This is a genomic window from Ensifer sp. Root1252 (assembly GCF_001425885.1).
GTDB lineage: Bacteria > Pseudomonadota > Alphaproteobacteria > Rhizobiales > Rhizobiaceae > Ensifer > Ensifer canadensis.
Map to the genome: position 1 here is coordinate 128549 of NZ_LMDT01000023.1, position 115343 is coordinate 243891.

At 61.0% G+C, this 115343-nt stretch carries 97 protein-coding genes and 2 pseudogenes (1 of these 99 cut by a window edge); 35 read left to right on the forward strand and 64 right to left on the reverse strand.

Going from position 1 to position 115343, the window contains the following annotated elements:
- The 10 genes from ASD02_RS21825 to ASD02_RS21870 form a co-directional block, all read right to left on the reverse strand.
- The coding region (locus ASD02_RS21825) for an isocitrate/isopropylmalate family dehydrogenase (protein WP_244494259.1) at nucleotides 1–637 on the reverse strand (637 nt) is incomplete at its 3' end.
- Between the two features lie 45 nt (nucleotides 638–682).
- Nucleotides 683–2074, reverse strand: a complete 1392-nt coding sequence (locus ASD02_RS21830; protein WP_057220006.1) for an amidase — start codon at nucleotides 2072–2074, stop codon at nucleotides 683–685.
- 57 nt (nucleotides 2075–2131) lie between these two features.
- Complete coding sequence (locus tag ASD02_RS21835; RefSeq protein ID WP_025430099.1) at nucleotides 2132–3106, reverse strand: oligopeptide/dipeptide ABC transporter ATP-binding protein; 975 nt, start codon at nucleotides 3104–3106, stop codon at nucleotides 2132–2134.
- Nucleotides 3103–4116, reverse strand: a complete 1014-nt coding sequence (locus ASD02_RS21840; RefSeq protein WP_025430100.1) for an ABC transporter ATP-binding protein — start codon at nucleotides 4114–4116, stop codon at nucleotides 3103–3105. Before ASD02_RS21840 ends, ASD02_RS21835 begins: the two co-directional genes overlap by 4 nt.
- Nucleotides 4113–4973 (reverse strand): ABC transporter permease, encoded by an 861-nt coding sequence (locus ASD02_RS21845; RefSeq protein WP_025430101.1) that lies wholly within the window; start codon nucleotides 4971–4973, stop codon nucleotides 4113–4115. Before ASD02_RS21845 ends, ASD02_RS21840 begins: the two co-directional genes overlap by 4 nt.
- The gene (locus tag ASD02_RS21850; RefSeq protein ID WP_025430102.1) at nucleotides 4973–5923 is read right to left on the reverse strand and encodes an ABC transporter permease; all 951 of its coding nucleotides are present in this window, start codon (nucleotides 5921–5923) and stop codon (nucleotides 4973–4975) included. The genes ASD02_RS21845 and ASD02_RS21850 overlap by 1 nt, the downstream gene beginning before the upstream one ends.
- A gap of 158 nt (nucleotides 5924–6081) precedes the next feature.
- The gene (locus tag ASD02_RS21855) at nucleotides 6082–7557 is read right to left on the reverse strand and encodes an ABC transporter substrate-binding protein (RefSeq protein ID WP_025430103.1); all 1476 of its coding nucleotides are present in this window, start codon (nucleotides 7555–7557) and stop codon (nucleotides 6082–6084) included.
- A 138-nt stretch (nucleotides 7558–7695) separates the two neighbouring features.
- The gene (locus tag ASD02_RS21860; RefSeq protein ID WP_025430104.1) at nucleotides 7696–8442 is read right to left on the reverse strand and encodes an SDR family oxidoreductase; all 747 of its coding nucleotides are present in this window, start codon (nucleotides 8440–8442) and stop codon (nucleotides 7696–7698) included.
- 20 nt (nucleotides 8443–8462) lie between these two features.
- Nucleotides 8463–9902, reverse strand: coding sequence for an aldehyde dehydrogenase family protein (locus ASD02_RS21865; protein ID WP_025430105.1), 1440 nt, complete (start codon nucleotides 9900–9902; stop codon nucleotides 8463–8465).
- Between the two features lies 1 nt (nucleotide 9903).
- A complete protein-coding gene (locus ASD02_RS21870; RefSeq protein WP_025430106.1) occupies nucleotides 9904–10587 on the reverse strand; it encodes a GntR family transcriptional regulator in 684 nt (227 codons plus the stop codon).
- A 211-nt stretch (nucleotides 10588–10798) separates the two neighbouring features.
- On the opposite strand from ASD02_RS21870, the gene ASD02_RS21875 reads away from it, so the two are divergent.
- The 8 genes from ASD02_RS21875 to ASD02_RS21910 all read left to right on the forward strand — a co-directional run bounded on the left by ASD02_RS21875 (nucleotide 10799) and on the right by ASD02_RS21910 (nucleotide 20594).
- Complete coding sequence (locus ASD02_RS21875) at nucleotides 10799–11581, forward strand: GntR family transcriptional regulator (protein WP_025430107.1); 783 nt, start codon at nucleotides 10799–10801, stop codon at nucleotides 11579–11581.
- 27 nt (nucleotides 11582–11608) lie between these two features.
- Nucleotides 11609–12721, forward strand: a complete 1113-nt coding sequence (gene ugpC, locus ASD02_RS21880) for a sn-glycerol-3-phosphate ABC transporter ATP-binding protein UgpC (RefSeq protein ID WP_025430108.1) — start codon at nucleotides 11609–11611, stop codon at nucleotides 12719–12721.
- An 8-nt stretch (nucleotides 12722–12729) separates the two neighbouring features.
- Nucleotides 12730–13659 (forward strand): sugar ABC transporter permease, encoded by a 930-nt coding sequence (locus tag ASD02_RS21885; RefSeq protein ID WP_025430109.1) that lies wholly within the window; start codon nucleotides 12730–12732, stop codon nucleotides 13657–13659.
- 5 nt (nucleotides 13660–13664) lie between these two features.
- Nucleotides 13665–14546 carry a carbohydrate ABC transporter permease gene (locus tag ASD02_RS21890; RefSeq protein ID WP_025430110.1) on the forward strand — a complete coding sequence of 294 codons (882 nt, stop codon included), beginning with the start codon at nucleotides 13665–13667 and terminating at the stop codon, nucleotides 14544–14546.
- Nucleotides 14547–14577: 31 nt separating this feature from the next.
- Nucleotides 14578–16146 carry an extracellular solute-binding protein gene (locus ASD02_RS21895; protein WP_025430111.1) on the forward strand — a complete coding sequence of 523 codons (1569 nt, stop codon included), beginning with the start codon at nucleotides 14578–14580 and terminating at the stop codon, nucleotides 16144–16146.
- Between the two features lie 65 nt (nucleotides 16147–16211).
- Entirely contained in the window at nucleotides 16212–18536 is a 2325-nt protein-coding gene (locus ASD02_RS21900) for a DUF4962 domain-containing protein (RefSeq protein ID WP_057220007.1), read from the forward strand.
- Between the two features lie 18 nt (nucleotides 18537–18554).
- A complete protein-coding gene (locus ASD02_RS21905) occupies nucleotides 18555–19304 on the forward strand; it encodes a glucose 1-dehydrogenase (protein ID WP_025430113.1) in 750 nt (249 codons plus the stop codon).
- Between the two features lie 9 nt (nucleotides 19305–19313).
- Nucleotides 19314–20594: an SGNH/GDSL hydrolase family protein gene (locus ASD02_RS21910; RefSeq protein WP_025430114.1), complete on the forward strand. Its 1281-nt coding sequence runs from the start codon at nucleotides 19314–19316 to the stop codon at nucleotides 20592–20594.
- A gap of 214 nt (nucleotides 20595–20808) precedes the next feature.
- On the opposite strand, the gene ASD02_RS21915 is transcribed toward ASD02_RS21910, so the two are convergent.
- Both ASD02_RS21915 and ASD02_RS21920 read right to left on the reverse strand, forming a co-directional pair.
- Nucleotides 20809–21471 carry a phytochelatin synthase family protein gene (locus ASD02_RS21915; protein ID WP_025430115.1) on the reverse strand — a complete coding sequence of 221 codons (663 nt, stop codon included), beginning with the start codon at nucleotides 21469–21471 and terminating at the stop codon, nucleotides 20809–20811.
- Between the two features lie 58 nt (nucleotides 21472–21529).
- Nucleotides 21530–23524: a transcriptional regulator gene (locus ASD02_RS21920; protein ID WP_113567390.1), complete on the reverse strand. Its 1995-nt coding sequence runs from the start codon at nucleotides 23522–23524 to the stop codon at nucleotides 21530–21532.
- A gap of 135 nt (nucleotides 23525–23659) precedes the next feature.
- Between ASD02_RS21920 and ASD02_RS21925 the strand changes: the two genes are divergently transcribed.
- From ASD02_RS21925 to ASD02_RS21960, 8 genes are all read left to right on the forward strand, one after another.
- On the forward strand, nucleotides 23660–24505 hold the full coding sequence (locus tag ASD02_RS21925) for a class I SAM-dependent methyltransferase (protein WP_057207286.1): 846 nt from the start codon (nucleotides 23660–23662) through the stop codon (nucleotides 24503–24505).
- A gap of 325 nt (nucleotides 24506–24830) precedes the next feature.
- Nucleotides 24831–25757: an amino acid ABC transporter permease gene (locus tag ASD02_RS21930; protein ID WP_025430118.1), complete on the forward strand. Its 927-nt coding sequence runs from the start codon at nucleotides 24831–24833 to the stop codon at nucleotides 25755–25757.
- Nucleotides 25754–26518 carry an amino acid ABC transporter ATP-binding protein gene (locus ASD02_RS21935; protein WP_057220009.1) on the forward strand — a complete coding sequence of 255 codons (765 nt, stop codon included), beginning with the start codon at nucleotides 25754–25756 and terminating at the stop codon, nucleotides 26516–26518. The genes ASD02_RS21930 and ASD02_RS21935 overlap by 4 nt, the downstream gene beginning before the upstream one ends.
- 32 nt (nucleotides 26519–26550) lie before the next feature.
- Nucleotides 26551–27414, forward strand: coding sequence for an ABC transporter substrate-binding protein (locus ASD02_RS21940; protein WP_057220010.1), 864 nt, complete (start codon nucleotides 26551–26553; stop codon nucleotides 27412–27414).
- Nucleotides 27415–27435: 21 nt separating this feature from the next.
- Nucleotides 27436–28209, forward strand: a complete 774-nt coding sequence (locus tag ASD02_RS21945) for a GntR family transcriptional regulator (RefSeq protein ID WP_156408443.1) — start codon at nucleotides 27436–27438, stop codon at nucleotides 28207–28209.
- Between the two features lie 26 nt (nucleotides 28210–28235).
- Entirely contained in the window at nucleotides 28236–28976 is a 741-nt protein-coding gene (locus tag ASD02_RS21950; protein ID WP_057220011.1) for a BtpA/SgcQ family protein, read from the forward strand.
- Nucleotides 28973–29491, forward strand: coding sequence for an ureidoglycolate lyase (locus tag ASD02_RS21955; protein ID WP_057220012.1), 519 nt, complete (start codon nucleotides 28973–28975; stop codon nucleotides 29489–29491). The genes ASD02_RS21950 and ASD02_RS21955 overlap by 4 nt, the downstream gene beginning before the upstream one ends.
- Nucleotides 29488–30435, forward strand: a complete 948-nt coding sequence (locus ASD02_RS21960) for a carbohydrate kinase family protein (protein ID WP_025430124.1) — start codon at nucleotides 29488–29490, stop codon at nucleotides 30433–30435. The genes ASD02_RS21955 and ASD02_RS21960 overlap by 4 nt, the downstream gene beginning before the upstream one ends.
- A 111-nt stretch (nucleotides 30436–30546) precedes the next feature.
- Here ASD02_RS21960 and ASD02_RS21965 read toward each other — a convergent pair whose 3' ends face one another.
- On the reverse strand, nucleotides 30547–31065 hold the full coding sequence (locus ASD02_RS21965) for a BA14K family protein (RefSeq protein ID WP_057220013.1): 519 nt from the start codon (nucleotides 31063–31065) through the stop codon (nucleotides 30547–30549).
- 391 nt (nucleotides 31066–31456) lie between these two features.
- Here ASD02_RS21965 and ASD02_RS21970 point away from each other — a divergent pair, with 391 nt between their 5' ends.
- From ASD02_RS21970 to ASD02_RS21980, 3 genes are all read left to right on the forward strand, one after another.
- Nucleotides 31457–33361: a sigma-54-dependent Fis family transcriptional regulator gene (locus ASD02_RS21970; protein ID WP_057220014.1), complete on the forward strand. Its 1905-nt coding sequence runs from the start codon at nucleotides 31457–31459 to the stop codon at nucleotides 33359–33361.
- A 161-nt stretch (nucleotides 33362–33522) separates the two neighbouring features.
- Complete coding sequence (locus ASD02_RS21975; protein WP_025430127.1) at nucleotides 33523–34599, forward strand: 2,3-butanediol dehydrogenase; 1077 nt, start codon at nucleotides 33523–33525, stop codon at nucleotides 34597–34599.
- 77 nt (nucleotides 34600–34676) lie between these two features.
- The gene (locus ASD02_RS21980) at nucleotides 34677–36479 is read left to right on the forward strand and encodes an NAD(P)/FAD-dependent oxidoreductase (RefSeq protein ID WP_057220015.1); all 1803 of its coding nucleotides are present in this window, start codon (nucleotides 34677–34679) and stop codon (nucleotides 36477–36479) included.
- A gap of 85 nt (nucleotides 36480–36564) precedes the next feature.
- On the opposite strand, the gene ASD02_RS21985 is transcribed toward ASD02_RS21980, so the two are convergent.
- From ASD02_RS21985 to ASD02_RS21990, 3 genes are all read right to left on the reverse strand, one after another.
- Nucleotides 36565–37959 carry an FAD-dependent oxidoreductase gene (locus ASD02_RS21985; RefSeq protein ID WP_082555589.1) on the reverse strand — a complete coding sequence of 465 codons (1395 nt, stop codon included), beginning with the start codon at nucleotides 37957–37959 and terminating at the stop codon, nucleotides 36565–36567.
- Nucleotides 37960–37974: 15 nt separating this feature from the next.
- Complete coding sequence (locus ASD02_RS37270; protein WP_162255919.1) at nucleotides 37975–38352, reverse strand: cupin domain-containing protein; 378 nt, start codon at nucleotides 38350–38352, stop codon at nucleotides 37975–37977.
- Between the two features lie 72 nt (nucleotides 38353–38424).
- Complete coding sequence (locus tag ASD02_RS21990) at nucleotides 38425–40146, reverse strand: amidohydrolase (protein WP_057220016.1); 1722 nt, start codon at nucleotides 40144–40146, stop codon at nucleotides 38425–38427.
- Nucleotides 40147–40347: 201 nt separating this feature from the next.
- Here ASD02_RS21990 and ASD02_RS21995 point away from each other — a divergent pair, with 201 nt between their 5' ends.
- Nucleotides 40348–41244, forward strand: coding sequence for a helix-turn-helix transcriptional regulator (locus tag ASD02_RS21995; RefSeq protein ID WP_162255920.1), 897 nt, complete (start codon nucleotides 40348–40350; stop codon nucleotides 41242–41244).
- Between the two features lie 65 nt (nucleotides 41245–41309).
- On the opposite strand, the gene ASD02_RS22000 is transcribed toward ASD02_RS21995, so the two are convergent.
- From ASD02_RS22000 to ASD02_RS22040, 9 genes are all read right to left on the reverse strand, one after another.
- On the reverse strand, nucleotides 41310–42104 hold the full coding sequence (locus ASD02_RS22000) for an ABC transporter permease (RefSeq protein ID WP_057220018.1): 795 nt from the start codon (nucleotides 42102–42104) through the stop codon (nucleotides 41310–41312).
- Between the two features lie 9 nt (nucleotides 42105–42113).
- On the reverse strand, nucleotides 42114–42998 hold the full coding sequence (locus ASD02_RS38410; protein WP_041692911.1) for an ABC transporter permease subunit: 885 nt from the start codon (nucleotides 42996–42998) through the stop codon (nucleotides 42114–42116).
- A 12-nt stretch (nucleotides 42999–43010) separates the two neighbouring features.
- Nucleotides 43011–44081, reverse strand: a complete 1071-nt coding sequence (locus ASD02_RS38415) for an ABC transporter ATP-binding protein (RefSeq protein ID WP_244494260.1) — start codon at nucleotides 44079–44081, stop codon at nucleotides 43011–43013.
- A 36-nt stretch (nucleotides 44082–44117) separates the two neighbouring features.
- Complete coding sequence (locus ASD02_RS22015) at nucleotides 44118–45224, reverse strand: polyamine ABC transporter substrate-binding protein (protein WP_025430134.1); 1107 nt, start codon at nucleotides 45222–45224, stop codon at nucleotides 44118–44120.
- A gap of 389 nt (nucleotides 45225–45613) precedes the next feature.
- Nucleotides 45614–46600, reverse strand: coding sequence for a carbohydrate kinase family protein (locus ASD02_RS22020; RefSeq protein ID WP_025430135.1), 987 nt, complete (start codon nucleotides 46598–46600; stop codon nucleotides 45614–45616).
- 10 nt (nucleotides 46601–46610) lie between these two features.
- On the reverse strand, nucleotides 46611–47813 hold the full coding sequence (locus ASD02_RS22025) for an aminotransferase class I/II-fold pyridoxal phosphate-dependent enzyme (RefSeq protein ID WP_025430136.1): 1203 nt from the start codon (nucleotides 47811–47813) through the stop codon (nucleotides 46611–46613).
- Nucleotides 47814–47860: 47 nt separating this feature from the next.
- Entirely contained in the window at nucleotides 47861–48697 is an 837-nt protein-coding gene (locus ASD02_RS22030) for a carbohydrate ABC transporter permease (protein WP_025430137.1), read from the reverse strand.
- 3 nt (nucleotides 48698–48700) lie between these two features.
- Nucleotides 48701–49603, reverse strand: a complete 903-nt coding sequence (locus ASD02_RS22035; RefSeq protein WP_025430138.1) for a sugar ABC transporter permease — start codon at nucleotides 49601–49603, stop codon at nucleotides 48701–48703.
- 73 nt (nucleotides 49604–49676) lie between these two features.
- Nucleotides 49677–50930 carry an extracellular solute-binding protein gene (locus ASD02_RS22040; RefSeq protein WP_113567368.1) on the reverse strand — a complete coding sequence of 418 codons (1254 nt, stop codon included), beginning with the start codon at nucleotides 50928–50930 and terminating at the stop codon, nucleotides 49677–49679.
- Nucleotides 50931–51078: 148 nt separating this feature from the next.
- Between ASD02_RS22040 and ASD02_RS22045 the strand changes: the two genes are divergently transcribed.
- The 3 genes from ASD02_RS22045 to ASD02_RS22055 all read left to right on the forward strand — a co-directional run bounded on the left by ASD02_RS22045 (nucleotide 51079) and on the right by ASD02_RS22055 (nucleotide 53376).
- The gene (locus tag ASD02_RS22045) at nucleotides 51079–51936 is read left to right on the forward strand and encodes a MurR/RpiR family transcriptional regulator (protein WP_081789031.1); all 858 of its coding nucleotides are present in this window, start codon (nucleotides 51079–51081) and stop codon (nucleotides 51934–51936) included.
- Nucleotides 51937–51955: 19 nt separating this feature from the next.
- On the forward strand, nucleotides 51956–52633 hold the full coding sequence (locus ASD02_RS22050) for a phosphoribosylanthranilate isomerase (RefSeq protein ID WP_025430140.1): 678 nt from the start codon (nucleotides 51956–51958) through the stop codon (nucleotides 52631–52633).
- A 509-nt stretch (nucleotides 52634–53142) separates the two neighbouring features.
- The gene (locus ASD02_RS22055) at nucleotides 53143–53376 is read left to right on the forward strand and encodes a BrnA antitoxin family protein (RefSeq protein WP_025430141.1); all 234 of its coding nucleotides are present in this window, start codon (nucleotides 53143–53145) and stop codon (nucleotides 53374–53376) included.
- A 191-nt stretch (nucleotides 53377–53567) separates the two neighbouring features.
- Here ASD02_RS22055 and ASD02_RS22060 read toward each other — a convergent pair whose 3' ends face one another.
- From ASD02_RS22060 to ASD02_RS22090, 7 genes are all read right to left on the reverse strand, one after another.
- A complete protein-coding gene (locus ASD02_RS22060; RefSeq protein ID WP_025430142.1) occupies nucleotides 53568–54734 on the reverse strand; it encodes an AI-2E family transporter in 1167 nt (388 codons plus the stop codon).
- Between the two features lie 73 nt (nucleotides 54735–54807).
- Nucleotides 54808–55278: a hypothetical protein gene (locus ASD02_RS22065; protein WP_025430143.1), complete on the reverse strand. Its 471-nt coding sequence runs from the start codon at nucleotides 55276–55278 to the stop codon at nucleotides 54808–54810.
- Between the two features lie 99 nt (nucleotides 55279–55377).
- The gene (gene ppk2, locus ASD02_RS22070; RefSeq protein WP_041692912.1) at nucleotides 55378–56217 is read right to left on the reverse strand and encodes a polyphosphate kinase 2; all 840 of its coding nucleotides are present in this window, start codon (nucleotides 56215–56217) and stop codon (nucleotides 55378–55380) included.
- A 764-nt stretch (nucleotides 56218–56981) separates the two neighbouring features.
- Complete coding sequence (locus ASD02_RS22075; protein ID WP_025430145.1) at nucleotides 56982–57392, reverse strand: type II toxin-antitoxin system VapC family toxin; 411 nt, start codon at nucleotides 57390–57392, stop codon at nucleotides 56982–56984.
- Nucleotides 57389–57622, reverse strand: coding sequence for an AbrB/MazE/SpoVT family DNA-binding domain-containing protein (locus ASD02_RS22080; RefSeq protein WP_025430146.1), 234 nt, complete (start codon nucleotides 57620–57622; stop codon nucleotides 57389–57391). The genes ASD02_RS22075 and ASD02_RS22080 overlap by 4 nt, the downstream gene beginning before the upstream one ends.
- Before the next feature lie 278 nt (nucleotides 57623–57900).
- Nucleotides 57901–60351, reverse strand: a complete 2451-nt coding sequence (locus tag ASD02_RS22085) for an FAD-dependent oxidoreductase (protein ID WP_057220019.1) — start codon at nucleotides 60349–60351, stop codon at nucleotides 57901–57903.
- A gap of 83 nt (nucleotides 60352–60434) precedes the next feature.
- On the reverse strand, nucleotides 60435–61217 hold the full coding sequence (locus ASD02_RS22090) for a DeoR/GlpR family DNA-binding transcription regulator (protein WP_057220079.1): 783 nt from the start codon (nucleotides 61215–61217) through the stop codon (nucleotides 60435–60437).
- Between the two features lie 213 nt (nucleotides 61218–61430).
- Here ASD02_RS22090 and ASD02_RS22095 point away from each other — a divergent pair, with 213 nt between their 5' ends.
- Nucleotides 61431–62480: a GlxA family transcriptional regulator gene (locus ASD02_RS22095; RefSeq protein WP_057217089.1), complete on the forward strand. Its 1050-nt coding sequence runs from the start codon at nucleotides 61431–61433 to the stop codon at nucleotides 62478–62480.
- Between the two features lie 78 nt (nucleotides 62481–62558).
- Here the strand turns inward: ASD02_RS22095 and ASD02_RS22100 are convergent, their stop codons facing one another.
- The 3 genes from ASD02_RS22100 to ASD02_RS22110 form a co-directional block, all read right to left on the reverse strand.
- Nucleotides 62559–64565: a putative 2-aminoethylphosphonate ABC transporter permease subunit gene (locus ASD02_RS22100; protein WP_057217087.1), complete on the reverse strand. Its 2007-nt coding sequence runs from the start codon at nucleotides 64563–64565 to the stop codon at nucleotides 62559–62561.
- A gap of 2 nt (nucleotides 64566–64567) precedes the next feature.
- On the reverse strand, nucleotides 64568–65743 hold the full coding sequence (locus ASD02_RS22105) for a putative 2-aminoethylphosphonate ABC transporter ATP-binding protein (RefSeq protein WP_057220020.1): 1176 nt from the start codon (nucleotides 65741–65743) through the stop codon (nucleotides 64568–64570).
- A 168-nt stretch (nucleotides 65744–65911) separates the two neighbouring features.
- Nucleotides 65912–66913, reverse strand: a complete 1002-nt coding sequence (locus ASD02_RS22110) for a putative 2-aminoethylphosphonate ABC transporter substrate-binding protein (RefSeq protein WP_225906241.1) — start codon at nucleotides 66911–66913, stop codon at nucleotides 65912–65914.
- A 19-nt stretch (nucleotides 66914–66932) separates the two neighbouring features.
- Here ASD02_RS22110 and ASD02_RS38420 point away from each other — a divergent pair, with 19 nt between their 5' ends.
- The gene (locus ASD02_RS38420; RefSeq protein WP_057225816.1) at nucleotides 66933–67268 is read left to right on the forward strand and encodes a hypothetical protein; all 336 of its coding nucleotides are present in this window, start codon (nucleotides 66933–66935) and stop codon (nucleotides 67266–67268) included.
- On the opposite strand, the gene phnY is transcribed toward ASD02_RS38420, so the two are convergent.
- The 4 genes from phnY to ASD02_RS22130 all read right to left on the reverse strand — a co-directional run bounded on the left by phnY (nucleotide 67269) and on the right by ASD02_RS22130 (nucleotide 72986).
- Nucleotides 67269–68723, reverse strand: coding sequence for a phosphonoacetaldehyde dehydrogenase (phnY, locus tag ASD02_RS22115; protein WP_057220022.1), 1455 nt, complete (start codon nucleotides 68721–68723; stop codon nucleotides 67269–67271).
- 10 nt (nucleotides 68724–68733) lie between these two features.
- Nucleotides 68734–70002, reverse strand: coding sequence for a phosphonoacetate hydrolase (gene phnA, locus ASD02_RS22120; RefSeq protein ID WP_057220080.1), 1269 nt, complete (start codon nucleotides 70000–70002; stop codon nucleotides 68734–68736).
- 21 nt (nucleotides 70003–70023) lie between these two features.
- On the reverse strand, nucleotides 70024–71226 hold the full coding sequence (locus ASD02_RS22125) for a 2-aminoethylphosphonate--pyruvate transaminase (RefSeq protein WP_057217082.1): 1203 nt from the start codon (nucleotides 71224–71226) through the stop codon (nucleotides 70024–70026).
- Nucleotides 71227–71327: 101 nt separating this feature from the next.
- Nucleotides 71328–72986 (reverse strand): Na/Pi cotransporter family protein, encoded by a 1659-nt coding sequence (locus tag ASD02_RS22130; RefSeq protein WP_057217080.1) that lies wholly within the window; start codon nucleotides 72984–72986, stop codon nucleotides 71328–71330.
- Between the two features lie 112 nt (nucleotides 72987–73098).
- On the opposite strand from ASD02_RS22130, the gene ASD02_RS22135 reads away from it, so the two are divergent.
- Nucleotides 73099–74022: a LysR substrate-binding domain-containing protein gene (locus ASD02_RS22135; protein WP_025430158.1), complete on the forward strand. Its 924-nt coding sequence runs from the start codon at nucleotides 73099–73101 to the stop codon at nucleotides 74020–74022.
- A 200-nt stretch (nucleotides 74023–74222) separates the two neighbouring features.
- On the opposite strand, the gene ASD02_RS22140 is transcribed toward ASD02_RS22135, so the two are convergent.
- The 8 genes from ASD02_RS22140 to ASD02_RS22175 form a co-directional block, all read right to left on the reverse strand.
- Entirely contained in the window at nucleotides 74223–74435 is a 213-nt protein-coding gene (locus ASD02_RS22140) for a hypothetical protein (RefSeq protein WP_025430159.1), read from the reverse strand.
- Nucleotides 74432–75580, reverse strand: a complete 1149-nt coding sequence (locus ASD02_RS22145; RefSeq protein WP_309141657.1) for a DUF2092 domain-containing protein — start codon at nucleotides 75578–75580, stop codon at nucleotides 74432–74434. Before ASD02_RS22145 ends, ASD02_RS22140 begins: the two co-directional genes overlap by 4 nt.
- 311 nt (nucleotides 75581–75891) lie before the next feature.
- A complete protein-coding gene (locus tag ASD02_RS22150) occupies nucleotides 75892–77496 on the reverse strand; it encodes a bifunctional aspartate transaminase/aspartate 4-decarboxylase (protein WP_025430161.1) in 1605 nt (534 codons plus the stop codon).
- A 115-nt stretch (nucleotides 77497–77611) separates the two neighbouring features.
- Nucleotides 77612–78793 (reverse strand): porin, encoded by a 1182-nt coding sequence (locus tag ASD02_RS22155; RefSeq protein ID WP_025430162.1) that lies wholly within the window; start codon nucleotides 78791–78793, stop codon nucleotides 77612–77614.
- A gap of 133 nt (nucleotides 78794–78926) precedes the next feature.
- Entirely contained in the window at nucleotides 78927–80618 is a 1692-nt protein-coding gene (gene aspT, locus ASD02_RS22160; protein WP_025430163.1) for an aspartate-alanine antiporter, read from the reverse strand.
- Between the two features lie 225 nt (nucleotides 80619–80843).
- Nucleotides 80844–83570: a decarboxylase gene (locus tag ASD02_RS22165; protein WP_025430164.1), complete on the reverse strand. Its 2727-nt coding sequence runs from the start codon at nucleotides 83568–83570 to the stop codon at nucleotides 80844–80846.
- 240 nt (nucleotides 83571–83810) lie between these two features.
- On the reverse strand, nucleotides 83811–85502 hold the full coding sequence (gene aspT, locus ASD02_RS22170; RefSeq protein WP_025430165.1) for an aspartate-alanine antiporter: 1692 nt from the start codon (nucleotides 85500–85502) through the stop codon (nucleotides 83811–83813).
- 323 nt (nucleotides 85503–85825) lie between these two features.
- Nucleotides 85826–87520, reverse strand: a complete 1695-nt coding sequence (locus ASD02_RS22175) for a SulP family inorganic anion transporter (protein WP_025430166.1) — start codon at nucleotides 87518–87520, stop codon at nucleotides 85826–85828.
- Nucleotides 87521–87991: 471 nt separating this feature from the next.
- On the opposite strand from ASD02_RS22175, the gene ASD02_RS39410 reads away from it, so the two are divergent.
- Nucleotides 87992–88129 (forward strand): hypothetical protein, encoded by a 138-nt coding sequence (locus tag ASD02_RS39410; protein ID WP_156408444.1) that lies wholly within the window; start codon nucleotides 87992–87994, stop codon nucleotides 88127–88129.
- Nucleotides 88130–88140: 11 nt separating this feature from the next.
- On the opposite strand, the gene ASD02_RS22180 is transcribed toward ASD02_RS39410, so the two are convergent.
- Nucleotides 88141–89175, reverse strand: coding sequence for a YihY/virulence factor BrkB family protein (locus ASD02_RS22180; protein WP_309141656.1), 1035 nt, complete (start codon nucleotides 89173–89175; stop codon nucleotides 88141–88143).
- A 241-nt stretch (nucleotides 89176–89416) separates the two neighbouring features.
- On the opposite strand from ASD02_RS22180, the gene ASD02_RS22185 reads away from it, so the two are divergent.
- The gene (locus tag ASD02_RS22185; protein ID WP_025430168.1) at nucleotides 89417–89821 is read left to right on the forward strand and encodes a GFA family protein; all 405 of its coding nucleotides are present in this window, start codon (nucleotides 89417–89419) and stop codon (nucleotides 89819–89821) included.
- A gap of 45 nt (nucleotides 89822–89866) precedes the next feature.
- Nucleotides 89867–90709, forward strand: a complete 843-nt coding sequence (gene nadE / locus ASD02_RS22190) for an ammonia-dependent NAD(+) synthetase (RefSeq protein WP_239637611.1) — start codon at nucleotides 89867–89869, stop codon at nucleotides 90707–90709.
- Nucleotides 90710–90917: 208 nt separating this feature from the next.
- On the opposite strand, the pseudogene cysG reads toward nadE, so the two are convergent.
- The 9 genes and pseudogenes from cysG to ASD02_RS22235 all read right to left on the reverse strand — a co-directional run.
- A pseudogene (gene cysG, locus ASD02_RS22195) lies at nucleotides 90918–92051 on the reverse strand (siroheme synthase CysG); the annotation flags it as partial.
- A complete protein-coding gene (locus ASD02_RS22200) occupies nucleotides 92023–94680 on the reverse strand; it encodes a nitrate reductase (RefSeq protein WP_057220026.1) in 2658 nt (885 codons plus the stop codon). The gene ASD02_RS22200 and the pseudogene cysG, both read right to left, overlap by 29 nt.
- Nucleotides 94681–94682: 2 nt before the next feature.
- Nucleotides 94683–95018 carry a nitrite reductase small subunit NirD gene (nirD, locus tag ASD02_RS22205; protein WP_025430172.1) on the reverse strand — a complete coding sequence of 112 codons (336 nt, stop codon included), beginning with the start codon at nucleotides 95016–95018 and terminating at the stop codon, nucleotides 94683–94685.
- A gap of 4 nt (nucleotides 95019–95022) precedes the next feature.
- The gene (gene nirB / locus ASD02_RS22210; protein ID WP_025430173.1) at nucleotides 95023–97485 is read right to left on the reverse strand and encodes a nitrite reductase large subunit NirB; all 2463 of its coding nucleotides are present in this window, start codon (nucleotides 97483–97485) and stop codon (nucleotides 95023–95025) included.
- Nucleotides 97486–97491: 6 nt separating this feature from the next.
- Complete coding sequence (locus ASD02_RS22215) at nucleotides 97492–98292, reverse strand: ABC transporter ATP-binding protein (RefSeq protein ID WP_025430174.1); 801 nt, start codon at nucleotides 98290–98292, stop codon at nucleotides 97492–97494.
- A gap of 14 nt (nucleotides 98293–98306) precedes the next feature.
- Nucleotides 98307–99200, reverse strand: coding sequence for a nitrate ABC transporter permease (gene ntrB / locus ASD02_RS22220; protein ID WP_057207243.1), 894 nt, complete (start codon nucleotides 99198–99200; stop codon nucleotides 98307–98309).
- A gap of 58 nt (nucleotides 99201–99258) precedes the next feature.
- On the reverse strand, nucleotides 99259–100551 hold the full coding sequence (locus ASD02_RS22225; protein ID WP_057220027.1) for a CmpA/NrtA family ABC transporter substrate-binding protein: 1293 nt from the start codon (nucleotides 100549–100551) through the stop codon (nucleotides 99259–99261).
- Between the two features lie 354 nt (nucleotides 100552–100905).
- Nucleotides 100906–102201, reverse strand: a complete 1296-nt coding sequence (locus ASD02_RS22230) for a CmpA/NrtA family ABC transporter substrate-binding protein (protein WP_113567374.1) — start codon at nucleotides 102199–102201, stop codon at nucleotides 100906–100908.
- Between the two features lie 52 nt (nucleotides 102202–102253).
- Entirely contained in the window at nucleotides 102254–102841 is a 588-nt protein-coding gene (locus ASD02_RS22235; RefSeq protein ID WP_025430178.1) for an ANTAR domain-containing response regulator, read from the reverse strand.
- A gap of 400 nt (nucleotides 102842–103241) precedes the next feature.
- Between ASD02_RS22235 and ASD02_RS22240 the strand changes: the two genes are divergently transcribed.
- Nucleotides 103242–103895 carry a glutathione S-transferase family protein gene (locus ASD02_RS22240; protein WP_057220028.1) on the forward strand — a complete coding sequence of 218 codons (654 nt, stop codon included), beginning with the start codon at nucleotides 103242–103244 and terminating at the stop codon, nucleotides 103893–103895.
- Between the two features lie 178 nt (nucleotides 103896–104073).
- Here ASD02_RS22240 and ASD02_RS22245 read toward each other — a convergent pair whose 3' ends face one another.
- The 4 genes from ASD02_RS22245 to ASD02_RS22260 form a co-directional block, all read right to left on the reverse strand.
- Nucleotides 104074–105927, reverse strand: coding sequence for an ABC transporter ATP-binding protein (locus ASD02_RS22245; RefSeq protein WP_057220029.1), 1854 nt, complete (start codon nucleotides 105925–105927; stop codon nucleotides 104074–104076).
- A 303-nt stretch (nucleotides 105928–106230) separates the two neighbouring features.
- Nucleotides 106231–106737, reverse strand: coding sequence for a peptide-methionine (S)-S-oxide reductase MsrA (msrA, locus tag ASD02_RS22250; RefSeq protein WP_057220030.1), 507 nt, complete (start codon nucleotides 106735–106737; stop codon nucleotides 106231–106233).
- Nucleotides 106734–107180, reverse strand: a complete 447-nt coding sequence (gene msrB / locus ASD02_RS22255; protein WP_057220082.1) for a peptide-methionine (R)-S-oxide reductase MsrB — start codon at nucleotides 107178–107180, stop codon at nucleotides 106734–106736. Before msrB ends, msrA begins: the two co-directional genes overlap by 4 nt.
- Before the next feature lie 110 nt (nucleotides 107181–107290).
- A complete protein-coding gene (locus tag ASD02_RS22260) occupies nucleotides 107291–108166 on the reverse strand; it encodes a LysR family transcriptional regulator (protein WP_082555591.1) in 876 nt (291 codons plus the stop codon).
- Between the two features lie 192 nt (nucleotides 108167–108358).
- Here ASD02_RS22260 and ASD02_RS22265 point away from each other — a divergent pair, with 192 nt between their 5' ends.
- Both ASD02_RS22265 and ASD02_RS22270 read left to right on the forward strand, forming a co-directional pair.
- The gene (locus ASD02_RS22265; protein ID WP_057220031.1) at nucleotides 108359–109597 is read left to right on the forward strand and encodes a bifunctional alpha/beta hydrolase/OsmC family protein; all 1239 of its coding nucleotides are present in this window, start codon (nucleotides 108359–108361) and stop codon (nucleotides 109595–109597) included.
- A gap of 314 nt (nucleotides 109598–109911) precedes the next feature.
- Nucleotides 109912–110124 carry a hypothetical protein gene (locus ASD02_RS22270; RefSeq protein WP_025430185.1) on the forward strand — a complete coding sequence of 71 codons (213 nt, stop codon included), beginning with the start codon at nucleotides 109912–109914 and terminating at the stop codon, nucleotides 110122–110124.
- Nucleotides 110125–110334: 210 nt separating this feature from the next.
- Here ASD02_RS22270 and ASD02_RS22275 read toward each other — a convergent pair whose 3' ends face one another.
- Nucleotides 110335–111756 (reverse strand): PLP-dependent aminotransferase family protein, encoded by a 1422-nt coding sequence (locus ASD02_RS22275; protein ID WP_057220032.1) that lies wholly within the window; start codon nucleotides 111754–111756, stop codon nucleotides 110335–110337.
- Nucleotides 111757–111864: 108 nt separating this feature from the next.
- Between ASD02_RS22275 and ASD02_RS22280 the strand changes: the two genes are divergently transcribed.
- The 3 genes from ASD02_RS22280 to ASD02_RS22290 all read left to right on the forward strand — a co-directional run bounded on the left by ASD02_RS22280 (nucleotide 111865) and on the right by ASD02_RS22290 (nucleotide 113802).
- Nucleotides 111865–112290: a cupin domain-containing protein gene (locus ASD02_RS22280; protein ID WP_057220033.1), complete on the forward strand. Its 426-nt coding sequence runs from the start codon at nucleotides 111865–111867 to the stop codon at nucleotides 112288–112290.
- Between the two features lie 4 nt (nucleotides 112291–112294).
- Nucleotides 112295–112750, forward strand: a complete 456-nt coding sequence (locus ASD02_RS22285) for a carboxymuconolactone decarboxylase family protein (protein ID WP_025430188.1) — start codon at nucleotides 112295–112297, stop codon at nucleotides 112748–112750.
- 86 nt (nucleotides 112751–112836) lie between these two features.
- Nucleotides 112837–113802 (forward strand): NADP-dependent oxidoreductase, encoded by a 966-nt coding sequence (locus ASD02_RS22290; protein ID WP_057220034.1) that lies wholly within the window; start codon nucleotides 112837–112839, stop codon nucleotides 113800–113802.
- 45 nt (nucleotides 113803–113847) lie between these two features.
- Here the strand turns inward: ASD02_RS22290 and ASD02_RS22295 are convergent, their stop codons facing one another.
- Both ASD02_RS22295 and ASD02_RS22300 read right to left on the reverse strand, forming a co-directional pair.
- On the reverse strand, nucleotides 113848–114789 hold the full coding sequence (locus ASD02_RS22295; protein ID WP_025430190.1) for a DMT family transporter: 942 nt from the start codon (nucleotides 114787–114789) through the stop codon (nucleotides 113848–113850).
- Nucleotides 114790–114963: 174 nt separating this feature from the next.
- A pseudogene (locus ASD02_RS22300) lies at nucleotides 114964–115343 on the reverse strand (SDR family oxidoreductase); it runs 413 nt beyond the window's last position.

The following is a 115343-nucleotide window of genomic DNA, read 5'->3' on the forward strand; positions in this document are numbered from 1 at the left end:
CCTTGTGGGTTTCGGTCACCACCTGGTTCCACAACACGCCCGACTTCATGACGTTGCGCTTTTCCATCGAGCAGACACGGTTGTTGCGGGTGCGGGCCAGTTCGAAGGCAACGCCGGCGATGCGCTCGATCTCGTAGGTGTCGTAGACCTGGGTGTCGATGCCGCGCTTCTGGCCATTGCCGAGATCGATGATTTCCTTCGGCTCGCCGAAATAGACACCGCCGGTCAACTCGCGCACGATCAGGATGTCGAGGCCTTCGACCAGTTCCGGCTTCAGCGACGATGCGGCGGAAAGCGCGGGATAGCAGATGGCCGGGCGCAGGTTGGCAAACAGCTGCAGGTCCTTGCGCAGGCGTAAGAGACCGGCTTCGGGACGAACCTCGTAAGGCACCGCATCCCACTTCGGACCGCCGACGGCACCAAACAGCACGGCGTCGGCGGCAAGCGCCTTTACCATGTCCCCTTCCGAAATCGCCTGGCCGTGGGCGTCATAGGCAGAACCGCCGACGAGGCCTTCGTCCGTCACGAAGCCGGCGCCAAGCTCGGCATTCATGTAGGCGATGATTTTGCGGACTTCCGCCATGGCTTCCGGGCCGATGCCGTCGCCGGGAAGGATGAAAAGCTTACGATCGGCCATTTCGGCACTCCTGTCGTTTCAGTGTTTGTGTTGGTGCAGGGCGGCTCATGCGGTGACCTTCGGCCATGGCCGCTGTTGCGGACGCAGGGTCTCGAATGCTCGTGCAAGGCGCAAGACCCCGATATCGTCAAACTGCTGGCCGATGATCTGAAGCCCGATCGGCAAACCGCTGGCAGTATAGCCGCAATTGACCGAAATCGCGGGCTGTCCACCCATGTTCACCGCGACCGTAAAGGCGATGTGCTCGAACGGCTTCTGTGGGTCATTGATCGGCGAGGCCCATTCGGCGGGATAGGACGCGGTCGGTGCCGTTGGCGAGAGGATGAAATCAAAACCGGTCAACGCCGCATGGATGGCATTGCGCATGGCGTCGATCTGGGCGAAGCCGGTATAGACGTCGCGGCCGGAAAAATCCTTGGCCGTCTCGATCCAGTTGAAGATGTAGGGCAGTATCTGCGCCTGCTGTTCCGGCGAAAGACGCGAGACGTCTTCCCAACCGCGCGCACGCCAGAAGCGATCGAGGCCATCGATCATCTCGCGGGTGAGGAAGGGCTCGACAGGTTCGATGATCGCGCCCGCGTCCGCGAAGATCTTTGCCGCTTGGCTGACCGCCTGCTCGGTTTCCGCGCTGACCGTCTGGCCGAAGCCGGCATCAAGCCAGAGGCCGATCTTCAAGCCCCTTACCTTCCGTTCAAGATCGAGCCAGGGGATATCGGCATAGGGCAAGGACATCGTGTCGCGGGCGTCCGGCTTCGACAAAACGGACATGTAAAGCGCCGTATCGGCGACAGTGCGGGTCATCGGGCCGGCCACACGGCCGATGAAGGGCGGATTGATCGGAATCCGACCCGCCGACGGTTTCAAACCGACAACGCCGCACCAACCGGCCGGCAGGCGAACCGAACCGCCGATATCGGTGCCGATATGGAGCGGGCCGTAGCCGGCGGCCGCAGCCGCCCCCGCACCGGCGCTCGAGCCGCCGGGATTGGTCGACAGGTCCCAGGGATTGCGCGCCAGTTTGTGGAAACTGGAAAGCCCGGACGACAGCATGCCGTAATCTGGCATGGTGGTCTTGGCCAGAATAACGCCACCCGCCTCGCGGGTGCGTGCCGCCGGCGGCGCATCGGCCAAGGCCGGTACCAGCGGCACGGCCGCGCAGCCAAGCGGCACAGCCGTTCCCTTCGTCGCAATGTTCTCCTTGATCGTCACCGGCACGCCATCGATCGCGCCCAGAGGCTCACCCTTGCCCCAACGTGCCTCGGACGCCTGCGCCGCCTTGCGCGCCTCGTCCGGAGCGTAGGCCCAAAGCGCATTGAGTTTCGGCTCAGATGCATCGATGCGCGCGATGACAGCATCGACGACTTCGACGGGAGAGAGCTTTCGCAGGCGGTAAGCCTCGACAAGATCGACGGCGGTGAAATCGGCAAGATCGGACATGGGCAATAATTCCTGCAACAAGAGCAACTCCGGAGAATTGCAGAATTTCAAAGAGTTCTAGGCAAAGTGACAGCGGGCGGACCAGGCCGGCGTCACCGGCTTGGCCATGGGCGTTTGGGCGAGACAGATATCCTGCCTGCGCGGACAGACGGCGGCATAGGCGCACCCCTCTGAGGTCGTGGCGGTATGGACAGGCGTTTGCGGCGGGGCGTTCGACCGGATCCGCTTGCGGCGTCCGGCAAAGGGTTTCGGCACGGCGGCGACAAGCGCCTGCGTGTAGGGGTGACGCGGGTTGTCGAACACCTCGTTGGTCGGTCCCTCCTCGACGATCCGCCCGAGATGCATGACGGCGACCCGGTCGGTGATGGCGCGAACCACGCCCAGATCGTGGCTGATGAACAGATAGGAGAGCCCGAGCCTCTCCTGCAGATCCATCATCAGGTTCAGCACCTGCGCCTGGATCGAGACGTCGAGCGCCGAAACCGGTTCGTCGGCAACGATCAGCGCAGGTCGGGTGATGAGCGCGCGCGCAATGGCAATCCGCTGGCGCTGGCCACCGGAAAACTCGTGCGGATACTTGTCGACAGACGCCAAGGGCAAGCCGACCGCCTCCAGCACCTCCTCAACGCGCCGGTTGCGCTCGAGTGCGCTGGTTCCGCGTTCCAGTGAAACGATGGGTTCGCAGATGATGGTCCGCACCGTGTGGCGCGGATCGAGTGAGCCGTAGGGATCCTGGAAGATCGCCTGAAATCCCTTGCGCGCCTCCCGCAACTCTGATCGGTCCAGCGAATAGATATCCTTGCCGGCAATGGTAACCTGCCCCGATTGCGGGCGTTCAAGCCCCATGACGGCGCGCGCAAGGGTCGATTTTCCCGAGCCGCTTTCGCCAACGATGCCGAGGCTCTTGCCGGCGCCAAGCTCGACGCTGACACCGTGCAGCACGCGCAAGCTGGTCTGCTTGGAAAAGATCGATGGGCGCGGCAACTGGTACTCGCGCACCAGATCGATGGTCCTCAGAATGACATCGCTCATGGTGCCACCATCCTTTCGCGTGGATGAAAGCAGGCGGCGCGATGCTCCACATTCCTGTCGGTATCGATCAGATCCAGTGGCGGTATCGCCCGCCGACAGTCGGGCTGAACGAAGGCGCAACGCTCAGCAAAGGAGCAATGGTCCGGCCGCGCAAAAGGATCGGGAACGATGCCCGGGATTGCGTTCAGCCTTGGCCTTCCCCCGATCTGGCGCGGAGCAAGGGCAGCTCCATGAGGAGACGCAGCGAAGAGGCCCCTCGCATAGGGATGCGCCATGCGCGCGAACACGTCGTCGGTGCGCCCCGTCTCGATGACACGCCCAGCATACATGACCGCGATACGGTCGGTCATTTCGGAAACCACGCCGAGATCGTGGGTGATCAGCATCAGGGCCGTACCAGTATCTTCGATCAGGTCATCGAGCAGATCAAGAATCTGTGCCTGCACCGTCACATCGAGCGCGGTCGTCGGTTCGTCGGCGATCAACAGGTCCGGTTCGCAGGCGATCGCCATGGCGATCATCACGCGCTGCCGCTGGCCGCCGGAGAGTTGATGCGGGTAGAGGTCCAGATTGAAGCGCGGCGCCGGCAGACCAACCCTGTCCAGCAAGGATCGCGCCTTCTTTTCCGCATCGGCTCTGGTTTCGCCAAAATGAAGGCGTCGCCCTTCGGCGATCTGGGCGCCGATCGACTTGACCGGGTTGAGGGCGGTCATCGGCTCCTGAAAGATCATCGCAATGCGCCGGCCGCGATATCTGCAGAATTCGGCTTCGGGCAGATCTGCGAGGTTGCGGCCATCGAACATCAACTCGCCGCGCACCCGCATGCGCTGCGGCAGCAGTCCCATCACGGCGAGCGCCGTCATGGATTTGCCGCTGCCGGATTCTCCGACGATACCGAGGCGTTCGCCGCGATTGAGCTCAAGATCGACGTCGGAGACGATATCGACCTGGGTCATGCCCGCTGACAGCTCGACCGACATTCCGACCATTCGTAGCAAGGGTGCCGTCATCTTTGTCGCCTCACGCGCGGATCGAGAATGTCGCGCAGGCCATCACCGAGGAGGTTGAGGCCGAGCACGGCGAACGTGATCGCAAGTCCCGGGAAGATGGCGAGCCATGGGGCCTGATAGATGAAGGTCTGGGCATCGTTCAGCATCTTGCCCCAGCTTGGCATCGGTGGCTGGGTGCCAAGACCGACATAGGAAAGCCCAGCTTCTGCAACGATTGCTAAGGCGAACTGGATCGTCACCTGGACCAGGAGCACGTGGTTGATGTTGGGCAGGATGTGCAGAAAGGTGATCGCCACGTCGCCGCGACCGGCGCAGCGGGCCGCCTGCACATATTCGCGCTTCCAAAGCCCCATCGAAGCGCCACGGGTCACGCGGGCAAAGACCGGAATGTTGAAGATGCCGATGGCGATCATGGCATTGGTCGCGCCGGGGCCGAAGATGGCCGTGATGATGACCGCCGTCAGCAGTGCAGGAAAGGCAAAGGCAAGATCGCTCATGCGCATGACCAGGCCATCGACCCAGCCGCCGCGGGCCGCAGCCCATGCACCGAGCGGCACGCCGATGCCGGCGCCGACGAGCACCGCGACGATCGAGACCGCGATCGAGTTGCGCGCCCCGGCCATGATCATCGACAGGATATCGCGGCCGAAATTGTCGGTGCCGAACCAATGGGCGAGGCTTGGTCCCTGAAGCTTGTCGCGGAAATTCATCGCCGTCGGCGAGAAGGGTGTCCAGACGGTGGAAACCACGGCCATCGCAATGAGGATGGCGGTGACCGTCAGGCCGAACATCAGGCTTCGGCTACCAAAAAGCTTGGCCAACAGGCCTGGTTCCGAAGTGATTGCCGAGGTGCTCATCAGTGGCCTCCCCTCGACAGGCGCGGATCCAGATAGCCGTAAACGAGATCCACGAGAAAATTGATGGTGATGACGGACGCGGCAAGCAGCGTCACGAGCGTCTGCACGGTCACCAGATCGCGCTGCGCGATCGCCTGAAAGACCAACCGGCCGACACCCGGCAGATTGAAGACGTTCTCGATGATGATCGTGCCGGCAAGCAGAAACGAAAACTGCAGGCCGATGATGGTGACGACGGGGATGAGTGCGTTCGGCACCGCATGCCTCCAAAGCGCACCAGCGCGCGAGAGGCCCTTGGCGCGGGCAGTGCGGATGAAATCCTCCCCGAGCGTTTCGATGACGGCCGAGCGGGTGACGCGTCCGAGAATGGCGGCGAGTGGCAGGCCGAGCGCAAAGGCTGGAAGAATGAGCGAGTGGAGGCCGCTCCAGATACCGTCCTGCCAGCCGGCAAAGCCCGAGGCCGGAAACCATGCAAGTTTCAGCGCGAATAGCAAAATGAACAGAAGCGCGAGCCAGAAATTGGGGATGGCGACGCCAACTTGCGCGATGCCCATGACGACCGTGTCGCCGGCCTTGCCGCGATTGGCCGCGGCATAGACGCCAATGGCGATCGCAACCACGACCGAGATCGCCATGGAGAGGAGAGCCAGGGGCAATGTCACCAGGATGCGGGGCCCGAGTAGTTCACGGATCGGCACCGAATAGGTGAGACTCATGCCGAAATCGCCGACGACAAAGCCACCGATCCACTGGAGGTAGCGGATCCAGATTGGCTGATCGAGGCCCAGCTGCCGGTGCAGCGCCGCGATCGCATCCGGGTCGGCGTTCATGCCGAGCATCAGCACTGCCGGGTCGCCGGGCAGCACCTGCATCAGCAGAAAGACGATGATAGAGGCGACCAGGGTCGTCAATATGAGCGACACAAGGCGACCGCCAACAAAGGAAATCACATCAACCTCCCGGAATGAGCGAGCGTTGACCGGCGCCGGGGACGGTCAACGGCTGATCTGCATCCGCCCCCATTTGTGGAGGGGCGGATGCTGGAGCGGGATGAGGAAAAGTGTGTGCGGTTTTCAGCCCGCATACCGCTCCACCTCATGAGAAGCGATCAATTCTCCCAGTAGGTCTGGGTCTGATCGTCCGCCGGCACCGGCATGTTCTTCCACAGACCCTTCACCTTCTTGTTCCAGACGCCGATCTTCGGAAGAGCGTAGAGGAAAACGTTCGGTTCATCGGCCGCCAGTTTACGCTGAAGCTGGCCGACGAGATCGAGCTGCTCAGCTTCCGTCGACGCGAGCGTGAAGGACTTGTAGAGCGCCTTGTAGTCCGGGTTCTGGTAGTTGAAATAGTATTTGTCGCGAGCGTAAATATCGAGATCGCGGGCTTCGGCGTGTGCGATGATCGTCGCGTCGAAATCCGAGTTCTTGAACACCTGGTCGAGCCATTGCGCGAACTCGATCGGAACGAGGTTCACCTTGACGCCGACTTCGCTGAGCATGGCCGCGATGATCTCGCCGCCGCGCCGGGCATAGGCGGGTGGCGGCAGCATGATGGTCATTTCCAGACCTTCGACACCGGCCTCCTGCAGCAGTTGCTGCGCTTTGCCCGGGTCATAGGGATAGGTTTCGTTCAGATCGACATAGCCGGGCTCCACCGGGGAATAATGCGAACCGATCGTCTCGCCGAAGCCCGAATAGGTGCCTTCGACCAGGGTCTTCCGGTCGATCGCATGGGCAAGCGCCTGACGAACCCTGACGTCGTCAAACGGCTTGCGCGCATTGTTCAGCGCAAGAACCACCTTGCCGGAGGTGCTGCCGACCTCGACCTGGAGGTTGGGATCGCTTTGGAACTGGCTGACGAGTTCGGCGGCCTGGAACATCGGGAACGCATCGACGTTGCCGGCAAGAACGGCGGCTGCGGCTGCGGACGGGTCGCTGATGAACTTGAAGGTGACTTCCGTCAGCTTGGCCGGTTCGCCCCAGTAATCGGCGTTCTTGTTCAGCACGACCTTGTCGCCCTTCGCCCATTCCTTGAACGCGTAGGGGCCAGTACCGACAGGCTTGGTCTTGTTGTCGGCGGCCGATGACGGCGCGATCATGACCGCGTCACCCCATGCCATGTTGAACAGGAAGTTGGATGCCGGGCGCTTCAGGGTCACGACTGCGGTTGCCGGATCCGGGCACTCGGTCTTTTCGATCGGCTCGAAGAGGCCCTTCTGCGCATTGGTGGAGTCCGCTGCGACGGCGCGCTCATAGGAGAATTTGACGATCGAGCAGTCGAATGGCGTGCCGTCGTGGAACTTGACGCCCTGACGAAGCTTGAACGTGTAGCTTTTCTGGTCGTCGGAGATCGCCCAGCTCTCGGCCAGGAGCGGCTTGACGGTGCCATCTTCAACCACGCGCACCAGGCCTTCGAACAGGTTGCCGTAGGTGATATAGCGGATCGGCGCGGCGGCGCCCGCGGTCGGGTCGAGGCCCGGCGGTTCCAGCACCTGGCCGACGGTAATCGTGTCCTTGGCCATGGCTGTGGTCAGCGATGCGGCGATGAAGCACGAAGCAAGTGCCCATTTCGTCAAGTTAAGCATGGTTCCCCCGCTTTGCGGTTTGGTTGTTTATGGTCCCACTGCATGTTTCCATTAATCGCATCCGATTGAAGGAAACATGCAGTCAATCAAAGTGCCGCGACTTTCGTGCGCCCTAAGAGACGCGCGGCGCTGTCGTCATCAGATCGAACGCCCGCCATCGACGTCAAGTGCAACGCCGGTGATCATCGACGCCTGCGGCGATGCGACGAAGGCGGCGGCCTCGGCGAGATCCTCGGGCTTCAGCAAGCGGCCCAACGGAATGGAATCGCGGAACTTCTGGCGAATTTCCTCGGTATCCTCGCCCATGAAGGTCGTCAAAAGCGGCGTCTCGCCGGCAACCGGATTGAGGGCAACGACGCGAATGTTGAACGGAGCAAGTTCGATCGCCAGCGCCTTGGTCGCGGAGACCACCCAGCCCTTCGTCGCATTGTACCAGGCAAGGTTCGGCCGCGGCCGGTTGGCGCCAGTCGAGGCGATATTGACGATCACGCCTGTCTTGTTCTGTTTCATGTGCGGCAGCAGCGCGCGCGTCATGAGATAGACGCCACGCACGTTGACGCCGAGGATCCTGTCGAACTCGTCCGGCTCCACCAGCTCGGCGTTTTGTGGCTTGTGGCCGATGCCGGCATTGTTGATGAGAATGTCGACGCGGCCGAACTTCTCGAGGCTCGCGGCAACGGCGGCGTCGACGTCCGATGATTTGGAGATGTCGCAGACGACGGCAAACGCATTGCTGCCGAGTTGCTTGGCCACGCGCTCGGCCCCTGCGGCATCGCGGTCGACAACGACCACCTTGGCACCGCCGTCGATGAAACGCTTCGCAATGCCCTCGCCGAAACCGGAGCCTGCACCGGTGATGAGAGCGATCTTACCTTCTAGTGACACTTGTTCCTCCCGACGCTGAACTAGCCGTGGTAAACCGAGATGGTTTTCATGCTGGCGAAGCCGTAGAGGGCTTCGAAACCCTTCTCGCGGCCATGGCCCGATTTCTTGACGCCGCCGAAGGGCAGCTCGACGCCGCCGCCGGCGCCATAATTGTTGACGAAGACCTGACCGGCGTGGACGGCGCGCGCCATGCGCAGCTGCCTACCACCGTCGTTTGTCCAGACCCCGCAGACGAGACCATAGGCGGTGCCGTTTGCAAGGCGAACGGCCTCCTCTTCGCTGTCGAACGGCATGATCACCTGGACCGGGCCGAAGATTTCTTCCTGTACCGTGCGGTGCTCGTGCGGCACGTCGCGCAGCAATGTCGGTGCGACATAGGCGCCGTCAGCGGGTGCGTCGGCGACGATCTCGCCCTCAGCCGCGATCTTCAGGCCATCCTTGGCGGCATCGGCAAGGAAGCCCTCGATGATCGCCTTTTGCCTATGCGAGACCACCGGGCCAAGCGACAGATCGGCGCTGGCCGGTCCGACCCTGAGCGCGCGATATCTTTCGCTCATCTGCGCCACGACGTCTTCGTAGATGGCGCGCTCGACGAGGATGCGTGACGAGGCCGAACAGGTCTGCCCGGCGTTCTGGATCCCGGCGTTGACCAGGAATGGCACGGCACGGTCGAGGTCCGCATCGGCAAAGACGATCTGCGCCGACTTGCCGCCGAGTTCGAGCGTCACCGGCACCGCATTCTTCGCCGCCGCCGTCTGCACCATCTCACCGGTGCGCACCGAACCGGTAAACGAGATATGGTTGACATCAGGGTGTTCGGAAAGCGCGGCACCCGCTTCCGCGCCCAAACCGGTGACGACGTTCAGCGCTCCTGATGGCAGGCCCTCTTCTTCGGCGATGCGTGCAAATTCCAGGATGGTCAGGCACGCCTCCTCGGCCGGCTTGACCACGGCCGCATTGCCCATGGCAAGGGCTGCGCCGAGGCTTCGACCAAGGATCTGCATCGGATAGTTCCACGGGATGATATGACCCGTAACCCCATGCGGCTCGTAAATGGTCAGCACGGTAAAGCCGTTCTGATAGGGGATGGTGTCGCCATGCACCTTGTCGGCGGCGCCGCCATAGAATTCCAGATAGCGCGCGAGCGCGACGACATCAGCCCGCGCCTGTGTCAGGGGCTTGCCGACATCCCGCGCTTCAAGCTCCGTCAAAAGGTCGATGTTGCGCAGCACCGCTGCCGAGATCCGGCTGAGCACCCGTCCGCGTTCGGTAGCCGTCAACTGCCCCCATTGGCCGCCAAGTGCCGAGCGCGCCGAGCGCACGGCCAGGTCGATGTCATCCCGGTTTCCCCGGGCAATGCGCGCGAATATCTCACCGTTGGAGGGATCCCTGACGGCGATGTGCTCGCCGCCAATTGCGTCCTGCCACGTGTTCGCGATGAAATTGCCGTAAGTCTTCACATCATGCCTCGTTGTCAGTCTCGCCCTGCGGGAGGAGCGTTTTCAATCTCATGGCCGTCGCATGGATATGCGCGCGCGCCAGCTTCTCAGCCTGATCAGGGTCCCTTGCCGCTATCGCCTCGACAATGAGCCGATGCTCGGCAACGGCAGTGCTGGCGCGTTCGCTGGAAAGCGAAAAGGCCGGAGCGAAGACCTGAGAGGTCATCCGCAGAAGCGGCCCGAGCGACGCCAGCGACGCATTGCGCGAAGCACTGACGATTGCCTCGTGAAAGACGACGTTGGACTGGGTGTAGGCGCCGGGATCCCAGCGCTCGACGACCTTCTGCTGCTGATCGATCTGTTTCGCGAGTGCTTTGATTTCGGATGCTGTGGCGCGCTCGGCGGCATTGCGCGCCGCCACGCCGTCCATCGCCTCGCGCACAGCATAGGCATCGAGAAGTTTCGGCAGGTCGGCGGTGGCCACCCTGACACCGCTGCCCGGTTTGTTCACAACGAGCCCGTCGCGCTCCAGCACCCGCAAGGCCTCGCGAAGCGGCGTACGGCTGATGCCGAATTCGGCAGCGATCCGCTCCTGGCGCAACGTCGCTCCAGGCGCATAGACGCCGGCATAGATGCGCTCGCGAAGCGCCTGGGCAACTTCGTCGAGCAGGCGCGACTGGCTTCGCCATTCAAAGGTTTGACTCATCGATCCCTCCCAAGATCGAGGCAAATTGTATCCAGGATACAGACGATGTCAATTGCGATTGATAGGCCAGCGAACCGCCACGCGGGATCGGGACCGGAAGAGGCGTGATTTTCCGACGCAGACCCCTCGCTCGACGACAAAATTATTTACGGTTGACAATCGCACTCTAAGACATCAATCTTGCAACTAAGATATCAGTTAGCGGATAGATATGTCTGAGATTGTCACCATACCGGCACTTCCACTTGACGAGCTCCTTCGGCCGTCCCTGATCGAGGGTGCGGGCAACACGACGTCAAAGGTCTATCGCCTGCTTCGGCAACTGATCGTCGAGGTGAGGTTGCTGCCTGGCCGCGCGTTGCCGGAAAAGGAGGTCGCCGCGATCCTCAACGTCAGCAAGACACCGGTTCGCGAAGCGATCATCCGCCTCTCGGAGGAAGGCCTGATCAAGGTCGTGCCGCAGGGCGGCACGTTTGTCGCGACGATCGAGGTCCAGCGCTATATCGAGGCGTGCTTCATTCGCTTTCGGTTGGAGGCCGGAGCGGCCGCAGAGGCGGCCAAGCGCCACACGTTCGAAGATCTCGGCCGCCTTGAACTCTGCCTCAACCAGCAGATTGCAGCCGTAGAGGGCGAGGATTACACGAATTTCTTCGAGCTCGACGAGAGCTTTCATAAAGCCATCTTCGCAGCCGCGCGTCTGAGCGGTGTGTGGACCTTCGTCAACCAGGCGAAGGGCGAGATCGATCGCATGCGCCATTTGAAGATGGTCTTCGGCGTTCGCCGCACTGCAGAAGTCATCGAGGAACATCGGGCGATCGTCGATGCCATTCGTGAAGCTTCGCCGGATGCGGCCGTGGCGGCAATGAGCCGACACCTCGGCTCGCTCGAAAGCAAGATTACCGAGCTCTCACGCGACCCGAAGCTGTGGAGCTACATTGAATCGATCAATGCGACAACGACAGAAAAACGGAGGCCGCGGCGCAACCTGACCTAAGGGGTTCGCGCCGGCGGGAGGAATCAAATGTCTGCAGTTGAACTGAACGACGTAGTGAAACGCTACGGCGCACTCGAAGTCGTGCACTCCATCAAGCTGTCGGTATCACCGGGAGAGTTCGTCGTTCTGGTCGGACCGTCGGGCTGCGGCAAGTCCACGACCCTGCGCATGGTGGCCGGGCTCGAAGACATTTCAGATGGCACGATCTCGATCGGTGGCCGCGTCGTCAACCGGGTCGCGCCGAAAGATCGCGACGTCGCCATGGTGTTCCAGAACTACGCGCTCTACCCGCACCTCAATGTCGCGGAAAACATCGCCTTTGGACTGCGCGTCCGTGGCGAGAAGAACGACGTCGTCGAAGCCGCTGTCAACGAGGCGGCCGCCATTCTCGATCTGATGCCCTATCTGAAGCGCAAGCCCGCGGACCTTTCGGGCGGCCAGCGACAGCGCGTGGCGATGGGTCGCGCGATTGTGCGAAAGCCACAGGTGTTTCTGTTCGACGAGCCGCTGTCCAATCTCGACGCCAAGCTGCGCACCCAGATGCGCGCGGAGATCAAGCGGCTGCACAAGCGCATGGACGTCACCAGCATCTACGTGACGCACGACCAGGTGGAGGCCATGACGCTTGCCGACCGCATCGTCGTCATGAATGGCGGACGCGTCGAACAGGTCGGCTCGCCCATGGAGCTTTTCCTCAATCCGGCCAATGCGTTTGTTGCGAGCTTCCTGGGATCGCCGCCCATGAACCTCGTGGCAGCGCGCGTGGAAGCGGCAAACGGCGCTGCCGTTGCCTGCGTCGACGGCAACGTTCCGGTCCAGTTCCGCATGCCGGCTGCAATCGCCGCCGGCATGCGCGCCGGCCAGAAAGTTCTCGTCGGCCTGCGTCCCGAACACCTCGATATCGAAGTCGGCCGCCCGGGGGCCGACACCCAGGAGATAGCGACGGCCGTGGACCTCGTCGAGCCTCTCGGTTCGGAAGCGCTGCTTCATTGCAGGATCGGCGGCCAGCCGGTCGTCGCCAAGGTCGATACGCCCGTGGACGGGAGAAGCCTGTCGGATGTCGCCAGGCTGGCGATCCCCACCGCCAGACTTCATGTCTTCGACGTGGAGACCGGCAAAGCCATCAACGGACAGGCGTGAGGCAGATGATGGGATCGAAGATCGCCCAGCATATCAAGGACCTGGCGGAGGATCTTCGCCGAGACTGGCAGCTTTATGTGTTGTTGTTGCCGATGCTCGTCTGGTTCCTGCTTTTCCTCTACAAGCCGATGGAAGGCTTGCAGATTGCCTTCAAGGACTTCAGCCCGTTCCGTGGCGTTGCCGGCAGTCCCTGGGTCGGGTTCGAAAATTTCCGGACGCTACTCAATGACCAGATCTTCATCCGCGCCTTCATCAATACGATCACCATCAGCGGCCTGGGGCTGATCTTCGCCTTCCCGGTGCCAATCATCCTGGCCTTGATGTTCAATGAGCTGCAGAGCGAAGTCGGCCGGCGTTTCTCACAGACCGTCGTCTACCTTCCACACTTCATTTCGGTGGTGATCGTTGCAGGCATCGTCATCAACCTGCTGTCGCCAACCACGGGCGTGGTCAACCTCGTGCTGTCCAGCCTCGGCTTCGATCCGATCTACTTCCTGACACAGCCGGAATGGTTCCGAACGGTGTTCATCGGCTCCAACGTCTGGAAGGAGGCAGGCTTCGAATCGATCGTCTATCTCGCTGCCATCGCCGGTATCAGCCCGACACTCTACGAATCCGCCCGGGTCGACGGCGCCTCGCGCTGGCAGATGATGTGGCGCATCACCCTGCCCTGCATTCTGCCGACGATCATCATCATGCTGATCATCCGCATCGGCAACCTGGTCGAGGTCGGTTTCGAATACATCATCCTACTCTACCAACCGGCCACCTACCGCACCGCCGACGTTGTCTCGACTTATGTCTACCGGACCGGCCTGCAGGGAACCCAGTACGACCTGGCGACTGCCGCCGGCCTGTTCAACGCGGTCATCGCGTTTGCCCTCGTCTTCACGGCCAACCGGATCAGCCGGAAGGTCTCATCAACCTCGCTCTGGTGAATGTCATGGCCACTTTCAGCCTATACTCGCGCGGCGATCGTATTTTCGGATATGCGAATGCGGCCCTGATCGGACTGTTCGTCCTGTCGACCCTCTATCCGTTCATCTATCTGCTGGCGGTATCGATCTCGTCAGGTGCGGCGGTCACCTCCGGGCAGGTCATTCTGTTTCCCAAGGACCTGACGCTTGCGGCCTATGAATTCGTGCTGTCCGACCGACTGTTCTGGATCGCCTACGGCAATACCTTCATCTACACGTTCGGCGGCACCGCGGTCAGCTTGGCGATCATGATCCCCGGCGCCTATGCGCTGTCACGCGCTAGGCTGCGCGGACGCAAATTCCTGAACCTGATGGTGGCATTCACCCTCTGGTTCAATGCCGGGATGATCCCCTTCTTCCTGAACATGCGCGACCTTGGCCTCCTGGATTCGCGTTTCGGCCTGATCATCGGCTTCGCCTGCAATGCCTTCAACGTCATCCTGCTGCGCAACTTCTTCGAGTCCGTGCCGAAATCCTTCGAGGAAGCAGCGAAGATGGACGGCGCCAGCGAATGGCAGCTGCTCTGGAAGGTATTTATTCCACTGTCCAAGCCGGCCATCATCACCGTCGGTCTGTTCTGCATCGTCTCGCGCTGGAACAGCTACTTCTGGGCCATGGTGCTGCTGCGCGGCGAGGAAAAGATCCCGCTCCAACTCTACCTGAAGCGCATCATCGTCGACCTCACCGCCAACGACGAGTTTGCCAGCAGCCTGCTGAGCTCGCGCTACTCATTCGAAACCGTCACAGCCGCGATCATGATCGCCTCGATCATTCCGGTGCTGCTGATTTATCCGAGCATCCAGAAATACTTCAACAAGGGCATCACCCTTGGTGGGGTCAAGGAATAACGGCCAGTTCTGTTCAAGGAGGAGAAATGGAATGAGACGTTTTGGGAAAAGGCTTTCGCTACTTGCCACCTGTGCGCTTCTGCAATTGGGCAGCGCCGCCGCCGAGGACGCGTCGACGAAGATTGTCGACGATCCGCTCGAACTGACGATCCACTTCCATTTCCGCGACAAGTACGTCTACACGGAGAACTGGCCCGTCGAGAAGAAAGCGGCGGAATGGACCGGAATCCACGTCAAGAACGTGGCCTCGCTTGCCACCAGCAACAGCCGCGACGCCTTCAACCTGTTGATGGCGTCTGGCGATCTGCCTGATATCGTGGGAGGAGATGTGACAGGCGGCCTCAAGGACGACTTTATCCGCTACGGGATGGAAGGCGCCTTCCTGCCGCTTGACGACCTGATCGCCGAAAACGCCCCCAACCTGAAGAAGTTCTTCGACGATCATCCCGTGGTGCGCCGCGCCATCAGCGCGCCCGATGGGCATATCTACTTCATCCCTTATGTTCCGGAGGGAGAGTATTCGCGCGCCTGGTTCATCCGCCGGGACTGGCTGGAGAAGCTCGGTCTCAAGGAACCGCAAAATGTCGACGAGCTCTACACTGTGCTCAAGGCATTTCGCGAGAAGGATCCCAACGGCAACGGCAAGAAGGACGAGGTTCCCTATTTCGCCCGCGAGCCGATCGAAGCCGTGCGGCTCATCAACATGTGGGATGCGCGCGTCTCGGGGTCGGAACGCTACGGCGACTTCATGGTCGAGGACGGCAAGATCGTCCACCCGTGGACGACGGCAAACTACAAGACCGGGATTTCAAAGGTTGCCCAGTGGTTTGGCGAAGGGCTCATCGACACGGAAGTCTTTACTCGCGGCGCACGCGTTCGCGAATACATGCTCGGTAACAATATCGGCGGCATGACCCATGACTGGTTCGCCAGCACCTCGAACTATACCGAGGCTCTGAAGGACAGCGTTCCCGGTATCAATTTCGCACCGATGCTGCCACCGAAAACGGTATCGGGAAAGCGCTTCGAGGACAGTCGGCGTGCGACCGTTCAGCCTGCCGGCTGGGCGATCTCCTACACCAATCAGCACCCCGCCGAGACGATCAAGTACTTCGACTTCTGGTTCTCCGAAAAGGGTCGCATTCTCTCCAACTGGGGTGTCGAGGGCGTCAACTACGACATGAAGGACGGCAAACCTGTCTACAAGGACAGCGTCCTCAAGAACCCAAAGCCGGTGAACGCCCAGATGTGGGAGATCGGCGCCGGCGTGCCGCGCGGCTACTGGGCCTCCTACCCGTCCGAACAGCAGTGGACCAACAAGATGGCCCTCGACGGGATCGCCATGTACGAGACGGAACCCGGCCTGCTGCAGCCCGAATTCACCGGCGTCTCGATGAGCGCCGAGGAACGGGCGGTCTACGACAAGTACTGGCCGAGCCTGCTCACATACATGACCGAGATGCAGCAGACCTTCGTGCTCGGCGCACAGAATGTCGACGCCTCCTGGGATGCCTATCAGGCTCGCCTCGAACAGCTCGGCCTGCCCGAGGTCATCAAGGTCATGCAGACGGCCTACGACCGCCAATACGCCAAGAACTGACACATCAGGGCGCGGCGCGGCCGCGCCCTATTCACTCCCCGACTTGTTAAAGGACGTCATTTTCGATGCCCAAAGCTGACGAAGCCCCACGACTGCATTATCTCGACGAGCCGAAACCCGGCACGCTGACGATCACCTATCAGCCGAACGGCTCCGCCATCCAGGAGAACCCGCCGCGTTTCAGCTGGCTGCCGGCGCTGGACGACAATGCCCGCTATGCCCTCAAGGTGTCCCGGAATCCATCCTTTCCACCGGCCGATACGCTGCTGTTCGAAGACCTTAATTGGAACTTCTTCACGCCGGACGTAACCTTCGAGCCCGGCGTCTATCACTGGGCCTTCGCGCTATGGGATGGCGCATCCAAAACCGTTGTGTCCGCCTGGAGCAGCGTTCGAATATTCGAGATCCTGCCCGGCTTGCCGGAAACACCGCTGCCGCGCGCGCAAGTCCGCTGGAATGCTGCGGATCTACGCCATCCCCGACTTTGGCTCGGTCCGAGCGAAGTCGGTGATTTTCGCGAACGCCTGGAGGCAGATGCCGATCATTGCGGCTGGCAGGGTTTTTTCGACAAGTCTGTCGCGCCATGGCTCACGCGCGATTTCATCGCAGAGCCTGCCCTCTACCCCAACAACGTGCGCGTCGCGAAACTCTGGCGGCAGATGTACATCGATTGCCAGGAAGCCATCTACGCGGTGCGCCATCTGGCGATCGCCGGCGTAATTCTCGACGATCCCGCGTTGATCACCAGGGCGCGTGAATGGCTGCTGGCGATCGCGCGATGGGATCGTACGGGCGCCACCGCGCGTTCCTACAACGACGAGGCAGCCTTCCGCGTCGTCACCGCACTCGCCTGGGGCTACGACTGGCTGTGGGATCATCTCGACGACACGGAACGGACGGAGGTCCGCGACGTCCTGCTGGCGCGGACGCGCGAAGTTGCCGATCATGTCCTGTGGCGTGCGCGCATCCATGTCTTCCCCTATGACAGTCACGCCGTGCGCTCGCTATCGGCCGCATTGACGGCCGCCTGCATCGCTCTTGCTGGAGAAAGCGACGAGGCGGAAAGCTGGCTCGACTATACGATCGAATTCCTGTTCACACTCTACTCCCCATGGGGCGACGCGGATGGCGGGTGGGCCGAGGGTCCGCATTACTGGATGACAGGCATCGCCTACCTGACGGAGGCCGCCAACCTCATCAAGAACTTCCTGGACGTCGACCTCTACAAGAGGCCGTTCTTCCATAAGACCGGCGACTTCCCGCTCTACACCAAGGCACCGGGTACCCGTCGCGCCTGTTTCGGAGACGATTCCACCCTCGGCGACCCGCCGGGAGTAAAGGTCGGCTACAATGTCCGCCAGTTCGCAGGCGTCACCGGCAATCCTTACTACCAGTGGTACTACGAGCGCCTTAAGGCCGACGCCGCCGGAACCGAGATGGAGTTCTACAATTACGGCTGGTGGGATCTCAATTTCGACGATCTCGTCTATCGCCACGACTATCCGCAGATCACGGCCCAGGCGCCAAGCGACCTGCCACCAGTGAAATGGTTCAAGGATATCGGCTGGGTCGCCATCCAGAAATACATGGACGACCCTGCGCGGCATATCCAGTTTCTGTTCAAGAGCAGCACCTTCGGCTCGCTCAGCCACAGCCATGGCGACCAGAACGCTTTCCTGCTCTATGCCTTCGGCGAAGATCTGGCCATCCAGAGCGGCTACTATGTGGCCTTCAACTCCACCATGCACCGTAACTGGCGGCGCCAGACCATTTCCAAGAACGCCATCCTCATCGACGGCAAAGGTCAGTATGCCGACGGCGATAAGACGATTGCAAAAAAGGCCGGGGGGCGGATTGTCACCGTGCGCGAGGAGCCGTCCCATGTCTTCATCAGCGGCGATGCGACGGCGGCCTACCGGGCCGCAGATCCTGACGTGTTGCGCGCCGAACGCGACGTCTATTTCACCGCAAGCGATTTCGTTGTGCTCGTCGACCGCGTCGAGTGCTCCCGTCCAAAGCCCGTTCAATGGCTGTTTCATGCGACAAGACCGATGGACGTCGGCACCAACAGCTTCCGCCTGACCGGAGAGCGCGCCGGCCTTTACGGGCAGTTCGTCCACTCGACCTCCGGCCCGCCCAATGTTCGCCTGGTCGAAGGTTTCGAAGGGATCGATCCCGCCGACGTCGAGGGCATGGATACCCAATACCATATCGAGGCCAGCCTGCCGTCGGCGAGCAAGCACACCCTCGTCACCCTGCTCGTTCCCTATTCGCTCGATGAGCCGCGGCGGGTCTTTAACTTCATCGACGACCAGGGGTTCAGCGCCGACATCTACTTCACCGATGTCGACGACAACCAGTTGCGCATCGTCATCCCAAAGAACTTCTGATCACGAAAGGATATTTCCATGAACGGACTGAAAGACAAAGTCGTGCTGGTCACCGGCGGCGGACGCGACATCGGCAAGGCCTGCGCCGAGCGACTTGCCAAGGAAGGCGCAAAGGTCGTCGTCACCTATTTCGGCTCGGCATCAAGCGCTGAACAGAGCGTCGGCGCTATCAATGCGGCGGGCGGCAAGGCGGTCGCACTTAGAGCGGACATGACCAATGCGGCGGATGCCCAGGCCGCGGTCGACAAGGCCGTGTCGGAATTCGGCAGGCTTGATGGCCTCGTGCACGTCGCCGGCGGCATCATCGCCCGCAAGACGCTGTCCGAGATGGACGAGGCGTTCTTCCGTGAAGTGATCGACGTCAATCTGACGTCGTTGTTCAATGCAACCAAAGCCGCGGTGCCCGCCATGAATGAAGGAGGCTCGATCGTCACCTTCGCGTCCCAGGCCGGCCGTGACGGCGGCGGTCCCGGCGCCGTCGCCTACGCGACCTCCAAGGGGGCCGTGATGACGTTCACGCGTGGCCTGTCGAAGGAACTCGGCCCGAAGATCAGGGTGAACGCCGTCTGCCCCGGCATGATCTCCACGGCTTTCCACGACACCTTCACGAAACCGGAAGTGCGCGAGCGGGTTGCGGCAGCGACACCGCTCAAGCGCGAGGGACAATCGGCCGAGGTCGCAAGTCTGGTCGCGTTCCTCGTCTCCGACGAGGCTGCCTTCATCACCGGCGCCAGCTACGACGTCAATGGCGGCACGTTCTTCTCGTAGGACCAGAACATGACAGTCACATCTCCGATCCATGGGAGCAGGGTCGCCCTGCTCGGGACCTCGCTCGTCCAGCAGAACCACGATGCCGGCGAGCGGCATATCCGATCGTCGGCCAGGGGCTGGTCGACATGGGCGGAGGTGCTGACCCATGGCCAGCTCGATATCACCGTCTTCCACGACCCACGCGTACATCCTGGATGGGAGCCGAGCGGGCGGGTGGGTGACTCGCGCGGCTTCGGTGGCCTTAACGCCGGTGTCTCAGGCCAGAAGGCCCTAGATATCGCCAACCGGATCGACCAGGTCCTTGCGCTTGATTTCGACCTCATCATCGTTGACGCGGGAACCAACGACATGATGGTGGAGACCAAGGAAACCATTCAGGCGATCCGCGAGGCGATCGTGTCCCGCCTGCTCGATGCCGGCAAGCTGGTCATCCTGCTGCCGATCCTTGCCCGCGGGACGCAAAAATGGTCGGCCGGCGGATCGGAGCGTGCCAAGGCGCAATGGATCAACCAGAAGAGCCGTGCCTTCGCGGCCCGAAGACCCCGTTGCCACATCTTCGACTGGAACAGCGCCTGGGTCGACTGGCATAGCGCGGACGGCGTTCCACACGCCGGATTCTCCGATGACGGCACGCATTTTTCTGTGCCGGGCGGTCATGCCGTCGGCAAGGCGTTGGCCGAGTACCTCCGCGGGCTGCTTGCTCCGCACGTTCCCGAACGGTGGGCGCGGGACGATCGTTTCGACCCGGTTCACAATCCCCTCGGAAGTTTTGTTCCCGATCCGCTTCCGGGCAACGCAAAGACGTTTGCGGGGCCGCCGCCCGATTGCAACGTCACGGCCAGCCGTGCCGTAAGCAGCACCGGTCATCCGGCAGGCTGGCAAGAAATCAGTCTGGAAGGCGGCCATTGCGTCCTGGAGATCTTGCCGGAAGGTTTCATCAATCCGCTGCCGGCAGGCGCCTGGGTCCGGGCGAGCTGCGCGGTCGAGGTCGACGCGCATGATGGCTGGCGGGACATCTCCCTTGTGCTTGAAGACTGTGGCCCGGAAGGTCTGACGGCACAGGCGCTTGCACCTTTCGATCTCGGTGACGGCAACCTCGCGTCCTATCCGACCGAGGCATGGTCAGGCATGCTGAGGACACCGCCGATCAAAATCAAAACGCCATCCCAGAGGCTTCGGCTCGCGCTCAACCTGCGCATTGTCTCATCTGGGCGCCCGGCAACGATGCGTTTCTCCACGCCGCAACTACGCCAGGTCGACCCGCCCGCCCTGGGCTGGCACCGCTAAACCATCTGGGACACGCTTCCTGCCTTATGGTAAGCAATCAATGCTTGAGACTCTACATCGCAGAGTGACCTCCGCATATGGTCGTAACGCCCGCCTGCGGTCGAGCAGGCCGAACCGATTGACCGGTTCGCCGTCTGCAGGACATTCCCGGTGCCCCGAGGGACTTCGAAGACCTGCCTATCCAGACACGCCCGCTGCGAAAGCGACAACGCGGTCAGGGGCCGCCGATTTGAAGCAGGCCTCTTTTGCTATCACCGTCGAGAGTATCCATGGCGGCAAACAAACGATCGCGCTCGATGAGCCAGGGCTTGAACTGCTCATTCACGTCCAGGACGAACACCAGATCTTCGGCCTCCAGATATCCCGCCACGGGTGAGTGGTGTCCTGCTCCCGCTCCAAAAATCGTCCTACGATCGAAGTTGATGATGTAGCGACGGTCGGGATCGTTAGCGTGCGTCATGTGCTCACGGAACTGCTCGGCGGTCAGGTTCCGCAGCACGGTGACCTGGTGGCTCGTCTTCTTTCGCGCAAGCTCAGCCAGCTCGTCCAAAGTGAGCCCCATTATGCAGTACCCCGTCCAGCACGTACCTGTTCCGGACAGGACGTCGGCCTCGGTCGTTTCGTCCTCACCGATCGAGCGGAAGCTGTTTGCAAGGCTTGCAGGTCCACACCGCGAACCGTTCGACTGCCACGTGACGCGTTTGTCAAAGGCAGAAGCGACCGGGAGGCTCCAGGCTTTTTCGAGAAGATCTGAACTGCGAATGACAGATGTCTCGATCGCTATGGGAGCAACGGAGGTCCGAGAAGGCACGACGAATGTCGCCGCAACGAGCAAACCCAAGGCGGCCGCAAAGCCAAGCACGACCCGATGTTTCATTGTCTGATCCCCACAATGCAAGGACGATCAGAAACAATGAACCAGGGACAAGATGTCATCAATGGAGGCCGATCTGCCTTGCACCTTCGCGAAACAGCGTCTGCTGTTCGGGCCCCAGATGAAACGCGGTCAGAAAATCGCTCAGGCTGTAACCTGAAAACCGATGATGGATCGACGCCACGTAGCCACGCCCTTCGTCGAGCCGGCCGATGAGCGCCAGCGATAGCGCCGCGATCGCCAGAATGTGGGCATGGGCATTCGGCCGAGCCGCAGCCTTGATGGCCCAGCCGGCGGCCTCCTCAAAGCGTCCGAGGCGCACGAGTGCCAGCGCCCGGCTTGCCAGCATGCCGAAGAGCAGCGGATCAAATGGACTGAGTTTTCGCGAAAGATCAGCCGCCACAATAGCTGCCTGCGCATCGCCGGACTGAGCCTGGACGAAGGCGAGCGAATAATGACCAAGCGCAAAGCTGGGGCTGAGTTCGACCGCCTGTTCCAGCTCGCCGACGGATTGGTCATGCAGCCCCCGCAGCCAGAGCGCTCGGCCGATTGCCCAATGCGCGGCCGGGTCGCGGTCATCGGCCATCATGCTTTGGCTGGCTGCCCGATACGCGAGCTCGACCTCCACGTCCTGATCCGCCCAGTGCTGGAAGGCGCTTTGAAAATGGGTGAAGGAAAGGCCCGCATGAGCGCGGGCGAATGTCGGATCGAGGTTTATCGCGGTCTCGAAGAAGTGTCGGGCCTGTTCATTGTTGCTCCTGGTGAAGCGATACATGTGCCAGAGCCCACGGTGATGCGCCTCCCACGCATCGAGAGAACTAGGTGGCTTTAGGATTGCCCGGTTGCTCTCAAGCGATTCGACTTCACGCTCGATGGTGACGACGATCCGGCTGCCGATCTCGTCAAGCAGAAGAAAGGTCTCCGCGGCATCGTACTCGAAGACCTCGGCCCAGACGATACGGGCGGTTTGCGCCTCCGTAAGTTCGACGCAGACGGTGATGCGCCTTCCGAGGCGCTGGAACGAGCCGTTGACGACATAGTCGACGCCGAGCATCCGGCCAGCCTCGTGCGGTGTGTACCGGCGGTCGCGCAGGGCGAACATGGTGCCCTGGGCGATCACGCTGAGGCTTCGCTGTCGGGCGAGCCGTGTGATGATGTCGTGAACGAGCGCATCCGACGACCCACCCGGAATGGCCATCGGCGACGTGTCATCGAAGGGCATGATGGCGATCGAGGCACGGCGATGCGTCTGAGGTGCTGCTGTTTCGCTCGGCGCCGTTTCGGCGACGGGCGCCGGATGCACTATGAACGTCTCGTCAGCCTGAGCCCTGGCCGTGCGCCAGATCTCTCGAAGAGGTTTGCTGTCAACGCCTTCACTATCGAAAAGCTTGGCAGTTGCTGCCAGGTGCTCCTCTCCTTCCCGAACGCGCCCGTCGGCAGCAAGGCTTTGCAGCAGCAGCTCGTGGGGACGAAGGTCAAAGGAGGCAAGGGCAATCCAGCGATCGAGATAGCTGCGCACTTCCTCATGGCCGGCGCGTTGTACGATGTGATCGAGGAGAGCCGCATGGGTATCGCGCAATCGGCGCCGTTGGAACGCCAGCCAGCTGTCAAATGCCGGGCAGCGCTCAATCGCAAGGCCGTCAAGAAAATCGCCGACAAAAAGATCGGCCAGGGATCGCAACTGTTCCGGTGCAACCGTCCTGAAGCCGTGTCGATGGGCTGCGGTAACCTCGATCGCATCGACCGAGCAATCCGACAGATCGAGGGCGATCGTATCGCCCTTGGCACGGACGCGCTGCTCACCGATCAGCGACCGGATCTTGCTCAGACACCATCGCAGTTCACCGCGCGGATCGTCGGGAACATCCCACAGAAGGTCGCAAAGCTGAGCCCTACCAGAGGGATGAGGCGAAAGCGCCAGATAGGCAAGAAGAGCACGCACCTTGCGCGATCCGGGCAACGGCACGTCCACGCCTTCACGGCGAATTGCCAATGGTCCGAGCAGTCGGAGCGTTAACGACGGCATGTCGATCTGCCTTCGCCCGTAAGGTTCCATGGTCATTACCACGCCGGCTCCCACGCCGGTTCCCACGCTCTCTGCCTAAACCAGAAGCCGCGGAAGATCAGATGCTCGAAACAGGCCTGTGACAAACGCACCATGACCCAATCAAACTGCCTTAAGGAGGAAAAAATGTCCACATCCGCAGCTCTGGCCGACCAGAACCACCAGCCTGCCGTCGACCTCGGCGCGCTCAAGGCCCGGCAGCAAAACGCGTGGTCTTCAGGCGATTACGCCGTCGTCGGCACGACCCTGCAAATTGTTGGCGAGAGCCTCTGTGAAGCGCTCGATCTGCGCGCCGGCTCCAAGGTGCTCGACGTCGCCGCTGGCAACGGCAACGGTGCGCTTGCCGCCGCCCGGCGCTGGTGCGACGTCACCGCGACGGATTACGTCCCTGCGCTCCTGGAGCGCGCTCGTGAGCGCGCCAAGGCTGACCGGCTCTCCATCACCTTCCAGGAGGCAGATGCAGAAAACCTGCCCTTTGCCGATCAGTCGTTCGACACTGTGCTCTCGATTTTCGGCGTGATGTTCACGCCCGATCAGGAGCGGGCTGCCGGCGAGCTCCTTCGTGTCTGCAAGCGCGGCGGCTCCATTGGCCTTGCGAACTGGACCCCCGATGGCTTCATCGGGCAGGTGTTCAAGACGATCGGTCGCCATGTCCCACCGCCGGCAGGTGCCCGCTCGCCGGCGCTCTGGGGATCGCGCCCGCGCCTTGAGGAACTTTTTCCTGCTACGTCCGCCTCGGTTGCGGCAATGCCGCGGCAGTTTGTGTTCCGCTACAAGTCGCCAGACCATTGGCTTGAGGTCTTCCGGACCTTCTACGGCCCTGTCTTGAAGACCTTCGCCGCTCTGGAACCCGCGGGACAGGACGCGCTCGCTACCGATCTGCTGGCACTCGTTGCACGCTTCAATCGCGCCGATGGCGGCACCATGGTGGTGCCGAGCGAGTATCAGGAAGTCGTTGTTACAAGGCTCTGAGTCAAGGCTATGTTGACCCATGTCACCGCCGCACACGCGTCTCGATCCGTGCTCGGCGGTGTACATCAAAACGGTCCAACCTTACGACGATATGTCATCGATGAACCTCCCAAGCGAGCGATCAACGTAACGCCGACGACACTCACCCTCTCACTGGACGGCCCAGCACTACGAACTAGCTGCTGATCGCGGACGTGCACGCGACCTGTGATTACGTGCCCATTTTCCCGACAAAGCGCTTGTTTTTCCTTCGGCGGTCGGCCCGCTTGACTCCTCCCCAGAACGCATCTAGTAAGTTGTAGGCCTAACCCTACATTTGGACATCATGACCCGATCAACCTCGAATGCAACTCCCACGCTGTCGCTGACAGACCTGCCAGGCCCGGACGTGCCCATTCGCCGTTTGAGCCACCCTTGGCGCTGGATCAGCGGTGGTGCCGTCATCCTCCTGCTGGCAGTGATCGGTCGCGCCTTTGCGGTTGGTCAAATCCAGTGGACGGTCGTCGGGCAGTTTCTAACGGCCGGCGTCATCATCACCGGTTTCGGCTGGACCCTGTTGATCTCGGCCTGCGCGCTTGCACTTGGCGTGGTCCTCGGCTTCGCCTTCGGGATCATGCGCCTTTCGGAAAATCCGATCCTGCGCTTTGCCGCCTGGCTTTACGTCTGGATATTTCGCGGCACGCCGGTGCTGCTCCAGCTTCTCATCTGGTTCAACATCGCGCTCGTCTTTCCCCGTCTCTACATTCCGGGTCTGGTCGACGAGCGCATGGTTGATGTGGTGACGCCCTTTGTCGCTGCCGTTCTCGGTCTTGGCGTCAACGAAGGCTCTTATCTGACGGAAGTGGTGCGCGGCGGGATCTCATCCGTCGATCGCGGCCAGAAGGAAGCGGCGCACACTCTCGGCATGACGCCCGGCCAGACGATGCGGCGCATCATGCTGCCGCAGACCCTTCGGTTGATCCTGCCGGTTCTTGGCAACAGCGCCATCGGCATGCTGAAATTCTCCTCGCTCGCCGCCACGATCGCCATGGGCGAAATGCTGAATGCGGCCCAGCGGATTTACTTCATCAACGGCGCGGTCATCGAGCTGCTGTTCGTTTGCGCCGCCTGGTACCTCGCCGGAACGACGGTTCTTTCCATCGGTCAATATTATCTCGAACGCCATTTCGGCCGCGACGCCGCTGCCGCTGCCAGCAATCGAAGCTGGTTCAAAGGACGGGCGCGGCGTCTCGCCGCTGTGAGGGAAGCATGAGTCTCGCGGTCAAGGCGGTAGGTATCCGCAAGAGTTTCGGCAGCCACGAGGTATTGAAGAGCCTCGATCTCGAAGTCGCCTATGGTGAAGTGCTGTGCATCCTCGGCCCTTCGGGCAGCGGCAAGAGCACGTTCCTTCGGTGCATCAACCATCTCGAAACGCCAAACGGCGGTTATGTCTGGGTCGATGGTGCGATCATGGGCTACGCGCTCCATCGCGGCGCCCTGCAGGAGCTGCCCGTCAAGCGACTACGCGCACAGCAGAGTCAGCTCGGCATGGTGTTCCAACACTTCAATCTGTTCGCGCATCTGACGGTGCTCGGCAATGTCATCGAAGGGCCGATGATCGTGCGCGGATTGCGCCGGGCTGAAGCCGAAGCCCGCGCCATGGATCTGCTGGAGCAGGTCGGCATGGCGGCCAAGGCCGAAAGCTATCCGTCACAGCTTTCCGGCGGCCAGAAGCAGCGCGTGGCGATCGCCCGGGCGCTCGCCATGGAGCCACGGGTGATGCTGTTCGACGAACCGACCAGCGCGCTCGATCCGGAGCTTGTCGGCGAGGTGCTGGAGGTCATGCGCAATCTGGCGCGCGGCGGTACCACCATGATTGTCGTCACCCATGAGATCGGCTTTGCCCGCGAGGTGGCAGACCGCGTCGTGGTGATGATCGACGGAGAAATTCGCGAGACCGGCGCGCCGGAACAGGTCCTCAGCAACCCCGGTGATCCGCGCGTGCGCACATTCCTCAGCCGCGTTCTGGCCTGAGAAATTTCAGCTTAAAAATGGGAGAACAAAAAATGAAACGACTGCTGCCAATAGTTCTGGGACTTGCCTCCACCACATTCATCAGCCTGTGTGTAGCCGGAGGGGCCCATGCCGAGGCCGATGAGAAGCTGGCGGCCGCCCTGCCCGAAGCCGTGCGCGCCGCTGGCAAACTCAACGTCACCATCAGCCTTGCCTATCCGCCGATGGAATACAGCGATGCCGGCTCGACCGACCTGAAGGGTTTCGACATCGATCTCGCCAAGGCCGTCGCCGAGCGCCTCGGCCTGACGGCCGAGTTCCAGAACGTCGAATTCCCGCAGCTCATTCCTCAGGTCGTCACCGGCCGGTCCGACATGATCATGACCGCCTTCTCCGACAAGGTCGAACGCCAGACACAGCTCGATTTCATCGACTACTTCAAGACTGGCAACGTCTTTTATTCCACGGCCGATCAGCAGGGAGAGATCAAGGTTGAAACCGATCTCTGCGGCAAGACCGTGGCCGTGGCGACGGGCACCAGCTGGGTCACATGGGCGGAAAATGTCGGCAAGACCAATTGTGCTGCCGACAAGCCGATCACGGTCATCCAGATCCCCACACAGGCCGAACACATCATGCAGATCCGCCAAGGCCGTGCACAGGCCTCGGTCATCGGCCTGGAGGGCCTGCTCGATCTGATGAAGCAGGAACCGGGCAAGTTCTACCAGATCGGCAAGGTCGACGAGATCAATTACTACGGCATCGCCTTTGCCAAGGCGAATGGCCCCTTGCGCGATGCGGTTCTTGCAGCGCTCGAGGCGCTGAAGGCGGATGGTACTTATGCACAGATCCTCGATCGTCATGGCTTGAAAGATGCTGCCGTGGAAGAGTTCAAGGTGAACGGAACCACGAAGTAACGGAGCCAAACGGAGCCCGCCTTGACCCATCCCTCCATGCCTGACGCCCCCATCGCCGCCGACGACAGATTGTCGAGATTGCGCCTCGATCTCTATTCGAGCGAGCAACTTTACCGGCAGCTCTACCGGGCTCTTCGAGCCGCAATCCTGAGCGGCGATTTTTCCGAGGGGGAAGCCATTCCCTCGGAAAACCAAATGCGTGACCAGTTCGGCATCGCCCGGACCACGGTGCGCAATGCGATGGCGCTTTTGGTGTCGGAGGGACTGGTCCAGCAGGTTCGCGGCCGGGGCACGATCGTTTCGCACCGGCCGATCAGCCACAATATCTGGAACTTCGGCAGCTTTACGGAACTCGCCCGCCGACAAGGCCAACGCCCGACGACGCGGGTACTGGAGCATCGGGTTGAGAACGGTGAACTGTTCCTGGTGCGCGCTCGCGGGCTTGCCAACGGCGAGACCGTCAACTGGCTGAACGTCGATACGTCGCAGCTCGATCTCGCCCTCTATCCAGGCATCGACCGCTACGATTTCGCGGCGCAATCACTCTACGAGGTACTGCGCCGCGACTATGACCGCAACCCCATTCGCTCGGAATTGCTTTTGACGGTTGTGCCGCCATCCGACCGTTTGCGGGAGGTGTTTGCTCCGGCACACGACGTGCCGGGCTATCTTTGCGCCAGCGGGGATGTGCTCGACGCCGACGATCGGTTGGTCGAACGCACGTCGATCGTCTACTCGCCGGCGGTCCAGATGAAATTCGCCACCCGTTGGGGGCGTGATACCGCGCCGGCCTGATGGCGGCGCGACGCAGGAGAACGAACATGAGCCGCTTCGGCGAGACCTTTACGACGCCAAAACCCATTCTCGGCATGTTGCACCTGGCAGGCGACAGCCCCGAGGGCAAACTCGCCCAAGCCGAGGAAGAAGCCCGCATTATGGCGGGTGAAGGTGTCGATGGATTGGTAGTTGAGAATTATTTCGGCCACGCAGAGGATGTGGAGCGGGTGCTGGAGCGGCTGTTCGGCCTTGATCTCGGCACGCGCATCGGCGTCAATGTGCTACGCGATGATGCGCGCGCATTTGAACTTGCCCGACACTATCCCGTCGCCTTCATCCAGGTCGATTCCGTTGCCGGTCATTTGCCGCCCGAGACGGATGCTCCCTTCGCCGCAGACCTTGCCACCCGCCGTGAAGGCGTCTCGGCGCTGCTGCTCGGGGGCGTGCGGTTCAAATATCAACCGGTCCTGTCCGGCAGGCCGGAAGCAGAGGACGTGCGCATCGGCGCCTCGCGTTGCGACGGCCTCGTGGTGACCTCCGATGCGACGGGCCGGCCGACCGACATGGACAAGGTGGCGCGTTTCCGTGCCGCAGCCGGGGGTGGTGTACCGCTACTGATCGGAGCCGGCCTTACCGAGGCCAATGCCGCCGAACAGCTTACCCACGCAGACGGCGCCGTCGTCGGAAGCTGGTTCAAGCACGACCATAAGGACACCGGCCGGGTTGAAGCGGCCCACGTCGCCGGCTTGATGCGCGTCGTGCGTGCTGCCAGGAGTGCCGCATGAGCGCTCCGGATGCCGTCCTCGCCCGGCCGGTGACCGCCGAGAACTTTTCGCGGTTCGGTACGACCTACAATCTGACCGACGATTTAGATCCCAAGGCGATATGGACAGCGGGCGACGGCTGGCGCGACGGGTTCACCGCCGCACCGCTGATTGAGGGCTCTGGCCACCTTGGCATCACGCGCGGCGGCGGCGGACCATGGCTCTGCGCGGCAATGGAGCGGCACCTGGGAACCGAAGAGGCGCTGTTCTGCGCATCGCAATCGATCGTGCTGGCCGTCGCGCCCGCATCCGACGCATTGGCACCGCATCGCGATGACCTTGAAGCATTCGTGATTGCGCCGGGGCAAGTGGTAGTGATGCATCGTGGCGTCTGGCACGACGCTTGCCGCGGCGTTTCGGGCCCTGCGCCCTACTATTGGATGGCGATATGTGGCTTCGGTGAAAGCCCCTGGGTGCCTGTGGCTGGCGGACCACGCCTGATCAAGGCGGCCAACCAGGAAGGACTGAGCGCATGACAACCTTTTTCATCGGTGACGTGGCGCTCGACGAATATTACACCGCCGATCGCTGGCCGGGTCGTGCGGACAAGGGCATGGTCGCCGAACTGCCGGCGGAAACCGGCGGCTCTATCGCCAACGCCGCTGTGGTACATGCGGCACTGGGCGGCCGAACGCAGTTCATCTCATTGCTCAACGACAGCCCGCTGTCAAAACGGCTGATTGCCGACCTCGTGGAGAACGGCGTCGGCGTCAGCCACATGCTGACCGACCCTGCTATTCCCGAATCGCGCAACCTGATCTTCCTGGTCGATGGCGAGCACATCGTGCTGACTGTTGAGATGGGCGAACAACCGATGTGGCTGTCACCGGACAGTTTGACGGCGCTGCGTCAGCCCGGATTGATGTATACGACCCTCTATCGTGTCCGCCGGCTGCACGTGCGGACGGAAAGCGGCATTCTGAAACAGGCCGGACTTCTGGCCGACCTGCGCCAGCACGGGCGCCGCGCCATCTTCGATCTCGACGTCGGCGGCTGCACGCCTGAGGACATGCCCTATCTCAAGGGTGCGGCGGTGGTCATCTTCAACCAGGTCGGCTTCCGTACCGCCTTCGGCCATGAAGACCTGTCGTGCATCGGAGACTGGATGCGCGATCATGACATCGACTGGGTGGTGCGCACGTTGGCGGCCGAGGGTGCAGAGGCGCGTAACGGTGACACGATACTGCGCGCCAGTGGGTTTCCGGTCGATGTCGTCGACGTGACTGGCGCTGGCGATACCTTTGGCGGCGTGCTGACCTGGTGTCTTGAGCAGAACCAACCCTTTGCCGATGCCTTGAACTTCGCCGTGGCTGCCGCAGCCCGCTCAGTCACCGTCCATGGTCCCCGCGGCGGCAAGGCCAACGCCGACGAAATCCTTCGCTGGTGCGATGACAGAACCCGGCACCGGCCGCGCCATTGAGCGCGGATTTCGATGATATATTGTCCCGGGCGACGGTACAGATTGCTTGCCAGCAGTCCAAACCCGTCCAGATAGCGGTTGAATCTGTTTAACGGCGTACCTCAACCGCGCTCAATAGTAAGGTGAGACGCACGCTTGTCGCGGACCGTAATAGGGCTGGAATGTATCGTCGTATGCCCTATAGGAACGGTAGCGCGCGTAGCACCAGCGCATATGTGCACTGCCGCCGCCGTAGACTTGGCGGTAGTAGCGTGGCGCATAATAGCGCTGCCGGTAGTAGTTCCCGCCATAGTAGTTCCCGCCATAGTAGTTATTGCCGTAGTAGTTCCCGCCGTAGTAACCGGGGCCATAATATCTGGGTTGAGCCAGCAGCCCGCCGATAACGGCGCCGGCGGCAAGCCCACCCAGTGCCCAAGCCCAATCGTCACCACCACCGTTGTGATGACGTCCGTGGTTGTACCCGCCATACCCGCCGTAGCCGCCGTAGCCGCCGCGATATCGCCTGTACTGAACCAGCTGGGCTTGCGGCGCCTCAATCCCTGGCGCGGCAATTGTGGGAAATGCCATGACCGGCGGAGCGCTTGTCAGCGCAGTCGCAAGCGACAAGGCAACGATTGCAAACCTTTTCATTGGCTTCACCTTTCCTCTGCAGCGCCACACGTCGAATTCGGCGCGCAAAGGACACTGCAGTCCTTTAGATCGCGGCCTAATTCTACCCTAAAATCGAACTTGAGTTGAGGAATTATATATCGGCCGGAAAGCATCCCGTTCCGCTCACGGACGCTTGAATGAAATGCTTCGAATGCGGGAATGCCTGCCTTCTCCGCAAACCCTGGAAGGTGCCCCGCTTCAACAGCTACCGGTCGCGCTGAGACCGTTCGCACGCAGTTTGTGTTTTCGACCAGGCGATCGCGCTCAAACTGAACGAAATGTCCGCCTGCCCTTTACAAAGCCGTTTCGCCATGGACACATTCGCGTTCGGAGGAATGGAGGAGCGTGGCAGCAATGCCATTGAAGTTCCATGGTTTCACATTCTGAACATGTCCGCGAGATCGAGCGGGTGGGACAGGGCCTGGCAACGGGACGCGACGACATTGTCGTCAAGTCGTGGCTGCGGTGCCTTGATCAGCACAAGCTGGATCCAGCGCAGACATGCGAAGCCTACATCCTGCCTGAACAGCGCCTTCGCGAGCATCGGCAGGAAGCCGAGGACCTTATCAGGATCGCGCGGTCAGGCCTTGAAAACCTCTACAACCAGGTCGCCGGACAGAACTACGTTCTGCTGCTCTCCGACAGGAAAGGCGTGACAGTCGAATTTCTGGGCGATCCTTCCTTCGACAACAACCTGCGCCGGGCCGGCCTCTACCTTGGATCCGACTGGGCCGAAGCGCGGGCGGGTACCTGCGCCGTCGGCGCCTGTCTCGAGACCGGAGAAGCCTTGACGATCCACCAGAGCGACCATTTCGACACAACGCATACGCCGCTCTCCTGCACCGCAGCGCCGATCTACGATACAGAAGGCGGGCTTTCGGCCGTTCTCGACATTTCTCTGCTCAGCTCTCCAATCCTGAAGGCAAGCCAGAACCTTGCGCGCCACCTTGTGGCCGCCACCGTGCGTCGTATCGAGCTCGCCAACCTGATGGCTCGGACGCGCCATGAATGGGTGCTGCGCTTTGCCCGCTCGCCCGAGTTTCTCGACGTCGATCCTGAGGCGGCGATCTCGATCGACGGCCGCGGCCACATCATCGGCATGACCCATGGCGGCGCACGGATCCTGGCGCGTTCGGCCGGGCTCGACTGGCGTGACCCGCAAAACCTCATCGGGCAACCGATGTCCCGTTTCTTCGATATCGGGGTTGATGGCCTGGTGGAGTTGACCCGTTGCAGGCCGACTGAGGAACGGCTTCTGACCGCGCGTGACGGAAATGCTCTCTTTGCCCACGCGATCGAACCGCAGTTTCCTGTCGGCCGGTCGGCCGGCAAGATCGCAACGGCCTCGCCCTCTCGACGGCTCGGCGGCCAGGTGCCGGTGATCGCAGCTCTTCAGGATCGGATCACCAAACTCGCGCCGACCGCATTGCCGGTCCTCATCCAGGGCGAGACCGGTTCGGGCAAGGAGCACCTCGCCCGAACAATCCATGACTGCAGCGGCCTCAAGGGTAAGTTCGTTGCGATCAATTGTGCCGCGTTGCCCGAGCATCTGATCGAGAGCGAACTCTTCGGCTATCTGCCCGGCGCCTTCACCGGGGCATCGCCCAAGGGGCGCAAGGGCCTGATAGAACAGGCCGAGGGCGGAACCCTCTTCCTCGACGAGATCGGCGACATGCCCCTCACCCTGCAGACAAGATTGCTACGGGTCCTGGCGGAACGGGAGATCCTGCCGATTGGCGGGCAGGAACCGAAATCGGTGAACCTGCGCATCGTCTCGGCAACGCACCGGCCGCTGCAGCAACTGGTGCAGGAGGGGCGCTTCCGCGAAGACCTGTTCTATCGTCTGAATGCCGTCGTGTTCCATATGCCGCCGCTTCGCGATCGGGCGGATTTCGAATGGCTGCTCGCGACACTCCTCGAAAAACACCGCACCGAGGAGCGACCTTTGCACATCTCGTCGGACGCGCTGGCCGCGCTGAAGGCGCATGGCTGGCCCGGGAATATTCGCGAGCTGGATAACGTTCTCGCCGTCGCCGCTGCCGTCTGCGACGAAAACAGGATTGAACTCGGCGACCTGCCGGACCACCTCACAGCGACGCCGACAGGCAAGACTGAAGGTCCTTCCCCAATCGGAAAGACCGATGACGGCACGGCGCTCGAGATCATGCTCTCTTCCTGCGGCTGGAACATCTCCGAGGCGGCCCGGCGCCTGGGCGTCGATCGCTCCACCGTCCATCGTCAGATCAAGCGCCACCGGCTGCGCGCCAAGCACTAGCATGCAACAGGTGTGGCACCACACCTGTTGCATCCGCCTCAGGTGGACGATGCCCACCAGGTCGAGCTACGCCATTGATTAGCAACGATATTCAAACCTGACCCAGCCCTGGCACGCCCCTTGCTCCGTACTGTCGCAACAAAAGGCAGAACGGAGGAAACATGCGCGCACTCAGATTTCATGCAGCCAGGGATCTGCGGCTTGAACAGATCTCGCCACCCGATCGCAATCCGGGGCCAGGCCAGGTCCTCATCCGCAATCGCTTTGTCGGCATCTGTGGCACGGACCTGCACGAATACGCCTATGGCCCGATTTTCATTCCAAGCGAACCGCACCCGTTCACCGGCGCGCGGGCGCCACAGATTCTCGGGCACGAGTTCGGTGGCATCGTCGAGGCGATCGGCGACGGCGTAAACACCATTGCGGTCGGAGACAGGGTATCCGTTCAACCGCTGATCATGCCGCGATCCGGCGACTACTTTGCCGATCGCGGTCTTTACCACCTCAGCACCGACCTCGCCTTGGCGGGCCTCAGCTGGCAGTGGGGCGGGATGGCGGAACATGCCACGCTCAACGAATACAACGTCCAGAAGATCCCCGATGCGATGAGCGACGAGGAGGCAGCCCTTGTCGAACCGACTGCGGTTGCCGTCTATGCCTGCGATCGCGGTGGCGTGACGGCGGGAAGCAGCGTGCTCGTCACCGGTGCCGGACCGATCGGCATCCTGACACTGCTGGCGGCAAGGGCAGCCGGCGCAGCACAGCTGTTCGTCTCCGACATCAACGATGCGCGGCTCGATTTCGCAAGATCGATCCTGCCCGATCTGATCACGATCAATCCCAAACGGGACAATCCCGGCGACATCGTTCGGGCGACCTCGGAAGGCAAGGTCGGTTGCGATGTCGCGATCGAATGCGTCGGCAACGAACATGCGCTGAAAGCCTGCGTCGATGCCGTGCGCAAGCAGGGTGTCGTCGTGCAAACGGGTCTGCATCCGCACGAGAACCCGCTCGACTGGTTCCAGGTGACCTTCAAGGACATCGACCTGCGCGGATCCTGGGCCTACCCGACCCACTACTGGCCGCGCGTCATCCGGCTGATCGCATCGGGTCTGCTTCCGGCCGCCAAGGTTGTGACGAGCACCATCACGCTCGACCGGGCCGTTGCCCAAGGCTTCGACGCCTTGCTCGATCCGGCCGGCAAGCAACTGAAGATCCTGATCGACCTTACAAAATGATCATCCGGGCACGCCGGGGAAGGAGGAGCTTCCCCGGCGTTTGCCACCTGACACTCGAGCAACACGGAGGAGATACCATGCTTGAAGACAGCCCCAACACGAAGATAGACGCAGCCCTTGCCAAGCTCGGCAAGGCGCTGGAGCGCGGAGATGTCGAAGCCGCGGTCAACCTGTTCCAGGCTGACTGCTATTGGCGAGATCTGGTCACGTTCACCTGGAACCTGCGCACGATGGAGGGCCACGACCAGATCCGCGACATGCTGACAAGGCAACTGAAAACAATCAAACCATCGCGATTTCGCCAGGATGAGAAGGAACTGGCAAGCGACGGCGACGGCATCACGCAGGGCTGGTTCGAATTCGAAACGGATGTTGCGCGTGGCTATGGCCATATCCGTCTGAAGAATGGCCTGATCTGGACGCTATTGACGACGATGAGCGAGCTCAAGGGGCATGAGGAACCCAAGGGTCTGAAGCGACCGATGGGGGCGGAACACGGCCACGACCCCAATCGCAAGACCTGGAGCGAAAAACGCCAGGCGGAAGCCGCCGGACTTGGCTACGAGACGCAGCCCTACGTCGTCATCATCGGCGGCGGCCAGGGCGGCATTGCGCTCGGTGCGCGCCTGCGCCAACTCGGCGTACCTACGATCATCATCGAGAAGAACGAGCGACCCGGCGACAGCTGGCGCAAGCGATACAAGTCACTCTGCCTGCACGACCCCGTCTGGTACGACCACCTGCCCTACATCCCCTTCCCGGAGAACTGGCCGGTCTTTGCGCCGAAGGACAAGATCGGCGACTGGCTGGAGATGTACACCAAGGTGATGGAGCTCAACTACTGGAACTCGACCACCTGCAAATCCGCTTCCTATGATGAGGACAAGCAGGAATGGACCGTCGTTGTCGAGCGCGATGGCAAGGAAGTGGTGCTGAAGCCGAAACAACTTGTGCTCGCCACGGGCATGTCCGGCAAGGCCAACGTTCCCAAATTCAAGGGACAGGAGATTTTCAGGGGCGAGCAGCAGCATTCCTCCCAACATCCGGGCCCCGACGCTTACAAGGGCAAGAAGGTGGTGGTGGTCGGGGCCAACAACTCCGCTCACGACATCTGCGCCGCACTATGGGAGGCGGGCGCCGACGTCACCATGGTCCAGCGTTCCTCGACCCACATCGTACGATCGGATTCGCTGATGGAGATCGGGCTCGGCGACCTCTATTCCGAGCGGGCGGTCGCGGCCGGCATGACGACACGCAAGGCAGACCTCATCTTCGCCTCGCTGCCCTATAGGATCATGCACGAGTTCCAGATCCCGCTCTACGACAAGATGCGCGAGCGCGACGCCGAGTTCTACGCGGATCTCGAAAAGGCGGGCTTCATGCTCGACTGGGGCGCCGACGGCTCCGGCCTGTTCATGAAATACCTGCGCCGCGGCTCGGGATATTACATCGATGTCGGTGCCTGCGACCTCATCATCGACGGCTCGATCAAGCTGAAATCCGGCTCAGACGTTGATCACCTGACCGAAACGTCGGTGGTACTCAAGGACGGCACGGAGCTACCGGCGGATCTCGTCGTCTATGCCACCGGCTACGGCTCGATGAACGGCTGGGCGGCCGATCTCATCAGCCGCGAAGTTGCCGAAAAGGTCGGCAAATGCTGGGGTCTGGGCTCCGACACGCCAAAGGACCCCGGCCCGTGGGAAGGCGAGCAGCGCAACATGTGGAAGCCGACACAGCAGGAAGCCCTCTGGTTTCACGGCGGCAACCTGCATCAGTCACGGCACTATTCGCAGTACCTCTCGCTGCAATTGAAAGCCCGACAAGCCGGCATCGAAACGCCGGTCTACGGCTTGCAGGAGCGCCATCACCGCGGCTGACGCCTTGAGGATTGGCCGGAGCCGGCCTCCGGCCAATCCTGTCGCATCGCTTGCGCTGTATTAGATCAGAAAGGCGCTGGCATTCTCAACTCAACGGAAAGCCCATTGCCGAAACCAGCCTGAGCCACGGCTTGCGCCATCCGCCCTTTTGGTCGGCCGTGTCGAGCGCATACATCGTGACCTGTGCCCCGAGCCAGCGAAAGGGTTCCGGCGGCACGACGTTGGGCAGCTGCGTTGCGAAATCCAGCCTGCTCTCCGAAGTCTTCGAGCCGTCGAGAATGTCGAGCGCTATGCGTGCGCCGAATCTCGACGCGGAGACCCCAAAACCTGAATATCCGCCGGCATAAACGACCTTGCCTGCGTGGTATCTCTGGAAATGCACCGCCATGCGTGTGCTGAGATCGATCGGGCCGCTCCAGGCATGCGTGAAGCGGTGGCCCTGCAACTGCGGAAACGTATCGAAGAACGCGGCCGCCAGCGGCTCATAGGTGTTGACGTCGCTATCGACGCTTGGTGACGTCGTGCCCGCGAAGGCATAGCCGAGCCTTCCCCCGAAGATGATCCGGTTGTCCTTCGTCAGCCGCATGTAGTTCATCTGGGTTCGGGTGTCGTAGACACCCTGCCGGTTCTTCCAGCCGATCGACGCCATCTGTTGCTCAGACAACGGCTCGGTCGCGAGCACCCGATCTCTGACGGCGACGACACGGCGCTTGATGCCGGGATGGCCGGAAGCGAATGCGTTGGTGGCCAGCAGCACCTTTGGCGCGGTCACCGAGCCGAAGGGCGTCTTGACCTTGATCTTGGGCCCGACCTCATCGAGCGCCAGCAACTCCGTATTCTCAAAGATCTCAACGCCGAGAGAAAGGGCCGTTCGTTTCAAACCCCAGGCGAGCAAGGCGGGGTGCACCGTGCCGCTGATATCCTTTGACCAGATCCCGGCCTTGTAGCGCGGCGATCCGATCTGCGCCTGGACCGCGTCCTGATCGAGAAACACGGCCTGATGGCCATACTGAAGGTGCAGTTCATGCTCCCTGCGAAGAGATTCGAGATGGTCTGCATCCACGGCAACGGTCAGTTCGCCGCCCCACTCCGCGTGGCAGTCGATACCATGGTCGAAAATGGTCTGCATGAACCCATGCATGTTCTCCTTGCCGAGCCGCTCCAGCTCGGCGATGTCGTTGGGGAACACGCGCACCGCATTGGACAGGCCGTGCATCACCGACGTCGAGACGACACCGCCCGGTCGACCGGAGGCGCCGTTGGCCACGGTGCTCTTTTCGATCAGCACCACATCGAGATCGGGCTTCGCCTGTTTGGCCTGGATTGCGCCCCAGAGGCCAGTGAAACCGCCACCGACGATCAGCAGATCAGCCTTTCGATGGGCCGTCAGCGGCGGCAGCGCCTCGGGAGCATCCGGCCGATCCAGCCAGAACGGCGACATTTTCACGTCGGCAAGCGACACTACCGACGGTCGTTGCATTGGGTGCGCCATAGGTCACCCGTCAGTCTTTGCTGTGTGCAAGACGTAGACTTTGCGCATCGTCTCCAGCACCTCGAACCGGACCTCAACCCCCTGCGGCAGCAGGTAACTTTCGCCGGCTTGGAACATCTCCACCGATCCGTCCGGGTTGGTGATCGAGACTTTTCCCGAGAGGATGAAGCTGTACTCCACCCCGTCAGGGTAGGAGAGCATTTCGGCATAGGGCGTCGATTGCCATGTACCGACGACGATCGAGCCGTCAGCGCTCTCGAAGTGGACGTCACCCATCTCGTCGGCAAAACCCGACAGGATCGCTTCGACGGGCACAACGCTGCACTTTTCCAGCTCGCGCAGGCCGACGCCATAGCGATCGATTTTCATTACCTTGGACATGTATGCTCCTGAATGCATGGTCAGTGGTTGGCGGGACGGGAGGCTGCCCCGCCCCGATGCGGTTTGGGGCTGCTATTTCGCCCGATAGACTTCCGTTCCGGCGACATAGGTCGCCTCGACATGCCGCTTGCGAATGGACCGGTCGACGGGGTCGGGAAGCTTGGCGTCGAGCACGACGAAGTCTGCCCATTTGCCGGTCGAAATCGAGCCGATCTCATTGGCCCACGGCGTCATGTTGGCGCCGGCCTGGGTGTAGGCGAACAGGGCCTCGTCAAAAGTGACCGCCTGCTCGGGGTGCCATGGACCATCGCCGAGCCCGAACGGGCTTTCGCGGAAAACGGCATCGTTGATCTGGGTCAGGGGGCTGAGCGGCGATGTCGCCCAGTCGGATCCGAACACGACCGGCACCTTGTGCTGCAGCATCGACTTCCAGACATAGGCATGGCTTTCGCGCTCATGGCCTACCCGCTCGGTGATGTATTTTCCGATCGTGCCGGTTGCGTGGTTCGGTTGCATTGACGCGACGATGCCGAGCTTCTTGAACCGCTCGATATCGGGCGGAGAAATGATTTCGATATGCTCGACGCGATTGGGGTATTTGCCGGGCGACTGGCCTTTTTCGAATGCGTTCAGCGTCATCTGCACGCCGGCATCGCCGATCGCGTGGACGGCAGTCGGGAAACCGTTGTCGTTTGCGACCTTGATCAGCGCGCTGAGATCAGCCTCCGACTGGAAGGGCTCTCCCTTCCACCCCGTGCGATCCGAATAGTTTTCAAGCAGGTAGGCCGTGTGGGTCGACAGCACCCCGTCGACGACCGACTTGGCGTAACCGACCGTGAGCAGCGGTCCCTTCACCTTGGTCTCGCCGCTGGCAGCCACGCGGCTGTCGACGGCCTCACGATCCTTTGCCGCCGCCGGAACATTTGCAGCCTTGTCCTCGAAGAAGCCGTACCAGACCCGCAACGACAGGTTCTTGTCCTCGACGAGTTTCAGATAGTCGTAGACGGCGGCGATGGACGACATGTCATGAACGCCGGTCAGGCCGACGCTGTTGGCAAACTTCACGGTCTGCAGCAGCGCTTCGGCGCGTTCCTTGTCGGAATAGGCCGGCTTCTTGTTGGTGATGAGGTCGCCAGCGCCTTCTAGCAGGATCCCGGTCGGATCTCCGGTCTTGGCGTCGACGACGATCTCGCCCCCGGCGGGCACCTCGGATTTCGCGGTGACGCCGCCGATTTCCAATGCCTTGGTGTTCACCCAGATCGAGTGGAAATCGATATCGCGCAGAACGACGGGGCGATCCTTGACCACGGCGTCGATGTCTTCCTTCGTCGGAAGCTTGCCCTCCTTCAGCGTATAGTCCCAACCGCCTCCGGTGATCCACACGCCTGGCGGCAGGCGTTCATCCGCCTCCTTGATCTTCTTCAGCCACGTTTCCTTGTCTGGGATGTAGGAGAGATCGACGCCAGTGACGTAGTCCGTGCCGCTTGTCAGATGCGTATGTCCATCGATGAAGCCGGGCGTGACAGTCTTACCGCCGAGATCGAGCACCGTGGTCTTGCCATCGGCGAGCGACCGGATCTCGGCGCTGGTGCCGACCGCCACGAACTTTCCGCCCTCGACGGCAAAGGCTTCCGCTCGAGGCGTATTCGGATCGACGGTCCGCACGTCGCCATTGACGGCGATAAGGTCGGCAGCGGCATTCGCAACCGTCGACGATGATCCGGCCGCAAGCGCGGCGAGCATGGTGCCAGCCAGAAGCTGGTGCAGCAGAACAGGTGATTTCTTGGTGCGCACGTCTTTCCCTCCCGAGGTCCGAACAGATGAAGCGGATGCATGGAGTAAGCGGCAATGCGGCCGGATGCGGAATACTCCAAAGGGCTAGGTTCGCCGATCGGCGGTTGGCGCGGGCGTTCCGACCATGTCCGCAACAGGCCATGGCCATGTCTTGCGGCCGTTTCGAAACTCACCTACGCTCGCGCGAGGGAGGACATTTTCATGAACGGGAGTATCGCGACGAGCGAGCCAGGCACGGTTACGCAGTCGCCTGCAATCAATGAACTGGCAATGTCACTGATCGGCAATATCGGTCGACTTGATTTCCAGGAGCGCTTGACTGAGGCACTGAAGCAGCACGTTTCCGTGGATGCGGGGCTGATCCTGCTCTATCGCGGCGACAGTGCGCCGAAGATACTCTTCAACGATTGGCAGACGCATCGCGGCCTGTCCGACATCCGGCATTACCTTCAGGGCCCCTACCGGCTCGATCCGTTCTATCAACTCGCTGTCGAGAACGAAGATGACGGGCTTTATCGCCTGAGCCAGATCGCGCCTTCGTTCGATCGAACCCAGTACTACCGCGAATACTACCAGCATTCCGGACTTCATGACGAGTTCAACTTCATCGTCAGCCTCGACGATGCCTCGAAGATCGCGATCTCTCTCGGCCGCAAGCGGTCGAGCATCGCGTTCAGCGCACAGGAAGTGCAACTGCTCGAGAGCCTCGCTCCGATCCTGCGCACGGCAGTCATCCGCCATTTCCGCGACCTCAGACCCGAGACGCTTGATGGCGAGGCTTCCGCGTTGCAGAAGGCGCTTGCCCAGGCGATAGGCAATTTCGGCCGCAGCGTCCTGACGGAGCGCGAATGCCAGGCCGCTCAGCTCGTTCTGCGCGGCTACTCCGTCAAAGGGGCTGCGACGCGACTCGGCATCTCGCCGGCAACAGTGAAGCTCCACCGCCGAAATCTCTACTCGAAGCTGGATATCACGTCACAAACGGCGCTGTTTGCGTTGTTCATAGATGCAGTCTCTTCGGCCAGGAACGTCTACGAAGACCCGCTATCCGGCTACCTCGCCAAGCGCGGGCAGCTCACGGGCGAACTTGCCTGCAACTGACGGGATGTCCGTGCAGGCGACTGAGGCCTTATTAACGCTATGGGCTCCGCCACCGGACCGAACGCCTAAACGGCAAGACTGCTCTTTGCCGATGGCCTGGACACGATGCGTGACGCCACCAGGCCGAAGACGACGACACCAAGGATGATCGTCGAGATGGCGTTGACCTCAGGGGTCACGCCGAACTTGATCTGCGAATAGATCTTCATCGGCAAGGTCGAGGCTCCGGGCCCGGTCGTGAAACTCGATATCACGAGATCGTCGAGCGACAGCGTGAACGACAGCAGCCAGGCCGAAACGAAGGCCGGAACCATGTTCGGCACGGCCACCTTCATGAACGCCAGGAATGGCGGGCAGCCAAGGTCTCTTGCTGCTTCCTCCAGCGACGGGTCGAGTTCGGCCAGTCGGGATTGCATCACCACTGCCGCAAAGCACATGGTGAAGGTGGCATGGGCAAGCGTGATCGTCACAGGGCCGCGATCGATGCCCAACGTCACGAACATCAACAACATCGACACGCCCATGACCACCTCCGGCATCACCATCGGCGCCACCAGCATGCCGCTGAAGATATGATGGCCGCGAAAGCGCCGAATTCTGACAGTCACGATCGCCGCAAGCGATCCGAGAACGGTCGCGAATGTTGCCGAGATCGCCGCCACGAGAAAGCTGATCTTGGCGCCCTCGACGATCGACGGATTGGTGATCGCGGCCGTGTACCACTGAGTGGAGAACCCGCCCCAGACGGTGACCAGTCGCGAGGCGTTGAAGCTGTAGGCAACCAGAACCACGATCGGCAGGTAGAGGAAGGTGAGCCCGGCGAAGATGGAAAGCCGGTTGAACCAGGAAGGCTGAGGCATAGTCGCTCCTCATTTAGAGGTTCGAGACAAACGTGTCTGAAACAGGACGATGGGTATCACCAGGATGACGAGAAGCAGCACGGTGACGGCGGAGGCCACCGGCCAGTCCCGGTTGTTGAAGAACTCTATCCAGATCGTCCTGCCGATCATCTGTGTGTCTGCACCTCCAAGCAGGTCAGGCACGACGAATTCGCCGATGACCGGGATGAAGACCAGTGCACATCCTGCGGCAACACCCCTCAAACTGAGCGGAAAGGTGACGCGCCAGAACGCTGCAATGCGCGAGCAACCGAGATCGCGTGCCGCCTCGATCAAGGTACGGTCGCTGGCACTGAGATTGGCGTAGATCGGCAGCACCATGAACGGCAGGTAGGTGTAGACGATGCCGATATAGATCGCGGTCTCGGTGTTCATGATCCGCAGCGGCTCGGAAATGATGCCGAGGTTAAGGAGCAGCGAATTCAACAGCCCGTCGTTGCGCAGAATGCTCATCCAGGCATAGACGCGGATCAGCATCGAGCTCCAGAACGGCACGATCACGAGGAAGATGAGGAAGGAGCGCGACGCCGGCGCGCAACTTGCAATGCCGTAGGCGAGCGGATAGGCGATCGCCAGCATCAGTATCGTCGAAATCGACGCCACCTTCAGGCTCGTGAGATAGGCAAGGAGATAGGTGTTTTCACCCAGCACAAAAATGAAGTTCTCGAGATTGAGCCGAATGCTGAGCAGCGATCCCTGCCAGGCAAATAGCGGCTCATAGGGTGGCATGCCGAGGCGAACGGACGAGAGGCTGATCGCCAGCACGAGCAGAAACGGCATGAGAAAGAACACGGCCAGCCAGCCATAGGGCACGAGCAGCAGTGCGCGCCGGCCGAGATCAGGTTTTGATTGCATCGTGTCGTTCCCCTAGTCGGCCAGCAGACGGGCGGCCTGCGGCATCCATGAGGCATAAACGGTGTCACCGACCGCCAGATCGTCCTCAGCGCCCAGATTGACGCGCAGCGCGTCCAGCGTTACCCCGCTCTTCAGGCGCACCCGATAGTGGCGCCCTGCCCCGGCGTAGCTGAATTGCTCGATGACGCCCTCAAGACCGCTGCCCTGTTTGTTGAGCTCGACCCTCTCCGGCCGCACCGAGACCCAGAAGCGGCCATTGGCAGAAATATGGTCACTGGCGGTGGCAAAGATCGAACCGCCGGCCTCAGCACTTTCGACCGACAGCTCGTTGCCGGAACGTTTGGAAGTGCCGCCTTCGAACACGTTCGCTTCGCCGAGGAATTTCGCGACATAGCGGGAAACCGGTGTTTCGTAGACTTCGGCAGGCGACCCGATTTGCAGCACCTTGCCCTGCCGCATGATCGCGATGCGCGACGACACGGTCATTGCCTCATGCTGGTCGTGGGTGACGATGATGAAGGTTAGCCCCAGCTCCCGCTGAAGCCTGACCAATTCGTGCTGGGTTTCGGTGCGCAGGTTCTTGTCAAGCGCACCGAGAGGTTCGTCCAGCAACAGCACCTTCGGCCGCTTGACCAGTGCCCGCGCCAACGCGACCCGTTGCCTTTGTCCTCCAGACAGCTGTTGCGGCTTGCGATCCAGCAGTGCCGTCAGTTGCAGCTTTTCGGCCACCTCGCCCACACGCTGCCGGATCTCAGCTCCTGCCAGCCGGTCCTGCTGCAGGCCGAAGGCGATATTCTTGCCCACTGACAGATGGGGAAACAGCGCGTAGGACTGGAACATCATGTTCGTTGGTCGGCGATGGGCCGAAACGTCCGTCACATCTTCCCCGTCGAGCCGGACGACCCCCGATGTCGGCGTTTCGAAACCGGCGATCATGCGCAGCAAGGTCGACTTGCCGCATCCGGATGGACCAAGAAGCGAGAAGAATTCCCCCTTCCCGATACCGATCGAGATATTGTCGACGGCGCTGAACAGACCGAAGGACTTGGAAAGATTCTCAATTGATACGTAAGATTGCAACACGGATGTCCTTCTGCTCCCGCTTTTCAGGCAAGACATTCAGTTGCCGGCCCTAAACGCGGTCCACACCCGGGTCCGCTCGCGCGCCTGGCGTGGCGGCAGCGACTTGTCGACGAAGAGCTTGGCGCGAACTTCCGCGGGCGGATAGACGTTCGGGTCCGTGCGGATCGCCTCGTCGACCAGCGGCGTGGCAGCAGCATTGGCGTTGGCGTAAAACACGTGATTGCTGATGTCGGCGACTGTCTTCGGCTCGAGAACGTAGTCGATGAAGGCCAGTGCCTGCTCTGGATCGGGCGCATCGCCGGGCACGGCCATGGTATCGAAGGAGATGATCGTGCCTTCCTTCGGGATTGAATAATTGACCGCGATGCCGTTGTTGGCTTCCTCGGCGCGCGCTGCAGCAATGCCCGCGTCACCGCTCCACATCATCGCCAGGCACAGCTGGCCGGATGCCATGTCCGCCACCAGTTGGCCGCTCTGCATGTGCCGGATGTAGGGGCGTAACGTCAGGAGCAGGTCCTTGGCTCTGTCAAGATCTTCCTGTTTTGTCGAATAAGGATCGAGCCCGAGATAGTTCAGGGCGATCGGCACCACCTCGTTTGGCGCATCGACGATGCCAATGCCGCAGTCCTGAAACTTTTTCGCCAGTTCCGGCTTGAAGAACATGTCCAGGCTGTTAGTCGGGGCGTCGCCGACCCGCTCCTCAACGAGCTTCGGATTGTAGGCAATCCCTGTCGTCAGCCACATGTACGGGACGAGGTACTGATTGCCCGGATCGTGTTCGGCAACGAGCTTCAGGAGATCCTTGTCCAGATTCTTATAGTTTTTGAGACTGGAAGCATCGATCGGCTTCAGTGCACCCGATTGGATGAGCCGCTCGCCGACGGTCGCGCTTGGAAAGGCAACATCGAAACCGCTTCCCCCTGCCAGCAAGCGTGTCTCCAGGACCTCCAGCGAATCGAAGAAATCGACACGCGCGTCCACGCCGCTACGCTTTGCGAAGTTAGAAACTGTGTCTTCGGCAAAATAGTCGGAGAAGTTATAGATAAACAGCTTCTCATCGGCCCTCGCTCCCCCCTGCCCATAGAGCAAGGCGATCGAAGCGATGGCAACCGAGTGCATCAGCGAACGGCACGAACCAGACATGTTCCCTCCCAAGGCAGAATGGCCTTCGTTTCGGGAAAAACTGCGGGGCCAGGCGCAATGGGTCAACACTCCCTTTGGCTAGGCTGGGCGGCTGTTCGATGCCGCTGCACATGATCTTCAGCTTTGAAAGCCCATGTTTCCAAGGGCTCAGCACGACTATGCCGCGCCGGATCCGGATGCTGTGTAGAGGAACGCAGGGAGTGATTTCAGCCGAAGCACAGATTGCCTGCGGCTCCGATTTGAGCGCGTTGCCGGCGACATTGCTCCAGCGGCGTCATTGGCCGAAGCAGCGAGAAAAAGGTGACGGGCAAGGGCGCCTCGTCGAGCGAACAGAGACATACGCCTGCCAGCCCGTTTCGGTGTGAATCCTGCAGGACTTGGGCCGAGAGTTACCGTCGTCCCAATTGTTCGTCGGAGCCCGCTATGCCAGGTCTGTTGCCGTTACTGACGGAAATCAGCTTCGTGACTTCTGTCAGCGTGGGCATCGACAATCCCGCTCCCTGCCGGGTCACTGCAACGGCCCCGAACGCATTTGCAAGCCGGCAGCATTCGGATCCAGGCAATCCCGACACGCGCCCGATTATATGTCCTGCCGCGAAGGCATCACCCGCCCCTGTCGTGTCGACCGTAGCGACGGAAAACCACGGCGCGCTTTCAGCCCCGGAGTTTTGGTAGAGAGACGAACCCGTGACATCATGCTTGAGCGCGATCCTTCGCACGCCCTGACGCAACAGGGACTTGATCGCCTCTTCAACAGGAATTTCGGAGCCTTCTCCCGCAAGCGGTGCAAGATCGGCCCTGCCGAGCATGATGGTATCGAGCTTCGGCAGCAGATTGCGCACATGCGGCGCGACCGACAACGCAACACCAGCAGGAATATCCAGTGTCACGGGGATCCCGTGCCGCTGCGCAAGCTCGATCGCTCTATATGCTGCGTCGGATTGTGGACTTTGCAACAAGGCGTAGCCGGAGAGATGGAACAGCGCCGCATCCTCGAACGGTGCGTCGACGATCGATGCCGGGGACAGGTGTGCGTTGGCCCCACGATAGGCAAACATCGTTCGCTCACCGCTCTTGCCGACGGTCACGATGTTCGTTTGCGTGGGCTCAGACGGGTCCCGGCCGATCCACGCCGTCGAAACACCGATGTCCTCGAGCCACGACAGCGCCTGCTCTCCCAAGGCATCTTGCCCCACGCGCCCGATCAGCCGGCAGTCGTGGCCGGCGCGTGACAGCGCGATAGCGGTATTCGTGGCTGAGCCGCCCAGCATGTGCCGCTGGGCCGTTGCGATCGCCTCTCCTCCCTCGAGCGGATACTCGGGGATATCAAGCACGAGGTCGATATTGATATCGCCAAGGAGGACGATCGCTGCCATTGCGCAAACCCTAGAGATCGAGATGCATTTGTTCTATCGCCTGATCTACGTCGGCGATGATGTCGTCAACATGCTCGATACCGACCGAGAAGCGCACCAGGCCATCGACAACGCCCATCGCCTCCCGCTCCTGGCTGGGAATATCGAGAAAGGCCATGGTCGCCGGCATCTGCGTCGTGGTGCGCAGTCCGCCGAGGCTTGCCGCGAACGAACCGAGCTTCAGCCGCTTCAAGAGCCGTACGCCCGAAGCCTCGTCTTCGACGCAGAAGGAGAGCATGGCGCCACCGCCGCGCAACTGCTCGCTCGCCGAGGCATGGTTCGGATGCGAGGGCAGCCCCGGATAGAAGACACGTTTGACCTTGGGATGCGCTTCAAGATGTTTTGCAAGGGCAAGCGCATTGGCGCACTGCTTTTCCAGGCGGAGTGCAAGCGTCTGCGCACCGCGCAACAACAGCCAGGCGTTGAACGGCGACAGCGGCGCGCCGAGCTTGTTGAGCGTATTCCAGCGGACGTCCTCCAGCCAATCCGCAGGCAGGATGTCGGACTTCAGCGTGATCACCCCGCCGACCGCGTCGTTGTGGCCGCCGATGAATTTGGTGGCGCTTTCGACCACGACGTCGACGCCGAATTCGTGAGGCCGGCAAACGGCCGGAGACGCGAAGGTGTTGTCGCAAATGACCACGATGCCGCGCGAATGGGCGAGCTCCACCAGCGCTTTGAGCGGCGGCACCTTCATGGTTGGATTGGCGATCGCCTCGACATAGAGAACTTTGGTCTCATCGGTAAACGCGTTTTCGACCGCTCGGACATCGGTGCAATCGACAAGGCTCACTTTCAGCCCGAAATCGCCAGCGCGGTGATCGAAGAATTCGTGCGTGCTCGAATAGGTGGTGAGATCGGCAACGATGTGGTCGCCCGCTTTCAGGATGCCGAACAGCGCATGCGAGATCGCGGCCATTCCGGAAGCGGTCGCCAGGCATGCCGTGCCGCCTGTTAGCTGGGCGATATGTTCCTCGAACTTGTATTCGGTCGGGTTGCCGCAGCGCGAATAGATGTTCACTTCCTTGCGCGCACCGGCGACGATCTGGTCGTAGATGTCGCCGCCATACTGGAAATTCGCCGACATGTAGATCGGATAGCTGATCGACTGGGAATGCTCTTCGGGCGTGTAGAAGACTGCCCGGCTGGCAAAATCGAGCTCTTTAGGCGACATGAAACTTCTCCTGCATTGGACCCGGACTTGAGCCGGGTCATTAACGGCTATTCCTTGACGGCACCGCCGAGCAAAGCGGCGGTGATCTGGCGTTCGAAAAAGATGAAGAGAACCAGCGGCGCGATGGCGGCGATCAGGATGGCCGCCAGCATCACCGGATAATTGGTGATGTGCTCGCCGACGAAATCCGTGAGGCCCACGGGCAACGTCTTGCGCGCCGGATTGTTGATGAAGACGACCGGAAACAGGAAATCGTTCCAGACCCAGATCATGTTGACGATCGCCGCGGTGAACATCGCCGGGCGCGCGATCGGCAGCGCGACGCGGGCGAAGATGGACCACTCGGAAGCACCATCCATGCGCGCCGCATCGAAGAGTTCGCGCGGCAGCGTGTTGAAAAAGGCCTGCATGATGAAGATCGTGACCGGTACGTTGAAGGCGGCAGTCGGCAGCACGACACCCATATGCGTATCGAGCAGTCCGGCGCCACGAAGCATCACCACCAAGGGCACGAGCGCGACATAGGCGGGGATCGCCATGGCCGCCGTCAGGCTGAGTTCGACGGCAGGCATCCAGCGTGGCCGATAGACTGCCAGCGCGTAACCGGCGAGGGTTGACACCGCCACGGTGAGAACCGTCGCGCCGGCCATGATCAGCAGCGAGTTGACAGCGTAGCCGCCAAGCGCGCCGCCGCTCCAGGCGCCGACATAGGCGTCAAGCGAGAAGCTCGTGGGCAAAGACCAGACCGAGCGCATGAACTCCTTGTTGGTCTTGAAGGTGCTGTAGATCATCCAGATGAACGGGAAGACAACCAGCAGCACATGCAGCGTCAGGAGAACGAGGACCACCGTATTGGTGACTGTCCAGCGGCGAACGGCAGCCATGGCTCAAGTTCTCCCGCCGACGCCGGCTCTTTTCAGATACCGGAAGACGAGCCACGCGCCGACCGCCGTCAGCAGCATCTGCGTGAAGCCGATGGTTGCCGCATAGCCCATCTCGAAACTGCCGAAGCCCATCTTGTAGAGGTAGGTGGAGACCACCTCGCTTGCGTGGTTCGGGCCGCCATTGGTGAGCACAAAGACGAGCGAGAAGGTCTTGAGCGAACCGATGATCGCCAGCAGGGAATTGGCGCGAACCGCGTCGCCGACCATGGGGATGGTGATCGAGAAGAACTTGGTGAAATGGCCGGCCCCATCGATCTCGGCGGCCTCGTAGACGCTTTCGGGCACACTCCTGACCGCCGCCACGAATAGCAGGACATAAAGGCCGAGATAGGTGAAGCTCATCACCACCACTACGGCTGAGAAAGCCGTGCCGGATTCGCCGAGCCAACCGCGCTTCAGGCCATCCAGCCCAAGCGCACCGAATGCCGCGTTCACCAGACCGAAATAGGGATTGTACATGAAGCGCCAGAGCAGCCCGATGCAGATCTCGCTGACCATCACCGGCACGAGATAAAAGAACAGGAATATTCGGCTGAACGCAGGCACGATGCGCACCAGGCAATAGGCGATGCAGAGCGCAAGAAACACCTGAAAGACCATGGCCGAAAGCGCGACGAGAAGGTTGCGGCCAAGCGCCCGCCAGAAGATCGGGTCGCCGGCAAGACGGACGAAATTACCCGCTCCCTGAAATACCGGCGCAGACGCTCCGTCCCAACTGAAGAGCGAGAGCCAACCGGCATAGACGACGGGATAGGCGACGAAGGCTGCAATGAGCAGGAATGCAGGCGACAGAAACAGGAGCGCCGCTCTGTTGTGGCTGTTGGCAAAGCCCTTGTTGGTACTCATCGTTCTTGGGCTCCATGGAGGGCTCGCGCGGCGAGCGGCTTGCCGCGCAAGCTGGTCATGTTGCTGGCGCCAACTACTTGTCGGTCCGCAGCGCATCCTCGAGGCGCTTGGCCGCATCGGCCGGCGGCACCGAGCCGTCAAGCACACCCTGGAGCGACGTGTAGTAGATGTTGGTCGCAGCCGGCGGCATGGCGGTGTCATAGAAGGGATCGAGGTGGCCTGCCTTCGCCATCAGCTTGCCGCTGATATCGAACAGGACAGGCCCTGCGGCTGCCTCGGTCGTTGCGTCCTTCACCGTCACCATCGTCTTTCGAAGCTCGACATACTTCGTCATGACCTGGCTCGACGTCAGGAACTTGAGCAAGGTCACGGCATCGGCCTTGTTTTCCGCCTTCTGCGAAATGCCGAAGGTGGCGGCGACGCCGGCCAGGACGTCGGACTGGTCACCAGCCCCGTCCTTGACTGTCGGGAATGCGAAATAGCCGAGTTCGAAGCCTTCGGGCGCATCGGCGGACGCGCCGATCTGCCAGGTCCCGTTCAGCATCATGGCTGCCTGGCCGTTGAGAAAGAGCATGTTGGCTTCCTGGTCGCCCATGCCGTTGAAGCCGATCGGGAAATAGCCTTTGCTCGAAAGCGCGGCGACATGTTCCAGCGCCTTGGTCGCTTCGTCGCCGAGCGCGGCCTTGGCATCCTTGTTGACGAAGGCGGAAACGACGCCGGATCCCTTGAGGCGCATCTCGAGATACTGGAACCAGAACGTCGCCGGCCAGGCATCCTTGTTGCCAAGCGCAAACGGGACAATGCCCGCGCCCTTGATCGTCTCGGCCAATGCCAGAAGCTCATCGTAGCTCGACGGCACCGTCCAGCCTTTTTCCGCAAAAAGCGCCTTGTCGTACCAGAAGACGACGGAGTCGACATCGACGGGAACGGCGTAGGCGTGACCATCCTTGCTTGTCTGCGCGAGGGCGCTTTCGAGGAAACTGTCGCCCCAGCCGTCCTTGGCAAGGTCTGCGTCGAGCGCATACATCTGCCCGCCATTGACGAAGGCATTCAGAAAGCCGCCGGGCAGCGTGTAGAATACGTCAGGCGGGTTGCCCGACGCCATGGCCGTGTTGAGCTTGGTCTTATAGGCCGACTGTTCGGCCGCAACGACATCCAGCTTGATGTCGGGATGCGCCTTGGCGAATTCGTCCAGGGCGAAATTGATGAAGTCGACCTTGTCCTGTTGGCCCGCATAGGCGTGCCAGAAGGACAGCTCACCGGCTGCGGCCGGAAGGGCGGTCAGCACCATGGCCGCACCAGCAATCAACAAACGCTTCAGTCCCATGACATCCTCCCAGAAGTCCAGCAGCGCATCTTCTCGCGTTGATGTAGTGATGCCACATCATATAAGTCGTGTCTATAGTGACACCACAACATGACTATGCTAGCCTCTTCGCCAAGGCGCACCGCCAACCCGAAAAAAGGCCCCGTCAATGGTCAATGATTTGCGAGGCAACAGCAGCATTCCGGCCAGCATCCGGCTGCGAAGTGTGTTGCCGAAATTGTCAGATTCCGAACGGCGCGTGGCGCTTTGGATGCTCGACAACAGCGACAGCGCAATCCGCCAGTCGATGTCGGCAATCGCGCAGGCGACGGATGTCAGTGATACGACCGTGCTGCGCATGTGCCGCACCGCGGGCTTTGAAGGGTTCACCGATCTCAAGCTGGCGATGGCTCAAGAGCCGCGCATCGTTCAAGCCGAGATGTCGTCCGAGCCACAGACAAGCGACCTGCAGGCCGCAAGCCGATTGTTTCGCGCAATCGGCCAGGCCCTGACCGATACGCTCGGTGTTCTCGATGAAAAGACCCTTGCCGAGGCGATCGATCTGATGGCCGGTGCCAAGCACATTTTGGTCGGCGGCGTGGGCGGGTCCGGCATCGTCGCGCAGGCATTTTATCAACGCTGTATCCGGCTGGGACTGCGATGCGATGCGCCAGTCGATTCCCAACTGCAGATCATGCATGCGGCGCTGACCGGACCGGGCGATCTCGTCGTCGCCATTTCCTATTCCGGCATTACCAGCGATCCGGTTCTCGTGCTGCAGGAAGCCAAGGCGCGCGGCGCCTCAACGCTCTGTATCACCGGCAACAGCAGCTCACCGCTGGCGCGCCTCGCCGATGTCGTGCTCGTCAGCGTCTCGCATGAGCAGGGCAGCGAGCCGATGGCAGCGCAGATCGCGCAGATGACATTGGTCGATGCGCTCTATTCCGTTTTTGCCGCACGCAATGCCGAGCGGGTTCAACTCACCGAGGAGCGCATGGTCAAGGCGATCCTCCCGAAATCAATCTAGCCAAAACACGAGCAGGGCATTGAAAACACAAATCTATACCATGCAGACAGTTGCCGAGGCCCTGGCTGCGGCGAAAGTCGGCGTCGACTATCTCGGCCTCACACCTTCGAACCGTGGCCTGCCCGGCGAGATCAGCTTCGCCACTGCGCGCGAGATCGCCGATGCCCTTAAGGGCAAGGCACAACGGGTGGCGCTGTCGGTGGAGAGTGATCTCGAGGCGATCGCCGAGATGGTGGACGCGGTGCAGCCTGATGTGCTGCATCTGTGTGGCGACATCGAGCTCGTGACCCCTGAGCACGTCAAGACGTTGCGCACGAAGCTGCTGGCAAAATACCGCGACCTGAAGATCCTCCAGGCCATACCGATGACCGGGCCGGAGGCGCTCGATCACGCAGCTCGCTTCGAGCCGTTTGCGGACATCTTCATCCTGGATTCCGTCGCTGCCCATATCGGCGGCATTGGCGCTGCCGGCGTCACCCATGACTGGTCGCTCAGCCGCGAGATCGTAAAACGCAGCAAACGGCCGGTGATCCTGGCGGGCGGCCTCAAGCCGGAGAACGTCGCAGCTGCGATCGAGGCTGTCCGGCCCTGGGCGGTGGACTCACTCACCCATACGAATCGCGCTCTTCCCGAAGGTGGCTTTCGCAAGGACATCGACAAGATTGCGACCTTCGTGGCTGCCGCGAAGCACGCCTGAAATTGACGTGCTTTCATCTCGTTCCTCCGGGATGGCCTGACGAACCCGAGCACCTCGGCCGCCAGGCAGTTCGGGAGAGACGAGACTTGTCCTACTGCATGTTTCCTTAAATCGTCTTTGATTTAAGGATAAAAACATGCAGCAATTCAAAGTGCTACAGCGACCTTTGCGCGTCTAATAAGACGGGCGGCGCTGTAGCTTTCGCCGGCGTGGTCGTCTTGCAGGTCCACCAGCGCCCGCCGATCCGCCGCTGTCACCGCGCAATAGGGTGACCGGCACCCGATTGTATTGACGAACCTTGTGGGGGAACGCCCTGGCCGGCCGCTGCAATTTCGAACGCTTGGCACGCCGCTGCAGCAAGACCATCGAAACGGACAGAATACGGCGGGTCGCGCGCATATGGGTCTGTTTCAGTGGCGTGCCGGTCTGCCGCCTGTTACTGAAGCAATGTATCGCTTAGTTGAACGAGCGGGACGACAGGACCCCATCGGCCACGAAAGGAAGCGACCATGGCGACGACACCACGAAGACCATCCAATCCAAAAGATGCCGCCGAGGCGCTGTTCAGGCCGGCGAAGAAGGTGGCAGCTCCCGCGGTCGAAAGACCTGCGATCCCGAACACCAAGGAACTCGTATCGCTGAAGATCGACAGCGATGTGCTCGCCCATTTCCAGGCGGACGGGCCCGGCTGGCAGGATCGTATCAACGATACCTTGCGCGCCGCCATGAAACCGTCAGTTTGATCGTCGGCGCTGAACGCGGCGTAATTTAGCGCGCCTTGAGCGTCATCGAACCGCAGATCTCTCACTCATCGCTGCGCGCTATTGCTGCCCCCCGGCGCCTTTGGGAAGGCATCGCCCGTCCGCGAAGGCGCTTCGGGTAGCCGGACGCCCAAATAGCGAGGGGAGCGCGACGGCGCCAACGGCATCATAGGCTAGCCTTGAATACCGGTGTCAGAAACGACTCCGCCGCTTTGCCGGGCCGGGCGCTGATCTGGCTGCGCAGCTATCCTGTCTGAACGGATCCAGACGGCAAGAAGGTCATAAAAGACGCTGAGCACAATCGGGCCCAGAAACAGGCCGATCAATCCATAGGCAAGCGTGCCGCCGAGTACCCCGACCAGGATGACGAGCATTGGTGTGGAAAGGCCACGAGCGACCAGAATGGGCTTCATAATGTTGTCGATCAACGCGATCGGAACGAGGAGAAGCGTCATGAGCAAGGCTGACTGGAACTCCATTGTCATCCATCCCCACACGATCAGGGGCAGGAAAACAGGAAACGGCCCGATTTGCACGATACACAGGATCATCACGACAAACGCGATCAACCCGGCTGCGGGCACCGCGAAGAGCTTCAGAACCAACGCGCACAATATCGTCTGAATGAAGGCCACGCCGATGACGCCTCTTGCGACGTTTCGGATCGTGGCGGTTGCAAGACGTACGAACCCTTGCCCTCGCTCTCCGGCGATCCTGTGCGCAAACACATTCAAGAACTCGGAGATCTTCAAGCCAGGGCGAAACAGAAAGCCGGTGACAATCACCGACGCAATGAAACCTACAAATCCCAACCCGATGCTGGCAAGAACGCCGATGGCCTTGCTGCCGGCTTGCAGCAGTGCCGGTTGGAACCGGTTAAGGGCGGCCGCCAGATTGTTTGAAGCAAGACTCCAGGCATTGTAGATCCGCTCTCCGATGATGGGCCAGTTCCGAACGGCCTCTGGCGGCGCCGGCATGATTGCCTCGCTACCCTTGAGCTTTTCGTACACCACTTGCGCGCCGTCGAGCGAACCGAAGATGAGAGCCGACAATGGGCCGATAATGAGGGAAAGGTTCACCAGCGTAATGAGCACGGCCGCGAGCTTTCCGCGACCACCAAGCATTTTTTCAAGCCTGCGATAAAGCGGATACTGCGCGACCGCCAGGATAGCGGCCCATATGCCGATAATGGCAAAGGGTACCACTAGCGTCAGCGACCAATAGGCAAACAGCCCAACGATACCGAACCGGACGAGGTCCGTGATCCGTGTTTCGATTGAGGCCGTCGCCACCGGAGCAGGCGCTAAACTATTGCTTTTACCAAGTCGATCGTCATCCATGACAGCGCCCCCGCCCCCTCGCAAGACGAACATATGGCAAGGCAGTTAGATCCTGCCCTGCCACCATTTCGAGCTAAGCTATTGGCGCTTCCCAGTTCAGGAAGAAGCCGATATCCCCGGGTATCCCCCCAGGGAACGTGACCACCATTGCCTTCAGCTTGTAGCCCTGAGGTTGCGCGGCAGCTTTAAATCGATCGTACAGTTCCTTGGCCTTGCCCTGCAGCGTCTCGGGCCATTGCGGATCGGCATTGTTGATTGCCCTGCCGTTGTCGGTGCAGAAATCGGAGGGAAACGTGTAGACGAGCGCCTCCATCTTTCCATCTGCAACAGCCCGCATGACCACCTTGCGGATGATTGCCCGCTCCGCTTCGCCGACGTGATCCTTGAAGAATTCATCGGCGAACTTCGCGCGTTCCTCACGCTCCCGATCCCTGATCTTGTCGTCGCGTTCCATTGCGGCGAGCTGTTTTTCGAGCAAGTTCTTGCGCAGATCGGCCGCGGTCGGAATGGCGGCGGGCTGTCCTGTATCTTTTTCCGCACTCATCGCTTTATCTCCAACAAATTGTTCGCTCATCGAGTGGTTCAGGCATCGAACGGGGAATGCAGGCGTCCCAGCACCATCGCTCCGTCGTTGCCTGCATTTCTAGTGACCGGCGGATCCCTGGATATCCGGCACCACATTACGCGGGCTCGTGTCTTCAATAAAGCCCGACGGCCGCTTCTGACGCTTACCGAGCTCGGGTTCTTCGAACTTCACGCGCTCGTAGGGTATCGATTTGAGGATGTGCGAGATGCAGTTGATGCGCGCGCGCTTTTTATTGTCCGAGGGAACAATCCACCAAGGCGCGAGTTGGCTATCCGTCATCCGGATCATCTCGTCATAGGCACGCGTATAATCCCACCAGCGGCGATAGGATTCCAGATCCATTGGGCTCAGTTTCCATTGCCTCAACGGGTCATCGATACGGCGGCGGAAGCGACGCTCTTGCTCATCCTCGCTCACTGTCAGGAAATACTTCAGCAAAGTGACGCCATTCTCAACGATCGCCGCTTCAAACCGCGGCAGCGCCTCGAGAAAGTGTCGCGCCTTCTTTTCCGTACAGAACCCCATGACGCGCTCGACCCCCGGCCTGTTGTACCAGCTGCGGTCAAAGATCACGACTTCCCCGGCGGCAGGCAGATGAGCAATGTAGCGCTGCATGTACATCTGGGACTTCTCCCGGTCCGTGGGTGCAGGCAGGGCGACCACACGGAAGACCCGCGGGCTCACCCACTGGGTTATGCGCTTGATGACGCCCCCCTTTCCGGCGGCATCACGTCCCTCGAAGATGATGACGATACGTGCTCCTGACTTTTGCACCCAGGCCTGCAGATACGACAACTCGACCTGCAACTTTACGAGGCGCTTTTCGTAACGACGCGCCTCTTTCTTCGTTTTTTTTTCACTTTGTGCCTCAATGGGCCTATCGGTTATGTCGTCCATTTCTTTGTCCTCACGTTTCTCCACCCTTCGATTTATTGCCTTGTCGAAAGCACGTCGTTTGCCCGGCTGGACAGGCGCACACGAAGGGATCAGTTCGCGCGTCAATGGAACGCGTCCTGCCCGAAAGCCTTCTTGGCGACCGAATAAGACTTGCTGCGCTCGCCCTTGCCTGTGCGGGTTTCCTCAACGACACGAGTTGAGGGTTCCGCACCCGGTCCGGGGCATCGAATTCGGGGCTTGATTGGATACGGGTAAGCTGTGTTTCTAATTCAGCGTCGGTCGGCGTTGTCGCGCAAGCCGCCTCCGAGCCGCCTTCAATGCCAAAATCCATGTTCTTCCCCCCAAAGTCTTAAGGAGGGCGCACGAGCCAACACCGCCCGATGCTCGCTGCGTGTTTGCGCTCGTGCCGCACAACGTCAGGCTACATTATTATCTATGCATATGCGAATGTTTTGTCCGGACCATAATGCCTATCATTAACGATCCACGTCGCTCCAAGCTGGAACACTTTGGCGGCGCCTTGACCGGAAGTTACTACCGTGTCGGACATGCTGATGCGGAAGGCTCGGCGCCCTTGTTGAGGCCGGCTTAAGTCCAAAGCCAGGAGGCCCTGTCTCTTTCGTAATCGACGAGGACAGCTTGCACCTGTTCGATGAAGCAAGCGGGATGTCGCTGTTGAATTCGTGACGAAGGAGGAGCGTCAGCCTTGGTATCGAAACGGCCTGCCCGGCGCCAACCACTTTGAAGCCGAGCGCGCCGCGTCGCTAGGTCGGCATATGCGGCGCGATCAACGTCAAAGTGGGGAAATAGGTCCGATAGCGGCCGACATCACGCGTCAGTAACGGCAAGCCGCTGACGGCCGCATGCGCACCAATGAAGAAATCGGGGAGCACTCCGGTCCTTGTGCCGCCTGCCTTGCGATATCGCGTAAAGACCTTGCTTGCCAGAAAGAGAGCCTCGCGAGGCACTGCCGTCAGTTCCAAGCCTGCCTGGTCAACCAATGTTTCGACATCTTCGATCCGATCGTAGCGGACGGCCAGTTCGGCATAGACAATGTCGTTGATCCACAGTTTCCCGCGAAGGCTTGCGTTTTCGAGCTGGGTTATGGACCAGTCAACCCATGTCGGATCGTCGGTTACAACGTCGAGAAGAACATTCGTGTCTACCAGTATCACGGTTCGCCACGCGTCAGGGCCATGATAGCGTCAGTATCCAGCCCCTTGCCGGCGTGTCCTCGCAGCTTCGAAAAGCGGCTGGGTTGCTGCTTTTTAGCCGCATGTACCAGCACGATGCTTCCATCCGGGGCGCGCTGGAAATCAACCTTGCTTCCAGGCACGATACCCAGGAGGTCGCGCACTGGCTTCGGGATCGTAACCTGCCCCTTGGCTGTAACTGTCGTGGTCATTGTCGGTACCGTTGTAAGGAATGGTTTCATCAAGGTATTACTTCGCAGCCCGGCTTTCAAGAGGAGCGGCCGCACAGCGTCTGGTTGCGACACGCCCCTCAGGCTAAAGGTCGGCCGACGCGATAGGACACGATCTCAGCTAGGTGAGGCGCGTGGGTTATCCAGACGCCGAGACGGTGGCGTGTATGCGCGTTCAGGTCGAGACGCATTCCGGTGCGCAGCAGCACACGAAAATCGTGCGGGTGAGCGGGAGCCGCCCACCCGCGAACGCCACATCCCTACACCTTGACACGCAAACCCTTCGGATCATAAGCCGGGGAAAGATGCGCGGTCACGGAGAACCGATCACCGGCAAGCTCGACTTCGAATCTCCCGCCCCCCAGGAATTCCTTGTTCACGCCAGAGGAATGTTCGATCAGGCCAAGGGCGACGGAGCGGCCGAGCGTGTGGCCGTAGGCGGCCGAGCGGACTTCGCCGACGGGCTTGCCATCGCGAAGAACCAGCTCACCGCCCCATAACATCGGCGACGGATCATCGACGGTGAACTGCACGATGCGCCGCGTGGGCACCCCCTTCTCCTTTGCGGCGATCAACGCGTCACGGCCGAGAAAGCCGTCCGGCTTGTCGAGCGAGAGCGCGAAAGCAAGGCCCGCCTCGTAAGGGTTGACATCAGGCGTCAGCTCGCGGCTCCAGGCGCGATAGCCCTTTTCCAGCCGGAGCGCCTCGAGCGCATAGTAGCCGCAATCGCTCAACCCCAAATCGCGCCCGACCTCGTGCAACGCCTCGTAGACACCGACGGCGAACTCCGTCGGCACGATCAGTTCCCAGCCGAGTTCACCGACATAGGTCATGCGGTTGGCATAGGCCGTGGCATAGCCGATATCGATCTCCCGGATCGTCGCGAAGGGAAAAGCGGCATTGGAGAGATCGGCTGATGTCAACCGCGCCAGGATATCCCGCGCACGCGGACCCATGAGCGCCAGAACCGCGTAGGCAGAGGTGACGTCAGTCAGCGTCACATGCGCTTCGGCCGGCAGGTTCTTGCGGATCCAGTCGGCGTCGTGCACCGGCTGCGCCGAACCGGTAATCAGAAGGAAGCGGTCCGCAGCCAGCCGCAGCACCGTCAGGTCGCTTTCATAGCCGCCGCGCACATTGAGGAGCCCGGTATAGACGGAACGACCGATCGCAACGTCGATATCGGCTGCGCAGATGCGGTTGAGTGCTGCTGCGGCATCGCGCCCCTGGACGAGAAGCTTGGCAAAGGAGGTCTGGTCGAAGATGCCGGCCACCTCGCGCGTTGCTTTCATCTCGCGCTTGACCGCCTCGTGCCAGTTCTGCCGGCCGAAGGCATAGTCCGTCACCGGCTTTTCGCCCTCGGCCGCAAACCAGTTGGCACGCTCCCAGCCCATTTTCGAGCCGAAGCAGGCGCCCTTTGCCGCAAGCCGATCATAGAGGGCTGAGCGGCGGAAGGGCCGCGCCGTGTCCAGCTCGCGGTTGGGCCAGGGCATGGCATAGTGCAGCCCGAGCGTCTCCTTGACGCGGTCATGCAGCCAGCGCGGATTGTTGTTGAAGTTTGCAAAACGACGGATGTCGACCGGCCAGAGGTCCATGGTCGGCGCGCCGTTGACGATCCATTCCGCCAGCGCACGCCCGGCGCCACCGGCGCTGGCGATACCCATCGAGTTGAAGCCGGCGCCGACGTAGAAGTTCTTCAGTTCCGGCGCCTCGCCGAGCATGAAGTTGTTGTCGGGCGTGAAGCTTTCAGGGCCGTTATAAAACTTCTTCACCTCTGATGTCGCCAGTTGTGGCACCCGTTGCAGGGCGCTTTGCATCAGGATTTCAAACTGGTCCCAGTCATCAGGAAGCAAGGCGAATTCGAAATCACCCGGAATGCCGGCCATGCCCCACGGTTTTGCCTCCGGCTCGAAACCACCCATGACCAGGCCACCCACCTCTTCCTTGAAGTAGATGTAACCATCGGGATCGCGCATGACCGGCAGGTCCGGATGCACGCCTTCGATCCTGCCGGTCACGATGTACATATGTTCAGCCGAATGCAGCGGCACCGACACCCCGCACATCAGCCCGACCTTGCGTGCCCACTGGCCGGCGCAATTGACGACGATCTCGGCGGCGATCGTCCCCTGATCCGTTTCCACACCGGTAACCGCACCATCAGCGGTGACGATGCCGGTGACGCGCACACGCTCGATGATGCGCGCACCACGGTTGCGTGCGCCCTTTGCCAGCGACTGCGTCAGATCGGTCGGATTGGCTTTGCCGTCACCGGGCAACCAGACGGCGCCGGCCAGGTCGTCGATGGCCATCACCGGCCAGAGATCCTGGGCCTCTTTCGGCGAAATCACCTCGATGGCAACGCCCTGCGCGCGGGCGGACGCGGCCGTGCGCTTCAGCACCGTCATACGGTCGGCCGATCGCGCGACGGAAACGGAGCCGCAATTCTTCCAGCCCGTGGCGAGCCCGGTTTCAGCCTCCAACTCGCTATAGAGCTGCGTCGAATATTTGATGAGGCTGGTCATGTTGGCGTGGCTGCGCAGCTGGCCGACAAGGCCGGCTGCGTGCCAGGTGGTGCCGCCGCTCAATTGCCCTTGCTCCAAAAGCACGACGTCCGTCCAGCCGAGCTTGGTGAGGTGATAGGCGACCGAACAGCCGATAATGCCGCCGCCGATGATGACGACCTGTGCCTGCGTTGGAAAATTCTGAGCCATGAAACAGCCTCCCGAAGCCATGGAAGGCCACACCATAACAACGGAAGAGCAAATAACAAGACAATAAGTTACAAAATATTACATTACGTCGCGACAATCAGGCCTGGACCTCGGCGCTCCAGCGCTTCGCAGATCGCCTGCGGCGGTCGCGCATCGACGATTACCCCGGCTGCCAATTCGAAGCGCGGAATGCGCAGCGGCGTCAGCCGGCCGAACTTCGAGCTATCGAGAATGAAGTAGGCCTTCGCTGCCATCGCGATCATGCGCGAGCGCTGCTCAGCACCATTGCGGGTAAAGTCAGTCACCTCACCGTCCGGCGACAATCCGCCGCCGCCGAGGAAAGCCACATCCACCCGGAAATGGCCGATCGCCTCAAGCGCATCGATACCGACGGCCGCCTCTTCCGCCGGGTCGATCTCACCACCGAGCATATGCACCCGCACCAGCGGCTGGCGACACATCTGCAGCGCTATCGAAAGGGAAGTCGTACAAATCGTTAGGTTTTTTCGCTCTGACAGGGCATGGGCCACCGCAAGCGTCGTCGTGCCGGAATCGAGAAACACGACCATGCCGTCGCGCACGAGACCCGCTGCAGCCCTGCCAATCGATGCCTTCGCCGCAGCATTCTCACCACGCCTCTCCGTGAAGGCGGCCTCGGTCGGCTCGAACAGCGTCGCGCCGCCGTGAACGAGATCAAGTTGGCCTCGCTCCGCCAGGTGTTTCAAGTCACGACGGATCGTCTGGCGCGACACATCGAAAAAATCGGCAAGCTCGGTGATGCTGACCGTGCCATCGGCGGCTAGACGGCGGAGGATTTCGCCATGACGGCGGGGAGCAAGGGCACGAGCGCTTTGAGTATCTGACATGCGGATATCTGCGATCATTTTTGGTGTTTTGACAAGACGCGTCGCAAAACGCGTCACCGCAACCCAACTTCGCCTTCATTCTCCCGGTCTGAAGCGCATCAAACCACGGGCCCGCGCATAATCACGCATGAAAGATGTCTATTTATGTTGCATAATGTGACTCTTCTTTGCATCTTGATCTCAAGCACTCATTGACGCAAAGGGAGGCAGGCAGTGCAACAGGCATGCACACAAGGCCGTCGATTTACCTTCTACCTGCTCGACGGCTTCACGCAGCACGCATTCACCTCCGCGCTTGAAGCGCTTCGCCTCGCCAATGATGTCCTGGGCAGGCCTCACTATTGTTGGCGTACCGTGACACGCGACGGCCAGCCTGCGCTGTCAAGCTGCGGCATGCGCTTGATGGCCGACGCAGCGCTCACCTCGGAGCGGGACGGGCTGCAACAACCGGAGCGTCCCCACATGATCGTAGTCTGCGGCGGCCGCGCCATTCCCCCTGCCGACGGAAAGGCCGAAGGCTGGCTGCGGCTGTCCCGGCGGGGAAGCATTGCCATCGCTGGACTCGCAGGCGGCCTCTACAGCCTGGCACGGGCCGGCGTGCTCGATGGGCGTCGCTGCGCCGTGCATTGGGAGCACTTTCCGGACTTCTCCGAACGGTTCTTCACGACGAAAGCCCGCCAGACGGCCTTCGAGATCGACAGCGACCTCTATACCTGCGCCGGCGGCAATGCCCCGTTCGACATGTTCCTGCGCATTGTCGAAGATGATCTCGGACGGGACGTAGCAAATCGCGTTTGCGAGCTGGCTCTATCGGAACGGGTCCGCAGCGCCGGAGAGCGCCAGCGGCTGCCGCTTCAGACCCGCGTCGGCATCGATAACCGTCTGCTGATCGACATCATCGAGCAGATGGAGGCGAACCTCGCCGATCCATTGAAACTTGCCCACATAACTCCCACGACTGGATTGTCGCGCCGTCAGATAGAACGCCTGTTTCGGCGCGAGATGGGGCGCTCCCCCAAGCGCTACTATCTCCAGCTGCGGCTGGAGCGCGCGCACCTGCTTCTCGTCAATTCATCGCTTCCCGTCTTCGAGATCGCCGTGGCATGCGGATTTTCCTCGGCCTCGCATTTCTCCCGGACCTACAGGGAGACCTACGGCTGTACGCCGCAGCGCACGCGCCTGGCAGAACTGGCGCACCGCCGGCCTTCGCGATCGACCTCAGGAGAGCCTGGTCGTGTGCTGCCCGACATGAAGGTCGCCTAGGCGACCGGCGGGGCCTCAGCCCATTGCCAAGGGAGAAGCCCGGCAGCCGAACGCCACCCTGTCCCGACACCGTAAGGCCTACCGCCACGCCTGCGTGCGCGCGAGTAGCCCGCGTGTGACCCCCGCATGGATGAGCTTGGCGACGACATTGGTGTAGAAGATCATCATGCCCATGGCCGCAGCCGGCGCGATGTCGCCGGCATCATCCATGTTGAGCACGGCGACCGACGCAAGCTTGGTGTCGGTTGAATAGAGAAAGACCACGGCGGAAACCGTCGTCATGGCGTTGACGAAGAGATAGATGCCGATGTTGAGGATCGCCGGCAGGCAGACCGGCAAAGTGACCCGGAAGAACAGCCGGTGGAAGGGCTGCTTGAGCGACGCCCCGACGGATTCGAATTCCGGATCCATCTGCTTTAGCGCGGTCAGCGCCGTCAGGTGCGCCACAGTGTAGAAGTGCGTCACCGTGCAGACGACGAGGATCGTCATCGTGCCGTAAATGGAGCTGAGTGGATTGGCCGGGTTGTTGAAGAAGAAGATATAGGCCAGGCCCAGCACCATGCCCGGCACGGCCATCGGCATCATGGCGAGGAAATGAAAGACGCCCCTACCGAAGCGGAACCCGTCGGCCTTCTCGACCATGTAGGCGCCGGCAAAGACGATCACCGAGCCGAAGAATGCCGTCAGCAAGGCGAGCTTGATCGAATTGGCATAGGCCGCCCAACCGCCGCCATCCATCAGGTCGAAGGCGAAATTCTTCGTCGTCAACGTCAAGTCGTAGGGCCAGAACTTCACCAGTGCCGCGATCTGACACATGGCGATCATGCCGAGAATGTACAGGCTGACGAGGCACGAGAAGGCAAAGCAGAAGCCGTCCATGCGGACATTGCGCTTCGGCGCATAGGGCACCGCCCGCGCCGACAGCAGCGCCACCTGGCGCTTCTGCATCCTGCGGTCGACGGCAAAAGCGAGCACCGCCGGCACCAGAAGAATGACCGAGACGACAGCACCCATCTCGAAATTCTGCTGGCCGATCACCTGCTTGTAGATATCGACTGCCAGCATGCCGTATTGCCCGCCGATCACCTTGGGCAGTCCGAAATCGGTGATGACCAAAGTGAAGACGACGAAGGCGGCCGACACGAGGCCATAACGCGCGCCCGGCACCGTCACGGTGGTGAAAGTACGCCATTTGCTGGCCCTGAGCGATGCCGCGGCCTCGTAGTGGCGCGCATCGGCAACGGACAAGGCGGTCAGAATGATGAGGAAGGCATGCGGCAGCGTGAAGAACACCGAGCCGATGACGATGCCGATCGGACCGTAGATGGAATAGCCCAGCAGCCAGTCCTTGAAGACGCCCTGATTGCCGAAGAGATAGACCAGCGCAATGCCGGGCAAAAGCGACGGCACGAGGATCGGTATGGTGAGGATGCCCCGGAACAGCCCCTTGAGCGGCATGCAGCTGCGCGTCAACGCATAGGCGAGCGCAAACGCGATCGAAACCGTCACCACCGTGCTGATCGACGCCATCAGAACCGAGTTGTAGATCGAACGGGCGAGCGCCGGCGTCGAGAAATAGGTCTTGAAGTTTTCGACGCCGATGGTGCTGGCCGGGCGCAACACAACCCGGCGGAAGGTGGCGGAATCATATTCGCGCCACTCGGTGCCCTTCTCCAGCGTGGAGCCGGCGAGAAACGCCGTATCGTCCGTCATCCCACGAATGCGGTAATGGACGGGGCTGCGAAAATTGAACTGCGGGAAGAATTTCGTAGCGGCCAGGCGGCCGTCCGAATTTGTGGCCAGGTCCTTCTCGGTGGCAACGCCGAGTTCCCGGTTGAGCGCATCCGCAGTGACTGCCGTCGCCCAATTCTTCCCCGTCTCGTCGCTCACCTGAAATTCGAAGGCGCTCAGATCGAAGCGGTAGGTTGACATCGACTTCGACAGCATGACGAAAAGCGGCGCGCCCAGTGCGACGATCAGGTAGAGCCCGATGACGGCCATGAAGCCGAGTTTGACGAGGTCGTCGCGCGAGGCCTGCTGGCGCAGTCTTTTGCCCGGTGGGGCGTAGTCGATCGTTATGCTCATTGTCAGATGCCCCTCGGATAGAGCAATAGGCGTTCCCGCGGTATCTCGACCTGGATGACCCCGCCCGTTTCGATCCGCAGCCGGCGCACCGCATTGACCGAGAAATCGGCGACGAGGGGCCGATCTCCGAGCCGCGGCGCGGTCAGCCGCGTCCGCCAGAACATGCCGAGGAACTCCATCTCGTGCACTTCGGCATCGATCAGATTCTGCGGCGTCGCCGGCCGATCGAGCGAATGGACCGCGTGTGCGTCGGCGCCGTGCGGGATGATATCGACAGGGCGGACCACCGCCGTGGTCGGATCCCCGACGGCAAAGCCATCCGTTGGACAACAGAAGGCGGAATTCCCGATCTCGACCTGACCATCCGGCAGGACCTTTGCCTGGAACTGGTTGGTCTCGCCGATGAAGTCGGCAACGAACAGGGTCTTGGGATGACGATAGATTTCGGTCGGCGATCCGACCTGTTCGATGACGCCGTGGTTCATCACGACGATCCGGTCGGCCATGGCGAGCGCTTCTTCCTGATCGTGCGTCACCATGATGGTCGTGACACCGAGCTTCCTTTGCAGCGACTTGATCTCATGGCGCAGATGAACGCGCACCTTGGCGTCGAGGGCAGACAGCGGTTCGTCGAGCAGAAGCAGCCCAGGGGATATGGCGATGGCGCGGGCAAGAGCGATGCGCTGCTGCTGTCCGCCGGAAAGATGGGCGGGATATTTCTTGGCTTGCGCCGAAAGCCCAACCGTTTCAAGCAGTTCGGCAACACGTGCCGCGACGTCCGCCTTCGAGCGGCCGGTGTTTTCCAGGCCGAAGGCAATGTTCTGCTCGATGGTGAGGTTGGGAAAGAGCGCATAGGACTGGAAGACGATGCCGTAGTCGCGCTTCGACGCGGGCAGAGCCGAAATGTCGCGGCCATCCTGCCGAATGACGCCGCGTGTCTGCAGATCGAGGCCGGCGATCGCCCGCAAAAGGGTCGTCTTGCCGCAGCCCGACGGGCCGAGGAAACAGACGAATTCACCCTTGCCGATATCGAGCGAGATGTCGCGCAGCGCCGTGAAATCGCCATAGCTCTTCCAGAGATCGCGGATTTCGAGACAGGGGGATGACGGTGTGGTCTCCTGGTCAGAGGCGCGGGGAATGCTCGTGGGTGTCGGTTCAATCGACATGGCATGTCTCATCTGCAAGCTCCGCTGGCTGTCAGGGATTTCTGCAGCGCCGCGCGTCATAAGGGACGCACTAAGGTCACTGTAGCACTTTGAATTGCTGCATGTTTTCATCCTTAAATCGAATGCGACCCAAGGAGAGAATGCGACAGGCGGAGCGCGCATGCGCTCCGCCTGGGCCGATCAGCTCTTCGGTTCCGACTTTGCGTCGTAGCGCTTCTGCCATTCCTTCAGAATGGAGGCGCGATTGTTCGCGGCCCACTCGAAGTCGTTGTCGATCATCTTTGAAGCGATGTCGGTGGGCAGATGCTCGACCGGCTTGGCGACACCCGGATAGGCGACCACGGCATAGCCGGCATTGTACATTTCGTTGGCTTCCTTGGTGACCGACCAGTCGACGAGGGTCTTGGCGGCTTCAAGGTTTGCCGTGCCGGCAATGATCGCCGTCGCCTCGGCTTCCCAGCCCGAGCCCTCGCTCGGGAAGATGATGTCGATCGGCGCGCCGGCGCTCTTGGCCTTGGCGCCGGGGAACTCGAAGGAAACGCCGATGACAGCCTCGCCAGCACCGGCCATCTTGCAGGGCTTCGAGCCGGAATGCGTGTAGGCCGAGATATTCTCATGAAGCTTGTCCATGAAGGACCAGGCCTTCTCCTCACCCCACATCTGCATCCAGCCGGAGACGTCGAGGAAGCCGGTGCCCGACGAGCTCGGGTTCGGCATGACGATGTGGCCCTTGTACTCAGGCTTCGTCAGGTCATCCCAGCTTGCAGGGGCCTTCAGCCCGAGCTTTGCGCCCTCGACCGTGTTGTAGCAGAGGGCCGCAACATAGGCGTCCATTCCCACCCAGCTCGGCGGTGTGTCACCGTCGACGAACTTCTTGTCGAGCGCCTCGACGCCCTTGGGCTGATACGCCTCCAGCATGCCCTCAGTCTTCAGGAGAAGCAGCGATGTGGCAGCAAGTCCCCAGACGACGTCCGCCTGCGGGTTGTCCTTTTCGGCGAGCAGTTTTGCCGTCATGACGCCGGTTGAATCCCGGACCCAGTTGATTGTGATATCGGGATGCGCCTTCTCGAAGGTTGCCTTGTAGCGATCAAGGTCGACAGCTTCGACAGCGGTGTAAACGGTGAGCTCGGTCTGGGCGGAAGCAATGACGGGAAGAGCCACGGACATGGCGCCGGCAAGCATAAAAAACACGTGTCTGTTCATGCTGAAAATCTCCTCTGGAGGCCTGGAAAAATCCGGAAAGCATGGCGGGCAATCTGTCGCTGCCCTTGTCTTGCACGCTTCAGGAGCCATTCTGCGTGGGTGCATTCAATTAGTAAAATTTATTATTCTTATCATTAGCAAAGTAAAATCTATAGGTCTTCTGCCGTCTCACTGGCATCTGCTGCCGATTGATGAAGAAGCGAACGCCTGCATCAGCGAGCGGCAGATGCAGACAATGCGGCTCGCAACAGGCCCCAAGAAAAAGGGAGCTGTCGGTCGACAACTCCCAGAAATGGTGGTCAGGCAGGGGACACCCGGATCACCAGGGCCCTGATCACCAGGGCAGGGAAAACGTCTTGACGTTGGTGAAGCTCTTCATCGCTTCGATCACACCTTCTTTGTAGCCATTGCCGGAATCCTTGATGCCGCCGAAAGGAGACATCTCGATGCGATAACCGGGCACTTCCCAGATGTTCACCGTACCGACCCTGAGACCGGCGATGTATTTCTGCATGCGGCGGAAGTCGTTGGTGCAGACGCCCGACGACAGGCCGAAGGCGGTCGAGTTGGACAGCGCAATCAGGGCATCGTCATCATCGGGTGCCCGCACGATCGGGATGATCGGCGCGAAGGTTTCCTCCATCACGAGTTCGCTCGAATGCGGCACGCGATCGACCACGATCGGCGGCAGCAGGGCGCCGCGGCGGCCGGGATCGTAGAGGATCTCCGCTCCCTCTTCGGCAGCCTTGTGCACGCGACGCTCGAAGGTTTCGGCGGCTCGGGCATGGACGACCGTGCCCAGTTCCGTTGCCCGATCCATCGGGTCACCGAAGCGCAGCTTCTTGGCCCGTTCCAGAACGAGCGGCACGAAGCGGTCGGCCACGCTTTCCTGGCACAGAATACGTTTGACGGCCGTGCAGCGCTGGCCCGAGTTCTTCGTCGCGCCGGCGACCGCCAGGTCCGCCGCCTTTGCCAGGTCGTCATCCGACAGATCATTGAGGATGATCAGCGGGTCGTTGCCGCCGAGTTCGAGGATCTGGCGCTTGTAGTGGGCGTTCGCCGCGATCAGCTTTCCGACTGGCACGCTGCCGGTAAAGGTGATGAGGTCGAAGTTTGGGTTGGTCATCATTTCCATCCCGATATCCGCCGGCCAGCCGGTCACCACCGACAGCATTTCCGGCGGCAATCCGGCCTCATAGAGAATGTCGGCGAAAATGAGCGCCGTCATCGGCGTCAGCTCCGTCGGCTTCAGCACCACGCAGTTGTTGGTGGCAATGGCCGGCGCAACCTTGTGCGCCACCATGTTGAGCGGGTGGTTGAAGGGGGTGATCGCCGAGATGGCGGTCAGCGGCTCGCGCATCGTGAAGATCTTGCGCGCCTTGCCGTGCGGGGTGAGATCGCAGGAGAAGATCTCACCGTCATCGCGAATGCACATCTGACCCGACAGCGTCAAAACGTCGAAGGCGCGGCCGACCTCGTAGAGCGAGTCCTGCTTCGATATGCCGAGCTCCAGCGTGATGACATCGGAGATCTCCTCCTTGCGGGCGACCAGCATTTCGGCCGCCTTTAGCAAGATGCGCTGGCGCTCGTAGCGTGTCAGCTTCGGCTGGTAGGCCGCCGCGATCTCGAAGGCCCTGCGAGCATGTTCGGCGTTGCCGGCTGGAACGGTGCCGATGACGGCATCGTTCCAGGGATAATGCACCTCGATCAGCCCTTCGGCATCGACGTGTCTGCCGGCGATACGCATCGGCTCATGGCGAATGGCGAATGTCGTTTCCACCTTGGTCATCGTCCGCTCCCTAGTTTGCCGGCTGCGCCGCCGCGACGAGCGCATAGTAGAAGGCGTCGAAGTTGCGCAGCGTGGCCGCGGAAACAAGTTCGGGCAACTTGCGGTTCGAGATGAAGGGCACCTCCTGCTCGGTGAGGCCGCCATGCGAGCGTAGCGGTTCGTTCAGCGCAGCAAGATCGTGGCGATGCTCGCTGGTGCCAAGCGTCTTGTTCTCCGACGAGATGATGACGATATCGCCGATGCGGTCATCCGGCAGTTCGAAACGAATGCAGGCTTCGGGCCGCGAAAGCACGAGGTCGATGCCGTCGATCGCTGCCAGCCGCTCGATGATCTCTTCCTTGTCGGCGCGTTCCGGCAGGTAGGCGGTCGCAAACGAACCAAGCGCACCATGGTGCACGACGTAGGGATCCGTGATCGGCAGGATGACGCGGGCAGCGTCCTTTCCGAGCCACTCGTCGAGTACGTCCTGCACGTAGATGACATCGGGAGAACCATCGGCCTTGTGCTTCGGCTTCATGCCGTGATCGGCCGTCACGATGATCGCCGCACCAAGCGCGTCGAGTTGGGTCAGGTACTTGTCGAACATCTCGTAGAAGGCGTTCGCCGCCGGGACGCCCGGCGCATATTTGTGCTGCACGTAGTCCGTGGTCGTCAGGTACATGACGTCAGGAGCGAATTCCTTCAGCAGTTTCACACCGGCTGCAAAGACGAATTCCGAAAGTTCCGCCGAATAGACCTCCGGCACCGGGCGCCCAAGCCAGGCCGAGGCATTATCGATGCCGTGTTCCGCCTTGGTCGACGTGTCGGACTTTTCGGACGAGAAGCAGACCGCCCTGCCCTCGTCGAACTTGAGGCCGTGACCGAGAAGCGCACGGAGCTTGTCCTTGGCGGTGACGACCGCGACCTTCGCGCCGGCATCGTAGAAGGCCTTGAAGATGGTCGGCGCGCGCAGGAAGCGGGGATCGTTCATCATCACTTCGTTGCCGGTCTGCGGTTCGTAGAGGTAGTTGCCGCAGATGCCGTGAATGGCCGGCGGACGGCCGGTCGCAATGGAGAGGTTGTTGGGGTTGGTGAAGCTCGGGATGACGCTGAGCGCGGTGCGCTCCGTGCCCGTCTGGCGCATGCGGGCAAGTGTCGGCATCAACCCGGCGTTGATGGCCTCGTCGAGATAGGCCGGCTCGCAGCCATCGAGGCAGATGGCGATGGCTGGGACGTTTGGCCAGGGATAGCTGCGCCGGTTCGCGGTGACGGCGACGTTGATCTTGGACATCTGGTTCATCGGGAAAATCCTATCGTTCATTCAGGCGGCGAGACGGCTGCGTTCGGCAAGGGCGATCGCCGGAGGCGCAGCATTGGCGACCCCCATTTCGGTGAGGGATGCGCGCGCGGCCTCGACCACGCGGCGCATCACATGTTCATCCATGCGGCCGATGCAGCCGACGCGGAAGCTGTCGACGACCGTCAGCTTGCCGGGATAGATGATGAACCCCTTCTCCTTCATCAGGTCGTAGAAGCGATCAAAGGCGAAAGCCGGATCGGCAGGGCTGAAGAAGGTAACGATGATCGGCGACAGCCACCGGTCGGCAAGCAGGGTCTCGAAGCCTGCCTCGCGCATGCCGGCGACCATGACGTCGCGGTTGCGGGCATAACGCGCGCCGCGGGCGGAGACTCCGCCTTCCTCGCGATGCAGCCGAAGGGCCTCCAGGAATGCAGCGACGACATGCGTCGGCGGCGTGTAGCGCCACTGACCGGTCTTGTTCATGTAGTCCCATTGCGCGTGCACGTCGAGGCTGAGCGAGTGGCTGCGGCCCTTGGCGGCCTCCAGTTCGCTTTTGCGGGCGATGACGAAGCCGAAGCCAGGCACGCCTTCGATGCATTTGTTGGCTGAGGAAACGATCGCCTCGTAGCGGAAGTCGGCAACGCCGGCCGGTACGGCACCGAAGGCGCTCATCGAGTCGACCAGCAGCTTGCGGCCTCTGGCATAGACGACCTCGGAGATTTCCTTCAGCGGATTGAGGATGCCGGAGCTGGTTTCGCAGTGGACGACGACCACGTGGGTAATGGCCGGATCCGCGTCGAGCGCAGCGGCAACCTCGGGTCCGCGTGGCGGCATGTAATCGCCCTTGTCGATCGTCACGTGGTCGCGGCCGAGATAGGCGAGCGTCTGGGCGATGCGCTTGCCATAGGCGCCGTTCATCAGCACCAGCACCTTGCCGTCGCGGGGAACGAAGCTGCCCAGCATCGCCTCGACCGAGAACGAACCGCTGCCCTGCATCGGAACGCAATCGAACTCGCCCTTGGCATCGCCGGCAATATCGAGAAGCTGGCGACGCAGGTCGGCAGTCATCGCACGGAAATCACCGTCCCATGATCCCCAGTCCCTAAGCATAGCCTCCTTGACTTCATAGGCCGTCGTCAGCGGACCGGGCGTCAGCAGATAGGGCTCGCCCAGTCTCGGCGTTTCCAGCGGTGCGATGGTTCTGTCAGAAGCGGTGTTTGGCATTGTCCGTCCTCACGTTGGCGTCTCCGGAACCGACAATGCGGTGGACGGATATATATGTAAAATCGTTCTTTTGTATGAATCTATAAGCCTCACTTATACATCTATGCCGCCGGAACGAGGCGGCTTTCGAGCAGATCCCCGGTCTCGCGAAGACGGGGATAGGCCATCGTCGTGACCAGTGAATTGAGCTCTTTCAGCGCACGCACGATCTCCAGATGCATGTCGCTGGATTGGATGCTGGCAGCAATTCCCTGCCTCAGCCGCTCAAGGTGGCTTTGACTGCTTTCCTGCACCAGCCGGCGCACGTGTTCCTTCTGGCGCACCATCTCGCGGGCAATCACCGGTTCGGGCGAGACCAGCAGATTGGCGGCAAGTTTCACGTTCGAAAACACTGCGTCATGCAGCGCCGTCAGTTCGTGCCAGCCGGCTTGCGAAAAGGCGCCCGCCCCTTCCAGCCGCTCCTCCGCCATGCGCAACAGGCTCTTCGACACCACGTCGCCGGCATATTCCAGATGAATGGCCGCCTCGGTGAGTTCGATGCCGCGCCGGGACTGCTCCTCCGTCAGCACACCTCTATTAACTGCGGCGATAAAGAGCTTGATCTCGCTATGTGCGCGATGGATGTCGCCGTCGATGCGGCGCAGCGCATCGACCGTCTCGGGCGTTGGCGACGCGATTACCCCCATGACCGGTTCGAGTAAACGCGTGATCAGGTTGCCCATATGGAGCACTTCGCGAGCGGCCGCCGCCAAAGCCTGCGCCGGCTTTTCGATCAGAGACCGGTCGAGCGCACTGACATGCGCTGCAAGACCGGCATCTTTTCCCCCAGCGTTGTCAGGCGTGAGAACGCGAACGATGCGCGCCATCAGACCACACGATATGAGACCCAGGAGCACCAGTGCAGCATTGAACAGCACGTGCAGATTGACGAGCTCGGCAGCGACCGTCGTGCCAGGCAGCCACGCAAAAGAGAGCTGCGCGGAAAACAGCGCAAAGACTGCGGCACTGAACAGCGCGCGAAAGACGAGATTGCCAAGCGGCAGCCGCCTGCCTTCCACCGGCAGGCCTCGGGTCAGCCACAGGGCGATCAGCCCACCACCAAGGTTGACGCCAAGGATCAGGGGAATGCCGACATCGAGCGGCAGCAGGCCCTTTGCGGCAAAGGTCAGGATCAAAAGGATGGCCGCGACGCTGGAATGCAGGCCCCAGGTGAAGACCGCAGCCACGATCATGACCGTGAGAGGGTCTTTGCTCAGCATGTCGATCGCTGCCGGCAGCAATGGGCTTTGACCAAGCGGAAGGGTCGCATGGCCGATCATCTGCAGCGACAGGAGCAACAGGCCGATCCCGAGAACCGCACGCCCGGCCTCGACCGGCTTGCGAGCGCACGCCTTGAGATGCAGGAGGCCGCCGGCGGCAATCAGCAATGGCGCCAGCCAGTGCAAATCAAAACTCAAGATCTTGACGACAAGGGCAGAGCCCAGGTCCGCGCCGAGAAGGACCGCCAGCCCGACTTCGAGGCTCAGAGCTCCGCTCACGGCAAAGCTGGCGGCGAGCATCGCAACCGCCGTCGAACTCTGCAGGGCAATTGCAATCAAACAGCCGTAGGCTGCCGCGCGGGGCCTGCCGCCAGCCCCTCCAACGGCACGGGTGACCACGTCGCCGCAGGCAGCTTCGACGCCCTTCTTGACGAGGCTGACGGCATAAAGCAGCAGGACTGTTGCGGCGGTAAGTTCAAGGGCGACAGCCGAAAGATTCATAGGCGCGCTCCGGAAAGGGTTAACTCCGGAAATTATCTTTTGCCCCTTTACATAAATCAAATCGTTCGTTCTGATGGTTCCATAGATAGAATTTATCTGTGGGGATGTTACCGTGCGCTATGTCCAGCTCCGTGCCTTTCACAATGTGGCCATCCACGGCGGCTTCTCGCGGGCAGCCGAGGCGCTCTTCCTGACGCAGCCCGCCGTCTCCGATCAGGTTCGCAAGTTGGAGGAGGAGTATGACGTCCTGCTCTTCAATCGAAACAAGAAGCAGGTGACGCTGACCCAGGCGGGCCAGCAGCTTCTCGAAGTCACCCGGCGCATGTTCGACGTCGAGCAACAGGCACTCGATCTTCTCTCGGAGTCGCGCGCATTAAGGGCTGGAAAGCTGCGGATCGTCGCGGATGCCGCACACCATCTGCTGCACATCCTGGCCGCCTTCCGGCGGGCCTACCCGACCGTGCAGGTTTCGATCGATGCGGGCAACACGGAAACCGTCATCACCAGCCTGCACGCCTATGAAGCGGATATCGGCGTTCTCGGCGAAGTCCCGCAGGCCGGCGACTTCGACGTTCTGAAGCTCAATTCGACGCCGATCGTCGCCTTCGCAAGCCGCGATTATCCTTTGGCGACATGTCAGAGCGCCACCTTCGCAGAGCTTGCAAAACATCCGCTCGTCATGCGCGAGCGAGGTTCCAAGACCCGCCAGAAGCTCGAGGCCATGGCCGCACAATGCGGCGTCACGCTGACGCCGCTGATCGAGGCCGAGGGCCGCGAGGCGGTTCGCGAGATCGTCGCTGCCGGCGGCGGCGTCGGTTTCGTCTCATCCGCCGAGTTCGGCCAGGACACGCGTCTCGTGCCGATCAAGATCGATGCCCCGGAAATGCTGATGGACGAAGCGCTCATCTGCCTGCGCGAACGCAGCAACGGGAAACTTGTCCATGCATTCTATGAAATAGCGCGCAAACTTACACAAAGTGCAGAAGACGTCACGGCAGGCGATGCCAAGCCGTCGGGCGCAGCAACTCGCGCCTGACCGGCGATAGACCGCAGTTTTAGGAGCAACGCCTTCGCAGCGGTTCACCACGCAATTGGAGGCATGCAGAAGACCCGCTCCAGCCTTGACGGCAAAAGTGTCGGAATGTGCTGGAGCCGAGATAGTGCGGGCCGAACAGCATCAACCGTCCGAATTCCTATCCGAAATCGGCCATGCCTGCCGAACGGCCACGCGCTCTTCTAGCAGTTATAAACGCCTGCGGCACAGCGCCGGGTCGTGCGCCGCGCGGCACCGGCCACACTGACCGGCGTCAACGGCCGGCCGACCACGGCAACGGCGTCAGAGGTAAAGGTGGGGATCGCGAGAACTGGCACATCCTTCGCCAGCTCGCCGATGCCAAACAGAACTGCCCAAACAAGGCAGATCATTGCTGCGCGCTTACGGAAGGTCATTTTTTATCTCCTACCTTGAAGTTCTCTGGCAATTCACCCAGGTTGTGCTGGAGGTCGTTCACATCGATCTTTTCGGCATTCGACGCATTCTTGAAGTCGAAATCACCCGGCGCAACGGCCGCCCCGGATTTCCAATCCCTGATCTGGATGCTGTATTCCGGCCCACCCTTCACCTGCCCGGAGGTTATGACCAGGCGGCAGGGATAGGGCTCTGCCCCGTGCGCGATCCAGATCTGGAAATCGACATCGTCTTTGCGGAAGGCGAGAGAATCGCACTCCACGCCATTGACGACGCCGCTTCCCAGATCCTTAGAATCATACACCCCTTGCATCAATTCGTCATATGCACCGGTCATCAACAGGTCGGCGGCCGGCAAAGGCAAGTTGTACTTGTCCTTCAGCTCGTCGATCAGATGATCGACTGTCCCGGGTATTTCGACCTGCGTGTATTTGTTGAGGTTCTTGCCCAGGAGTGTCAGCGTCTTTCCATCGAACAGCGCCTCGCTGTCGACAAAGCCGCCCGAACGGGTCGTGTGTACCTTGTCGGGCCGACTGAGGGTCACTGTCCCCGAGCTTGCCAGTCCGAGTTTCTGATCACTGTTGGTGACGACCTGGAAGGTGGAATCATAGCCGAACGACAGGGCATTCTGAGCCGCCAGGTAGTCGGTCATGGCCTTGAGCAGTTTCTTGGCTTCGGCCGAGTCGGTGACCCGGACGAGCTCGACGCGGCGGTTGAGAGCCCGGCCATCGGCCGTATCGTTGCTGGCAATCGGCTGGGCCTGTCCGACGCCTCCCGTCGTCAGCCTGGCGGCATCGATTCCGCGTTCGACGAGAGCCGCCTTGATGACCTCTGCACGCTCGGCGGAAAGGCGCAGGTTGGTCTCCTCATTACCGCTGGTATCGGTATGGCCGACAATTCTCAGGCCCCATTCAGGGAAGTTCTTGAGCGCCGCAGCGATGTCGTCAAGAAGTCCTTCCGCTCCAGGTCGCAATGTCGCTTCCGACATTGCGAAGCGCAGACCGTGAACGTCGTACTGTTCCCTGGTCTCTAGTGCCTGTTGCATCTCTTCCTTGCTGTATTGCTTGGAAGGCTCCTGCATGTTCTGGGCCAAGGTGGGGGCGGCCGCCAAAAGGGCGACCGTCACGAGCAGTCGTCTGATCAACCCGCGATGCCGCGATGTGATCCCGCCGGCTCTCTGTCCGATACCTTTGTGTTCCTTGTAGTCGAGCATCGTTGTGGATGTGCTTAGCATCGAATGACTCCTTCTCACTGACGTGTGAATTTGACTATCGCGCACTGCTTGCTGGTACGAACAACATCTACCTCTGACGGTAGATACCTCGTCGGACGTCTTGCGCCGCAGCGAGCCGAGGCCGTGACTCGCGCAGCGAGAGCGGTTCGCAGTAATTTGCGAACCGCTGTTGGAAAATCTGCCGGCATGCCGGAAGGGGAGTGTTACTTCCCTTTCAGCGCGTTGAACGTATCCACATAACCGCGCCCGACTGCACGGACCCCGCGGCCGATGTCGTCGTAGACATCGTCTGGAAGATTGGCGAAGGAGACTCGGACGCTCCAGTTCGGCGCATCGAAGCCGCCGCCATTGAGCAGCACGATCGAATGATCCTCCGCCAGCCGGTAGACCAGATCGAGCGGATGCACATTCGCTTTCAGCCAGGCCACCATCTCCTCGCCGACATATTTGCGCAGCCAGAACTCGAAATCGATCGTTCCATAGTAGCCGGCAAAGTTTGCATTCGGCTGCAGGTCGAGCGGCAGTCCCTCGAGCAGCATGTTCACCCGGTCGGTGCAGATCGCCATGCAGGCCTTCTGGTAAACCTTGTCCGTGTCCATCAGTTCGCTGATCGAGAACATGGTCATCATCACCTGTTGCGGTAACGAGAGCCCCGCGGTGTGATTGAGCGCGACGTCGCGGCTATCGGCAACGATGCGATCGATCATCTTGAGCTTGCGCGGTTCGAGCGTGATCGAGCGGTATCGATTGTCCAGCGCCTCCAGTTCCTTGGCCGGGAGCTTGGTCAAGAGATCGTCGAGAATGTTTTTCTCGTTGATGCCGATGACGCCGAGACGCCATCCCGTGCAGCCGAAATACTTCGAATAGGAATAGACGCAGATGGTGTTGTAGGGCAGCTCGCACATCAGCGAGCGGAAGTTCGGCACGAACGTCCCGTAGACGTCATCGGTCAGAAGGATGAGGTCCGGCCGCTTGGTATTGACCAGATCGACCAGCTTTTTCATCGTCTGCGGATCGATTGCCATCGACGTCGGATTGCCCGGATTGACGACGAAGAATGCCTTGATCTTCGGGTCCTCGAGCTTGCGGATCTCCTCGTCGGAATACTGGAAGCGGTGCTCCTGCGTCGCTCTGACATGGACGGCCTTGAACGCATAGTCCTCGAGTTCCGCAATCTCGATATAGGGGGTAAAAATCGGCGTGCCCATCGCGATCGTGTCGCCCTTCTTGAGGATGCGATTGGCGATCAGCGACTTGAAGATGTAGCACATCGCCGCCGTTCCCCCTTCAACGGCGTAGAGATCGAACTTGCCGATCGGCGCATTTGCGCCCATTGCCCACATCAGGTAGCGATGCGCGACTTGCTCGGCATGCACCAGCATCCGGTCCGGGACGGGATAGTTGTCGCCGATTATCGAGTCCGTCAGTTCGAAAACGAAGGCGTCGGCATCGAAACCGAACATCTTGACGCCGTGCTCGACCATTCTCGACAGGAAGTCGGCGCCCGGGTCCTCGGCATGTTTTGCCAGCCACGCGTCGAAGCGCGCCGCGATACCCTTCATCTGGGGCATGCCACCGAGGCCCGCCGCCGGGTTGTCCATGGTCCGCCGGCTTTCGGTCAGGGCGAACTGGCCGAAGAGGAAGAACCCCTCGCGCGGGGTCGTTGCGATCCAGTTTGGATTTCCACGGCCGGCATTGAGCAGAGCATTCGTCGATTTCTGTGCGCTGCGCTTGGCAAGCTTCATGAGGCCGTCCTTGATTTCGAACGGGCTCATCTTCTCGTATTCGCGATAGTCGATGTCTGCCATGAGTCATTCCTCCCTGTGAACTGCAAGGTCCGCCGAAGCGGCCAAGTCGAAACAATAGTGAACGAATGCACGATGATCGTGTGGCACGGCCGGCAGCACGCTGCCGACTGTTGCTTCAGAACTTTATTCTGGCGCCGCCCAGAACAGCGAAGCTATCCTGGAGGTCGGCGGTCTCTTGATCTAAGGAGTAGGTCCGGGCTCCAAGATAGAGTTCCGTCTGCAGATAGTCGAGATTCTGGACAATCTGTGCCCCGAAGGAATCGCTGTTGCTGCCCTTGCCCGCAATGTCCTTGCCGAAATAGGCGTCGACCGAAAACGCGGTTTTGCCGACGTCGAAAATATCAGTCTGATAGCCGACCTTCACGTAGCCATAGTGTCCATCGACCGTTTCCTTGTCGGAATAGGCCGCGGCAAGGGTGAGGCTGAGACCGGTATCGATATGCAAGACGGAAACGGACGCGTCGTAAATCGAGTTGCCGTCGCCTGGCCTCGAAAAGGCAACTGCGGCACCGACCTTGAAGGCATCATAGGTCTCATCGTATCGAACCGCCATGTCCCACACGGTAACGTCGGTTTCTTCGGGCACGACCTGTGTGCCGACCGAACTCGCAAAGCTGAATCCGCCATACGAAGGCGTGTCATATCGGGCGCGGAACTTGCGACCGAGACCATCATAGTTGGTGAACGCGTCCTTGACCTTGACCGTCGAAAGCGTCCCGTCATCGTTGCGGAAAAACGGTCCCCCGGCCATATCAGAAACAAGCGAATAGCCGACCACGCCCGTGCCGGACAGATCGACCTCGGCCGTCGAGTCCGACGCCATGCTGCCCTGGCCGAGCCAGAACTTGCCGTATTCCTTCGAGTCGAGGTAAATTTCCGCCTTGCGCAGCAGGTCAGTCCCCCAATCATAGTGGTCCTTGTTCAACTGGTTGACGTTGGTTGTCGAATAAGGGTTCCATTCCCATTCGAGATTGGCGCCGAACGACCAACCCTTTTCCATGAGGGTGTATGCGCGAAAGCCCGCCCGCGTGGACGAGTTGCCGTTGTCGACCGGAAAGTAGTTATCCGTTGCCCCGCCGTCATCGTAGACCAGCAGGCCCTTGTTGATCTGGCCGTAGAATTCAAAATAGGCATTGTCGTCGCCGACCCGCAGCTTGGGAATCCAGTGTTCCGGAGCCTTGCTGGCCTCCGTGGGCTGCACCGCCGGTTTTACCGCCTCCTGCGCCGACACAGGCTCTGCGGCCGCCAGTGCAGCGATGAGAAGTGCGGGCGGAACAATGTATAGTGTCTGTCGCATCAAAAGCACCTTTCAGATCATTGGCGATTCGCATCGTCGATTCGCATTCAGTATTCGTCTTTTTACTGTGAAAGTCTGTTGCGAATTCTAGCATGCAGCAGCGTCGCCGCTGATTGATTAAACCTGCCTATTTTCATCCCGCGACGATACCGACAATGACCGTTCCCCAAGTCGTGAGCAGGATATGGCCGATGGGGACCGCCGGCGTGTAGCCAAGGACGGCAACGGTGCTTCCCGACCTGTCCTGAACGGCCGCCATGCCGGCTGTCATGGTCTGCGCCCCTGCGAGCCCGCCCAGCAGCAATATCGGGTTCATGCCAAGCACGTAGCGCCCGAAGTACAGACCAACGATCAGCGGTATCATGGTAACGATCATACCGCCGAACAGAAGACCGATACCCGCTTCGGCGATGGCGGAGGCAAACACGGGTCCGGCATGAAGGCCGGTCATCGCGACAAAGGCGGCAAGACCAAGCGAGGTCATGAGCGACACGGCGGCATCCGGTATTCGGCCGAAGAGCGGGAAGCGCGTGCGCAGATGCCCCACCGTTAACCCAGCCAGGAGCGTGCCCACACTGGTGCTGAGCGAAATCCGCATGTCACCGATGGGAAAAGTGACGAGAACGCCGACAAGCCCACCAAGGAATATCGCAAAACCAAGGACCAGGAAGTCTGTCGCCGTCGTCGGCGCGACCACAACGCCAATGCGCTTGGCGGCGCTCGACACGACGGCTTCCGGCCCCACCAGGCGCAGGATATCACCACGCTCCACCGTAATCCCCGGCGCGATAGGAATATCCTGCCCCCCGCGCGTAATGGCGCGCAGGTAGAGGCTGCGTGTCCAGCTTTCCTTAGCGACATCCGCGATGCTTTTCCCCTTGAGATCAGGGCTTGTCAGCAGCACATCGGAAACCGATACCGGGACATCGAGCAGTTCACGGTCCTCGATCTCCTCGGCGCGCGGCCCAAGGACGCTGACCAGCGCCTCCCTCGTCCCGGATACAGCGACGATATCACCGGGGTTGATCACGACCTCCGGGGCCGCCTCGATGATTGCGCCCCTCCGACGCAGGCGCTGAATGAAGAGCCTGTGCTCTGGATACGTCGCCTCGGCGGCGGCTATTGACAGGCCAGCGACTGGCGCGGCGTCCACGATCTGGTAAGCGCGAATTTCGAACCTGTGCCAGGCGGAGGAGACACCGGCCACCTTGCGGGTAATTCCGTACTCCTTCTCCAGTTTCAGCGCCTCGGCAACGAGGTCGATGCCAAGCAGCCTGGGGCCGACGACACTGCAAAACAGAATGACGCCAACCGCGCCGAAGACGTAGCAAACAGCGTCAGCCACAGCGATATGCGCCACAAACCGCGCGCGATCCGCCTCGGGCAGCGGCAACGCATTGATCGCTTCGGTTGCCGTGCCCATAGCCGGGCTTTCGGTGAGGGAGCCGGACAGAAGCCCGGCTGCAAAGCCGGGATCGAGACCAAGGATTTTGGCGACCACGACAGACATGAGCAGCCCGGTCACACAGACGACGACCGCAAGGAGTACGGGCTTCATCCCGTCCCGCTTCAGGGCTTGCAGGAACTGCGGTCCGACCGAGTAGCCGATGCCGAAGAGGAACAAGAGAAAGAGCAGCGATTTCGCCATCCCGGCAATCGGCACATGGGCGAACTGCCCGATCAGGATGCCCGCAAACAGCGAGCCGGTAACGGGTCCGAGGCTGAAGCCACCGAACTTGAGACCGCCGATCAGATATCCAATGCTGATAGCAAGGAATACGGCAAGCTCGGGATATTTGATCAGGAATTGCTCGACCCAAACCATGTCCAGATTAGCTCCCCCCTCGCCCCGATCCGGGGCTACGACGCCTTCACTGCCGACCCCAAACGCTCATGCAAAAAGTTAAGCCATAAAAAAGCGACCACGACGCACCGGGTCGTAATCACCCAGCCAACCGCTGTAGCTGGCTGCCGCTCCGGTCGCCCGTGCGCGCTGGATCGCCACGAGAATGACCAAATCGAAACAATTGAGCGCCGATATATCCCGGCGCTACCGTGCTTTTGATTGACGCTTCGCCTTGGTGGCGACTGCGTCTGGCTTGACCAGCTTCAGTCCGCGCGCCTTCTCGTAGCCATGGATCTCCTTCACATCCAGTTTGCGCATGAAGTCGATCGTCTCCTGCGTCAGTACCTGACCCGGCACCATGATCGGAAATCCGGGCGGATAGGGAATGACGAAGTTGGCGGAGACCATTTCCGGCCCGTCCTTCAGGCGCCGATCGCATTCGGCACCGATGAGCGGCACATATTCGCACACAGACGCGTCATAGGCGTTGAAGAAGGCGGCTCGCATATCGCCCTCCGGCGTCGTTCGCCCTGCATCGCTGCGATACACTTCGTGGAAGTGGCTGAAATTGGGAAGGTCGGGCACATCGGTCATCAGCGACTTTACCCGTGCCGCGAAAGCCGCACGCTCGCCCTCCCCGCCGTCGGCCAGGCGCTTCTCGATGCCACGGCAGATCTCGACCAGAACACGGATTAGATGCGCAATATCGCTGCGGGTATTGTTGATGTTGGACTGTAGCAGCACACTGTTGCGCGACGTCTTGTTCAGCTGGATATCATATTCGTTCGCCAACAATCCCTTGAACTGCGTTCCATCAAAACCAGCCGTCCCGCACACCAGCGTCATGCGCGTGGGATCGAGGTAGAACTCGTCCTCGTTCATCGCCTTGACCGCTGTGGCCCAGGTCGAGCCGGGCGCCAGATAGTCCTTGAATCCTGATTGCCGGTACTCCGCCGGGATCATCTCATCGGCACCAAGAACACGGAAGTATTTCGAAATCAGCGGGTGCTCGTTGATCGCCCGGCGGATCTTGAGCGCGATCTCGATCGCGTTCATCACCAGTCCGTAACCGTCGAGTTCCATCTGCCTGCGTGCAATGTCGAGGCTGGCGATCAACTGCTGGTTCGGACTGGTCGAGGCATGGGTGAATACCGCCTCGTGGAACTGGGCCTCGACGTTGTGAAAATCGACATCCTTGACCAGCAACATTGAGCCCTGCCGGATCGCCGACATTGATTTGTGCGTCGAGTTGGTCTGGTAGACCCGAAGGCGGACAAGGCGCGGATCTGGGATCAGGCGAGCGGCGAGCAGTGCTTCATCGGAGGGATCCTTGCCGAGGTCGGCGCGCTGCTTTTCATAAGCGTCGACCGAGGCCGGATCGCGCAGCCAATCCTCGATATCGGCTGCCGCCCCCATGGCCGTGCGTGGACGCAGGAAGGGCGAAAACCGGGCAAACCCGGACCACGCCTCGTCCCAGAGGAAGATAAGGTCTGGCTTGATGGCTAGGCATTCCTCCATCACCCGCCTGACATTGTACATATGTCCGTCGAAAGTGCAGTTGGTGAGGTCAAGCAGCTTCAGCCGGTCGAGGCGCCCTTCCGCCCGCAAGGCCAGCAGCGCGCGCTTGATGGTGGCGAGCGGCACGGCGCCATACATCGAATACTCCGTCATCGGGAAAGCTTCGACGTAATAGGGCTGTGCGCCGGTCAGGACCATGCCGTAATGGTGCGACTTGTGGCAGTTGCGATCGACAACCGCGATGTCGCCGGGCGCCAGAAGCGCCTGCACCGCCATCTTGTTGGAGGTGGACGTGCCATTCGTCACGAAGAAGACGTGGTCAGCGCCGAAGGCGCGTGCGGCCAACTCCTGAGAGCGCTTGATCGTGCCGGTAGGCTCCAGGAGACTATCAAGGCCGCCTGTCGTCGCGCTACTTTCCGCCAGGAACAGGTTGAGCCCATAGAACTCGCCCATGTCGCGGATCCAGTCCGACTTGAAGACGGACTTGCCGCGGGCGATGGGCAGGGCATGAAATGTGCCGATAGGCCGCCGCGCATATTTCTTCAGATTGTCGAAGAAGGGCGTTTCGTAGCGCGCCTGCACGCCTTCAAGGATGGCGAGATGCATCTCCAGCGGTTCCTCGACCGCGTAGAACACACGCCGAACCGCATCTGCGGCCGGATCGCCGGCGATCTTTTCCACCTGACGGTCAGACAGCAGATAGACGTCGAGCTCCGGCCGGATCCGCTTCAACCCGCGCGCCAGACGCAGCGCCGACATGTCCGGTCCCTCGGCTTCTCCAAGCGGATCAAGCACGGAGCGGAGCACCGGCGCGTCGTGACGCGAGCGATAGGGAAAACCCTCGGCGAGCACGACGGCAATGATGGCCGGGTTCAATGCGGCCGCACAGAACGCATCCTCAAAGGATCCCACCAGAACAGGCTCGTAGATGAAGCCATCCTCGGGCCGGCGTAGCCTGCGGATCTCGGCTGCGAACGCCTCCCACCGCACGGCCGGCTGGCTGTTGACGAACAGAACTTCGAAGTATGGCCGGCGGCCGCCCGCTTCCCCGGTTCCGGGAGGCATGATATCGGGCACGTCTGTCACGGACATCTCGTCATGGACATCCCACTCGCTCGGGCGCCCGCGATAGGAATGGGAAAGAAGCCCGTTGGAGATGCGCCGCGCGAGTTTCGCCGCCCCGCCGGCATCGTTGGTGGCGATGCGCTCGGCCAGCGCCGAAAGCAATCGCCCACCCGGATAGGCGTGGTACTCCTCGGCCGGTGCCACTTCGGCGATCGCCGCCTCCAGCGCTGTCCGCTCACCCCGGTTAGCGGCCCAGGCATCGGCCAATGTCGTGATCTCGCGCCAATTATCGGCCCGTGCCGAATGGATGAGCAGAAACTGATCTACATGTGTGGTTTTGCTTGGCATAACGCGCTCCCAACTCTGTTCTGAATCGGCTGTCCACTGTCACCAGTCCGCGGCTCTCACTCAGTGGCAGCTACAATTCCGGTCGCAAAATGAGACTTATGCACTTCGAAAGACGATCCCTTACGGTCCGAAACAGGTCGCTAGAGCGTTTCCGATTTAAACGGAGTCGCAAACGCACTATCTCTTTGTCTTTACGCATTTCCTGACAGAAGACCGCTTCGCACTGTTCCTCGAAAAGCTCTAGGTCATCATCATCACAAGCACCATGCCCCAGATCGTCAGCAGGGTGTTGCCGACGGCATAGGTAACGGTATAGCCGAGCCCGGGGATCTGGCTCTTGGCGCGATCGTTGATCATGCCGAGGGAGGCAGTCGTCGTGCGCGCGCCGGAGCAGCACCCCAAGAGAATGGCGGGGTGGAACCGGAACACATATTTCCCGACATACATTGCCAGTACCAACGGCACGGTCGTTGCGAAAATGCCCCAAAGGAACAGGCTGAAACCAAGCTGCTGCAGGCCTGCAACAAAGCCTGGCCCTGACGATATGCCGACCACGGCGATGAAGACATTGAGGCCGACTGAATTCATGAACCAGACCGTCGATGTCGGTATGCGTCCGAACTTCGGCCGCACGGAGCGCAGCCAACCGAAGAAGAGCCCGGAGATCAACGCCCCCCCTGATGTGGACAGCGTAAATGGCACATCGCCGACCTTATAGACGAGTGCGCCGATCAAAGCGCCGATTGTAATCGCAGCGCCGATGAACGCGACGTCGGCAACGTCGCTCGGACGGTCGGCCACCCCGAGTGCCTTGGCGGCCGCGGCAGTATCTTGCGTCCGTCCGACGATCGTCAGAATGTCCCCGCGATGGATCTGGGTGTTCGGAAGGATCGGAATTTCCGTCGCCGTGGCACCACGCGCGATCCGGCGCAGGAACACGCCACGCGATGACGGCCATTGCGCCAATTCGGCCAGCGTCTTCCCGTTCGCTTCTTTGGTCGTGACAAGGACATCGACACCTTCCACAGGAACGGCCAGCAACTCGCGATCGTCGACTTCTTCTGCAGCATGACCGATCAGGCTCACCAGCACTTCGCGTCGGCCTGCCACGGCAACGACATCGCCCGCCTGGATGACCGTGTCCGCCGTTGCATCCTCGATCTTCGATCCTCGGCGGATACGCTCGATGAAAACCCGCTGCTCGGGGATCAAGGATTCGGCTTCACGTGCCGTCTTGCCGACGACCGGCCCTCCCTCCCGAACGCGATAGGCGCGCAACTCGTAGTGATGCCAAGCGGTTCCCGCCCCGCCAACTTCCTTCTTGCCGCCCTGTTCCGCCTCGTAGCGCTTGCATTCCGCCTCCAGATCGATACCCAGAAGCGCGGGGCCGATCAGGGCCAGCACAATAGCCGACCCCACCGTGCCGAAAATATAGGTGACGGCATAGGCGACCGGCATCGCGTCCAGCAGCCGCTTGGCTTCTTCCGGTGCCAGACCAAGACGATTGATTGCGTCCGTTCCCAAACCCATCGACGCGGAGATTGTCTGCGAACCGGCATAGAGCCCCAGCGCGGAACCGACATCATAACCGGCTATCTTGGCGGCAATAAAGGGCGCCCCGAGGCAAAAGACGCACACAACCACGGCGAACAATGCCTGCGGGATGCCATCCTTGGCAATGCCGCGCACGAATTGCGGCCCGACACCGTAGCCGATCGCGAACAGGAACATCAGAAAGAACGTAGCCTTGAGCGGTGGCGATATGGTGATCCCGATCTGCCCGATGATGACGGCAGCAACGAGCGTGGCGGTCACTGCACCAAGGCCCAGGCCCTTGTAGGTGAACGAACCGAAGTAGTATCCAAGCGCCAAAGAGAGAAATATTGCAATTTCGGGATAAGTGCGAAGCGTATTTACAAACCAGTCAATCATAGAGCTTCCCCTGTTACTCGGAAATCGGGAACCAAATCTGACTAAATCCTCATCGCTATTTCTGCGAGAATACACCCTTACACACTCGTTTCAAGGCGTTATTCAGAATAAAAATAGTATGATATCCGAAACTTTCAAATACGGCGCCAAACCAAGGAACACACAGTGTTTTGGTTCTTTTCTGGCCCTTGAACTGATTGATGCGTCATTACTTCCCGAGTTTGGTCGGAAGGCGCATCCACGCCTTGGAACTATGCTCCAGGAGGAGCGGCCGAAAACAAACACAGCGAAGCGCGAAAGCCGGATCCCGGTGCGCCGACACGTCAGGTCGTTGCCGCACCGGGCTGTGACGGCGCGACCGTGAGGCTGTCCTGGTGGTGGCGGATACCAGAGCGGGTATTGAAGAACATGCGGTCAGGGCCAAGCTGGTCGGCAAACCCCGATGCCCTGATATAGGCGAGCACATCCGGGTTGAGGCCTGCGAGCCAGAGTTCGATGCCCCCGCGCGCAAGGCTTCGCTCGCCATCAATGATCATCTGGAGTGCCGAGTATTCGATGTCGAAAACGCGACTAAGGTCCAGCATCAGAACGCGCGGCTTTTGTTCATTGGCCAGCGTACGAATACGGTCGCCGACCTGCTGGGCGTTCACGAAGAAGAGCCTCCCCTCCGGGCGCACGATCAGCATTCCCTCGAAGGTTTCGTCGTCTGGATGCTCGGCCGAAAGCGGCCGCAAGACGTCTGCGCCGCGTTTGCGGCCTACGACATGGACGCGCGGGTTTGCCGCCTGGCCCGAGAGACCGACGAGCGACAGAGTGATAGCGACCAGAATGCCCTGGAGCGTGCCGAACAAGAGCACGCCGAGGAAGGCGGCGAGTGCCCAGCGAAACTCCATCCGGCGAACCTTGCGTATCGAGACGAACTCGGTGGGTTTGATGAGACCGACGGAGTAGACGATGACGATGGCCGCGAGCACGGCCTGCGGCAAGAGGCCGAGCAACGGTGCAAGAACGAGCATCGTCGCCGCTGCCGCCGCTGCCGTGACCAGCGAGGCCTTTTGTGTGCGCCCACCGACGGCGCGCACCACCGCCGTCTGCGATGTGCCGCCGCCTGCCGGCATCGCGCCGAACAGCCCGCCGGCCAGATTGGCAGCGCCCGTCGCCATCAGTTCGCGGTTTGGCTGGATCGGAGGCTCACCCGCGACCGAGAAGGCTCGCCCGGCAGCAATCGTCTCGGTGAAGCTCATCAATGCGATGCCGCACGCCCCAGGGATGAGCTGCAGGACCAGGTCGATATTCGGCAGTACCAATGAAGGCAGAGCCTGCGGAATGTGCCCGACTGTGGCGACGCCTGCCGGTCCAAGGCCCGCCAACCACGAGATCGCTATCCCGGCCGCGACTATAGCGAGCGGAGCCGGAGAATGCGGCCAACGGCCTTCCATGACCAGCAGGAGCACCAGCGCCGTGGCACCGACTGCGAATGTAACGAGCGACGTCTCGGGCAAATGGTGGACGAGGCTCAGAATATCCCGGAAGAACCCCTCCTTGGTAAAATGCAGCCCGAACAGTTTTGGCACCTGGTCCAACACGATGACGAGGCCGATCCCGGCCTTGAAACCCGTGAGCACCGGCGACGAAATGAAATTTGCCACGAAACCCAAACGAAGCGCCGAAGCCGCGATCAAAAGCAGTCCCGTGAGCGCCGTCAGCGTTGCGGTCGCTGTGAGCAATCGTTCAGGGTTCCCATCCGGTACGACGAGCGCAAGCTGGCTCGCGGTCAGGATCGCGAGCGTGGTCGTCGAACTGACGCTGAGCACGCGCGAGGTGCCGAGCAGGGCATAGACGATCATCGGTACAAAGGCGGTGTAGAGCCCGACGCTGACAGGAAGGCCGGCAACGGTCGCATAGGCCATGGCCTTCGGCAGCACCACGGCAGCCGCCGTCAGGCCCGCGATCATGTCCGGGCGCAGGGTACCGGCCGATGAATGGGCGGATTGGTCGGCATGCGGTAACGGGACCATTATCTTGCCCTCTTATGGCTATGTGCCAGGTCAAAACGACCATCACTTGCCACGACAGCGCAGAATCATCCGCTCGCCACCCCGGAGATCCCCACGCGCAACAATCTGAACACGATCACGATCGCTCGCCAAGCCCTCTTAGATTTGACGAGGATAAATTTCGGGTTTCGCATTGTGAGCACCGGCGTGCAGGAGGCGGCAGCCAGTTTTGCTCGCCACAAACAATGCATGCTTCAGACGAGAACGTGCGCCTAAATGCAGAACCGTCGGTGCATCGAGGCAAGGCTCGACCAGGCCGGTAACGCGGGTATCCGCTGGCAAACATGAAGGGTATCCCGCGCTCCGTCAGGCGGTATGCCACGGGGGATGATTGTTTGCCGGCCAGGTTGATGTCCAGGATGGCGAAATCGAAGTCTTCATTGTCCGCGGCAGCCAAGGCGACTTCTACCGCATCGCCGGCCCAATGATCTGATGGCCAAGATCGCTGACCGTATCTTCAATGAGCGTGGCAACGAGTATTTCGTCCTCAACAATAAGTATCCGCGCGATTTAGACACCGCCCGCCGCCGGCTTGTAGGCGAACCGACAGATTGCACCGCGCCGCATTGATCTGGCGCTTACTAGTTGACGATCCTGCCAATGTTGTCGGCCATGTACGCTCCACGCGCTCCCATCGGCAGTGGAGCGCCAGTCGTAGTGTCTCGAGATGTCTGGTGCTCGAGTTCGGCATTGAGTTCGGCCCCGACGATCAGAATGCATACCGATAACCAGATCCACATCATAAACCCAACGAGACCGCCTAAAGCGCCGTAGGTTGCATTGTAGTCGGCGAACTTGTCGAGGTACCAGGAAAAGCACAGGGTCATGACTACCCAGGCCAAGGTGGAGAAGAGCGCGCCCCAGGTCAGCCACCTAAGCCTGGCGGGCTGCCGGCTGGGCCCGAAGCGGTATACGGCGGTCATCGCCAGCAACGATACGAGCATGAGGATGGGCCAGCGAACAAGCAACGCCAGCGTTTCCTTCCATGGCTCGAGCCAGACAAGTTGCAGGATCGCAGGCAGTAGCGCCATTACGCCTATCAGGAAGACTGCGGCGAGTATTGCGCAGAACGTAAACGCAAGCGCTATCAGGTTCAATTTGACGAAGCGACGCTTCTCGTTTTCCTCATAGGCCACATTCATTGCGTCAAACACAGCCAAAGTGCCGTTGTGCGTGCTCCAGACAGCGATCATGAGCCCAACGAGGAACGCTATCCCGAGGGTGGTGTCTCGCCGCTCGACAAGGGCATGGAGTTGCTCCGAGAAAACTTCGAACGTTCCGGGTGGAAGCATGCCTGCCAGGTCGCGGAGATGGTCGGAAATAACGGCCGGATCTGCCATCAACCCATAGAGCGATACGAGAGCAGCAAGCGCTGGAAACAAGGCGAGCAGCAAGTAGAAGGTCACTCCGGCCGCAACGAAAGCCACCCGATCTTCAGCAACCTCATGCACGACTCGCCAAAACACATCGCGCAAACCTCGCGCTGGCAATTGTTCCGGCACCGATGCATAGCGTCCGTGCTCATCCTCCACAATCGAATGCTGGTCATTGGACATCGATACTCCTCGCGCGCGTATCGCTGTCTGCCGGGATAAAAGGAAACTGACGGCGACCATCGCTACCGCAACTACGGCTATTGCCGCCGCAGGATCCGTTGTGATGCGTTTCGGTAACATCAGACGCTCCGATGATTTCAAGGCGTCAACGTTTGACCCTCCATTTGGATGCATTGGGCTTGGCAAATACTACCGGCTTTGGCTCCCTTCATTTTCGAGGCCCAGCAATGGCAATCTGGATCCCGGTGAGTCATTGATGATCGAACCAGCCCCCGCCTGTGGAGGAACCGGAGCCACAACCATGACGAAGAGATCAGGTAGCTGCCTCTGCGGGCAGGTCAAATACGAGGTGAAAGGCGAACCCATCCGAGTTGGTATCTGTCACTGCGCCAATTGCCGTCGGGAGAGCGGATCGGCATTCACATTCTACGCCATTTGGGCCAGAGACGATTTCGCCGCTAGCGGGGAGACGACGCTTGCCCATAACGGACAGCGTTTCTGCACACGCTGCAGCTCCCACATGTTTGCCTATGACGAAGATGAAGCCGAGGTCCAGCTTGGCACCTTGAACGATGCACCGACCAAACTGGTTCCGACCTATGAATTGTGGGTGAAGAGACGTGAGCCCTGGCTTGCCCCAGTGCCGGGCGCCGAGCAACATTGGGAAGACCGCCACACAAGACGAACAGGCGATGACAGCGCTTGACGCGGACGCGTCGAATGGGAGGCAGATTTGACCGGAAATTGGTCAGTGGATGAGCAATTCGAGATCATTCGGGCACTCGGCGTGCCAGGTGCGTTCGATGCAGAGAGGGAAGCAAGAGAGCGGATTGCTTTTTTGGCCGGCTATTTGCGACAGGCAAATGCCCGGGCCTATGTATTGGGTATAAGCGGTGGGGTCGATTCCCTGACTGCCGGCTTGCTTGCACAGGCCGCCGTCCGGGCGTTGCGCGAGGACGGCTATCTCGCGCAGTTCATCGCCGTTCGGCTGCCCTATGGGACACAGGCTGACGAAGCGGCCGCTCGCGAATGTCTGGCGGTGATCAACCCCGATCTTGGCCTGGAAGCAAATGTCAAAACGGCTGCCGACGCTTTGTTCACTGAGGTTCGAAAATCCGCTGGCGATCTTTTTGGCACGGCGCGCGACGACTTCCACCTCGGCAATGTGAAGGCGCGTCAGCGGATGATCTACCAGTACGCGATCGCCGGTGCCGCAAACGGGCTGGTGATTGGAACGGACCATGCCGCCGAGGCCCTGATGGGCTTCTTCACCAAGCACGGAGACGGCGCCGCAGATGTCGTCCCTCTCAGTGGGCTGAACAAGAGACGGGTACGCGCCATCGCCACTTACATGGGCGCACCGTCCGATCTCGTCTCCAAGGTCCCCACAGCCGATCTGGAGACAGACGCCCCGCTGAAGCCCGATGAAGAGGTCTATGGAATTGGCTATGACGCGATCGATGACTTCCTCGAAGGAAAGACCATAAGCAAGTCGGCCGCCGAGCGAATTCTTGCTGCGTATCGGGGGAGCGGACATAAACGTGCGCTGCCGATCGGCCCTGCTTTCGTCGCGGATCCCGCAGCGGCGCCTTGATCAGAGTTCATGGTGGCGCTTCGCCCAGGGCGAATGACAGAGATGCTGCAGCGGCCGGTCCCAGAGGAAGTGACGACGCTACTGGCGGTTTGCTGCCTATAGAACCACAGCGCGAAATGCGCATCTAAGATGCGTCCCTCAACTGTCGCCTTGCGATCGTTGTCAATAAAGGCGGTCTGCGTCGTCACGCCCAACGGGAGATGGGATCGCTATGATCCCGGTCTCCAACCGGGACGCACACGCGTGCCGCCATGGCGCTCGCCGCCGCGATGCCCGGGACGACATCGACCGCAATGCCCCTTTCTTCCAACCGGGCGATCTCCTCGCGGCTACGGCCGACAATCGCCGGGTCACCGGATTGCAGCCGGACAACCCGTTTGCCGGCGCGTGCCCAGGATACCATCATGTCGTTGAGGTCTTCGTGGCTGCAGTTCGCGCGCCCACCACGTTTGCCCACCAGCAGACGCTTGGCTTCGCGACGGGCAAGCTCCAGCACCTCATCGGAAACGAGACCGTCGAAAAGGATGACATCGGCCGCTTGCAGGGCACGCACCGCCTTCAGCGTCAGGTGCTCCGCGTCGCCCGGCCCGGCGCCGACGAGCGTGACGCGGCCGGTGTCGGTCCGGTTCGCCGCGAGGCGATCCATCTCCGCCACCAGCCGCATCTCGACACCCTCCTCCGGTGTCTCCTGAAAGGCACGATCGACAAAACGCTCCCAAAAGGCGCGGCGTGCCGCGCCGGGCTTGAGGCGCGCATTGACCTTGTCGCGGATCGCCTGTGCCAGCGACGCCCAATCCTTCAGGACCGGCGGCAGCAAGGTCTCGATGCGCCGGCGGATCGCTTGGGCAAGAATGGGCGCGGCGCCGTCAGTCGATATGGCGACAATGACCGGCGAGCGATTGACGATGGAGCCGAACTGAAACTGGCAATAGACCGGTTTGTCGATAATGTTGACCGGCACGCCAGCCGCATTGGCCGCCTCGAAGAAGGACCGCGCGTCCTCATCGCCCTCGCAGTCGGCAATCGCAAGCGCCGCACCAGCGAACGCTTCCTTTGTCCAGGCCTCGCGGTGATGGGTGAACCTGCCGCCTGGGTGAGAGGAACCGGCCTCGAAAAGGCGGGCGCAGGCCTCTCCGATTTCCTCAGGCGGTGCATAGACATGCACCTCGGCACCGCAGGCCGCCAACAGTTCCGCCTTCCAGGCGCAGGCGTCGGAGCCGCCGGCCACAACGACACGGCGGCCTTCGAGCGCAAAGAACACGGGCAGCTTCGCTAAAGGCATCATGCGCGGCGGGTCCACGCGCAGGCGCCTTTCATTCCGCGGCAGCAGCAAGGCATCCATCGACGATCCCCCTGATCTCGGCGCGGCACGAGCCGCAATTGGTTCCGGCATTCAGCGTCTGGCCGATAGCTTCGACCGAGCGGCAGCCGCCACGGACGGCAGCAACGATCTGGTTGATCCCGACATTGAAACAGGAGCAGACGGTTGCTCCCGGATCGGGCTTATCCGCACCCGGTCGGCCGGCCACGAGCGCAAAGCGAAGTCGCAGATCGGCATGCGAGGCGCCGAGCTGCTCGACCACCCAACTGCGGGCAACGGCGACGGGTTCTGGCGCGAGATAAAGCGCCAGCAACAGCTTGGCGCCATCGAAGAAGGCGAGCCGGCGATGGCCGGACGGCCCGTCGGCATAGCCGATCGGCTCGATATCCACCGGGATATCGAAGATGCGTCGGCACCACGCGACCCAATCATCAGGCTCGGTCTGCGATGCCAGTTCGAGCCGCCACCCGGCCCTTGCCTTGGCCAGCGCCCAATAGGCGCAATCAAGCCCTTCCGGCCTTGCGGCACTGACTGCAAATCCATAGGTGGAGGCTGCGAAACGGCGGGCGGAAACGGCAACGTTCTTGGAGGCGGGCTGGCCCGAAACAGGATCGGTGATCGGCGGCACCAAGGCATCGATGCGCGCCTTAGCCGCGAACTGGTCGTTCCAATGCATGGGCACGAAGAGATTGCCGCGCGCCTGGCGGTCGGTGATCAGTGCTCGGACGACCGCCGCACCAAAGGGGCTTTCCAGCACCACGAGATCAGCCGGCGAAAGATCAAGCTCCATCGCATCGCGGGGGTGGATCTCGACGAAGGGTTCGCCGATATGAGCGGAGAGCCGCGCGCTCTTTCCCGTCCGGGTCATCGTGTGCCAGTGGTCGCGAACGCGGCCGGTATTGAGGGTGAAGGGGAAGGCATCGCTCACGCGCTTGGCAATCTGGCTTGTGGTCGCGATGAAGCGCGCGCGACCATCCGGATGGTAGAATCCGCCATCGGCGAAGAAGCGCGTCACAGTACTTGCCTTACCGCGCGGCTGCGGCCATTGGAACGGCATGAGTGCATCATAGCCGGCACCATCGATTTCGGCATAAGCGCCGACATCGAAATCGCGCCGGCCATCGTTCTCGAAACCGGAAAGACCGGCATGTTCGGCAAAGATTTCGGATGCCGATGCGTAGGCAAAGGCGCCGGCAAAACCCATGAGGCTGCCGACTTCGGCAAGTTGCCACCAGTCCGCCCGGGCTTCACCAGGAGCCGTCAGGAAACTGCGCTGGCGGGAGATGCGGCGCTCGGAGTTCGTAACGGTGCCATCCTTCTCGCCCCAACCAAGCGAAGGTAACAGCACATGCGCATGACGGGTCGTATCTGTTTGCCTGATGACATCGGAGACCACGACGAAGGGACAGGCCCTGAGCGCCGCCTCGATCGCATCGGCATCCGGCATCGACACGACCGGATTGGTCGCCATGATCCAGATCGCCTTGATGCGCCCGTCGGCGACAGCGCGAAACATGTCGACGGCCTTGAGGCCCGGTCTTGCGGCGATGGCCGGCGCGCCCCAGAAACGTCTGACCTGATCGCGGTCTCCCGCCTTCTCGATGTCCATATGGGCGGCCAGCATATTGGCAAGACCGCCGACCTCGCGGCCGCCCATGGCGTTGGGTTGGCCCGTCAGGGAGAACGGTCCCATGCCGGGTCGGCCGATGCGGCCGGTCGCCAGGTGACAGTTGATGATGGCATTGACCTTGTCGGTGCCGGAGACCGATTGGTTGACCCCCTGGCTGTAGCAGGTGACAACCTTTTCGCTGCTCTCGAAAAGTTGGAAGAAGGCGGCTAGTTCCTGTTCGGCGAGCCCAGTTAGTCGCGCCAGTGTGGCTTGATCGAAGGCGCTTGCTGCGGCGAAGGCCTCGGCGAATCCGCTGGTGTGCGGCGAAATGTAGCCCTGATCAAAAGCCGGGCTGGAGGCCAGGTGCGCAAATAGACCATTGAAGAGCGCGACGTCGCCATCCGGCCGGATCGCCAGATGCATGTCGGCGATATCGGCCGTCATGGTGCGGCGCGGGTCGATGACGACGACCTGCATTTGCGGCCGTGCAGCCTTGGCAGCAACGAGGCGCTGGTAGAGTACCGGATGGCACCAGGCGAGGTTGGAGCCCGTCAGCACCACGAGATCGGCAAGCTCCAGATCCTCGTAGCAACCTGGAACGGTGTCCGATCCGAAGGCGCGGCGATGACCCGCCACCGATGAAGACATGCAAAGGCGCGAGTTGGTGTCGATATTCCCCGAACCGATGAACCCCTTCATCAGTTTGTTGGCGACATAGTAGTCCTCGGTCAGCAACTGACCGGAGACATAGAAGGCGACAGAATCTGGCCCGTGCTCGGCAATCGCCTGCGAAAAGCGATCGGCGACGAGGTCGAGCGCCTCATCCCACTCCGCGGCCTGTCCACCGATCTCGGGATAGAGCAGCCGCCCGTCGAGATCGAGCGTCTCGCCAAGCGCTGCCCCCTTGGAGCAAAGCCGGCCGAAGTTGGCCGGATGATCCGGGTCGCCTTTCACACCGATGCCGCCGTCATCGCCAACCGTCGCGACCACGCCGCAGCCGACACCGCAATAGGGACACGTGGTTTTGACTTCGGTTGCCATGACTACTCCGCCGCGATCATCAGGCTTTCGAGTGCGATAAACAGCGCACCGCCATCGTTGCGCACTGGGATGGTGCGCACGCCCCCCTCGTCTGCACCCAGCGCCTTGCCGGTTTCGAGCGAGATCACCCAGTTGTGCAGCGGGCAAGTGACGGCCGTCCCGTGGACGATGCCCTGCGACAGCGGCCCGCCCTTGTGCGGGCAATGGTCTTCGATCGCAAAGACCTCGTTTTCGGCGGTGCGGAAGACGGCGATCTTGCCCTCGGGCGTGCGCACGCAGCGTGCGCCGCGAAGCGGGATGTCGGAGATGTCACCGATTGAGATCCAGTTCATGTCCATCCCCTCACTCCGCTGCTTCTGAAAATCCGACCGTCGCCATCGGCCGGAACTCGTGCTTGTCCTTGCCGGAGACACGCTCCGACCATGGGTCGACCTGGGCGAATTTCTGGCTGAAGACGAAGCGGTCGAAGAGCGCCTTGCGCCGTTCGGCATCGTCCATGATCTGCCGGCGGATTTCTTCAAGACCGATGCGCTTGGCCCACTTGTAGATGCGCTCGAGATAACGGGCCTGCTCGCGATACATCTGCGTCAGCGCCACGATATGTTCGAGGGCGTCGTCCGCGGTCCTCACCAGACCAAGAACCTCGGTGCCCTTGATGTCGAGCCCGGCTGCACCGGCGAAGTGGATCTCGAAGCCGCTGTCGACGCAGATGACACCGATATCCTTGCAGGTGGCTTCTGCGCAGTTTCTCGGACAGCCGGAGACGGCCAATTTCAGCTTGGCCGGCGTCCAGGACCCCCACATGAATTTCTCGATGCGGATGCCGAGGCCGGTGGAATCCTGGGTGCCGAAGCGGCACCAGTCGGAACCAACGCAGGTCTTCACCGTGCGCAGGCCCTTGGCATAAGCCTGGCCCGACACGAAGCCGGCTTTGCCGAGATCGGCCCAGACGGCCGGCAGGTCTTCCTTCTCGATGCCGAGCAGGTCGATACGCTGACCGCCGGTGACCTTGACCATCGGGATCTCGAACTTGTCGACGACGTCGGCAATCGCGCGCAATTCCCCAGAGTTTGTGACGCCGCCCCACATGCGCGGAACGACGGAGTAGGTGCCGTCCTTCTGGATATTGGCGTGCACACGCTCGTTGATGAAGCGCGACTGGTAGTCGTCGGCATATTCGTCCGGCCAGTCGCAGACGAGGTAGTAGTTGAGCGCCGGGCGGCATTTGGCGCAGCCGCAGGATGTCTTCCACTCCAGTTCCTGCATCACGGCGGGAATGGTCTTCAGGCCCTTGGCCTTGATCAGGCGGCGGACATCGTCGTGGCCAAGCTCGGTGCAGGTGCACATCGGCTGGACGGCGGCGGGATTGTAGGTTTCGCCAAGCGTCAGCGACATCACCTGCTCAACGAGCCCGGTGCACGAACCGCAGGAAGCGGACGCCTTCGTATGCGCCCTGACATCGTCGAGCGACGTCAGTCCCTTGCCCTGGATCGTCGCCACGATCTTGCCCTTGCACACGCCGTTGCAGCCGCAGATTTCTGCATCATCCGGCAAGGCTGCAACGGCCGCCATAGGGTCCAGCGGGGACCCTCCCTGATAGGCCTGGCCGAAAATGAGCGTTTCGCGCATTTCCGAGATATCGGTGGCTTTCTTCTTCAGATCGTTGAACCAGGCGCCATCGGCGGTTTCGCCATAAAGCACTGTGCCGATGATGCGGTTGTCCTTCAGCACCAGCCGCTTGTAGACGCCGCCGGCTGCATCGCGCAGCACGATCTCCTCGCGATCGTCGCCTTCGGCAAAGTCTCCGAGGGAGAACAGGTTGATGCCGGTGACTTTGAGCTTCGTCGGCGTGTCGGAATGCACGAAGGCGGGCGAGCGATCGCCCGCCAGATGCGATGCGGCGATGCGCGCCATTTCGTAGAGTGGTGCGACGAGGCCGTAGACCATGCCGCCGACCTCGGCGCATTCGCCAAGCGCCAGGATATCGCCATCGGAGGTCTGCATGCCGTCGTCGACGACGATGCCGCGATTGACCGCTAGGCCGGCTTCCTTGGCGATGCCCGCGTTCGGCCGGATGCCGACAGCCATGACGACGAGTGTCGCGGGAATGATCGTGCCGTTGTCGAGCTCGATGCCCTCGACCTTGCCATCGCCGATGATTGCCTTGGTATTGGCCCTGCAGATGACCTTGATGCCGCGCTCCTCGACGGCTTTCTGCAAGAGATAACCAGCCGCCGGATCGAGTTGGCGCTCCATCAGAGTTGGCATCACGTGCAGTACGGTCACATCCATACCTCGCGAGGCAAGTCCGGCGGCCGCTTCAAGCCCGAGCAGGCCACCGCCAATGACGACAGCCTTTTCGCGCGACTGCGCGGCAAGCAACATTGCCTGCACGTCATCGAGGTCGCGGTAGGTAATAACACCGGGCAGATCTTTGCCGGGAACCGGGATGATGAAGGGCACTGAGCCTGTTGCGATGACAAGCTTGTCGTAGCTTTCGGTCACACCGTGATCAGAGGTCACAGTCTTCTTCGCGCGGTCGATCGCCACGACCTTGTGGCCTTTGTAGAGCGTGATCCCGTGCTTGATGTACCAACCATCGCCGTGGATGATGATCTGCTCGTAGTCTTTTTCGCCGGAAAGGACCGGCGAAAGCATGATGCGGTCGTAGTTGACGCGCGGTTCGGCGTTGAAGATCGTGACCTGATATTGCCCCGGCGCCTGTTCGAACAGGTGCTCCAGCATGCGTCCGGGCGCCATGCCATTGCCGATGATGACGAGTTTTTCGGGCGTTTGGTGAGCCATGGGAAATTACTCCGCAGCTTCGACGAAACGGTGGCGCTCGTAGAGGAACTTGAGCACCGCTTCGCGGCATTTGAGGTAGGTTCGGTCGGCCGCCAGTTCGATGCGCCGGCGCGGGCGGGCTAGCGGCACATCCAGGATTTCACCGATGCGCGCCGAAGGTCCATTGGTCATCATGACGATGCGGTCGGAAAGCAGCACCGCCTCGTCGACATCATGGGTGATCATCAGCACCGTATTGCCGAGCTCGGCGTGGATCTGCATCACCTGGTCCTGCAGATGGGCGCGGGTCAGGGCGTCGAGCGCGCCGAACGGCTCGTCGAGCAGAAGAACCTTCGGTTCCATGGCCAGCGCCCGGGCGATGCCGACGCGCTGCTTCATGCCGCCGGAAACCTCGGACGGACGCTTGTCGGCGGCATGCGCCATCTGCACCAGCTCGAGATTGCGCATGGTCCATTCGTGACGTTCGGCCTTGCCCTTGGTCGCGCGGAAGACCTTGTCGACGCCGAGGCGGACGTTTTCGTAAACCGTCAACCAGGGCAGCAGGGAATGGTTCTGGAAGACGACGGCGCGGTCCGGTCCCGGCTCGTCGGCAACGCGGCCATCGAGGAGCACGACGCCGGTGGTCGCCTGCGTCAGGCCGGCGACGATATTGAGCAGCGTCGACTTTCCGCAGCCGGAATGGCCGATGATCGAGATGAATTCGCCCTTGTCGACGGAAAGCGAAACCTGCTTCAGAACGTCCGTCCTGACGCCGCCGCGTTCGAAGCTCTTGTCGATAAGCTCAAGCGAGAGATAGCTCTTGGTCATGGTCTTTGCCTTTCTCACGCAGTTGCCGTGCCGCGGGTGACGACGCGGCCGATGAGGGCGATGAGACGATCGAGGAGGAAGCCGACGATGCCGACGTAGATGAGCGCAACGATGATGTCGCTGATCAGCGACGAGTTCCACGCATCCCAGATGAAGAAACCGATGCCGACGCCGCCGATCAGCATCTCGGCGGCAACGATCGCCAACCAGGAAAGACCGATGCCGATGCGAAGGCCAGTGAAGATGTAAGGGGCAGCAGCCGGCAGCATGATCTTGCCGAAATATTCGAAGGCATTGAGCCGCAGCACCTTGGCGACGTTCTGGTAGTCCTGCGGAATGTTGCGGATGCCGACCGCGGTGTTGATGATGATCGGCCAGATCGCGGTGATGAAGATCACGAAGATCGCCGAGGGGGTGCCGTCCTGGAAGGCGGCGAGCGACAGCGGCAGCCAGGCGAGCGGCGGCACGGTGCGCAGCACCTGGAAGATCGGATCGAGCCCGCGCATGGCAAGGGCGCTCTGGCCAACGAGTGCGCCGAGCGCGATACCGACGACAGCGGCGAGCGCATAACCGATCGCGACGCGCTGAAGGCTGGCCGAGATATGCCAGAACAGGCCTTGATCGACGCCCTGTCCGACATAGAACGGATGCGCGATCAGCTCCCAGCTTTCCTCCAGAACACGTGTCGGCGCCGGCAGGCTCGAGTCGGGCGCAGAACAGATCACCTGCCAGGCGACGAGGATAAAGCTCAGGGTCACCACCAGCGGGACGAGGTTGGTCAAGGCTGTGGCGAGTGCTGCCGGCAACCGGCGGCTACCGCCGGGCTTCGTCGCACGGGTAAAGGCGATGACCCGGGCCACGGGCCGCTGAGCAGCCTCCTGGGGAAGCTTGAGATTGGTGACGGACATACCGTTCTCCTAAAGGTTCAAGTCGAGCGGCGGCGGGCTCGCCCGCCGCCACGAAGGCTCAGGCGACGCGCGAAATGCTCAGGCTCTTCAGGTAAGCCTGCGGATCTGCCGGATCGAACACCTTGCCGTCGAAGAATTTCTCGATGCCGCGTGAGGTCGAGGTCGGGATGTCGGAGACGCCGAGCTCCTTTGCCGCATCGCGCCAGATATCCTCGCGGTTGACCTTGGCAACGAGCGCCTTGATGTCGGTGTCGGGAGCAAACTTGCCCCAGCGGATGTTCTCCGTCAGGAACCAGCTGTCATGGCTCTGGAAGGGATAGGAGGCGTGGTTGCGCCAGAACTTCATGAAGTGCGGGCTGTCCTCGACGAGCTTGCCGTTGCCGTAGTCGTATTCGCCCTTCAGCCGGTCGACGATGTCCTTCGGCGGCACGTTGAACCAGCTGCGTTTGCCGACGATCTTCGCCAGCTCTTCCTTGTTGGCCATGTCGTCGCACCATTGCGCCGCTTCCTGGATGGCCATGGTGAGCGCCCTTGCGGCGCGCGGGTTCTTCTCCACCCAGTCAGCCCGCATGGCGAAGGATTTTTCCGGATGCTCGTTCCAGATTTCGGCGGTGTTGACGGCGGTGTAGCCGATCTTCTGGTTGACGAGCTGCTCGTTCCAGGGCTCGCCGACGCAGAAACAGTCCATGGTGCCGACCTTCATGTTGGCGACCATCTGCGGCGGCGGCACGACGATGGTCTCGACATCGGAATCCGGATCGATACCGCCAGCGGCAAGCCAATAGCGCAGCCACAGGTCATGCGTGCCGCCGGGGAAGGTCATCGCCACCTTGGCGGCAGCGCCTTCAGCCTTCTTCTTGGCAAAGGCTTGCTTCAGCGCCGATGCATCGAGGCCGACCTTGAGATCGGCATAGGCGCCACCGACCGAGATTGCCTGCGCGTCGAGATTGAGGCGCGCGAGGATCGCCATCGGCAGAGGCTGGTTGTTCTGCGTCACCTTGCCGGTCGAGATCAGGTAAGGCATCGGCGTCAGGATATGGGCGCCATCAATACCGGCGCCGGCCGAACCGAGCACGAGGTTGTCACGTGTGGTGCCCCAGGAGGCCTGCTTGACCACGTCGACTTCGGTCATGCCGTATTTGTCGAACAAGCCCTTTTCCTTGGCGACGATCAGCGGCGCGGAGTCTGTCAGAGCAATGAAACCGAGAACCGCCTTGGTAGTCTCGGGACCGGTCGACTGTGCAAAGGCGCCGGTCGGGAAGGCCGTCTTGGCGGCACCGAGTAGAGCGGCCGTCGCTGTGGTTTTCAGCAGGCCGCGGCGGGTCAGTCCGCCAGTCGAAAACTTGATCATGCGCAGGTTCCTCTGCTGCTGCCGGGCAAAACCGGACATAAAAAAACGCCGCTTGGAGATTGCGTCCGGGATCAGGAGGATTCCTCGGGAAACAAAAACCGTGCGACGTCAGTGTCTCTGGCAAACGCGATCTGGCGTTTGAACTCGCTTCAATCGCCGTTGACCGAAGCAATTTCTTAAAAGCAAGAGCCGTGCCAGTTCGACAAGCCAGGAACTAATAGTTTGATATCGAATGATAAAAATACGAACGAGCGTAATTGCCCAGCAAAACAGCTATTGTAGAATCTGCTGAATTATTGTGCGCTGCACACAGCCGGCTCGGCCGCTCTGCCCAAACAAGCAGCGGCCGAACCATCAGTTGTCAGCGCCAGATGCGGTCGCGCCGCCCTCTGCACGCACAGGAAACGCCTCGACATAGGCCTCAATCGCGGCAGGATCGAAAACATGGCCGTCCATGAAGCGATCCTCAGCGGATGCGCCCTCGATCCTGATATCGGCTTCCGCCGGTGCCGCATCGGCCCCGAGCGCAAGCCGATAAAGGTCAGGGCGATAGGCCGAAGCTGCCGCCGTCGTCGCTTCCGGGCCCAAGTCGGCCTGTCCCCAGCGCGCCATCTGGCTGTAGATCCAGAGTGCATGGCTGGGGCGGGGATAGTTGGCGAAGTTGCGGTGGAAGACGAAATAGTCGTCGATGACCCGACGCTGTCCTTGAGCGTCGATGGTGAACTCACCGGAAAGCACGCGGCGGATGATTTCGACCGGGGCGCCGACATAGCGCTGGTCGGCGAGCGCTTCGGACAAGGCGTCGCGATTTTGCGGATCGTCGCACCAACGGGCGGCAGCATCCAGCGCCACGATCAACCGCGAAACCGTTTCTGGATTGGCTTCGGCCCACTCGGGGCGCATGCCGATGACCTTTTCGGGCGCCGACGGCCAGATATCCTGCTTGGCGGCGACAATACGTCCGACGCCGCGCTCGGATGCAACCATGTTCCAGGGCGCGCCGACGCAGAAACCATCGATCGCGCCGGCTTCGAGCGCGTCTGTTGTCATCGGCGGCGGCACGACGACAAGCTTGACGTCACGATCCGGATCAACGCCGCCGGCAGCCAGCCAGTACCGGAATTCGTAATTGTGCGAGGAGAACGGATAGGTGACGCCCAAGGTCGGCGGCGCATCGCCATTCGCTTTCATGCGACCAAGTACGGCGGCGAACGCTTGCGCATTGGCAAGCGCGTTCTCGGCGCCTTCAAGCCCCCCCTCCTCCACCATACGGGCAAAGAGCCGATTGGACAGCGTGATGGCATTACCGCCACGCCCGAGCGAGAAGGGCGTGATCGTCGGCGAAGGATTGGAGCCAAGCCCAAGCATGGCCGCAACCGGCATGGGGGAAAGCATGTGGGCAATATCGAACTGGCGGAACGCCAAACGGTCGCGGACATTGGCCCAGGAGACATCCTTGACCAGATCGAGTGTCAGACCTTCGCTGCGGGCAAAACCGAACTCGCAAGCGGCGATCAGGACCGATGCATCGACGAGCGGGATGAAGCCGGCACGAAGCGTGCGGGCGCCCTCGCTGCGCATCTTTTGCGGCGCCGGTAAACCATGACCGGACGAGGTGAGGCCGCTGCCGATATCGCCGAGATTGGCCATGCTGTTCACTCCACCTACTCCTTGCGACAAAGCCGGTACGCGGCGCCCGCCATCACATCAGCAGGCCGGCGGCCGTCACCACGCTTTGCGCGATTTCAGACATCTTCTTCTTTTCGTTCATCGCCGTCTGCCGCAGCAGGGCAAAGGCTTCCTCTTCCGAGAGACCACGGATCTTCATCAGAATGCCCTTGGCGCGCTCGATGACCTTGCGCTCCTCGAGCGCGGACCTGGCATCGGCCAGTTCCCGTTGCAATCGGCTGAAGGCGTTGAAACGACTGACGGCCATGTCGAGGATCGGCTTGACGCGCTCCTTCTTGAGACCATCGACGATATAGGCGGACACGCCTGCCTCGACCGCTGCCTCGATCGAAGCGGTGTCGGAGCGATCCACGAACATCGCGATCGGCCGCCCCACCGTGCGCGTCAGCTGGAACAGATGCTCCATCATATCGCGATTGGGGTTTTCGATATCGATGACGATGACATCGGGCCTAAGACTGTCGATGACGCGCGCGACACCCTGCACCTCATGGATGACAGTCACCTTGCGATGCCCGGCCTCATGCAATCCTTCCTCGATGATCGAGGCACGAATGGCGTTCTCGTCGATGACGAGAATGGTGAGGTCGCGGTTTGTCATGAGGCGATCATGATGCAGCGCAGCAAATTCCGCAACAGAATTGCCTATTTTCTTAACAAATTCTTCGTTGCTTATTTTTTAATCGATTCCGCAGCATTTGCAAGGTCGGAACTTTGCTCCAGACAGCGCTTCCTGACCCGAAGCCGCAAACTTCTTTAGATTGCTCGCAAGACCATAAAATCCGGCAAGATCACGGGGCATTCTGCGATCGACTGGCCTCTCAGTAGTCAGGTAGTGGCGAGGCGCCATGCAATTGCTGCCAAGTCTGATCTTCGCCGATATGATGCCCGCAGGGCATAGGCCAGAATTGCAGTAATACCCCCCGAGCAATCGCGAGCACGGAGCGTCGGAATCTCGCTTAGTCAATCGTCTTCAAGACAGACAAGCTAGGAGAACAGCGATGACTATCACCATTACCGCATTTGAACGATCGCCCGATCGCGGCAGGGGCATGGCGCGTGACATGCGCGTTCGCTGGGCGCTCGAAGAAGTGGGCCAGCCTTACGACGTTCGTCTTGTTTCGTTCAAAACGATGAAGGAACCCGCGCATTTAGCGCTTCATCCTTTCGGACAGATCCCGACCTATGAAGAAGGCGATCTAGCCCTGTTCGAGTCCGGGGCCATCGTGTTCCATATCGCCGAACGCCGTTCGGGCCTGCTGCCACACGATGCGAATGCCCGGGCACGCGCGATCACATGGATGTTTGCCGCGCTCAACACGATGGAGCCGCCGATCGTGGATCGCGAAATCGCCAGGTATCTGGAAGGCGATGAGACCTGGTACGAGCAGCGGATGTCTGCCGTCGAGGGCCGCATCCGTAAACGGCTGAGCGAACTTTCCGGGAGGCTTGGCAATGCCGATTGGCTCGACGGCGAGTTCAGCGCCGGTGACCTTCTTATGGTGACGGTGCTGCGCAGATTGGCAGGATCAGGCATATTGGACGAATATCCGAACCTCGCCGCCTATATCACCCGCGGCGAAGCGCGACCCGCCTACCAGCGTGCTTTCGACGCTCAATTAGCGGTTTTCACCGCTGCATCAACAGGCCGATAAAGGTCCGCTACGATGGGCGTTCCAGACGGAAATCTTTACCGGCCGCCTTCAGCCGGAGCATTTGCGTGAACATGGACGCAACGGCGGAAAACGATTGAACACACGGCAGGCTTCCAGGTGACGGTATGTTGGAAACCGCTCCGATGGCCCATCTCGCCACCAACTGCCTGTCTCAGGGCTAGCCTATCTCTTCAGGAATGAAGCCGCCGGTCTGGCGTTTCCACAGACGGGCAAACAGGCCATCCTGTTCAACCAGTTCTTCCGGCCTGCCTTCTTCCACGATGCGCCCCTGATCGAGTACGATTATCCGGTCCATCATGGCGATGGTCGAAAGGCGATGTGCTATGGCAATCACCGTCTTTCCCTCCATCACCAGGTTGAGTTTTTCTTGGATGGCAGCCTCAGATTCGCTGTCGAGAGCGGAGGTCGCTTCGTCCAGCACGAGGATCGGCGCATCCTTCAGCAGAACGCGGGCGATCGCCACGCGCTGCCGTTGACCGCCCGAGAGCTTGATGCCGCGGTCGCCGACGAAGGCGCAATAGCCCTTACGGCCTTCGCCATCAGCAAGATCGGCGATGAACACATCGGCCCTTGCCGTTTTGGCCGCCTCTTCGACCTCTTCCTGCGTCGCCTCCGGTCGGCCGTAACGGATATTGTCGCCGACCGAACGGTGCAGTAGCGCGACGTCTTGCGCGATGACCCCGATGTTGCGGCGAAGACTTGTCTGTGTGACATCGCGGATGTCCTGCCCGTCGATCAGGATCGCGCCTTCGTTGATGTCGTAGAAGCGCAGCAGCAGGCTCACCAGCGTGGTCTTGCCGGCCCCGGAGAGGCCGACCAGCCCCACCTTCTCCCCCGGCCGCATCGTCAGCGATAGGTTGGCGATGACGGGCTTGCCGGACTTGTATGCGAAGCAGACGTCTTGGAAGCGGATCTCGCCGTTGTTGACCACGAGGGTCGTCGCGTCAGGCCGATCTGTTATGGTCGGCGGCGTCGTCATCACGGGCATCGCATCCTTGATCGTCCCGATCGCCTGGAAGATCTGCTGGCCCATCTGCAGGAAGGTGAAGGTGTGCCCGGACAGCCTTTGGAGGATATAGACCGCCCCGACGAACTCGCCGACCGTGAGAAAGGCGTTGACGAGGCCCGAAAAACCAATCGAAAGCATCGCCAGCCAAAGTGCCATGTTCAGCGCCACGACAATGAGTTCGGACGTGCGATAGATGCGCTGTTCCCTGTGCTGCGTCTGTATGGTTTTGTGAATGATGCGACGGATCGCGCCGGCCTCGCTGTCTTCGGCAGCGAACTGCTTGATCATTTGCATGTTGGTGTAAAGGTCGGTGATGGCGCCTGACACCAAGCTTCGCTGCTTGGCAGTGCTGCGCGAGCGTTCCACGAAAATCGGCGCCATCTTGACGGCGAGTGCCACATTGAGCCCTATCCAGACGATGACGGGCAAGGCGAGCTGCCAGGATAGGGCGCTCAGCAAAACGACGGAACCGACCATCTGCAGCAGGAAACGTGGAATGGACTGGAAGGCGGCGATGATCTGCTGCTGAACGGCGGATGATACTTGTGACAGGCGCGAAGCGACCTGTCCGGCAAAAAGATCGTGGAAAAACGCCAGATCCTGCCGCTCGACCGCCTTGTGACCCTGCCATTGGATTGCGGCCGGCATGCCGACGCCGAGCGTATGCGAGTTGAGTGTGTTCAATAGAAACGAGGCGACCGGCATGGCCGGAAAGATCAGCAGCCCGAGAAAAGTCAGGAGGGGCCATTCGCTGTGCAAGAAGGCGGATGCACCGTTCTGCGATACGCCATCGACGATGACAGAAAGCCCCCAGACGATAGTCAGGTTGATGGCCTCAATCGCCATGGAGGAAAGCGCGAGCGCGATCAGCACGCCACGGAACATTGATATGAAATGCAGAAGGACGGTTGCGGGCCCCTTGGACGGCAGCGGTCGGTAAGGAATATCCAGGGGTCGGATCAAGGTTTCGAACGGACGGTAGATCGCATCTGAAATCGACATGGGCCACTCGGTCAAATAGCGGATGGGAAAGTCAGCGACGCAGATCGCACCTTACCACCCTCTTCCTGCAATCTTAATTAGAATATTTTGGTAAAATTCGGGACTTTTGCAACTACTGGGAGGGAGCGAAGACCTCGTATATGTGTTCCCAGACCCGGCGTCTTTACCAACCACGCACGGTTGCCGAAAAGCGACCGCGGGCATATGTGCTCGCGATCGCATCCGTGTACTGAGGCATCCCAGTGTTCCGGCAAATCACCAGAACGCTGGGATGCCATTCTCTTAAAGCTGACGTACCGGCAGTTACGCGGCCGCTTCCCGCTTGGGCAGCACCCAGTTCGCGCGCGGAAAATGGCAGGTGTAGCCGTTAGGATAGCGCTCCAGGTAGTCCTGGTGCTCCGGTTCCGCTTCCCAGAAATCTCCGGCCTGCTCGACTGACGTCACGGCTTTTCCTGGCCAAAGTCCCGACGCGTCGACGTCGGCGATGGTGTCTTCAGCTATTCTTCTTTGCTCATCGCCAAGAACGTAGATCGCAGATCGGTACGAACTGCCGATGTCGTTGCCCTGCCGGTCGACCGTCGTTGGGTCGTGAATCTGGAAGAAATACTCCAGAATCCGGCGATAGCTGATCGTCTCGGGGTCAAACACGATCTCAATACCTTCGGCGTGGGTGCCGTGATTGCGATAGGTCGCATTCGGTACATCGCCGCCGGTATAACCCACCCGGGTCTTGATGACGCCGGGCAACGCTCGGATTAGATCCTGCATGCCCCAGAAGCAGCCACCGGCCAAAACAGCTTTCTCGGTCATTTGATAGTCTCCACTTGGTTGAGATAGGCACCATAGCCCTCGGCCTGCATTTCGCCGAGCGGAATGAACCGCAGTGCCGCGGAGTTGATGCAATAACGCAATCCACCCCGATCTGCCGGACCGTCGGTGAACACGTGGCCGAGGTGACTATCGGCATGAGCTGAGCGCACTTCGGTGCGGATCATGCCATGAGTACCATCAGACAATTCGCGAACATTTGCATGTACGATCGGCTTCGTAAAACTCGGCCAGCCGCAACCGGATTCGAACTTGTCGGCAGAGGCAAACAGAGGTTCGCCTGAAACGATGTCGACGTAGATGCCCGGTTCCTTGTTGTCATTGTACGACCCGGTAAAGGGCCGTTCCGTCGCATTTTTCTGGGTCACTTGGTACTGAATCGACGTCAGCCTGGCGATCGCGTCATCGGTCTTCGTGTACTTCAAAGCCATTACTCCTATTGGACTTGCTGCCAGAATATGGCGCTGGGTCGGCGATTTTCCCAATAGAGGGCGTGCATAGATTCAATAGCGATGCCATGCGGCGTTTCAGCGCCTCAGGCCCAATCGTGACGGGCTGCCATCTGGGCGATCTTGCGCATCTCAAGTGGCGTGCCGGAACCGGAAACGGATGCCAATACCACCTCTCGTTCCAATGACATGCCTTCGATCCTGCGGGTCACTATCCCCTCAACCACGACCGAACGCTCGGGCATAATGCAGATCGCGCGGCCTTCCGCCACCAGTTGCTGGACCCAGTCCTCACGATCGGCACTGAAACGTGGCTGCATCACCGCGTTGTGGTTCATCAGGTGCTCTGTCATCTGGGTATGGAACTCGCAAGCGAGCCGGTCGACATATGGATACGAGGCGAGGGCCTTGACGCTGACGACGTCATTTTCAGCAAGTGGGTGCCCATCAGCGCAGGCGAGGAGAAATCGCTCACGAAACAGCGGCACGATGTTGAGCTTGGGGTTGAAACGCGGCGCTTCCGGAAGGATGCAGGCATGATACTTGCCCGACAGCACCTCCAGCGCACCCTCGCCGGCCGACAACTGATGCATGTTGAGGTTTACGGCAGGGAGTTGGCTGAGCACTTTGTCAAAGAATGCCGTGAACTTGGCGGGGCCGATCGTCGGGGCAACGGCAATGTCGAGAATACGGCGGCGGCCGTGGACCGTGCTTTCTGAATGTTCGCGCACGTTTCGAAGAGCGAGTTCCACCCGCATGAATTCAGCCTGGACGTCGCGACCAAGCGCCGTCAGGCGGCTGTCCTTGCCATCGCGGTAGATCAGTGGACTGCCCAGTTCTTCTTCGAGGCGCTGAATTGCGCGCGTCAAGCTCGGTTGCGACACGCCGCTTCGACGCGCGGCTTCCGTGAAGTTCAACGTTTCAGCCAGATTGAGGAAGTATCCGACCTGATTGATATCCATGTCTGATGCTCCACGTTGGTTGCCTGGCTGCAGTCGCAAAGTTGGCGCGCTTGTCACCCGCGAGAACGCAGCTTGCCGCAACGCTTGGCTCAGGTGAAGGGCACGAGCAGAATGGGTCCGGAACGAATCCGGGTAGCCGGTCGTCGCTGCTCATATAGACTGCGCACGTCCCAGCAGCGAAGGAGCATTCCTATGGCTTTCAGTTCGCAACGGCTTCAATTTGCCGGCCATTCCGGAGCAACTCTTGCCGCCCGGCTCGACTTCCCCAGCGGGCCCCTGCGCGCCTACGCTCTGTTTGCCCATTGTTTCACCTGTTCCAAGGACCTGGCGTCGGCGCGCCGGATCGCAGCGGAACTGGCCCGAGAGGGTATCGCTGTCCTACGTTTCGACTTCACGGGGTTGGGATCGAGTGAAGGCGAATTCGCATCGACGAATTTCTCCTCGAATGTTGCCGACCTTGTCTCGGCGGCCGACTATCTACGTCATCACTTCCAGGCACCCTCGTTGCTGGTCGGTCATTCGCTCGGCGGGGCCGCAGTGCTCGCGGCGGCCAAGGACATTGCTGAAGTCCGCGCGGTTGCAACGATTGGCGCACCGGCCGATGTCGGCCACGTGTTGAAGAACTTGGGCGCGAGCCTCAAGGAGATCGAGACGTCCGGTTCGGCGGAAGTGGATCTCGCCGGACGCAAGTTTCTCGTCAACATGCAATTTGTCGAGGATGCGCGTGCGCACCGCATCAAGGACGCCGTCGCGTCGCTGAAAAAGCCGCTGCTCATTTTGCATAGCCCCTTGGACGAAACCGTCGGCATCGAGAACGCTACCGAAATCTTCGGCGCAGCCAGACATCCCAAAAGCTTCATATCGCTGGACAAGGCAGACCACCTGCTCACAAATCTTGAGGACGCGGCCTTTGCCGGACGGGTCATTTCAGGATGGATGACGCGCTATCTCGCTGCCGATACGCCGCAAGGCGCGGAGCCGGTAGAGCATGTGCGGGTGACGGAGACAGGCGGCGGCAAATTTCAGAACACCGCCCAGGCCGGCAGCCATCGTCTTTTCGCCGATGAACCCAAGGCAATGGGCGGCCTCGATTCCGGCCCGTCACCCTATGACTTCCTGTCCATGGCGCTCGGCGCCTGCACGTCGATGACGCTGCGCCAATACGCCGAATACAAGAATCTGCCGCTCGGACGCATCGGCGTTGATGTCTCCCACACGAAGATCCATGCCAGGGATTGTGTGGAATGCACGGAATCTGAGCGCAGCACTGGCGGCAGGATTGATCGCTTCGAACGCGTCATATCAATCGACGGCGAGGTCTCAGAGGAGCTTCGAGGCAAGATCGCTGAAATCGCCGACAAATGTCCGGTCCATCGTACGCTGGAGGGTGTCGCAAGGATAGAAACGGTCGTGAAAGCGCCGTTGCGATAACCGCTCTCGATAGAGGCGCCGCCGCAATCCGCCTGCGCGGATACAAATGATTACAGAAACGCCCCTAGGCAGACATATCCGGTATACGCGATCGCAGGAAGATGGGTTCGTTGGCATCAGATACAAACGCTTGAGAAATCAAGGTTACGTCTACATGCGCAACGAATACCAGTGTTCCAGGTGCGTTATCGATCTGTGTCAAGGCGTCGAGACTTGCCTGCAGGCCATGTGGTTTGACGGTAAATGGTCGGGGCAAGCAGTACCTGGAACACTGGCCGCGGATTGGGCGCCAATATCAAAGCAAGGCACGTGAAATGTCCGGCATCATCAACCTTTTCCTTGCCTTCTGCGTCGCCGCAGCGGCCTCCCTGTTTTACTCGGGCGATTTCAAGAGGGCACCGTTCGTGCCAATCAGTCGGTCCAGTGCCGGTCTCCTCGCCACAACTGAGGCACACGGAACGCTCGCTCCGCCTTTTCATTTCGAGGATCTCGATGAGGAGTTCTCACCCAGAACCCCGCGCCTCTAGCTAACAAGCACCGGCTGCGATCGATCTCGACCACCCCTTCCTCCTATACGCTGCCTCCCTTGCTGGCCTCAGGTCTCGTTCTATCGCCCCTGTGCGCACGAGTGGCGGAGTATGTTGACGCTACCTTCGAAGGTGCCACCACCTTGATTGGCGCATTGGATCCGTGATCAGGCTGTCAGAAAAGACCGACGGATTGGGCCGGTGCCTTCCTCATCGCGACGATGTGCAGCGATGAATAATTTCGAGAAGGCGGTCACAAGACCGCTCGACATATTGCTGAGGACACGTGGCAACGCCCAAAAGCAGACCGGGTTTCGCGAAGGCCGGCGACGCGTGCCATACCGACAAGGGTGCCGGTGCCAGGCCGAACGGTAGCGTTTCGCGCACGATGGAAACATCCGGCGCGCCATCGGGGAGGCGCAACAGAACGGCCAGACCCGCCGTATCAACGATTATCCCGTCTGCGCGCGCCTCCAGACACCGCAGCAATGCGTCTCGGCGTGCCGTGTATGCGCGTTTCGTGCGCCGCAGATGCCGCAAGAAATGCCCCTCGCAAATAAACTCCGCGGTGGCGAGTTGTACGGATGGCCCGGGCGGAGGCGCCAAACATGCCGCCACCTCGGCGAAGCGGGCTTCCAGAGACCGCGGCACGAGGACAAAGCCGAGGCGCAATGTCGGACTTATGGTCTTGCTGAACGAGCCGATATGGATGACCCGGCCTGCACGATCAATCGAGGCGAGTGCCGGCGCGGCGCGGCCTGTCAGTTGCAACTCGCCCAAATAATCATCCTCGATTACCCAAGCTCCCGCCTGATCCGCCCAATCAAGAAGATGCAGCCGTCGCCCGAGCGAAAGCGTCATTCCAGTTGGAGCCTGCTGTCCAGGTGTCACAACGACTAGCCCCGCGTCCGGAGCGATGCGAAGGCCGTAGTCGACATCGATGCCGTCGGCGTCAACCGGGACAGGGACAGGCAACAATCTCGCCAACTCAAGCCCGCGCCGCGTGAACGGAAATCCAGGATCCTCCATCCATGCCTTGCGTCCTTCGAGCCCAAGCGCGTGGAGGGTCAATCCAAGGCCGCTGGCAAAACCGCAAGTGATGAGGATCTGAGAGGGCAAACACTCGATCCCGCGCGCAATGGCAAGATAGGCGGCGATCTCTCGCCGCAGCTCGAGTTCGCCGCGTGGGTCCGGATACATCGCCGGTGCGCTCGCCTCGGCGCGCACACTTTGGGACCGGATCCTGGCGAAGAGTTTTGCGGGAAAGGTCTCCTTCGCCGGCACGCCCATCTGGAAGATTGCCGGGCCCGCGATCATCTCCTGATACCGCTCCATGAAGGAGCCAGGCTCCGGTGGGGAATCCTGTCGCCGGGATAGGATCGGTCGCTCCGTTACACGCGTTCCCGTTGCGCGAGATGCAACGATAAGCTGAGCCGCCGCCAGTTTATCGTAGGCCAGCCGAACGGTGCCACGGGCGACGCCAAGTTGGGCCGCCAAGTCTATCCAGGAGGGTAGGCGCGCGCCTGATGCCAATACGCCACTGTCGATCGCGGCAGTGATGCCCATGCAGATCTGGTCCGCCAGCGGGGTCTTCGCAGTGCGATCAATCTGCAGCTCAAGCGGTTTAGCCATTCCGTCCCGTGGTACAAGATTTTCGTGCGTTCCTGGTGCTTAATACAGGACCAGTCGAGGGGTATTTATAGCGAGTAGATGAACAGGCCACAAAGGAGAAATGTCATCATGAATGCACGATCCATCATCGGTGCAGCCTGCGCCGCAGTCGCCATGGCCGTTGCGATGCCCGTCGCCGCGCATGATCCCCTCGAAACAGTTACGCCGGCCTTCGAGCAGAATATTCCGAACATTCCCGGCAAGTCGGTTCGCGCCGTGGTCGTCGATTACGGTCCAGGCGGAGCGTCACTGCCACATGTCCATGCAAAATCGGCGTTCATTTTTGCCTATGTTCTGTCGGGAGAAATCGAGTCACAGGTGAACGATGAGCCCAAGAGGACCTATCGTCCCGGCGAAAGCTTCTACGAGACCCCTGGCTCCAGCCACCTCGTAAGCCGCAACGCGAGCAAGACCGAACCCGCGAAGCTTCTGGCTGTCTTTGTCGTCGACACCGACGACAAGGAACTGACCACCACAGCCAAAGCAAAGGAATGAACCGATGTCAGCCCGTCTGGACTATAACCAAATCGCTCCTGCCGGCGCGAAAGCGCTGGGCGGTGTCTACGGTTACGTCATGCAAAGCGGCCTCCCATCCGTTTTGCTCGAGCTGGTCTATCTGCGTGTTTCCCAGATCAACAACTGTGCCTATTGTCTCGACATGCACACGCGGGATCTTTTGAAGAAGGGGCAGCAGATCGAGAAGATCGCGTTGCTTCAAGCCTGGCGGGAAGCCGGCCCTCTCTTCGACGAGCGCGAGCGTGCGGCGCTCGCATGGGCCGAAACAGTGACGCGCGTGGCAGAGACGGGTGTGCCTAGTGACGCCTATGACGCTGTCAGCGCCGTCTTCAGCGAACGCGAACGCGTCGATCTCACGATCGCGATCAGCCTCATGAACGCCTACAATCGGATGGCCATAAGCTTCAGGAATGTGCCCCACGCGGCGATTGGCAGATAGCCTCGAAACAGCGCTCGCGGTGGAGCCCGGGCTGTTTCACTGTGAGCAGCGCGCTCGTCACTGCACTAACATCGAGAGGAAAACACATGCCGGATGTCTCAAAGACCTTCTCAGGAAAGGCATGGCGCGTCCATCAGTTCGGGCCGCCAGATGTAATGCAGTTGGAGCGCGTGGACACTCCAGAGCCAGGGATGAACGAGGTCATCGTCAAGGTCCATGCGGCTGGTGTTGGCCCTTGGGATGGGTGGATTCGCGCCGGCAACAGCGCCCTGCCCCAGCCTCTCCCGCTCATTCTCGGTTCGGACATCTCAGGCGAGGTCGTCGCGGTCGGCGCTGGGGTCCCGCGGTTCAAGGCTGGAGATGATGTCTATGGCGTCACCAACAAGCGCTTTTGTGGTGGATACGCGCAATACGCAGTCGCCAGTGCTTCCATGCTCGATCACAAACCAGTGCTGATTGACCACGTCGCTGCGGCATCGCTGCCCGTGATCGCGGTGACAGCATGGCAGGCACTTTTCGATCAGGCTGGTTTGGAAAGGGGCCAAACTGTGCTGATCCACGGTTCGGCGGGAAACGTCGGCGCCTATGCCGTGCAATTCGCCAGAGAAGCGGGCCTTCGGACAGTGTGCACCGCCGCGTCAGGTGACATCGAAAGCGTTGTTGCTCTCGGTGGCGAAACGGTCATCGACTATACAAAAACCAGATTTGAGGACGAAATTCGCGATGTCGATGCCGTCATCGATCTGGTGGGCGGAGAAACCCAAACGCGATCGTTCCGGGTGCTGAAAAAGGGAGGGCGATTGATTTCGGCCGTTTCGGTTCCGGACCAGGCTCTGGCCGCACAGCACCAGGTCCTGTCCAAATTTTTTCTCGTCGACGTATCGACCGAAAGCCTTGCCCGCATCTCCTCTCTCGTCTCCCGAGGTGCCCTCCGGATGAATGTCGGGGCGACATTACGGTTTGAGCAAGCGAAGGACGCGCACTTGATGCTCGAAGGCGAGCTGCCGAGACCGAAGGGAAAAATCGTCCTGGCAATGGGTGAAGCCAACTGACGAAAATCGCGCCAGGCTACCGGAGAAATGGAATGATGGGTCGCTTCAACAGGCCCTTCTTCCGTGGAACACACGGATCGCCAGAACGACCCCGGCGATCAGTATCGCAACGCCGGCGCCTTCCAAAACCGTCGGTATTCGAGCATGGACAATGAGCCCACCAATGACGCCGAAGGCCGTTTCTGAAACGATCAATTGAGCCGCCAGCGCGACCGGCAGGCTGCGCGCGGCCACATTCCAGGTCCAGACGCCGCCAACTGTCGCCACCAGAGCGAGCGACACACCCCACAGGTACAATGGTGCAGCGGTGCCCCATCCGAAACCAAGCTTGGGAAGCTGGAACAGCCCCATCGCTGCGCCAATCGGGTAGAAAACCAGCATCAAAATGCCGCCGCCGATGAGGATGAGAGCCGACCACACACCTGAAGGCATGCCCGGTCTGGCGGCCAGTGCTGCCTGGTTAGCAATGGCAAACCATACCCACAACACGACGGCTGCGATAGAAAGTGGAACCCCAATCCAGAGTGAACGCACAGAATCCAATCCGACCTCGGTGAACGCGGCGCTGTTGACAAGAACAAGACCGAACAACACCAGCATGAGCGGCATCATCAAAAATCGCCACGGCAGGGATCCCTGCCGCCGATTGCCGATGAGGGCCAGAACGATCGGGACAAGTCCGAGGAATGCGGGCGCAATCACCGGCCCGGCATAGATGGCCGCGCCCGTAACCGTGAGGAAATAGCCGACATAGCCGATGAAGGCGAGCCACGTGGCGATGAGCCAGTTGCCGGGGGTAAGGTACTGCGCCACCCCCTTGGTGATCACCAAGATATACACGCCAACCACCGCCGAAACGACATGGCGGATCAGAGCAAAATCGAAGGTAGAGTAATCGCCGATGACGAACGGCACGATGAAGTTGAGGGAAAAGGCGAATGCGGCAAAAATCGCCGCGAAAACGCCGATATAAAACTGCCTGTCCATAACTGGCCCCGATCTGCCAAGCCAAGCGAGGCGGTCCCGCCGTCTGCTCGTTCCATGGCCAATGTTTCTCTATGCTACACAGCGATAGAGCCTTCGCGCTTCCCTTGATCTAAGACGTTCGTTCGAGGGCACTGCCGGGCGTCGACGTTGTCGCCCGTGTGCCCTCAATGGTGGTCAGTTGGCCAGGTAGCGGTCGGCGGGTTTGTTCGTAGACAGATTGTCGGCCATCGCCTGGCGGGCAGCCTCGAAGGTGTCCCACTGGCCGACATCGTGAAGGCTGGGGATCGTAACGAATTCGTTGCGGGCGAGACCCATGAGCGCGGCGTCGACCAAGGCATCGGCCGGCATGACGATTTCCTGGGGCAAGTGCTGCACGGGCAAGCCGGCGATATCCCAGAAGTCGGTCGCAGTGGCGCCTGGCAACACGACCTGCACATGAACGTTGCTGTCGGCGAGCTCCTGACGCAGGCTCTGGCTGAAGGCGAGAACAAAGGCCTTCGTGCCGCCGTAGACGCCATTCAGTCTCTCAGGTGCAACCGCCACGATCGAAGCGA

What these genes read in the sequence shown, in the direction of transcription:
- ASD02_RS21830 (WP_057220006.1), bottom strand. Translation starts at nt 2,074, where the DNA reads ATGTCCGATCTTGCCGATTTCACCGCCGTCGATCTTGTCGAGGCTTAC.
- ASD02_RS21835 (WP_025430099.1), bottom strand. Translation starts at nt 3,106, where the DNA reads ATGAGCGATGTCATTCTGAGGACCATCGATCTGGTGCGCGAGTACCAG.
- ASD02_RS21840 (WP_025430100.1), bottom strand. Translation starts at nt 4,116, where the DNA reads ATGACGGCACCCTTGCTACGAATGGTCGGAATGTCGGTCGAGCTGTCA.
- ASD02_RS21845 (WP_025430101.1), bottom strand. Translation starts at nt 4,973, where the DNA reads ATGAGCACCTCGGCAATCACTTCGGAACCAGGCCTGTTGGCCAAGCTT.
- ASD02_RS21855 (WP_025430103.1), bottom strand. Translation starts at nt 7,557, where the DNA reads ATGCTTAACTTGACGAAATGGGCACTTGCTTCGTGCTTCATCGCCGCA.
- ASD02_RS21870 (WP_025430106.1), bottom strand. Translation starts at nt 10,587, where the DNA reads ATGAGTCAAACCTTTGAATGGCGAAGCCAGTCGCGCCTGCTCGACGAA.
- ASD02_RS21875 (WP_025430107.1), top strand. Translation starts at nt 10,799, where the DNA reads ATGTCTGAGATTGTCACCATACCGGCACTTCCACTTGACGAGCTCCTT.
- ugpC (WP_025430108.1), top strand. Translation starts at nt 11,609, where the DNA reads ATGTCTGCAGTTGAACTGAACGACGTAGTGAAACGCTACGGCGCACTC.
- ASD02_RS21885 (WP_025430109.1), top strand. Translation starts at nt 12,730, where the DNA reads ATGGGATCGAAGATCGCCCAGCATATCAAGGACCTGGCGGAGGATCTT.
- ASD02_RS21890 (WP_025430110.1), top strand. Translation starts at nt 13,665, where the DNA reads ATGGCCACTTTCAGCCTATACTCGCGCGGCGATCGTATTTTCGGATAT.
- ASD02_RS21895 (WP_025430111.1), top strand. Translation starts at nt 14,578, where the DNA reads ATGAGACGTTTTGGGAAAAGGCTTTCGCTACTTGCCACCTGTGCGCTT.
- ASD02_RS21900 (WP_057220007.1), top strand. Translation starts at nt 16,212, where the DNA reads ATGCCCAAAGCTGACGAAGCCCCACGACTGCATTATCTCGACGAGCCG.
- ASD02_RS21905 (WP_025430113.1), top strand. Translation starts at nt 18,555, where the DNA reads ATGAACGGACTGAAAGACAAAGTCGTGCTGGTCACCGGCGGCGGACGC.
- ASD02_RS21910 (WP_025430114.1), top strand. Translation starts at nt 19,314, where the DNA reads ATGACAGTCACATCTCCGATCCATGGGAGCAGGGTCGCCCTGCTCGGG.
- ASD02_RS21915 (WP_025430115.1), bottom strand. Translation starts at nt 21,471, where the DNA reads ATGAAACATCGGGTCGTGCTTGGCTTTGCGGCCGCCTTGGGTTTGCTC.
- ASD02_RS21920 (WP_113567390.1), bottom strand. Translation starts at nt 23,524, where the DNA reads ATGGAACCTTACGGGCGAAGGCAGATCGACATGCCGTCGTTAACGCTC.
- ASD02_RS21925 (WP_057207286.1), top strand. Translation starts at nt 23,660, where the DNA reads ATGTCCACATCCGCAGCTCTGGCCGACCAGAACCACCAGCCTGCCGTC.
- ASD02_RS21930 (WP_025430118.1), top strand. Translation starts at nt 24,831, where the DNA reads ATGACCCGATCAACCTCGAATGCAACTCCCACGCTGTCGCTGACAGAC.
- ASD02_RS21935 (WP_057220009.1), top strand. Translation starts at nt 25,754, where the DNA reads ATGAGTCTCGCGGTCAAGGCGGTAGGTATCCGCAAGAGTTTCGGCAGC.
- ASD02_RS21940 (WP_057220010.1), top strand. Translation starts at nt 26,551, where the DNA reads ATGAAACGACTGCTGCCAATAGTTCTGGGACTTGCCTCCACCACATTC.
- ASD02_RS21950 (WP_057220011.1), top strand. Translation starts at nt 28,236, where the DNA reads ATGAGCCGCTTCGGCGAGACCTTTACGACGCCAAAACCCATTCTCGGC.
- ASD02_RS21955 (WP_057220012.1), top strand. Translation starts at nt 28,973, where the DNA reads ATGAGCGCTCCGGATGCCGTCCTCGCCCGGCCGGTGACCGCCGAGAAC.
- ASD02_RS21960 (WP_025430124.1), top strand. Translation starts at nt 29,488, where the DNA reads ATGACAACCTTTTTCATCGGTGACGTGGCGCTCGACGAATATTACACC.
- ASD02_RS21965 (WP_057220013.1), bottom strand. Translation starts at nt 31,065, where the DNA reads ATGAAAAGGTTTGCAATCGTTGCCTTGTCGCTTGCGACTGCGCTGACA.
- ASD02_RS21970 (WP_057220014.1), top strand. Translation starts at nt 31,457, where the DNA reads ATGGTTTCACATTCTGAACATGTCCGCGAGATCGAGCGGGTGGGACAG.
- ASD02_RS21975 (WP_025430127.1), top strand. Translation starts at nt 33,523, where the DNA reads ATGCGCGCACTCAGATTTCATGCAGCCAGGGATCTGCGGCTTGAACAG.
- ASD02_RS21980 (WP_057220015.1), top strand. Translation starts at nt 34,677, where the DNA reads ATGCTTGAAGACAGCCCCAACACGAAGATAGACGCAGCCCTTGCCAAG.
- ASD02_RS21985 (WP_082555589.1), bottom strand. Translation starts at nt 37,959, where the DNA reads ATGCAACGACCGTCGGTAGTGTCGCTTGCCGACGTGAAAATGTCGCCG.
- ASD02_RS37270 (WP_162255919.1), bottom strand. Translation starts at nt 38,352, where the DNA reads ATGTCCAAGGTAATGAAAATCGATCGCTATGGCGTCGGCCTGCGCGAG.
- ASD02_RS21995 (WP_162255920.1), top strand. Translation starts at nt 40,348, where the DNA reads ATGAACGGGAGTATCGCGACGAGCGAGCCAGGCACGGTTACGCAGTCG.
- ASD02_RS22000 (WP_057220018.1), bottom strand. Translation starts at nt 42,104, where the DNA reads ATGCCTCAGCCTTCCTGGTTCAACCGGCTTTCCATCTTCGCCGGGCTC.
- ASD02_RS38410 (WP_041692911.1), bottom strand. Translation starts at nt 42,998, where the DNA reads ATGCAATCAAAACCTGATCTCGGCCGGCGCGCACTGCTGCTCGTGCCC.
- ASD02_RS22015 (WP_025430134.1), bottom strand. Translation starts at nt 45,224, where the DNA reads ATGTCTGGTTCGTGCCGTTCGCTGATGCACTCGGTTGCCATCGCTTCG.
- ASD02_RS22020 (WP_025430135.1), bottom strand. Translation starts at nt 46,600, where the DNA reads ATGGCAGCGATCGTCCTCCTTGGCGATATCAATATCGACCTCGTGCTT.
- ASD02_RS22025 (WP_025430136.1), bottom strand. Translation starts at nt 47,813, where the DNA reads ATGTCGCCTAAAGAGCTCGATTTTGCCAGCCGGGCAGTCTTCTACACG.
- ASD02_RS22030 (WP_025430137.1), bottom strand. Translation starts at nt 48,697, where the DNA reads ATGGCTGCCGTTCGCCGCTGGACAGTCACCAATACGGTGGTCCTCGTT.
- ASD02_RS22035 (WP_025430138.1), bottom strand. Translation starts at nt 49,603, where the DNA reads ATGAGTACCAACAAGGGCTTTGCCAACAGCCACAACAGAGCGGCGCTC.
- ASD02_RS22040 (WP_113567368.1), bottom strand. Translation starts at nt 50,930, where the DNA reads ATGGGACTGAAGCGTTTGTTGATTGCTGGTGCGGCCATGGTGCTGACC.
- ASD02_RS22045 (WP_081789031.1), top strand. Translation starts at nt 51,079, where the DNA reads ATGGTCAATGATTTGCGAGGCAACAGCAGCATTCCGGCCAGCATCCGG.
- ASD02_RS22055 (WP_025430141.1), top strand. Translation starts at nt 53,143, where the DNA reads ATGGCGACGACACCACGAAGACCATCCAATCCAAAAGATGCCGCCGAG.
- ASD02_RS22060 (WP_025430142.1), bottom strand. Translation starts at nt 54,734, where the DNA reads ATGGATGACGATCGACTTGGTAAAAGCAATAGTTTAGCGCCTGCTCCG.
- ASD02_RS22065 (WP_025430143.1), bottom strand. Translation starts at nt 55,278, where the DNA reads ATGAGTGCGGAAAAAGATACAGGACAGCCCGCCGCCATTCCGACCGCG.
- ppk2 (WP_041692912.1), bottom strand. Translation starts at nt 56,217, where the DNA reads ATGGACGACATAACCGATAGGCCCATTGAGGCACAAAGTGAAAAAAAA.
- ASD02_RS22080 (WP_025430146.1), bottom strand. Translation starts at nt 57,622, where the DNA reads ATGACCACGACAGTTACAGCCAAGGGGCAGGTTACGATCCCGAAGCCA.
- ASD02_RS22085 (WP_057220019.1), bottom strand. Translation starts at nt 60,351, where the DNA reads ATGGCTCAGAATTTTCCAACGCAGGCACAGGTCGTCATCATCGGCGGC.
- ASD02_RS22090 (WP_057220079.1), bottom strand. Translation starts at nt 61,217, where the DNA reads ATGTCAGATACTCAAAGCGCTCGTGCCCTTGCTCCCCGCCGTCATGGC.
- ASD02_RS22100 (WP_057217087.1), bottom strand. Translation starts at nt 64,565, where the DNA reads ATGAGCATAACGATCGACTACGCCCCACCGGGCAAAAGACTGCGCCAG.
- ASD02_RS22105 (WP_057220020.1), bottom strand. Translation starts at nt 65,743, where the DNA reads ATGAGACATGCCATGTCGATTGAACCGACACCCACGAGCATTCCCCGC.
- ASD02_RS22110 (WP_225906241.1), bottom strand. Translation starts at nt 66,913, where the DNA reads ATGCTTGCCGGCGCCATGTCCGTGGCTCTTCCCGTCATTGCTTCCGCC.
- ASD02_RS38420 (WP_057225816.1), top strand. Translation starts at nt 66,933, where the DNA reads ATGCTGAAAATCTCCTCTGGAGGCCTGGAAAAATCCGGAAAGCATGGC.
- phnY (WP_057220022.1), bottom strand. Translation starts at nt 68,723, where the DNA reads ATGACCAAGGTGGAAACGACATTCGCCATTCGCCATGAGCCGATGCGT.
- phnA (WP_057220080.1), bottom strand. Translation starts at nt 70,002, where the DNA reads ATGAACCAGATGTCCAAGATCAACGTCGCCGTCACCGCGAACCGGCGC.
- ASD02_RS22125 (WP_057217082.1), bottom strand. Translation starts at nt 71,226, where the DNA reads ATGCCAAACACCGCTTCTGACAGAACCATCGCACCGCTGGAAACGCCG.
- ASD02_RS22130 (WP_057217080.1), bottom strand. Translation starts at nt 72,986, where the DNA reads ATGAATCTTTCGGCTGTCGCCCTTGAACTTACCGCCGCAACAGTCCTG.
- ASD02_RS22140 (WP_025430159.1), bottom strand. Translation starts at nt 74,435, where the DNA reads ATGACCTTCCGTAAGCGCGCAGCAATGATCTGCCTTGTTTGGGCAGTT.
- ASD02_RS22150 (WP_025430161.1), bottom strand. Translation starts at nt 77,496, where the DNA reads ATGGCAGACATCGACTATCGCGAATACGAGAAGATGAGCCCGTTCGAA.
- ASD02_RS22155 (WP_025430162.1), bottom strand. Translation starts at nt 78,793, where the DNA reads ATGCGACAGACACTATACATTGTTCCGCCCGCACTTCTCATCGCTGCA.
- aspT (WP_025430163.1), bottom strand. Translation starts at nt 80,618, where the DNA reads ATGGTTTGGGTCGAGCAATTCCTGATCAAATATCCCGAGCTTGCCGTA.
- ASD02_RS22165 (WP_025430164.1), bottom strand. Translation starts at nt 83,570, where the DNA reads ATGCCAAGCAAAACCACACATGTAGATCAGTTTCTGCTCATCCATTCG.
- aspT (WP_025430165.1), bottom strand. Translation starts at nt 85,502, where the DNA reads ATGATTGACTGGTTTGTAAATACGCTTCGCACTTATCCCGAAATTGCA.
- ASD02_RS22175 (WP_025430166.1), bottom strand. Translation starts at nt 87,520, where the DNA reads ATGGTCCCGTTACCGCATGCCGACCAATCCGCCCATTCATCGGCCGGT.
- ASD02_RS39410 (WP_156408444.1), top strand. Translation starts at nt 87,992, where the DNA reads ATGGCCAAGATCGCTGACCGTATCTTCAATGAGCGTGGCAACGAGTAT.
- ASD02_RS22180 (WP_309141656.1), bottom strand. Translation starts at nt 89,175, where the DNA reads ATGGTCGCCGTCAGTTTCCTTTTATCCCGGCAGACAGCGATACGCGCG.
- ASD02_RS22185 (WP_025430168.1), top strand. Translation starts at nt 89,417, where the DNA reads ATGACGAAGAGATCAGGTAGCTGCCTCTGCGGGCAGGTCAAATACGAG.
- ASD02_RS22200 (WP_057220026.1), bottom strand. Translation starts at nt 94,680, where the DNA reads ATGGCAACCGAAGTCAAAACCACGTGTCCCTATTGCGGTGTCGGCTGC.
- nirD (WP_025430172.1), bottom strand. Translation starts at nt 95,018, where the DNA reads ATGGACATGAACTGGATCTCAATCGGTGACATCTCCGACATCCCGCTT.
- nirB (WP_025430173.1), bottom strand. Translation starts at nt 97,485, where the DNA reads ATGGCTCACCAAACGCCCGAAAAACTCGTCATCATCGGCAATGGCATG.
- ASD02_RS22215 (WP_025430174.1), bottom strand. Translation starts at nt 98,292, where the DNA reads ATGACCAAGAGCTATCTCTCGCTTGAGCTTATCGACAAGAGCTTCGAA.
- ntrB (WP_057207243.1), bottom strand. Translation starts at nt 99,200, where the DNA reads ATGTCCGTCACCAATCTCAAGCTTCCCCAGGAGGCTGCTCAGCGGCCC.
- ASD02_RS22225 (WP_057220027.1), bottom strand. Translation starts at nt 100,551, where the DNA reads ATGATCAAGTTTTCGACTGGCGGACTGACCCGCCGCGGCCTGCTGAAA.
- ASD02_RS22230 (WP_113567374.1), bottom strand. Translation starts at nt 102,201, where the DNA reads ATGGCCAATCTCGGCGATATCGGCAGCGGCCTCACCTCGTCCGGTCAT.
- ASD02_RS22235 (WP_025430178.1), bottom strand. Translation starts at nt 102,841, where the DNA reads ATGACAAACCGCGACCTCACCATTCTCGTCATCGACGAGAACGCCATT.
- ASD02_RS22240 (WP_057220028.1), top strand. Translation starts at nt 103,242, where the DNA reads ATGACTATCACCATTACCGCATTTGAACGATCGCCCGATCGCGGCAGG.
- ASD02_RS22245 (WP_057220029.1), bottom strand. Translation starts at nt 105,927, where the DNA reads ATGTCGATTTCAGATGCGATCTACCGTCCGTTCGAAACCTTGATCCGA.
- msrA (WP_057220030.1), bottom strand. Translation starts at nt 106,737, where the DNA reads ATGACCGAGAAAGCTGTTTTGGCCGGTGGCTGCTTCTGGGGCATGCAG.
- ASD02_RS22260 (WP_082555591.1), bottom strand. Translation starts at nt 108,166, where the DNA reads ATGGATATCAATCAGGTCGGATACTTCCTCAATCTGGCTGAAACGTTG.
- ASD02_RS22265 (WP_057220031.1), top strand. Translation starts at nt 108,359, where the DNA reads ATGGCTTTCAGTTCGCAACGGCTTCAATTTGCCGGCCATTCCGGAGCA.
- ASD02_RS22270 (WP_025430185.1), top strand. Translation starts at nt 109,912, where the DNA reads ATGTCCGGCATCATCAACCTTTTCCTTGCCTTCTGCGTCGCCGCAGCG.
- ASD02_RS22275 (WP_057220032.1), bottom strand. Translation starts at nt 111,756, where the DNA reads ATGGCTAAACCGCTTGAGCTGCAGATTGATCGCACTGCGAAGACCCCG.
- ASD02_RS22280 (WP_057220033.1), top strand. Translation starts at nt 111,865, where the DNA reads ATGAATGCACGATCCATCATCGGTGCAGCCTGCGCCGCAGTCGCCATG.
- ASD02_RS22285 (WP_025430188.1), top strand. Translation starts at nt 112,295, where the DNA reads ATGTCAGCCCGTCTGGACTATAACCAAATCGCTCCTGCCGGCGCGAAA.
- ASD02_RS22290 (WP_057220034.1), top strand. Translation starts at nt 112,837, where the DNA reads ATGCCGGATGTCTCAAAGACCTTCTCAGGAAAGGCATGGCGCGTCCAT.
- ASD02_RS22295 (WP_025430190.1), bottom strand. Translation starts at nt 114,789, where the DNA reads ATGGACAGGCAGTTTTATATCGGCGTTTTCGCGGCGATTTTTGCCGCA.